Here is a 115,343-nt window from a genome sequence, read left to right on the forward strand (position 1 = left end):
TGATTTGCAGCATATGTTGCCAGTTTTTTATTGATGGAATGCTCACTATTACTTCCTCCAAAAGCTATGACTTTCATTGTTTTATATTTTTAGTTACTCTATTTCTAAGATTTCTTTTTTTATCTCTACTGAGTATTCATTGGGATAAATATTACCTCCATATGATTTAGCATATACCTTTGTAAATTCAGCTCCAAAATACAGAATAATTGCCGAATAATAGACCCAAACCAGAATTATTATTACAGAACCCGCCGCTCCATAAACCGATGCTGTCGTAGAACTTCCTAAATAAAAACCTATTGCAAATTTCCCTATCATAAATAATACTGCTGTGCAGGATGCGCCAATAAAAGCATCTTTCCATTTTATTATTCCATCGGGTAATGCTTTAAATATAATTGCAAAAAGCAAGGTGATACTAATCAAGATAATGATTAGATTAATTACATTAAACAAATAAACGGTACTCTCAGGAAAATATAACTTTAAGCGTGCGCTCATTAAATCCAAAATAGTACTCACAAAAAGACTCACAAGCATTAAAAACCCAACTGAAACGATCATAGAAAATGACATCAAGCGGTTTTGAATGAATTTCTTAAGTCCCTTGTTTGGTTTAGCTCTCAATCCCCAAATAAAATTAATAGAACTCTGAATTTCAGCAAAAACTCCCGAAGCCCCAATTAACAACATCCCAACTCCAAAAATAGTTGCTAAAACATTACTTCCTGATAACTGCACATTTTTTATTGTTTCCTGAATTTGTATTGCCGCACTGTCACCAACCAATCCATTTATTTGACCATAAAGTTCACCCGCTACAGCATCTTCCCCAAAGAAAACACCACAAATTGTAATGATTATAATCAATAAAGGCGGTAGTGCAAAGATGGTATAGTAGGCTAATGCAGCACTTAATTTTATTGCATTATCATCGTTAAACTCTAAAAAAGTAGTTTTTAACAAATACCACGATTTGGATGCTATATTTTGTTTTTCCACAATATTCTAATTAATTATTCTCTCAAATATAAGCATTTCTAAAAAAAGAATATTCTGATATTCCTCGTAAATCTTATACTTTGCCCATGACTACCCCAGATTGCAGTGGAAAGCATTTTGAGAGAAAAACTTTTTTTTGTTACTGTAAAAAAGCGACCAAAAGAAGCTCTTTTTGTAGTATTACAAAAAAGGTTTTTCTGAAAAAGCTGGAAATAGGTTCTGAAAAATTAAACTATTAAGACATTAAATTTCATTAGGACTAAACTTAATTACTTAATAGTAAAAACAAAAAAAACTGCTGAATTTCTTCAGCAGTTTTATCTATTCTCTTTATTCTTTATTCTATCTTCTAAAGAAAATTATACGTTAAAACGGAAGTGCATTACATCTCCATCTTTTACAATATATTCTTTTCCTTCTACTTTAAATTTCCCAGCTTCTTTAGCTTTTGCTTCTGAACCGTAATGAACGAAATCTTCGTATGAAATTACTTCAGCACGGATAAATCCTTTTTCGAAATCGGTATGAATAACTCCTGCAGCTTGTGGTGCAGTAGCTCCGATATTGATTGTCCAAGCACGAACTTCTTTTACTCCTGCTGTGAAATACGTTTGTTGTTTCAACAACTTATAAGCAGCACGAATTAAAACTGATGCTCCTGGCTCTTTCAACCCCATATCTTCTAGAAAAACCTGACGTTCTTCGTAGCTTTCTAATTCTGTAATGTCTGCTTCTGCTCCTACTGAAAGGATAATAACCTCAGCATCTTCGTCTTTTACTAACTCACGAACCTGATCAACATATTTGTTACCGTTTACTGCTGCACTTTCGTCAACATTACAAACATATAATACTGGCTTTGCAGTAATCAACTGAAATGACTCCATTAAAACCTCTTCATCATTACTTTGAGGTACAATAGTACGAGCCGATTTAGCTTGCAATAATGCCTCTCTAATTCTATCTAAAAGTGCTTTTTCAGTTTGCGCTTCTTTATTTCCTGTTTTAGCTGCACGATTTACTTTTTCTAAACGTTTTTCAACAGTTTCTAAATCTTTTAATTGCAACTCAATATCAATTGTTTCTTTGTCACGAATTGGGTTTACATTCCCATCTACGTGAACAATATTATCATTATCAAAACAACGTAAAACGTGAATAATCGCGTTACACTCTCTGATGTTTCCTAAAAATTGATTTCCTAATCCTTCACCTTTACTCGCTCCTTTTACCAAACCTGCAATATCTACGATATCTACAGTTGCCATTTGAACACGTTCCGGTTTTACCAATTCTTCTAATTTTTCAATTCTTGGATCTGGTACGTTTACAACACCAATATTTGGCTCAATTGTACAAAAAGGAAAGTTTGCACTTTGTGCCTTTGCATTTGATAAACAATTAAATAATGTTGATTTTCCAACATTTGGCAATCCTACAATTCCTGCTTTCATATGTAGTTTCTATTTATTTTTATTTTCAGCTATTCAATTCTACTGAAATTTATGTTCTCACTTTTAAAAGTTTGCAAATATAAGATTTAAAACTTCGTTGTCGAACAAAAACTGTGTATTAATACACTTTTAAGCAATCTCATGAAAAATTTTAAACATTTTATTAAAGTTTTGTTAAAAAACACTACTTTTAACTAAGTATCTAACCAAAAAACAAAACCAAACTCAATTAATTATGAAAAAATTTACAGTATTAGTATTTCTACTAAATATAACATTTCTTTTTGCTCAAAAAGAAATCAGTGGTGTCGTAAAAGACAATACGGGAGCGGTGCTCTCTGGAGTTAACATTGTAGAAAAAGGGACTACAAATGGGGTATCTACCGATATGCAAGGTGGTTATATTATAAAAGTAAAAGATGGTGCTGTGTTAGTTTTTAGCTATGTTGGATACACAAATACCGAAAAAAATGCTACTAGTGGTATTATTGACATCATTATGAACGAGAATGGCGGACAAACACTAAAAGATGTTGTGATTGTTGGCTCTAGAAATACTAAAAGAACTGTCGTTAATTCGGCAGTACCAATTGATATCATCAATATAAAAGATGTTACCACACAAAGTGGAAAACTAGAAATCAATCAATTACTACAATATATCGCACCATCATTTAATGCCAACAAACAATCCGGATCTGATGGCGCCGATCATGTTGATCCCGCTTCATTAAGAGGATTAGGCCCTGATCAGACATTGGTTTTGATAAATGGAAAAAGAAGACATCAATCATCACTTGTCAATCTATTTGGAACTCGTGGGCGTGGAAACACTGGAACTGATTTAAATGCGATTCCAGCTTCGGCCATAAAAAGAATTGAAATTTTAAGAGATGGTGCGGCGGCTCAATATGGTTCCGATGCCATTGCAGGAGTCATTAACATCGTATTAAACGACAATATTAACGAACTAAACGGTTCGGTTACTTACGGAGTTTTTAATACTAAAGCTAAAGGAGATTTTCTTCCTGGTACCCCAAATACTAAAAACTATAGATTAGATCAAAATGGAAATGGAAATTCATATGGAAAAAACCAGGCTTTTGATGGTGGATCTGTAAAGGTTGCAGCCAATTATGGCGTTGCAATAGGAGAAAAAGGAGGTTTTGCTAATTTTACTACTGAATACATTAATAAAAACAAAACACTTCGTCCTACATACGATTTCAGAAAAGGTTTTGGTGATGCCGAAATACAAAGCTTTAACCTCTTCGCAAATATAGCAGTTCCTGTATCTGATAAAACTGAATTCTATGCCTTCGGAGGAAGAAACTACAGAGATACTGATGCTTACGCTTTTACTAGAAATGATGGAGAAAGAGTTGTAGAATCTATTTACCCTGGAGGATATACTCCGAGAATTACTTCAAATATTATCGACAACTCATTAGCTGCAGGATTTAGAACCGAAACTGCTAGTGGATGGAAAATTGACATTAGCAATACCTACGGAAAAAATCTTTTTCATTACTATATAAAAGGAACAATTAATGCTTCGCTTGAAGCGGCTTCTCCAACTGAATTTGATGCTGGCGGACATACCTTAACACAAAACACCACTAATTTTGATTTTTCTAAAAATTACGACTCTGTACTTAGCGGATTAAACATTGCTTTTGGAGCAGAATATCGCACAGAGAGATTCACTATTTTTGCAGGTGATGAAGGTTCTTATACAACTTACGACACAAACGGAAGACCTATTACTGATCCTACAACTCAAAGTGCTCCAACCATCCCTAATCCCGATTATGACCCTTCAGATCCAACCTCTAGCCCTACCATATCAAGACCAGGAGGATCACAAGGCTTTCCAGGATATAGTCCATTAAATACTGTTGACAAAGGCCGCACTAACCTCTCTTTATACACTGATGCCGAATTAGATATCACTGATACTTTTTTAATAAGCGGAGCAGTTCGTTTTGAAAATTACAGTGATTTCGGAAGTACTCTAAATGGTAAATTAGCGATGCGTTTAAAAGCAAGCAAAAACATAAACTTTAGAGGATCTGTAAGCACAGGATTCCGCGCTCCATCATTGGCACAAATTTACTATAATTTACATTTTACAAATTTTAATGCCAGCGGTGCTACCGAAGTATTACTTGCTCCAAACAACAGCCCAGTAACCAAAGCATTTGGCATTCAAAAATTAAACGAAGAAAAAGCTGTAAACGCTTCATTAGGATTTACTGCTAATTTTGGTGATTTTACAGCTACAGTTGATGGTTATTTTATAAAAGTTAAAAACCGTATTGTACTTACTGGCTACTTTGATGCTGCTCCATTAAATATTGGTGTTGCCGAAGCTCAATTTTTTGTAAACGGCGTAGACACTAAAACAACTGGATTAGATTTAGTTCTTGCATGGAAGAAAAAATTTGGAGGATCATTATTTAGCGCTACGCTTGTAGGTAACATCAATAACATGAAGATTGACAATGTAAAAAATGGTAGCCTACCCGAAGATACTTTTTTTGGAAGACGTGAAAGAGCATTTTTATTAGCTTCAGCACCTAAGAATAAATTTGGTTTAAACTTAAACTATGCCAGACAAAAATTTGATGCTGGTTTAGCCTTTACACATTTCAGCAAAGTCGTTTTAGTTGACTACGGAGATGAAGAAGATGTTTATCATGACAGAATAGTAACCGATTTAACACTTGGATACCAACTAACCAAATCATTAAAACTAAGTCTTGGAAGCAACAATTTATTTAATGTTTACCCAACTAAACAAGATGAAAAAGGAAATACTGAAGCTGGTGGATATTGGGATGCTGTACAAATGGGCTTCAGCGGAGCATATTACTACGCTAGACTTGGATTTACTTTTTAATCTGAAAACTAAATATAACAAAAAAATCCTGAGCATATCTCAGGATTTTTTTTTGTTACTATTTTTAAAAACTACATCTTATAATCTAATGCACCTATCAATATTTTTTCTTCATCAGTGGCTCTGAATCCTGAAGTATCCCAGTAATTAGTCAATATTTTATTCTTTTTATTGAAAAGTGTTTTCTCTTTAAAAACATCACTCTCATTATAAGTAAACTTTTGTTTATTGAAGTTTGTTGTTACAAAACTATTACGAACCTGAATATTTTTTATTTTATCTTTTAATACAAGGTCATAAGCAATTTCCTCGTTTGAACTCAATAAGTAGTAATCTAAACCATCTACTCTGTAATTCACTTTTACAAGTGATCTCGTAATATTCTTAGCTCCCACATTTGTTTTATCTTCAATTTTAGCTGCAGTTTCTGGAGTAGTGACAATCATAAATTCGATTATTAATCTTTTCTCAGGATCATAAACAATTTCAAAACTATCCATTACTTTTTTAGATATTTTTATTGGTTTTGCAAACATTACATAATAATCTTTATTACTAGGATGCCCTTTTATGATAAAATAATATTCTTTCTTTAGTTTTGAATCTAGAATTGGATCCAAATAATTCAAATTATAATAATTCTCCATAATATTATTCAAATTATATCCCTTTAAATCAGCACTTACATTGGTATCTATCAAGCCATAAGATCTATTTTGTTCTACTAGTAATGTTGTTGTTGGTTCTTTTTGATTTACCGAAAACTGAAAATTTACAAGTCCATCATTATAATAAGAGTATTTATTATCGAGCATAAAAAATTCTCTTACATACACTTTCAGCCGACAGGATACCGCTAACTTCTTAATCGAATTAGAAACAATTTTGTGCAGTATTTTATCTGGTGCTTCTTTAGATAAAACAATTTCATCTAATTTATTCTTTTTATTTTTCAGATAAATTACAAATTCATTTTCTTTTAATGCCGCCCACCGAACAATTAATGGCTCATGATTTGCTTCTGAAACTTGAAAATTAGAACCACCAGTTAACATAAAAGTTACTTTTCCATCTTGATTACTCAATAAAATTTGTTTGGTTTTAAGTACAACTACTGTTGCATCATCTATAGGAAGTTGTGTATCTATATCTTTAACAACAATCGAATATTCCTTACTTTGAGCTAAAACACTCATGCTAAACAACATAAAAAGTAAAAATAGTAATCTATTCATAGGCCCTTGATAAAGTCACTAAATGAAATGTAAAAAAAACATTACCAAATTAGCAAAAAAAAGTATTCAAAAACGATATGATTAAAAAAAATATTTAAACAAAAAAATCCTGAGCTTGATGCTCAGGATTATTCTTAAAACTCTGGAAATGAGTTATTTTATTCACCATGTAAAAACGCTTGTCTATTCAACAAGGTTTCTTCATCTTCTACGTGATTATCATCAGGTACACAACAATCAACCGGACATACTGCAGCACATTGAGGTTCATCATGAAACCCTTTACATTCGGTACATTTCCCAGGAACGATATAGTAAACTTCATCCGAAATTGGAGTTTGAGCATCTTCTGCATCAACTTCAGTTCCGTCTGGTAAAATTATCTTTCCAGATAGTTTTGTTCCATCTTTGTATCTCCAATCATCAGCACCTTCATAGATTGCTGTATTTGGGCACTCTGGTTCACAAGCACCACAATTGATACATTCGTCGGTTATAATTATTGCCATTTTATTTTTGGTTACGAGTTAAAAGTTACAAGTTTAGAAATAATAAGATTTTATTCTGCTTTGTCTTATAACTTATATAGCTTATTTTTGTGCAAAATTACAATCAAAACTATTCATATACAAATTACTTATGTTACAAAACGAAAAAAAACAATCTTTTATAGAACTCCGCAAGTTTTTAAGTCAATTTTCTGAAAATGATTGTAAAAAAGACAATAATGTTCTAAGTAATGACTTGTTTTTTGATGATTTCATAAAGCTGATTGAACTATCTCAATCACATAATGGCTGGTACACGCCTGAACAAGTTTATTTTGCTATTCAATCTTGGGCTCAAGCATTGACAGAAGAAAACATAAATACTTGGCTTTCTGCATATGATATAAACATTAAAGACCCTAAGAATATAGCTCTAATATTAGCAGGAAACATTCCATTAGTTGGGTTTCATGATTTTTTATGTGTTTTAATTACAGGACATAGCGTACTTATAAAAACCTCTTCAAATGATCAGCATTTACTCCCTTTTATAGCTAAATACCTTATTGCGATTAATCCAGATTTTGCTAATAATATTACTTTCGTAGATGGGAAATTAGAAAATTTTGATGCTGTAATTGCTACAGGTAGCAATAATACAGCACGTTATTTTGAATACTATTTTAAAGACAAACCTTCAATTATACGAAAAAGCAGAAACTCTATTGCTGTACTAAACGGAAAAGAATCCAAAGAACAACTTATTGCCTTAGGCGAAGATATCTTCAGATATTTTGGTTTAGGATGCCGAAATGTTTCTAAGCTTTTTGTTCCTGAAGGCTATAAATTTGATGCTTTTTTTGAAGCAATTTTTGAATATCAGGATGTTATACATTATGAAAAATATGCTAACAATTACGACTACAACAAGGCCGTTTTCCTGATGAGCAACTTCAAATTACTAGACAATGGCTTTCTTACTCTAAAAGAAGACACAAGCCATGCCTCTCCTATTTCGAGTGTTTTTTATGAAAATTACGAAAATATAGAGGATTTAAAACAACGTTTACAAGCTGAAAACGAGCAAATTCAATGCATCGTAAGTAATAATTTAATAGAAAAAAGTATTCCATTTGGAAAAACACAGACTCCTGAGCTCTGGGATTATGCAGACAACGTAGATACTATATCGTTTTTGTTAATAACATAAGTTAAAATCTTAGAATTATTGCGAATAATTTAACGATTTTTTGACTCCTATTCCCGAAATTTGCGTTTCTAAAAAATATTGGAACTTAACTACACCATGAAAAAACACAACTACAGCGCAGGACCAAGTATCTTACCTCAAGAAGTTTTTGAGAAAGCATCAAAAGCTATTTTAAATTTTAATGATTCAGGACTATCTATTTTAGAAATTTCACACCGAAGTAAAGATTTCGTTGCTGTTATGGAAGAAGCTCGTTCCCTTGCTTTAGAATTATTAGGACTTCAAGGAAAAGGGTATCAAGCCTTATTTCTACAAGGTGGTGCAAGCACAGCATTCTTAATGGCTCCTTATAATTTAATGAGAGAAAACGGTAAAGCAGCCTATTTAGATTCAGGAACTTGGGCGGCAGCAGCTATAAAAGAAGCAAAACTTTTTGGAGAAACTATTACTGTAGCTTCATCTAAAGAAGAAAATTACAACAATATTCCAAAAGGTTACGAAATACCTGCCGATGCAGATTATTTTCACTGTACAAGTAACAACACCATTTTTGGAACTCAGATGAAAGATTTCCCAGTAACAAATGTACCAGTAGTTTGTGACATGAGTTCTGATATCTTTTCTCGTAATTTAGATTATTCTAAATTTGATTTAATTTATGCTGGAGCTCAAAAAAATATGGGACCTGCAGGAACTACTCTAGTGGTTATTAAAGAAGAAATTCTTGGTAAAAACGGAAGAACAATTCCTAGTATGCTAGATTATACAAAACATATCAAAGCAGAAAGTATGTATAATACTCCTCCTGTTTTTGCAGTGTACGTTTCATTATTGACATTACAATGGATTAAAGAAAAAGGTGGTGTTGCAGCAGTTGAAAAACTAAACGATGCGAAAGCTGCTTTACTTTACGCAGAAATTGATAGAAACCCTTTATTTAAAGGTGCAGCAGCAGTTGAAGATCGTTCTAAAATGAATGTTACTTTCTTATTAAACAATCCTGACCATACAGCTACATTTGATGCCATGTGGAAAGAAGCTAATATTTCTGGTTTACCAGGTCATCGTTCAGTTGGTGGGTACAGAGCATCTATTTATAATGCAATGCCAATAGAAAGCGTTCAGGTATTGGTAGATGTAATGAAAGCTTTAGAGTCTAAAATTTAATAGGTTATTCGGTTAATTGTTTAATCGAAATTCCTATTGAATCTGGAAACCCTAGCCTGATAGAAGTAAAAATCCTTTTTTATTTTTTCTTTAAAAACAAAAAAGATTACTTCACTAAAACATTTATTTTAATCGGAGTTCAGTGAACTTGGTTTGGAACGAATAGCGGGAATGGCTACTAAACAAAAAAGAAAAAATCATAATAGATTGGTTCATCGATTAAAAAGTTAAACGATTAATCAATAAAAAAAATAAACACACAATGAAAGTATTAGCAAATGACGGAATTTCTAAAAGTGGAATTCTTGCTTTAGAAAAAGGTGGATTTGAAGTTATAACTACAAAAGTAGCACAAGAACAAGTTGCTAATTTTGTAAACGAAAACAATGTAGATGTTGTTTTGGTGCGTAGCGCAACCAAAGTACGTAAAGATATTATCGATGCTTGCCCAGGATTAAAAATAATTGGTCGCGGTGGTGTTGGTATGGACAATATTGATGTTGACTATGCAAAAAGCAAAGGAATTCATGTAATTAACACTCCAGCTTCATCATCTGAATCTGTGGCTGAATTAGTTTTTGGACACTTATTTAATGGAGTTCGTTTTTTACACGATTCAAACAGAAATATGCCTCTTGAAGGTGATACAAACTTTGACGGTTTGAAAAAAGCATACGCTAACGGTACTGAATTAAGAGGTAAAACTCTTGGTATTGTTGGTATTGGCCGTATTGGTCAAGCTACAGCAAAAATGGCATTAGGATTAGGAATGAAAGTTATCGCTGCAGATAGCTTTATCCCTAAAGTAGATGTTAAAGTTGAATTCTTTGACGGTCAATCAATAACTACAACTATTGTTTCACAATCATTAGAATCTTTATTTAAAGAAGCTGATTTCATTACATTACACGTTCCTGCTCAAGATGGTTACATCATCGGAGAGAAAGAATTAGCAATCATGAAAGATGGTGTTGGTATTGTAAACTGCGCTCGTGGTGGTGTTATCGATGAAGTTGCTTTGGTAAAAGCATTAGATAGCGGAAAAGTATCTTTTGCTGGATTAGATGTGTTTGAAAGCGAACCAAAACCAGAAATGGCTATTTTAATGCATACAAAAATCTCATTGACTCCACATATTGGTGCTGCAACTGGAGAAGCACAAGACAGAATTGGGACAGAATTAGCGCAACAAATCATTACTTTGTTAAGCTAATCAATTATAATTAAATTACTTAAAAGGGATTTATTAACATCGTTTAATAAATCCCTTTATTTTTTTTATTAAATTTGAGTTCTAATCTAAATCCTAAAATTCATGTTTGAGCAATTAACACAATTAGTACAACAGTACGGAGGTAGTTCTGTTGTAAACAATGCTGCTATACCAAATGAACAAAATGAAGCAGTACTGAATGAAACAAGTAGTTCTATACTTTCTGGGTTACAAAAAATAGCATCTGAAGGCGGTGTTGAACAACTTGCAGGATTATTTCAAGGAAACTCCCCTATTGACAATTCAAATCCTGTTGTTCAACAACTAACGCAACAGCTAACAGGAAATCTTGGTGAAAAATTTGGATTAAGCACAGAAGCGTCAAGCAATGTAGCAAGTAGCATGATTCCTCAAATTTTAGGTTCTCTTGTAGGAAAAGCAAAAGATCCTAACGATAGTAGTTTTCAAATATCAGACATTATTAATGCTATTTCAGGAAATGGAGGTCAGGCATCTGGAATAATGGAAACTATTAATAAATACGGAATGCAATTTGGCTTAGATCAGAATGCTGATGGAAAAGTAGATATTAGTGATGCAATGGCCGCAACCAAAAGTGGCGGTATCGGAGGATTATTAGGTAAACTATTCGGAAAATAGGTTTCTTAAAAAAAAACTAAGGTTCTGAGAAACTAAGGTTATAAGTTAAAAAAAATAATCAAAAGCTGTTTGCATAAATGCAAACAGCTTTTTTTTTGTGTATTTCTTGAAATTTTTCATCCTTATTAAAGACGAGATATAATGCGACTATTGCAAAAAAAATTATGTCTCTGAATATTCTAGACGCACTGCGGTGCGTCTCTACAGAAAACCTTTGAACCTTAAATACCTCAGTATCTTCCTAAAAACCTCAGTAGCCCCTCATAAAAACTGTTAAATAAAAAAAGCCTTCACTGATTTTTTGTAATTTTATATTTCATCATTCAGGCCATGAAAAACAGCATTTACATATTTCTTATTTTGTTTGTTATTACGGCATGCTCTACTCAAAAGACAAACGTTGCAATTTCTAAGAAACCAGCTACTTCTGTAAATGACACTGTTCGTATTGCAAATGACGAATTAGAATACGAAGTAATAATAATCGACAGTGGATTTAGCACCTGGTTAGCTACAATGGCATTACCTCGAAATTATTATTCACAATCATATCTGGAAAATAAAAACCGCCAATATGTACAAGAATGGAATAGCAGAGTTTTACAACCACAACGTTACAATCCCAATCTATATGAAATGAGAATCGATTATGACCCAACTATTAATTATGGATACGAAGTAAATTACTTAATCTATAATTACATGATCTATTTTCAAAATACTTACAAACAAAAGCTAGCAGGATATGTCCCTTCAAGATAATGTTGCTATATTTGTGATCATTATAAATAAAAATGAATAAATTAAAACAACGTTGGGGAATTACTTCTAATTTTCAACTCACCATCATATTTATTGTATTTGCTATAACCGGTTCTACTTCGGCTTGGTTGTCTCATCCCTTTTGCGTTTGGTTAGGAATCACAAAAGAAGATTTCGGGTTTTGGTTCACACTTATTCGATTAATAATCATTTTCCCTATTTATCAGGTACTACTTGTCGCAATTGGAGCTATTTTTGGTCAATTCCGTTTCTTTTGGAACTTTGAGAAAAAAATGCTCAAAAATATGGGATTGGGATTTCTATTTAAAGAATAAGGTCTTTATCTATATTCTTATCTTTCCTTTGAATAAAATAAGTATAAAACCAAGTCAAGGTAAACGACGGAATTACATCTGTAAACGGAATAATTTCTTCAACAAAAGTTAATATACCAGCCACTTTTCCTACACGCCCTTTGTACATATAGGTCATTAAGAAACCTGCCAAGGGAGCCCAAACAACATCGGAGAACTCTCCTAAAAAAGGAATTGTAAAGGAAAGCATTCCTATACCATCAAAAAGTAATCCTAACAAAAGCTTCTTTATCTTCTCGTCTTTTACAAGCGTTTTTTCATCCATTTTAATACATATTAAAAGCTGAGTTACTATCAAATATAATTCATTTTAAACTAGTAACTAATATATTTTTCTAAGTAAACTCATTAATTCTATATCCATTAATCAAATTCCGTTCCTAAAATTTTACTCGATACAGAGTTAGCATTATTATACATCTCACTTTTTACAATTCACTTTTCACAATATCATTTCATGTAATTAGATTTTACAAATAAATGTTCCTAAAATTCTGTTATAACACATTTTTATATCCGTAGAATCTTTGTTACTTTGTAAAAACAGTTTCATAATGATACAAGCAAAAAATATACATAAATTCTACGATCAACTTGAGGTTTTAAAAGGAGTTGATTTGCATATTAAAAAAGGAGAAATTGTTTCGATCGTTGGTGCTTCTGGAGCAGGAAAAACAACCCTTTTGCAAATTTTAGGAACACTCGATAAACCTGAAATAAATACAGATTCGTCTCTGATTATAAACGGAGAAAATGTATTAAAATTACAAGATGTAGAAACTGACAATTCTAAACAAGAAAAAATTTTCAAATGGGTTTCCTGGATAGGTTGTATTTATACTTTATGCTTACTTGTTTTTTTATTTTTCTTCAAGCTTACAATATTTGACGATACCTTTAGATACATTATCATTGCAGCTTTATTACTGCCTCTTTTTGTACTAGCGATTTATATGAATCGTTATTTTAAAAAGAAAAACAAACAAGACAAGATATTATCCAATTTCCGAAATTTAAATCTTGGTTTTATTTTTCAATTTCACCAACTATTACCTGAATTTACCGCTTTAGAAAACGTTTGTATCCCCGCATTTATGGCAAACAAACCAAAAGGCGAAACCGAAAATGAGGCTAAAAGAATCTTAGAATATTTAGGTTTATCACACAGAATAAATCATAAACCTAGCGAACTTTCAGGCGGAGAACAACAGCGTGTTGCCGTTGCAAGAGCCTTAATTAATAAACCAGATGTTATTTTTGCTGATGAACCTTCAGGAAATCTAGATACTCATTCTGCAGAAAACTTACATCAATTGTTTTTTCAACTTCGTGATGAATTCGGACAAACCTTTGTTATCGTAACCCACAACGAAGAACTAGCCAATATGGCCGACAGAAAGCTCGTAATGGTAGATGGCTTAATTAGTAATTAGGAGCCTCTTCCTGCTATCCACTTGTATCTTTTTGTTTTTAAAGAAAAAACCAAAAAGGATACCGTTTCTATCAGGGCTAGACTTTATATATTTCAAGAACTTTTATTTAAATCATGACCCAAACAGAACTCAAAGATTTTCTAGACGAAAAAGTCATTCAATACAACAATCAAGATTTTATTGATAGTGATCCTGTACAGATTCCACATTTATTTTCACAAAAAGAAGATATCGAAATTGCTGGATTCCTTAGTGCTACAATCGCTTGGGGAAATCGCAAAATGATCATTAAAAACTCACATCAAATGATGGAATTAATGGGAAACACTCCTTACGATTTTATCATGAGCCATAATGATGAAGATATAGCAAGACTAGAGAACTTTGTACATCGCACTTTTAATGGAAAAGACTTTGGCAGTTTTATTAAAGGATTGCAACACATTTATAAAAATCATGGCGGACTTGAAGCTGTCTTCTCCAAAAATCAAGAAGAAGATAGTTTACAGAAAAGCATTCACGAATTCAAAAAAGCTTTCTTTGAAATAGAACATCTGCAAAGATCACAAAAGCACATTTCGGATCCATTAAACAATTCGGCAGCCAAACGTATTAATATGTACTTACGCTGGATGGTCCGTCAAGACAATAAAGGAGTTGATTTAGGTATCTGGAAAAACATTTCGCCTGCTAAACTTTCTTGCCCTCTTGATGTACATTCCGGAAACGTAGCTCGAAAATTAGAGCTCCTTTCGCGAAAGCAAAATGATGGTAAAGCATTAGCTGAACTTGATTTAAATCTTCGCAAAATGGATCCTCTAGATCCTGTAAAATATGATTTTGCATTATTTGGATTAGGCGTTTTTGAAGGCTTTTAATCATTTTAACTTTAACTAATAATCCCTTAAACAATTGATTTGTTTAAGGGATTATTAGTTCACGGTAATTATTTTACTTTATCGGTTAGTTCAACTTTAGTACTCAACTTATCTCTAGTTAAGATTACAGAACTTAATTTCCCATCGCTGAAATCAAATTTCAACAAGTTTGGATAATCTATAATTTTAAATAATCCATTTTTAAGATATACCAACTCATTATCATTTTTTCCTTTAAAATGATCTAATAATGGAGATTCAACATACAGACGATTATTCTTTTCTACAATTTTGGTTTTCACTCCCTGCGCATAAAGGAAATCATCATAAGTTCCTATTAGTTTTTGTTTTAAGCTTGAAGGCATTTCCTGAATTTCATCATTAACCGTTTTTCCATTCCAATCCATCAAGGTCAGAAGCTTTTTCTGAGTCTGTCCCATCACAGGAAAACGATTCGGTTTTTCGCCATTGGTTAAAAATACAAAACCGTTTCCATCTGTCATTGTAGCAAAAACACTGCCTCCTACTCCTGTATTTGAGCCATTACATATAAACCAATCATAGTTATTATAACCAAAGGACTTTTGCCATCCATAACTCCACCCGCCAACAGCATCTTTTAAAGCGGTTACTTCAGTTACTTTTTTTGCAACATTATGTGAAATCACTTTATTGTTTTTATTACGTAAGGCATTTTGCATCTCGATAGCAATTTTAGCTAAATCTGTAGGTGTAGACCACATTCCTGATGCTCCAACTTGCGGTGTGATTGGCAAACCTGTTCTAATAACCTTTCCATTTTCATCATGAACGAGTGCTACATTTACAGGAAATCCTTTTTCATTAGGCTGTATCATTGTAGTATTTTTCAACCCAAGAGGTGAGAAAATATATGCCGCAGCAAGTTCTGCCATAGATTTATTAAAAGTATCTTCTAATGCCATCTGAACAATTACATAACCACCACCACTATATGCCCAACCCGTTCCTGGCGTAAACAAGAAATCAATTTCTTTATCATATCTCGGAATCTTTCCTAAAAGACTTTCTTTTATTGTCGGGATTGTATCACCTTCATAGTGATCAGCGAATCCACTTTGAGTTGTACCAGCCGTATGGTTAAGAAATTGTCTCCAGGTTGGGCTGTTATTTTCAATAAACTTACTTTTTGGCAAATGCCAGCGTTTTAGATAACCATCTATAGGATCATCTAAATTAATCAATCCTTTTTCTTCGAGCATAAAACAAAGAAGCGCTGTAATTGGTTTTGAAATTGAAGCTGTAGAAAAAGCAGTGTTTTGATCCATTCTCTCTTTTGAATCTATTGATTTTACACCAAATTGATTTGAGTAGACTATCTTGTAATTTTCGAAAACAACAACACTAAATCCTGCCAGTTTATTTTTTTCTAGTTGTTTATCGATATTTAAACTGTCTGTAAGAAAGCTATAATCTCTTTCTTTTGATACTACTTTTTTGCTTGTTTGAGCACTTGCGACTGTTACTATAAGAAGTAATAAATAGATAATGTTTTTCATTGTATCGTAATTTTTAAGGTTAAGAATTTATTTCGATACAAAGATGCGGGAGAAGTTAAACCTACGCGACCGAGTAAAAATATTCGAACGCATTTATTAAGAAAAACTAGTACGAATATTTAAAAACACTCGTACGAGTAATCACAAACTACTATCTTACATAGCTTTACGATAATCTGTAGGAGTAAAACCGGTATGTTTTTTAAAAGCAGTATTAAAAGAAGATTTTGAATTAAAACCTACATCATAAAGAATTTCTAAAATTGTTAGCTTACTTTTTGTAACATCTTTTAAAATCCCCATAGCACTTTCTATACGATAGGTATTAATGAAATCATAAAAATGTTGCTCTAACTTATGATTAATTAAAAGCGAGAGCTCTCTGACAGGAATTGCAATACCTTTAGATACATCCTGAATTGTTAAGGAAGGATCTAGAAATGGCTTTTCTTCAGCCATATACTGCTGTAATTTTAATAAATCTTCATTATATTCTTTTTCACTTACAACTAGTTGCTCCTTATTTTTTTCTTCTAAAACAATTTCCGAAACCAGTTTTAATCTTGAATCAATATTTCTAAATAAACCAGGATTATTTAATGCTTTAAATAAATACCAACAAATAATAAATAACTGAAATACGAGGAGCCCAATTTTTATCCATTCAGAGATATAGGGATAATCCGAAAACTTGAAGATATTTTTAAAAAGAGCAACCGAATACAAAATAGTTAGTACAACCGTAAACTGAAACAACCAATTATAAGAACTAATACTTGTACCTGCACAATTTTCGAGGTATAGTTTTTTTGCTTTTCTTAATACCATAAAAACAGCAATGATATATACAACTAACTGAACATGTATAAGAATATGATTGAACTGTATTTCAACCACATTTTGATAATTTTTAATAAAATTAATTTTAGAAGCAACATCTACTGCATAAAAACGAGGTATCAAAATTACATTTGCTATTACAAATGGAAGCAGATGTAATAAGTGTTTAGGTTTTAGCTTAAAATCAGAGTAACAAACAGACAATACATATAGATAAAAAACAGGAATTTGCAAGAAAGCAAATAAACCTCTTAACATTCCGAAATTTGAAGGTTTATCAACCATTAAATTAAATAAAGTTTGACTGGTATCTATTGCTGTTAATAATAAAAAAGTAGCAAACAGATAATTACTTATCTTATTCTTTGTTTTAACTATTACCAGAAAAAATGCAAGAAATAATGAAATGAACAGAGAGATTACAATCACAATTATTAATAAATTAATCTTTTCCATTTAGTTATTTTCTTTTGTTATTACTACAGTTCATGTTTATTGATTTTTTTTCTAAATATATAAAATTGAAATATTATAAATAGTAAGTAAGCCAAAGGAAAACCAATCCACCAGACCACAACAAAAGAATTATAAGGATATAAATCAATTAGAATATAAATCACAGCAATTAAGGGTATGGCTATAAAAGTTAATGATGATAAGAAATTATTGGCTCGAATGGTCTTTTGTAAATTCAGAAAGAAAGCTGTTGAAAAAACAATCATTACAATAGAATATGCTAATATGTAATATAAATTAAAGAGTGTAAATAAGAAATCTAAAATGATTTCAAACAAATTCCCATTGTTTGATTTTAATTGTGTAAAAGCCAATACATAATAAATTAAGAATAATATAGCAGTCAATAAAAAGTTTAGTAACCAAAATTTAAAAATGTATTTTTTCATGTTTTTTTTTATCCAATCCATTTTAGTCAATAGTTATACTACTATAGATTAATTATAAGTCCAACTAAATTCCCAATCTTTTCCAGTATGTTATATCCGTTTTTCTATTTATCCAAATATTCTTTTCCATCTAAATCCAACCATCCCTTTTGCCCATTTGGCAATTCAAAACGGGCATAATTATCTTGAAATTTTTCTATTTTTTTATACTTAATCTCTCTTACAATTGGGAAGTAGGTATAAAAACCATTTTTTTCGATTATATATATATCTTGATTAATTCTTGCAATCGAATCTAAGTTTTTAGGCAATTCATCATTAATCTTTTTAACTTCTTCACTAGGATTTTCATTTAACAAGTAATCAAGAATATTTAAACTATATTTTCCATTTTTTAACTTTAACCATATCAAAAATGGTCTTTTTTTCAAGTATCCACTTTCTGTTTTTAGTGTTATATAAATATCACCTTCAGCATGATACTCAATATCTTCAATTTCAGAAGTATGATAAAGTTCTGATTTATAATAACCTCCAAAACTAACAGGTTTATATTCATGAGTTTTTAGCTCGTTAAAATCTCCTGAAATGTAAAATTTTTGATTTTCTTTAAATATTTTAAATTCAACTTTGTTATCCGGAAATTGAAATGATAGATTAACGCTAAAAGGTCCATCACCTCGTTTATATTCTTCCCCTAATAAGTTAATTTTTTTTAAAGTATTATGCTGTATAATCTGTGCATTAGGGAATTTTTTTTCTAATTTAATCGATTGGACATTGGAAAGAGTAAGTCTGTCAAATTTATAATTATAAATTTTGATTTTCTCCCCACTATAGCCAACTATAAAATGGTGATTAAAATTAATCGAGTCAAAAGAAGTCTTTAAGATGTTTTTATTATATAAATTTTTAAAAAATACTTTTTTGTTTTTTAGAGTATCAACTTTATAATATTTACTCAAATTAGAAAAATATCCAGTATAGATATCAATCGCTTTTTGAGTTTTTAATTGAACTACTTGATACATATTGAATTCATCTCTATAATGATTTAATAAAAATTTAAATCCTGATTCTGTTGGTATTATATAATCTCCTCTTGATTCTAATAATATTATTTTTTTATTTTTGCCAAAATCTAAAATTAAATATGGGTAAAACTCTCCATTAAGAAAATAAAGATCTTTGTTGAATTTATAAAATTCACTAGAGCCGTCTTGATTGTGAGTTGAAATATATTTGTATTTATCGTATTTTTTTAATTTATAAGAATCTATTTCGTTATTGAAAACAAGATCTTTTTTATTTTTAATATCCTGAAAATCAGATTCTGAAATTTCATTCAATTTAGCTTCAATTTCCAGTTTGAAATTTTTATTATCAAAATCATAATTAATCTTAAACTCATAATATTTATTACTTTTTTTTATTATGATGCCTGCATTTCTACTGATTAATTGTAGTTCACCTTTGGTAACTTTATAATTTTTCTGTCCAAAACAAAAAAATGAAACTAAAAAAAATAATAGATAGAAGATTTGTTTCATTTATAAGCCCTGTTTATTAATTACTTCCATTATACGGTTAATTACTATTTTTTCTCTATAAATAGATGTCGATATATATCTTGTTTCAGTTTCTATTTTGTTCACTACCTTATTCTCTTCCCAATCCAAAACATAAATTACCATTTGAGGAATTTGTTTATTTTCTTTGTCATTTGTATTTCTCAGACTTTCAATACATATTGGTTTTGAATTTTGAAAGTAAATAATTTTAGTATAAGGAATTTCACTATTTTGATTATACTGTACATATACAATTTTATAAATTTCTTTTTTCTTTTTATATATCGTTATTGTATTTTTATCAGATGTTATTGTTTTTGGGTCATATGGTTCTTTAAAACATTTCTTTTTTAATGTTTTAATATCATTGATTTCTTTAATCAACCTATCAATATTCTTAATTTGACTATCATCATATAAAATAACTTGCTTAGATCCTTCGTCATATATTACATAACGAAATTCACCGTTGACTTTTAACAAAGCCTTAAACGATGACTTATATTGATCTGATTTCATCAAATATAATAGCTCATAATCTTTGATTTGGTTTTCAGCCATACAAAAAGCAATGATATCTGAATCTTCTTTTAAGTCAGTTTGTTTGCATCTATTCATCAAATGAGTGAGACTAGTATTGTCAAAATTTCTAATTTCTGAATAATTAGCAACAATTAAATTACGATATTCTATATTTTGTTTATCGTTTTCAATACTTCCTGTGCTCTTTAAAAGAAGAAAACCGTCATCAAATTTATGATAGTAATATAAACCAAAATCTTTGTTTGGCTCAGAGTCTCCAAAGCAGTCACCGTAACCAGTAATCTTATCAATATAAAAGCAAATGTAGTTTTCATCTATGATTTTATATTTACCTAAAATTCTAGTAAAACAACCACTTCCGCACTTAGCACTATAACCACACACAAAGGTTTGATTGGCATTTAACGTTATATAGTTTCTATAATTATCAGATCTATCAAGTGTTTGCTGAGATAATGAATATTCTGTTATATCAGGATTAACTATCAATTGGCTTATTCCCCAAGTCCCCTGTAAACTAACTATAGAAGAATTATGAGTTATTAAATCAAACCCTAAATAATTACTCAGTTTTTGCGCAAAACAAATATTTGAAAGAAATAAGAACAATATCAATAAGTTTCTCATAATCTTCTTTTGTTTTTTTTTAAGATATTATAGATAAATTCCTAAAATTCCTTCTGATTTCATTCTTCCAAAAATATTCAAAAAAAAATATAAATCATCAAAAGGTGCTTTTTATTTTTTTAATACATTTCGTACTTATATTAGTATCAATATTACTAAAAATTAAGGCTGAATAAATATGAAAAAGCAATACTTTAAAATAGATATCTTTCTATTAATCACAAGCTTTTTATTTTGGCACTACTAATAAGAATTCAATTTAAATCTTCGCAAAATGAATGCTTTAATCCTAACAAAATACGATTTAGAATTGTTAGAATTAAGTATTTAGCAACATATTAAACTCTGAATATTAACTTGTTATACATTTAAATTATCAGATGATTCCAAGAATTTAGTAAACTAACCGCTATTTTAACGTACCTTTGCACAAAATTTAATGCAAATGAGCACTTTCGAGACATTTAATCTTCCTAAATCCGTACAAAAAGCAATTGATGAATTAGGCTTTGTTACACCTACTCCTATTCAAGAAAAATCTTTTTCTGTAATTATGTCCGGTCGTGATATGATGGGAATTGCACAAACCGGTACAGGTAAAACATTTGCCTATTTATTGCCTTTATTAAAACTATATAAATTTACTCCAACCAATACTCCAAAAATTGTAATCCTTGTTCCAACACGTGAATTGGTTGTTCAGGTTGTTGAAGAAGTAGAGAAATTAACCAAATACATGTCGGTTAAAACATTGGGTATTTTTGGTGGTGTCAATATTAATACACAAAAGAAAGCCGTTTACGAAGGAATCGATATCTTGGTGGGAACACCAGGAAGAACAATGGATTTAGCATTAGATGCAGTAGTTCGTTTTGATGAAACTCAAAAACTAGTTATTGATGAGTTTGACGAAATGCTTAATTTAGGTTTCCGTACGCAATTAACAGCGCTTTTGGCAATGATGAAAACCAAACGTCAAAATATTTTATTCTCTGCAACAATGACCGATGAGGTTGATGCCGTTTTGAATGACTTTTTTGATTTCCCAGAAGAAGTTACCCTTGCAGCATCTGGAACACCATTAGAAAACATTGAACAAATTACCTACAATGTTCCTAATTTTAATACCAAAGTAAACTTACTGAAACATTTATTACAAAACAACGAAGACATGAGTCGCGTTTTGGTTTTTGTAAATAACAAAAAGATTTCAGATATGCTTCACGATCGTATCGAAGAAGACTTCGAAGGACAGTTTGGTGTAATTCACTCTAATAAATCACAAAATTACCGTTTGAGTACGATGGCTGCTTTCCAGGAAGGAACGCTACGCGGACTTATAACTACCGATATTATGGCGAGAGGTTTGGATATTTCCAATATTACTCACGTTATCAACTTTGAACTTCCTGAGTTTCCAGAATTATACATGCACAGAATTGGTAGAACCGGTCGTGCCGACGCAACTGGTACTGCAATAAGCTTTATTACTCCTCGTGAAGAAGAATTTAAAGTAGAAGTGGAAGTCTTAATGAATAGAGAACTTGACATTGCTGATTTCCCTGAAGAAGTAGAAGTTTCGATAAAATTAATTGAACCTGAGAAAGACAGACAGCCTATTAAGTTTTTGATGAAAAAACAAAAGCTAGATGGAGATGGAGCTTTTCATGATAAAGCCAAAAAGAATAAAAAAGTCAATTTGGGAGGTCCTTCTAAAACTAAAAAGAAAACGCACGGATCTGTTAACAGAAACATGCTAAAAACAAGAGATAAGAAAAGAAAAGATAAGAATAAATAAGTCTTTTTAGGTTCAAAGATTCAGAGTTACAAAGGCTCAAAGATTAGCTACTAAACTGCTGAGATTCTAAGTAAACAAAAAGGCTCAAAGATGTAGAATTAAGTTAATAACTTGAAACTTTACATCTTTGAGCCTTTTATATTTTACGCACAAGACAGAGAAACCTTTGTGACTCTGAACCTTTGAACCTTTAAATTAATTTTTCGTAAACACCAAACATACTGGCGCGCACAACTCAATTCTCTTTCCGGTATCAGTAAGTTTACCTGTAGCTTTGTCTCTTTTAAAAACCACAATATTATTTGTGTATTGATGCCCTACTAAAAGGAAATTCCCTGTAGGATCGATAGAAAAATCTCTTGGTCCTTTTCCTAACGTACTTACTTGCTCTTGCAATTCTAAACCACCGCTTTTAAGAATTTTAAAAACTGAGATATTATTAGCATCGACACGATCTGATACATATAAAAACTGGCCATCTGGTGATATTTTTATAGCTGCTGCTCCTGTTCCTCCTTTAAAATCTTTAGGAAGAATACTTGTCTCTGCAATTAATTTTAAATTTCCGTTTTTGTCATAGCTAAAAGTAGTTAGAGTAGCATCTAATTCCTGGATTAAGTACACAAACTTTCCGTCTTTACTGAATGTTAAATGTCTTGGACCACTTCCTGCCTTTACATCTACACTTCCTTTTAGTATCAAAACTTCATCTTTAGATTTTGGATTGTATTTGTATATAAAAACTTTATCAAGACCTAAATCATTTGACAAAACATATTTTTTATCTGGTGAAAAATAAACCATATGCACGTGAGCTCCTTCTTGTCTTTGTGTATTAACTCCTTTTCCTGTATGCTGAATCACTTGTTTTGCTTCCGAAAGACCTTCTGCAGTCTTTTTGAATACCGAAATATTTCCTCCTGAATAATTGGCAGTAATTACATTTTCACCATCATTAATTAAATAACATGGATCTGCCCCCATCGCTTTTTGTTTATTCAAAAAAGTAACTTTACCAGATTTTGGTTCATATCCAAATGTACTTACAGCACTTTCTGCCCCATTTTCGTTAACTGCATAAATAAATTTATTATCGGCAGAAACAGATAAATAACTTGGACTTACTGTACTTTCTGAAGTATTTTTTAATTTAGACTCGCCCGAATTGGTATCGAATTCATACACATAAATTCCTTTGCTATCACAACTATTAGTATACGTTCCTACCAACAGATTAACTTTGTTTTGCGCCTGAATTCCTGTAAAGAATAAAATTAAAAGCAAAACGGCATACGATTTTTTCATTTGTAAAAATTTTATTGAAATGCTAAAATACATAATATCCCCATAATCGTTTAGATTTATTTAGCAGTTCGAAAAAATATAACAACTTCAGTTAAAACTGCCTGTAAATTTGTATTTTTGACAAACGAAAAATTCAATGAGCTCCATTGAAAATAAAATCAGTGAAGTAAACTAAACTTTAGAATGCATTTTAAACATCCCGAAATTTTATACTTTCTGTTCTTATTGATAGTTCCAATTTTGGTTCATTTATTTCAATTACGACGTTTCAAAAAGTCATATTTCACTAATGTTCGACTTTTAGCAAAACTCTCTATTCAAACTCGAAAAAGTTCAAAAATAAAAAAATGGCTATTATTAGCTACTCGCTTATTATTACTTACCTGTCTGATTCTTGCTTTTGCTCAACCATTTTTTACTGCTAAAGACAGCAAAAATGCCAATAACGAAATGTATATTATTCTTGATAATTCATTTAGTATGCAGGCAAAAGGAAAAAAAGGTGAATTACTAAAACGTGCTGTTCAGGAATTACTAGAAAACACTCCAGAGAACGCTTCATTTTCTTTACTTACCAACACTGAAAACTATTGGAACACCGATATAAAATCGGTTCGTAACTCATTACAGAGCCTAAAATACAGTGCCACTCCTTTTGAACTAGATAACATAATAGCAAAGGTTAAGGCTCGTAAATCGGCCTTTAAAAAGGATATCATCATTATTACAGATGCAGTTGGGCTAGATGAAAAACAACTAAAAAATAGTAAGTTCGATGATAATCCTTATTTTATAATATCAAAAGCGGAACAAAAAAACAATGTAGCAATTGACAGTGTTTTCATCAATCAAACTCTAGATAATTTTTACGATATCGGTATTAGTTTATCTGGATACGGTGAGAATTTCAAACCTATTTCGATGTCTTTATTCAATAATGACAAACTAATCGCTAAGACTATTGTAAACTTTGATACTAAAAAGAAAAAAGTCAACTTCACCATTCCAAAACAAGCTTTTCATGGTTATGTTACTATCGAAGATAATGGTTTAGAATACGACAACCGATTGTATTTTAGTATTTCTGAAACTAAGAAAACTAACGTGATCAGTATTGGAGATCCTGCAAAAAGTAATTTTTTATCTCGAATTTATACAGCTGAAGAATTCAATTATCATAATTCTGACATTCGCTCCCTTGATTACAATAGCCTAGATAAGCAAGATGCAATTATTCTGAACGAGTTAGATGAAATCCCACAAGCATTACAAACAACCTTAAGATCATTTGTCTCCAAAGGCGGAAATGTTATTATAATTCCATCAGAGAAAATGGCTGTTTCCAATATGAATACCTTTTTATCAAATTTTGGTAAAATAGAAATGAAGGCTCTTGAAAACAAAGAAAAACTGATTACCAAAATCAACTTTGATCACCCAATATTCTCAGGTGTTTTCGAAAATAAAATCAAGAACTTCCAATATCCAAAAACAAAAAATTCATTTCCAATTACAAGTTCTTATGCATCGGCTTTGTCTTATGAGGATCAAAGTGCTTTTTTAACTTCGATACAAAATCAAGTTTCGGCAGTTTCTATTTTTTCAGCACCTATAAACAATATCAATTCTAATTTTCAGCAATCGCCGCTAATTGTTCCCGTTTTTTATAAAATGGCACAAAACAATCAAAAATCTGGAATAAACGCAATAATCATTGGTAATAATCAGCCTTATTTTGTTGAAGCATTATTATCTAAAGATGCTATATTAGAAGTAAGAGGTGTTGATGAACAATTTATCCCAATCCAACAGATTTTAAATAATAAAGTAAAAATCGTTTTCAACGATTATCCGGAACAAGCTGGTAATTATACCATTTATAATAAAAAAGAAGCACTAGAAAACGTGAGTTTTAATTACAAACGAAGCGAAAGTGATTTGAGTCAGATTAACACAAATCTAATCTCTGATTACAAAACTGCCGATACTATTTCGACCATTTTTAACACCTTGCAAACAGAGCGAACTGACAATGAGATTTGGAAATGGTTTGTTATCTTTGCATTGTTATTTTTAGCATTAGAAATAGCAATTATTAAGTTTGTGAAGTGATTTTTTTACCATTAAGATATTAAGAAAGTTAAGTTTCTTCTTTATTCATGGTTCAAACAAATTAAGCTTTAATGCTTTTAAAACTTAATTATTTCAATTAAAATAAATTTATCTACATATGAAAATAATCATCCGTGAAGCAAAAATTATAGATTCTAAAAGTCCGTTTCATAATAAGACTGCAGATATTTTAATTAAAGATGGTTTAATCGAACAAATAGGAACTTCACTTCCTAATACTGAAAATGCCGACGAGATAAAACTCGATAATTTACATATATCGCAAGGATGGTTTGATAGTAGCGTTTCCTTTGGAGAACCAGGCTACGAAGACCGTGAAACGATCTCAAATGGTTTGAACGTAGCTGCAAAAAGCGGATTTACTGCTATTGCTTTACAACCCAACTCCTACCCGATTATCGATAACCAATCGCAAGTGAATTTTGTAAAAAATAAAGCCAATGGTTTTGCTACCGAACTTTTCCCTATCGGAGCTTTAACAAAAGCTAGCGAAGGAAAAGATATGGCCGAATTATTCGACATGAAGAAAACTGGAGCTATAGCTTTTGGTGATTATAATAAAAGCCTTGACAATGCCAATTTACTTAAAATCGCATTGCAATATGTACAGGATTTTGATGGCTTAGTAATTGCTTATTCGCAAGATCAAAACATTAAAGGAAATGGTGTTGCTAATGAGGGAATTGTTTCAACTAAATTAGGTTTAAAAGGAATTCCTGATCTTGCCGAAGAATTACAAATTGTCCGCAACCTATTTTTATTGGAATATACAGGCGGAAAACTTCATATCCCGACTATTTCGACAGCAAAATCGGTTCAATTAATTAAAGACGCTAAAGCAAAAGGGTTAAACGTAACAACTAGTGTTGCTGTACATCACCTGGTTTTAACCGATGAAGAATTAGAAGGATTTGACACTCGATTTAAAGTTACGCCTCCATTACGAACTGAAACAGACAGACAAGCATTACTTAAAGGTGTCTTAGATGGAACTATCGATATGATTACATCTGATCATAATCCAATTGATGTTGAATTCAAAAAAATGGAATTTGATATGGCTAAAAATGGTACTATTGGTCTAGAAAGTGCTTTTGGTACTTTAACAACTGTATTGCCTTTAGAAACTGTAATCGAAAAACTAACATTAGGAAAATCAGTTTTTGGTATCGAAAACAATACAATTACCGAAGGTTCTAAAGCAAATATTACCTTATTCAATCCAGAAGGAAAAACTACTTTTACAAAAGAGAATATCTTATCTAAGTCTAAAAATTCAGCCTTTTTAGGTACTCAATTGCAAGGTTCTGTCTACGGAATTGTAAATCAGAATCAATTGGTATTAGAAAAATAAATATAAACACAAGAATGAACAACTCAATCGAAGAAGGAAAAACTCCTGCTATTACCAGTTATATATTAATCATTGGTGTTTTAATCGCGATGTCGATGAACTCTGAAAATAAAAATAGCTTTGCCTCTTTTCATATACGTCAAGCACTAGGTTTATCGCTAACATTTATCTCATTCGGACTTATAATCAGTAATTTTGACAGCTTCATGATTACTTTCCCAATGTGGATTTGTATTTCTATCTTATGGACATACGGTATTTTTAGCGCTATTAAAGGCGAAACAAAACCTGTGCCTTTAGTAGGTGCACTTTTTCAAAAATGGTTTAAAAATATTGGTTAGTTTTTGATTTATAAATTAAAAACTGGCAACTTTATTTCACCATTTACAACTCACTATTTACCATTAAAAAAATGAATTTATCTTTAGAATATAAAATAAGAGAACCAAAAGTTATCTTAGACAAGAACCCATTATTACTATTACTTCACGGATACGGTAGCAACGAAGAGGACTTATTCTCTTTTGCAACCGAACTTCCTGATAATTACTACGTTATTTCTGCAAGAGCACCTTATGACTTACAATACAATAGTTATGCTTGGTACGCAATTAATTTTGATGCAGATCAAAACAAATTTTCTGATAATGAACAAGCTAAAACATCACGTGATTTAATTGCAAATTTCATTGATGAATTAACTACAAACTACCCAATTGATCCAAAAAACGTAACTTTAATTGGCTTTAGCCAAGGATCAATTTTAAGTTACGCAACTGCACTTTCTTATCCTGAAAAAATTCAGAGAGTAGTTGCAATGAGTGGCTATTTTAATGACGAAATCATTAAAGATGGTTATGAGAAAAACGACTTCAAAAACTTAAAAATATTTGCTTCTCATGGAACTGTAGATCAGGTAATCCCTATTGATTGGGCTAGAAAAACACCTGCTATTTTAGAAAAGCTAAATATTCCTGTTACCTATAAAGAATATCCTGTTGGCCATGGAGTTGCTCCTCAGAACTTCTTTGATTTTAAAAATTGGTTGGCGCAATAGTTTACATTTACAATATTCAGTCACAGTTTTCAGTATAAAAACATAATAATGGGAATAAACGATTTAAAGGATTTTATCCTACCAGCAATATTAATAGCTGCTGGTCTTTTTATAAAAAACACTAAAGATCCAAACTTTCAAACTTCTAAAAAATACTGGAAAGTATTATTCATTTTAGGAATTCTGAATCTATTAATGAAGTTGTACCTTATGTTCTTTCTATAATAAGTGATTTATATTACTTAAAAAGTTTTCAATTTATAACTTCGATTTCTATCAACATTATTAAATTATTACATCTTTAAATTTAAAATAACAAACTTAAAATCAAACAAATACAAAGGATTTAAATATTTTATTTAAATCCTTTTTTTGTTAAACAATATCTTAGTCAACAACGATAGCAATGTCTTAATGAATAAAATAATAAAAATGGAGGTGAATACAACAGATTTAATACCAAAAGATAAACATGATATAGAAAGAGCCGAAAACTTAAAAAACTACTCTTATTCTGAATTAAAATCCATTATTCCCGAATTACTTGAGTGGCTTCAAGATTGTAATTGGCCAGTTGCAAAACCAGTTTCGGAATATTTAGGGAGTATCAATGGAGATATATCTAAAGAAATTTTAGACATTTTTGAAACTAATGACGACGTTTGGAAATATTGGACAATATCAATTTTTGGAAAAATAACAAATGATAAATTTATTCGTGATGAAATTATACGAATTGCGATGAATCCTACTAAAGGTGAAATCATTGAAGAAGTTGATAAAATAGCAAATGAGACAATTCTAGAACGCGGTTGGAGGTAAACTATTCACTTTTGACATTTTTCCTTTTTATAATAAATCACCTTATCTTTAAACTGTACATCTTGTAACAAATAACAAAGAATAAGACTAACCAGTAAACTGATCTAACTAACTATGAAACAACTATTATTCTCCCTACTTTTTATTGGATTTACATTTTTAGCAAAAGCACAATCCGATAACAAGATTACTATTGGCACGATTGAAACTGTACATTCTAAGATATTAAATGAAGACCGAAAAATCTGGATATATGTGCCTGGTGGTTATACCAAAGGCACAGAAAAGACAGAACATTACCCTGTACTTTATTTATTAGATGGTGATGCTCATTTTACTTCGGTTGTTGGTATGACTGAGCAATTAAGTACAATGAACGGTAATACAATTTGCCCAAAAATGATTGTAGTAGGAATACTCAATACCGACAGAGCTCGTGATTTAACTCCTACTCATATCGAATCAGATTTACCAATGATGACTAGTGAAGCTAGTAAAACTACTGGCGGAAATGAAAACTTTATTGCGTTTATCCAAAAAGAATTAATGCCATACGTTGAAAAAAATTACCCTACGGCGCCATACAAAATGTTGATTGGGCATTCTTTTGGTGGTTTAACAGCGATAAATACACTTGCAAATCATACCAATTTATTTAATTCTTATGTTTCTATCGATCCTAGTATGTGGTGGGACAAACAGAAATTTTTAGAACAAAGCAAAAAAGTATTTGCTGAGAAAAAATTCAAAAACACCAGTTTATTTTTAGGTATTGCCAATACGATGGAAGCTGGAATGGACACTCTTAGAGTAAAAAAAGATACTACTCAAGTTACAAGACATATTCGTTCAATATTTGATTTAGCCAATGATTTAAAAAAGAACAAACAAAATGAATTAAACTTTGAATACAAATATTATAATAAAGACAGTCATGGTTCTGTTCCGTTTATTGCCGAATATGACGCACTTAGATTCATTTTTGATTTCTATAATCTAGACTTAACTATTACTGATTTAATGGATACAGGGATGGGATTGCCTACTAAAATTGAAAAACATTATCAAAATGTATCTGGAAAAATGGGGTATAAAATACTTCCTCCTGAAGCTCCTATTAATCAATGCGGATATATGGCACTTGGTAGAAAAAACTTAGCTCAAGCCGAGTATTTTTTTAAACTAAATGTAAAAAACTATCCACAAAGCGCTAATGTATATGACTCTATGGGAGATTATTACAAAGAAACAGGCGATAAAACCAATGCAATAAGCAATTACAAAAAAACGTTACTAATCAACAAGGAAAGTGCTGAAACGAAACAAAAACTAGCTGAGCTTGAAAAAGAGAAATAGCGCATTACAATACCATTTAAAAATATAAAAATGAAACTATCTAAACTTGACAATCCTGCATTAATCCTAATTGATATTCAGAAAGGTTTTGACAATATAGAATATTGGGGTGGAGAACGCAATAATTTAAATGCTGAACAAAATGCTGGCGAACTTCTTGAAATATGGAGAAGTAATAAGCTACCGATATTTCATATCCAACATTGTTCTTCTAATCCAAATTCATTATTACACGAAACAAATCCTGGAAACACATTTAAGGATATCGTTAAACCACTAGCTGGAGAAACAATAATTCAGAAGAATGTAAACAGTGCTTTTATTGGTACCGATTTAAAAGGACAACTTGATCATGATAAAATTGATACACTTGTTATTGTAGGTTTAACAACCGATCATTGCGTATCGACAACGACAAGAATGGCTGGGAATTTTGGTTACAATACCTTTTTAATTTCTGATGCTACAGCCACTTTTAACAAAAAAGGGCTAAATGGTCAAGAATTTAGCGCTGACACTATTCATGAAACTGCACTTGCTAGCTTAAACGAAGAATTTGCTCAAGTCGTTACTACAGATTTTATAAAACAGAATATTTAATTAATCGCTAAGAATCACGCAAAGCTCGCAAAGGTTTTATAATCTTTTTTATCGCGATAGCTATCGGGAGTGGCAGAAAAAACAACATATTTATATAAATAATAAAGGCGAGAATTACTTCTCGCCTTTATTGTATAGTTTCTATTTACTCGCCAGTATAAATAATCTTTCCAGCTTGTTTTAGTACATAACCTTTCCAAGGAATTAACTCTAAATCACCATTAATCCAAGGTTCTCCTTCGGCTTTTCGTTCTAACATAATTGGTTCTTTTTGTGTATCTAGAAAAAGTTCGGCTTTGTTTCCATCTTTTTCAAAAATAACATAAGCAACAGTAGAATACGTTTTACCATCTTTAGCATGTTCTAACTTAGTACCTACTTCAAATAATCGCACGCATTCGTTTTTAACAACCGACCAAGTATAACCTGCAGAAGCCTTACATCCATGGGCATCTGAGTCTCCTCCCACAATATGCTCTGGTTTTGTTTCTTCAGTAGTCACTTTAGTAGTTTCATCTTGTGAAACTTTTTTAGCACAAGAAAATGAAAGCCCAATAATAATCGAAAATAAAAATACTTTTTTCATAGGTTCTATTTATTTAGTTGTTACAATTATTAAACAGTTAGTGAATCTTATTTTTGGTATAATAATGACTGATTTACTTCAAAAGTTACGCTCCCATCATTATTAATAAAGTACTTCAATAAAACTTCTCCCCATGTTTCTCCATCACTAAAATCGGCAATAATCCATCTGTGGTTTAATACCTTAACTTTATTAATAATAAATTTATTCGTTCCTATTTGGTCATGTCCTGTATATGGATTCCCTTTTGGGTTAGCATTAAGATCCATTAATTTTTCAGTAACCATCGGAATTAATTGCTCGTATTTTATTGTTTTTGAAGCATCTGCCGAGTCAAAGTAATTTTGTGCGTTTTGATTGTTCTCTAATGAGAAATAGTTGGCTTCATTTAGTTTATTCTCTACTAAATCTAAACTATCTCTAAGTTTTTTGGTCGTTTTAACATAACGTTCCTGCTCAAACTTTACTTCTTTACTATAAAACATATAGGTAAAAATATTCATAAGTATAGCAATGATAAATAGGTAAAGCAATAAGGATTTTTTCATTTTTAAAATATAATTAAATTGTGATTTCTAAATTATCATATGCCAGATAAACATTTTTAGGAAGCATTTTTTGTACTTCTTCATGAAATCCTAATACATGACTAATATGTGTTAAATAAGCCACTTCTGGCTGAACCAAAGTTATAAAATCTAGTGCTTCCTGCAAATTAAAATGGGTATCATGTGGCTCTACACGTAATGCATTTATCACTAATACTTTTAGATTTTTTAATTTATCAATTTCAGCATCTTCTATGGTTTTTACATCTGTTAAATAAGCAAAATCGTCTATTCGATAACCAAAAACCTGCAGATCACCATGCATAACATTTACTGGGATTGCTATTTTATTTCCCACAGCAAACGGTTCATCATTAATTACTTCAATTGTTTTAACTGATGGTGCTCCTGGATATTTATTTACAGTTTCGAATACGTAATCAAAACGTCTTTTTAAATTATCTATAACACGTTGGTGTGCATAAATTGGCATTTCGCCTTGTCTAAAATTAAACGGACGTATATCATCCAAACCTGCAGTGTGATCGGCATGCTCATGCGTAAATAAAATTGCATCTAATTTCTGACAGTTGCAAGCGAGCATCTGTTGTCTAAAATCGGGACCACAATCGATAACATATGAATGGTTATCCCAACTAATCCAAATAGACACCCGAAGTCTTTTATCCTTAGCATCAGTGCTTTTGCATACAGGATGATCAACCCCTATTATCGGAATGCCTTGAGATGTACCTGTGCCTAAAAAATATACCTTCAATTGTACTTTATTTTTTTACAAAAATAGGATTAATTATCTTTCATTAGAAGCCTAATTTACTAACTTTGTAACAAATCAGCCATATTTAAAATAAAATGGGTATAGAAATAAAACTTAAGGGTGACAAAGTCATCGCTCAGATACCATCCATAAAAGACAAAGCACTACGCATAAATCTAAATGAAAATATCTACGGAACCTTTGCAGAGATTGGTGCGGGGCAAGAAACTGTAAGGCATTTTTTTAGATCTGGTGGTTCGTCTGGAACAATTGCAAAGGCGATGTCTGCTTATGACAAAGATTTTAGTGATGCCATTTACGGAATTGAAAGTGATGGACGCTATGTAACTGAAGAGCGGTTAAAAAAAATGTTAACTCTTGAAGGGCAAATAATTGAAGAGCGTTTAAGTAGAGAAAAGCACCCTACAAAACTTTTCTTTAGTTATGCCAATACTGTTGCAACAATCGATTTTGCAAAACAATTTAAAGGCCACGGCTGGGTTGGAATTCGATACCAGATTGAGCCTGATGAAGCATATAACGAAATTATTCTTCACATTCGTTTTAAAGAAACTGATGCTCGATTACAACAAGAAACATTAGGAATTCTTGGAGTAAACTTAATTTATGGAGCATTTTATAAATATAATGATCCTAAAAGATTGCTTCGTTATTTATACGATCACCTTGACAAAGATCAACTTGAAATTGACACCATTAACTTTTCTGGCCCTCGATTTGCCGATGTAGATAATCGATTGATTAGTTTACAATTGGTTAAAAACGGAATGACCGATGCCGTTATGTTCAATCCTGAAGGAAAAAACATTCTTCCTGCCGCCATTTTATACAAAAAGAATATCCTAGCCTTACGCGGGAGTTTTCGCCCTGTAACTAAGGTTAATATGGATATGTATGAGAAATCATTAAAAATGTTTCTCGAAGAAAACAAAGTCGAAAAAGATAATACACTGGTAATTTTCGAAATCACTCTATCTAACCTTCGTTCTGATGGAGAAATCGACGAACGCGATTTTATGGATAGAGCCGAATTGCTTTGTTCATTAGGGCAAACGGTAATGATCTCAAACTTCCAAGAATACTATAAAGTTGTTGAATATTTTGCTAATTACACCAAAGCCCGAATGGGATTGGCAATGGGAGTTAACAATTTAGTCGACATCTTTGATGAGAAATACTACCGCCATTTAAGTGGTGGAATACTTGAAGCTTTCGGAAAACTATTCTACCGTGACATGAAAGTATTCCTGTATCCAATGATTGACGAAGATGGTACAATTATGAACTCGACCAACTTAAAAGTTCATCCTAGAATGAAAGAATTGTACAAGTTCTTTAAATTTAATGGAAAAGTAATTGATGTCGCTGATTTTGATCCACATACTCTGGAAGTATTCTCTAGAGAAGTACTAAAAATGATTAGTCAAGGAAAACCAGGATGGGAACCTATGCTTCCAAAAGGTATTGCTGAGATTATTAAAGAGCATCACTTATTTGGATACGAGCCTAATAGAATTTTAAAAGAATCAAATTAGTCTTTTTTAAGTAGCTAAGTTACTGAGAGACAAAAATTCAAATATTTTCAAATACGAAAGCATCAGTTTTATAACTGGTGCTTTTTTTGTTCTTGAAGGATATCGTGAGATTGATATGTAAAATACATTTTATATACTAAACAATTGCAATACTGCCCTTGGGCTCCGCTCAGGATGATAAGATGGAGAATAAACTCTAAGCCTTAACAACTAAAAACGAGTGTTAATCTTTGTCAAAGTTTTTGAACTTTGACAAAGATCTTCTAAAAACCAAAACTATAACCTCTATTTTAAGATTTGATCTGCGTGTTCCTTGGTTTTCACTTTTGAAATAATATCTTCTATAATTCCTTCCTCATTGATTACAAACGTCGTTCTATGAATTCCGTCATATTCTCTTCCCATAAATTTTTTTGGACCCCAAACTCCAAATGCTTCTATTACCGATTTGTCTTCATCGGCTAATAACGGAAATGGAAAGTCATATTTTTCTTTGAATTTAGCTTGTGCTTTTTGCGCATCGGCACTTACTCCCAATAATGCATAATTATTGGCTTGAAAACGCTCGTAGTTATCTCTTAAATCACAAGCCTCGGCTGTACATCCTGGTGTATTTGCTTTTGGATAAAAGAAAACTACTAATTTTTTCCCTGCGTAATCAGCTAATTTATGTGTATTGCCGTCTTGATCTGTTCCTGAAAAATTTGGTGCTTTATCTCCTATTTGTAATGTTGTCATTTTTTTATTTTTTTAGACTTACTTAGATTCTCAAAATTAACAATTGATAATTAACAATTTATAATTCCAAAATTGTACTATTTTTACGGGATTAAATTTACGGAAATGAATAAACAAGAACGGGTAACTTTTGTTATAAATACGTTAAAAGAATTATACCCAACTATCCCTGTGCCTCTCGACCATAAAGACCCATATACTTTATTAATTGCTGTATTGCTATCAGCTCAATGTACTGATGTTCGTGTGAACCAAATTACGCCTTTATTATTTGCAAAGGCTGATAATCCCTATGATATGGTAAAAATGTCTGTTGAAGAAATTCGTGATATTATCCGCCCTTGTGGTTTATCACCTATGAAATCGAAAGGTATTCATGGTTTATCGCAAATCCTTATTGATAAACATGGTGGCGAAGTACCTCAGAGTTACGAATATCTAGAAGAGCTACCTGCTGTTGGTCATAAAACAGCTAGTGTTGTTATGTCTCAAGCTTTTGGTGTTCCTGCATTTCCTGTAGATACTCATATTCATAGATTAATGTACCGATGGAATTTATCTAACGGAAAAAATGTTGCTCAAACCGAAAAAGATGCCAAGCGACTTTTTCCTGAAGAAGTCTGGAACGATTTACATCTTGAAATTATTTGGTATGGCCGAGAATATTCGCCTGCCCGAGGCTGGGATCTTGACAAAGACATCATTACAAAAACCATTGGAAGGAAATCAGTAATAGATGATTATTATGAAAGTCAAGCTTCTAAAAAACAAAAAAATCACTAATTGCATATTGCACTTAGTGATTTTTTAATCAAACGACCAATTTGATTAATTCATTTACTTTCAAAACATCCTACAACTGTTGTGGGCTGTTTAATTAGCTATAATCTCAAAACTCTTCTCGTCAATTTTTACTACTGTTAATGCTTGTGAGTAACTTAATATAAAAGAAACGACTTCTTTGTTGGGTTTTAAGTTTGTAGTAACTGCTACTTTTTTTGAGTAAATTTTTGCCATGCTAATAATTGTTTATTTATATAACAACGGCCTATTACTCGATTTAGTATATCAATTAGTTAAAATAATTTGATGTTTTTCTATAATTTTTCTAATATTCATTAATGCATATCTCATCCTACCTAAGGCCGTATTGATGCTAACCCCTGTAACTTCAGATATTTCTTTAAAGCTCATATCCTGATACATACGCATAACCAGTACTTCTTTTTGATCACCAGGAAGTTCTTCTATTAGCTTTTTTAAATCGACTTCAACCTGATCTACAATCATTTTACTTTCAATTGTTAGTGTATCATCTGACATAATAGAGAATATCGAAAACTCTTCGGTTTCTCTATACATTGGCATTTTCTTAGTTTTTCGATAATGATCTACTATTAAATTGTGCGATATACGCATTACCCAAGGCAAGAATTTACCTTCTTCATTATAAGAATTACTTTTTAAAGTCTTGATTACTTTTATAAATGTATCCTGAAAAATATCATTTGATATATCTTTATCGGCTATTTTTGAATATATAAATCCATAAATCTTTGATTCATGTCTTTTTATCAATGTTGACAAAGCACTTTCGTTACCTTCAACATAGTTCTTCACCAATAGAGCGTCAGCAGTTTGCAGATTAGCCATAATACTACCTTTTAGTTTTAATTTGAAATTTGGGTAATTATCTAAAAAAGTAATTTTACTGTATAGGCTACTGGTTTTTAAAGTGTTAATTAATTGTTCAAATTTAACAAATATTTTTTTTATAAAGCAAATTAAATTAAGAATAATTATTACCAAATTCAGAAAAACATTAAAATAAAGTCAATGATTTCTAGAAAAAAGGTAAAAAACAATAAATTACCTCTTTGTTCTTAACAGTTAAAAAAGAAATCTAAATCGCACAAAATAAACCAATTACATTTTAACATTCTTTTTTTTGTATTCTTTAATCATCGCTATACTCCAAAATAATTTCCCTAGCAGATCTTTAATTATAAAGGAATAATTATCATGTTGTTTTTTACATAAATTGAACTCTTATCCTTAACATAACTCAAATCAAAAATGCTTACTTTTGTGGAAATTGATTTTTTGTATGCAAATTGACCTTTCTACACTCGACCCAAAGAAAAACATCATCATTAAAGGTGCTCAAGTACATAACTTAAAAAATGTAGATGTTGCCATCCCAAGAAATAAACTTGTTGTTATTACTGGACTTTCGGGTTCAGGGAAATCAAGTTTAGCATTTGATACTTTGTATGCCGAAGGGCAACGTCGCTATGTAGAGAGCTTATCATCATATGCGCGTCAATTTTTAGGTCGTTTAGACAAACCAAAAGTCGAATACATAAAAGGAATTGCTCCGGCAATTGCTATTGAGCAAAAAGTAAACACTACCAATGCCCGTTCAACAGTAGGAACTTCTACAGAGATTTACGATTATGTAAAATTACTTTTTGCAAGAATTGGCCGAACATATTCTCCTATTTCTGGTCAAGAAGTCAAAAAAAATACCGTTACCGATGTCGTTACTGATGTAAAAAGCTTCGAGCTAGACAGTAAGTGGTTACTTCTTGCTCCTATTCATCTTGAAAAAGGAAGAAAATTAGAAGACAAACTTAATGTTTTACTACAACAAGGATTTGCACGTATTTTAATTGACAACGAAATGGTTCGTTTAGATGAATTTGCAACTTCACTTAATACAAAAAAGAAACAGGAAATTTTATTAATTATAGACAGAATCGTTGTAAAAGAAGAAGAAGAATTCTACAATCGTCTTTCAGATGCTGTTCAAACTGCTTTTTTTGAAGGAAAAGGAATTTGTTTTTTACAAGAACTAAAAACAAATAAAAGATTCAGTTACTCTAATAATTTTGAATTAGATGGAATCACATTTTTAGAACCTAATCCGCATTTATTCAGTTTTAATAATCCATATGGAGCTTGTCCTGCTTGCGAAGGATATGGAAATATTATTGGTATCGATGCCGATTTAGTAATTCCAAACACTTCTTTATCTATATATGAGAATGCTATTTATCCTTGGCGTGGTGAAAGCATGAGCTGGTTTCGCGATCAATTGGTCAATAACTCCCATAAATTCGATTTCCCTATACACAAACCTTACTTCCAATTAAGCGAAGAACACAAAGAATTAATTTGGAAAGGAAATCAATACTTTGAAGGTCTGAATGATTTCTTCAAAGAGCTAGAAGAGAAAAATTACAAAATACAGAATAGAGTAATGCTTTCGCGTTACCGCGGAAAAACAAAATGCCACGTTTGTAAAGGAAAGCGTCTAAGAATAGAAGCTTCTTATGTAAAAATAAACGACAAAACTGTTTCTGATTTAGTCGATTTACCTATTCAACATTTAGTTACTTTCTTCAACAAAATAGAGCTGAATGTTTACGAGAAACAAATCGCAAAACGATTATTAGTCGAGATTAATAATAGACTATCCTTTTTGACAGAAGTAGGACTTTCTTATCTTACCTTAAATAGAAATTCTTCGACGCTCTCTGGGGGAGAATCACAACGAATCAATTTAGCAACCTCTCTAGGAAGTAGCTTAGTGGGTTCTATGTATATTCTTGACGAACCTAGTATTGGTTTACACCCAAAAGACTCTGAACGACTAATAAAAGTATTACTTTCTCTTCGTGATTTAGGCAATACCGTAATTGTTGTAGAGCATGATGAAGACATCATGAAAGCCGCTGATATGATTATAGATATTGGACCTGAAGCAGGAACATTTGGAGGAGAATTAGTTGCTCAGGGAACGTATGACGAAATATTAAAATCATCTTCATTAACTGCTAAATACCTTAATGGTGATTTAGAAATAGCGGTTCCTAAACACCGACGAAAATCTAAGAACCACATACAAGTTATTGGTGCGCGGGAAAATAACCTTAAGAACATTGACGTTACATTTCCACTAGATGTTTTAACTGTAATTACTGGCGTTTCTGGTAGTGGAAAAAGTACGCTTGTTAAAAAGATTCTATTTCCTGCTATTCAGAAAAAGTTAGACAACGCAGCTGAAAAAGCAGGTCAGTTTACCGAAATAAAAGGATCTTTTTCGCAAATAAAACATATTGAATATGTAGATCAAAATCCTATCGGAAGAAGTTCTCGTTCTAATCCCGTAACTTACATAAAAGCTTATGATGATATCAGAGAACTATATGCTAAAGAGAAACTATCAAAAATAAGAGGTTATCAAGCCAAACATTTTTCATTTAATGTAGATGGTGGAAGATGCGAAACCTGCAAAGGAGAAGGCTCTATTAACGTTGAAATGGTTTTTATGGCCGATGTGCAATTACCATGTGAAACTTGCGGGGGTAAACGTTTCAAAAAAGAAGTTTTAGAAATTACTTTTGATCATAAAAACATCAATGATGTCCTAACCATGACTATTGATGATGCAATTAGTTTCTTTTCTGTAAACAATCAAACTAAAATTACTCAAAAATTACAGCCATTACAAGATGTTGGTTTAGGATATGTACAATTAGGACAATCCTCTTCTACCCTTTCTGGTGGTGAAGCTCAACGTATTAAACTAGCTTCATTCTTAGTTAAAGGTGCTACAAAAGACAAAGCACTATTTGTTTTTGATGAACCTACAACTGGGCTTCACTTTCACGATATCAAGAAATTATTAGCTTCATTTGACGCATTGATAGATAAAGGGCATTCTATAATTGTAATAGAACACAATCTTGACCTTATAAAATGTGCCGATTGGATAATTGATTTAGGCCCAGAAGGCGGAGAAAATGGTGGGGAATTATTAGCAGAAGGAATACCTGAAGATATAGTAAAGATAAAAAAATCTATAACAGGTATCTACTTAAAAGAGAAATTGTAATAGTAACTTATTCGTGATAACATTTATCTTCAAAAGGAATCCCATCTTCATCGATGGCAACCAATATTTTTTTGTTTTTAGATGATTCTATGGTTAAATACAACCAAGCAACAGACCATAATCCAAATGTTAGACAACAAATAAGGAAATTAAAACTATGATCAACCACTCTTTCTCCTTTTGACAAAACAGCAAAGAGCATTTCATCATTTCTCTCTTCTAAAATAAAACCGTTATGAATTTTATTTGAAATTATATTTGAGAATATTTTTAAACTTTCTTCTTGAGTAAATTGTGGGCTTTTCATAATCATAAATTAAAATTATTTTTAGCTATTTACTTTAATAATTTATTTCGGAATAATTCAGAAAGCAAAATTAGTTTAGAATAACAAATTAAACAATACCCACTTTTAGTGATTTTGCGATTAGTCTTTCATCATAAAACACTAAATAAAATTAATTCGCTAATATAAAGCATCATATCAAAAGATTCATTACATATTAATCAATTGTCTTTTTTCAATAAACTACTCCTAAACAATAAATTACAACTTGTTTTTAATATTAAACGTGGGAGTTTCGTAATTATTACCTAGATATTCTTCAGGTATAGTTGTTTTGTTTCCGTCACGAAGTGCCTTGTAATGTGGCGACATTATTTCGATACCTGCTTCGTTAAAACTATCTTGAATATTTTGATGCAAAGAAGAATAAATTGCAGGCTGTTTCTGAGGCTCTTTGGTATATGCATTTATTTCATAACACACATAAAAATCATCTAAACCTGTTTGTAAAACAAATGGAGCCGGAACACTTTCAATAAAATCTGCTTTTAATGCTGCATTAATTAATGCTTTGTGTACAGCTGGCCATGGCACATCATACCCAATAGTAACGGCAGAATGAACGATCAATCCTTTAGCATCTTCTTTTGTATTTGCCGAATAATTAATCGATGTACTCGACAAAACGGTTGCGTTTGGTATAGTAATGTCTTCAAATTTTGGCGTTCTCATACGCGTCACTAAAGCCGTTTTCTCTATTACTTCCCCACTCACATCACCTATTTTTATAAAATCCCCAATTTTAAATGGTCGCATATAAGTAATAACTAACCCAGCAACCATATTGGCAATTGCATTTGATGATCCTAATGAAAATAAAATCCCCACAAAAACAGAAACTCCCTTAAAAACCGGTGAATCTGAGCCAGGTAAATACGGAAAAATAACAACTAGCATAAAAGCATACATCAAGAAACGTATGATATTAAATGTAGGTTTTGCCCAATCACTATAAAAACCATTTATTTTAATATTACCTTTATTAATCTCATCTACAAAAAACTTGATTACTTTTAAAATATATTTAAAAATAAACACAATTACGACTATCGTAAATAAATTAGGCAAGAATGCTACAAAACCAAAAACTGCCAACCTTGCAGGGGTAAGAATCCAATGTAGCAAGGTTGTTGTATATTTTTCGGTACCTGGAAAAATGCTAAAAAGGATTGGCAGCGACAAATACACGATTAGTATTAACACAAAAACCTTTATTGCCCCAATTAATCGCATTGCTAGAAAAAGTTGCTTTTGTGGGCTGAATATATTAATCCCATTGTACTTAAATCCGGTAAAATATTTTTCTTTATTTCTGGACAAATATACTCTTGCTTTATTAAAAAGTCTTCCTACAAAAACTAATACAAGACCAAGAATTAATATTAATAAAGCGGTAAATCCCAATCGTCTTGGTAGCAACGAATTATTCTCATTCTCAAAAATAATAGCCTTTTTTATTGCTACAAGATTACGCTCTGCAATACTATTAGCAGGCATATTTTCTGATTTTGCATCGGCATCTAAAATTGCCATCAACACAAAATCTTTTGCATAAATAATATCTAAGCTTACATCTGAATGAATAATTTTAAGAGAATCGGCTACAAAAAAAGTATCTTCATAGAGTTTTATAATTCTATCAGAAATAGCCTGTGCTCTACTTTCGGCAGAAAACGAGCCTACTTTATTATAAACATAAAAAAGGGTATCTTTAAAAGGAGTAACAGGATAGCCTTTTAAATTAATGACAGAAACAGAATCAGCTTGATTGCTTTTAGCACGTTGGGCTTCAAGTTTATCTTTTACTTTTTGAGCAAAACTACCTTGAAAAACCAAAAACAAAGGAATAAACAACAAAAAAATTATTCTCTTTTTCATATCTGTATATAATAAAACCAGAGGTGGTTTAACAAATATAAAACAAAATAAATCACTTTTTGTTTCCTATATCATTTCTTACTAAATTTTAATTCCAAGCTTCATCATGAAGTTATTTATTACTTGGTTTATCTCTTTAGATATTTCAAACTTATAGTTTAAATACACATAAAAAACCGTCACAATAACTGATTTTAAAGCAATCCCAATTAACGGATAAACCGGGAATTCCCAAAAGTAAAATAATAAAAACAACACTGATGTAAGCAGTAATGAATACATATTTTGCTTTGTAAAAGGATACAAATGAAGTTTCTTAACTACAAAAAGTAATTTTGCCAAACTGTATGCTGTGATAGACAACAACGTTGCAAATGCAGACCCTTTAATACCATAAATCGGTATAAAAATTATATTTAAAACAAAGGTCAAAACAACCAAACCTAATCCTAAAAATAAAACCGTTCGATAATATTTTGTATTAAAAATAATAGCATTATTATTCCCCAAAATAAGATCAAAATATTTAGATAATCCAATCATAAAAACAACAGGGACTCCTCCTCTATATTCTTCAGGAACTATTTCATACAACTGATTAATATTGACGAAAATACACAACATCACAAATCCACCAACAATCTGTAAATTAATAGATGTCTTTTTGTACAAATCATTTAATTCGTCGTGTTTATTTTCATGCATTAATTTAGCCGTAATAGGATACACAATTTGATGCATTGCACGGCTCGGAACTGAGATTACCAAGGCTATATAGGTTGCTACAGAATAATAGGCAATATTCTCAATTTTCATATACTGATTAAGCATCAACTTATCTCCATCCAAAAGCAAATTAGCTACACTTCCTGAAAGAATTATGTAAAACGTATATTCCATTACACTCTTTACATTCTTTGGTATTGTGATCTGAAAGTTTGGTTTCTTGATACTAAAAGCATAAAACATCGTCACGATGAAAGCTAAAAAATAAATTGCTGCAGTTATATATACAAATTGAATTAAGGTTATCCAGTGAAAATACAATCCTACTAATACAACAGAGGAAAACAGTCTTAAACCAACTTCTTTGATAAAATTACCAAAAACAGAATGCATATGCACCCTTGCCCAAGCATAAAATATCTCGAAATAAGCCATACAAATTCCAACAAAAGGAATCAGTAAAATAAACTCTTTTACAACTGGGTTTTTCTTTGATACAAAGGCTGTAATATCATCAAAAAAGAAAAATCCAATTACCCCTAACGGGATACACATTAATATAGGAAATAAAGCCGTAAATGATAAAAACTGCTCTCTTTCTTCTTCCGTTTTATATTGGGAATAAAATTTGACCAACGTATTTTGCATTCCAATTGCAAACAAAGGCATAATCACATTTGCAGCAGAAAGAATATAATTTGTTAATCCGTAATAAGTTTCGCCTAAATAAATTGGATACAGATAAAGCGTATTTATAGCACCAATACCAAAACCAATATATGTAATGATAGTATTTTTGAAAGACTGATTTAAGACTATGCCCATTGAAGGTATTTGTATTTTTTAAACTTTAAAAAGTATTCTATTTAATCAATTGTGCTAACTGCTTTGTTAGGTTTTTTCTAGAATATTGTTGCAATCCTACTCCGTTTGCTTGTAGTTTGCCTTCTAAAAATTGATTATAAAAATCCAAAATTACACTTTTTAATTTCATTTTTTCAGAATAGTCAAAAAACACTCCTGTATTGGTCTGGGTTATAATATCTGAGAAGTCTGAGCCCTTTGGTCCAATAGCAATTATTGGTCTATTAGAAACCATGTATTCAAACAATTTTCCTGGAATAATACTCTTTGTATCTTCTGAATTGATTTCGATTAACAATAAAACCTGAGATTTTTTCTGGTGTGCTACTGCTTCCATATGTGAAACATAACCTAAATTATTCAGATAATTATCTAACTTGTATTTAGAAATTGTTTCTAATACTTCTTGACTAACTGCTCCTATTAGTTTTATTTCTAAATGTTGCTTGAACTCTGGAATCTCTTGTAACAATTCGACCAAGCATTCCCATAAAAAGAGCGGGTTTCTTTCTGATAAGAACGAACCTATATGAGCCAATGTAAACTTGGTATCTAAAGTTTGTTTCTCGACATTTTCAACATCGTAGCCATTTGTAATAACCTCAATTGGTTTTGTTGTTATTTCTTGAAACTCCGTTTTAGTTGTTTTACTAGTTACAAGAATAGCATCTGCTGCATTTAAAACCTTATGTTCTAATTTTTTATGCTTTTTAGCAGCATAACTAGACAAACGTAATGATTTATGATACCCAATCGTAGTCCATGGATCACGAAAATCAGCAAACCATTTTATGTCTAACTTTTGTTTTAGCTCCAAACCAATAAGATGCAAACTATGTGGCGGACCAGAAGTTACAATTGTATCGATACTATTCTCGACAATATATTTTTCTAAGAATGAAACGGATGGTTTTACCCATAAAACACGTGCATCTGGAATAAACAAATTACCTCTAACCCAAAGAAATGCTTTATCAAGAAGAGATTGCTTTTTTTTATTTGGAAAAATCCCTGAAGCTATTTTCTTAGTTTTATTTTTAGAAAAAAACGAAGCCAATTGATATGGCTCAATAATTTTGTTCTTAATAACAATTACCTGATCTGAAACTTCTTTTACTAATCCTTCATCAACGATTGGATAAGTTGGATTTTCTGGTACATATACAATTGGCTGAACACCAAATTCGGGTAAATATTTTACAAATTTCAACCAGCGTTGCACACCTGGCCCTCCTGCTGGTGGAAAATAATAGGTAATTATTAAAAGTTTCTTTTGTTCCAAGAAAAAATTGATTTAATGTTTAAAAATTTTAAATTCAGGAGTTAGTATAATGACTACGATTTCTTTTAAAAATCGTCTTTACTATTTAATTTATCAAGCTCTTCTATATCTAAAAGATCTTTTAACCTATTAGCTGCTTTCTTAGATAGAATCAAATTATCGTAATCAATAAAATTAACTGGTATTTTTTCGATAGAGACAATCGTAGCAACTTCTAAAAGAGAATCAAAAGATTGGTTTTCTAACCCTTTTACTGTGGTCATAATATCAAGTCTTAGACCATAATTTAGTGTAAAATCTGTCCATCCTGGAACAAACTGCATTGTTTCTATAGATTCAAAGTTTCCTATACCAATTGCTATGAAAGCTTTCTTAAGATTTTGTCTGTTTTCTAAAGTATCCTCAAGATAAACATCTAAATCTCCTGTATTTCGATTATACCCATAAACGTTTACCGCAAAACCTCCAATAATGATGTACCTTACATTAAATTCATGAAAATACTTCCAAATCGAAATAATTTGCTCGTTCATTATTTTTTACATTGAGTTCTTGTGGCAGTACGTAACATATAGGAAACCTCAATAATGGCCATCATTCTCTCTAATCTCTCCAGATAAGAAAGTGATTTTATTTCAGCTATTCTTTTTTTCTCCATAGCTTTAATATCTATCTCATTATTTTTATTAGTTTCCACTTTTACAAAAATTAATTAAAAATTCTACCCTTTAACATTCTTAATAAACCATACAACAAAAGTACGCAATTTAAAAAGATCCAAAAATTATAAAAAATCCATACTGTTTTATATTTAGTTTCCATACTTGACAAACTAAAATATTCTCCTTGGCTTTCTTCATAAAAGTCATCATAACCCATTATATAAATAGAACAGAAAATGAATATTGCTACATCTAGAAATACAAGAAGAAATACTTTAAAAACCTTCAAAATCATCATTGTCAAGCTAAGACAAAAATCAGATTACTTCACGCTAATCGATTTTTTTCTTTCAAAATAAATACCTCCTATTAAAAGAACCAACATACCTATTGAACTAAAAAGTGCAATCATGCTACCCGTTTTAACAACTTCTGGTTCAAATTTAAATTCAATTGTATGTTTACCTCCAGGAACTTCTAGAGCTCTTAAAACATAATCTACTGGAAAATGATCTGTAAGTTTACCATCGATATAAGCATTCCATCCTTTTTCATAATATATTTCAGAGAATACCGCTAAACCATCATTCAAATTATCTGATGTGTATTTGAGATAATTTGGCTTGTAAACTTCTAATTTAATAGTTCCGTTTGGATCCCATTTTTTCTTTAAACGAGCGCTTTTAAATTTAGCTCCATGGTCATGAATATTAAAGACTGCTACATTTTTAGTATCCAAATGATCTAAGATTTTCATTTCAGCATCGGCTGTATTCACTAATTTTACATCTCTAACAAACCAAGCATTACCATTAGCATCTGGATTTATCGTTGGAAATTCTTGTCCTTCTTTATTAACTTGAATAACATATTTAACATTAAGCATATTAAGAACTTCTAAGTTGTTTTTAGAAATCTGATAATCAAACAACTGTTGCATTCTTCTTGGTCTTACAGCACTATATCCTCCTATAGCTTTATGGAAATAAGAAGTTCTACCTTGTAATTGTCCTTGAACATCAAACACACGGTAAACAGAAGTATCTTTTAATATTTGAGTATTTGTTGGTGTTTCCTGAAAAGGAGCTGCTATTTGCACGGGGCTAACAAAATCTTTAGCCGAAACATATCTTTTATCAACAAAGAATAAATCAAAAATCATCAAGATCCCAACTATAATAAGTGCAGTGTTTTGAGCAAATTTATTTTTGATAAACAGCCATAAAATTCCAAAAGTAACTGCAATAAAGAATCCTGAACGTAGTAAATCTGCTGAGTATAAACTTCTTCTATCTTCTTTAAGGGCATCAACAAAATCAGGCCCGTAGCTCTCTAAAAAATAACTATCACTTGCACCTGAGAAATTAAATATTCCTTTACATAAAACCAATATTAATATCACTCCAATACTAAACACCCCTGTTTGAACCAATCCTTTTTGCTGTAACTTAGGATCTATTTCTTTCAACTTAAAGAAAGATTGTAATCCCATAATTGCAAGAACTGGAAAACAAAGCTCTAGGATAACTTGTATCGAAGAAACGGCTCTAAATTTATCATATAATGGAATATAATGGATAAAGAAATCGGTTACTATTGGAAGGTTTTTACCCCAAGAAAGTACCAAAGCAACCATTGCTCCTGAGAAGAAGACGTATTTTATCTTTCTATCATCGATAAACAAAGCTAAAATCGCCAAGAAGAAAACAACAGCACCAATATAAGCTGGTGCAGACACAATAGGTTGATCTCCCCAATAAGTTGGCATTGCCGAAACAAAATCTTGGGCTTGTCCTTCTGGAACGCCTTGCTCAAGCATAAATTCGTACATTCTACTATCAGTACCCACAGGTTCATGACTAGAACCTCCAAAAAGCCTTGGTGCAATCAAGTTAAAGCTTTCGGCAATCCCATAACTATATTCAGTAATATAGTCTGTAGTCATTGAAGCAGTTGTAAGATTTTTAGATCCGTCTGGATTAAATGTCAGTTCGCTTTTATCACGGATACTAAATTTTGCATATTCACTTGTTGCCATTAAATTAGTAGCGTTTGCTCCTAAAGCAAAAATCCCTGCTACTGCCAAAACTCCAAATGAAACTAAAAGCGACTTATACTCTTTTTCTTTAATAAAATTAAAGGCAAAATATCCTGAAAGTATTAATAAGAAAATCAATAAGTAATATGTCATTTGAAAGTGGTTTGCATTTATTTCTAAAGCAACCGCAAACATGGTGAGTAATCCACCGAGAATATATTTTTTCTGAAATACGAGTATAAATCCTGCAATGACCAATGGCATATATGCAATAGCATGCGCCTTGGCGTTGTGACCAACTCCTAATATAATAATTAAATAAGTAGAGAAACCAAAAGCCAATGCTCCTATAAAAGCTTTAAGCGGGTCGATTTTTAAAACCAACAACAAACCATAAAATCCTAAGAAATATAGGAAAAGATAATCTGCTGGACGGGGTAAAAATCGTAAAGCGTCATCTAATTGTCCTACATAATCATGCGGATAATTAGCTCCTAATTGATACGTTGGCATTCCACCAAAAGCCGAGTTTGTCCAATAAGGTTCAGAATGTTCCATTGCTCTGAAATCATTTTGTTCCTTGGCCATTCCGGTATATTGTGCAATATCCGATTGAAAAATCTGTTTTCCTTGTAATACAGGATAAAAATAAATTAAAGAAACGAGTACAAATCCCAATATAACAAGGGCATGCGGATAAAGCTTGTTTATTACTTTCAATTTTGGTAGGTTTGGTTATGGATGAAAATCTATTGTTCGATTACAAATTTAATCTATTTCTTCGTAATCAACGTAATCACCAACTTTTTTGGTTTCACGCGGGTTCTTTGCATTAGCAGTATCATATAACACCTCATCATTTGTTCTGGTTTTTTGCCATGAATTATTTTGTTGTTGCTGTGTATATTGTTGCTGTTGTCTTTGAAAATTCTCTCCTGCTTTATCTACCACTTTTTTCATTAAAAGAGGTAAAAATAATTTTGCCAAGAATCTAAAAATGTAATAAAAAGCAATCATGTAAAAAATCGCTTTTATAAGACCTGAAAAAGATGCTGTTTGCATAATCATATATTTTTTTTCAAAAGTAGCAAATCAATTCTTCAAAATTAAAATATCAATCTTAAATAAATAATAAAATATAGTACATTTGAAATGCGTTATTACTTTTTAACTAAAAAAAATAATATGTTTAAAATCAGAAACTTAATTATTTCCAGCATTCTTTTAACCCCCTATCTTTTTTTCGGTCAACATACCGATGTTATCAATTCTAACCGACCTGGCGAAACTATGTCGGCTTTTTCTGTTGGTAAATCAGTCATTCAAGCCGAAGTTGGTGTTTACGGAATTAACGAAAAGCACGATTTATTAAATTATAAAGCAAATGGTTTCGGAACTGACTTAACCCTTCGTTGGGGGCTTTTTCGTGAACAATTAGAACTTATTGCCGATATACAGTACCAAATGGAAGATTATTCTACTCCATTTGTCAATTACAAAAAAAATGATTTCAAACAGACTGTATTAGGAGCAAAATACCTAATCTACGATCCTTTTAAAAACTATGAGAAAAAGATAAATATTTACAGCTGGAAAGGCAATCAAAGATTCAACTGGCGTCAATTAATTCCAGCAGTTTCCATTTTTGCAGGAGCCAATTTTACTTTTGCTGGAAATCCATATTCTTTTACACAAGAGTCTAGCATTTCTCCAAAAATCATGTTGATTACTCAAAATCACTTGGGTGACGGAAAATGGGTATTTGTAACCAATATTATCGCCGATTACATCACTACTGACTATCCTAGTTATGGATATGTAGTAACACTTACAAGAGGTTTTAATGACAAATGGTCTGGCTTTGTAGAAAATCAAGGCTACAAAAGTGATTTTTACAGTGATTGCATCATAAGAGGTGGCGCTGCCTACTTACTAAATAAAAACATGCAAATCGACGCATCTGTGAGTACGAACTTTAAAGACACTCCTTCTATTTTTTATGGTGGCGTTGGATTTTCTTGGCGTTATGATGCCAAGTATAAAGAGGTTCAAATGAGATTTAAAGACGAAAAAAGCAAAAAGAACAAAAAAGGCAAGAAAAATAAAAAGAGAAAAGAGGATGAAGACTCAATTAAAATAGAGCAAAAACGTAAATCTACTTTTGAATAATAACTACAATTACAAATTAGACAATCTCTCAAAAAAGAGATTTTTAAAAAATATATAATACAATCTTAATGATTACAATACAAGAAGCTAAGACAAAGAAAGAGTTAACCGAGTTTATAAAATTTCCTTTTTCATTATATAAAGACAATAAATATTGGGTTCCGCCAATTATTGCTGATGAATTAGAAACTTTTGATAAAACCAAAAACCCTGCTTTCGAAAATGCTGAGGCTACTTTTTATGTAGCTTTAAGAAACAATAAAATCGTAGGTCGTCTTGCTGCCATAATCAACTGGGATGAAGTAAATGGCCAACAAAAAAAGAAAGTCCGTTTTGGCTGGTTTGATGTTATTGATGATATCGAAGTAACCAAGGCTTTACTTGAAAAAGTATATGAATTAGGCAGAAAAAACAAACTTGAATATATTGAAGGTCCAATGGGATTCTCTAATCTCGATAAAGTTGGTGTTTTAACTGAAGGGTTTGATGAAATGGGAACTATGATTACTTGGTACAATCATCCTTATTACGCAACTCATTTTCAACAATTGGGCTATGTAGTAGAAAAACAATATGATGAGAGTAAATTCCCCTTTGCTAATGTAAAACCTGAATTTTTCGAAAAAGCAAATGAATTGGTTAAGAGAAGATACCAATTAAAACCTCTTAATTTTAAAACTACCAAAGAGGTCATGCCACATGTAGATAAAATGTTTGATTTGTTCAATGAATCTTACGCTTCTTTATCTTCTTTTGTAGCAATATCAGATATACAAAAAGAATACTTCAAGAAAAAATACATCAGTTTTATCAATCCTGAATTTATAAAATTTGTAGAAGACAAAGACCACAACATTATTGCTTTCAGTATTGTAATGCCTTCCTTTTCAGAAGCTTTACAGAAAACAAAAGGGAAATTATTCCCGTTTGGATTCCTTCATTTACTTAAAGCTAAAAAACATAGTAAGGATATGATTTTCTATCTAATTGGCGTTCACCCTGAATATCAAAACAAAGCCGTAACTGCAATTATATTCAATGAGTATTACCATACTTTTAAAGAAAAGGGCATCATTAATTGCTATAGAACTCCCGAATTATCAGATAATGTAGCCATACACAATTTATGGAAACATTTTGATCCTGTAATACACAAGCGAAGAGCTACTTTTCGTAAAGATTTATAAAAAAAAATCCATTCGTTATGCGAATGGATTTTTTTTATCAGTGTTTCAGGGCTATTTACAATCTACTTTTGATAAGGTCATTTTTGAATCAAATTTTAAAAGCTTTTTATCTTTAAAGATCATTTTACCATTTGTTTCTATAAGATCTCCATATCCTTCGATAAAAGTTCCTGCTTTTTTTAGGAAGGCAACTTCTCTTACAGAAGAAACTCCTTCAGATTTGAAATTATAATCAGCGATAAGTGTATCTCCCTTTATGTTTCCGATTATGGTTCCTACGTTTTTATCTTTTTCATAAATTTTATATACTAATTCTCCATTCACTTCATTATGAGAATTTGTATTTAAGGTCATTGCAATTGTATCATTGTTAACCACTAATTCGAAACATTGTTTACCAACAGATTCTTTAACCTCTCCTGATTCAACTGTATTAGGAACAATTTCTTCTGATTCATTCTTTTTACAAGAAACTAATACTAGTGTAAAAATGCTTATTATTGCTATTATTTTTTTCATAATCATTCTGTTTAAAAGTTTGAATGTTAAATATACTACATTAAAAAATTAAACAAAAAAAATCCATTCGCATAACGAATGGATTTCTTTATATAATTCACATGTATCTACAAAATGAATATTGTTTTTAACTATGCATCTACATCAACTGTAGTTCTACTAGCTATTTCTTTATAAGTTCCGTTGATTAATTTCTCACGAATAGCTTCAAAAGCTGTAAGTGTTTCATCGATATCAGCCAAAGTGTGTGAAGCTGTTGGTATCATTCTCAACAAAATAATTCCTTTTGGAATTACTGGATATACTACGATAGAAAGGAAAATACCATAATTTTCTCTTAAATCATTCACCATTACCATTGCTTCTGGAATACTTCCTTCTAAGTAAACTGGTGTAATACAAGTATTTGTATCTCCAATATTAAACCCTTTTTCTCTTAAACCACTTTGTAATGCATTTACATTAACCCATAGTTTATCTTTAATTTCAGATGAATTACGCAACAACTCTAAACGTTTTAACGAACCAAGTGTTTGGATCATTGGCAATGCTTTTGCAAACATTTGAGAACGCAAATTGTATTTTAAATAATCAATAACAGATTTGTCTGCAGCTACAAAAGCTCCAATATTTGCCATAGATTTTGCAAAAGTAGAGAAGTAAACATCAATATCATCTTGAACACCTTGCTCCTCACCTGCTCCAGCTCCTGTTTTACCAAGTGTACCAAAACCGTGTGCATCATCTACCAATAATCTGAAATTGTATTTTTGCTTCATAGCAACAATTTCTTTCAATTTTCCTTGTTGACCACGCATTCCAAACACACCTTCGGTAATAAACAAAATACCTCCACCTGTTTCTTGTGCCATTTTTGTAGCACGTTGCAGGTTTTTCTCCATACTTTCTAAATCATTGTGTTTGTATGTGAAACGTTTACCCATATGCAAACGAACACCGTCAATGATACAAGCATGAGAATCTACATCATATACAATGATATCATTTTTAGTCACTAAAGCATCAATGATAGACACCATACCTTGGTAACCAAAATTTAATAAATAAGCTGATTCTTTCATTACGAAATCTGCCAATTCATTTTCTAATTGTTCGTGATATTTAGTGTGTCCTGACATCATACGAGCTCCCATTGGGTATGCCGCACCAAACTGAATTGCTGCATCTGTATCTGCCTGACGTACTTCTGGATGATTTGCTAAACCTAAATAGTCATTCAAACTCCAGTTTAGGATATCTTTTCCGTGAAATTTCATTCTAGGACCTAACTCACCTTCTAACTTTGGAAAAACGTAATATCCTTCTGCTTGAGAAGCCCATTTTCCTAATGGTCCCTTATTGTTCTGAATTCTTTCGAATAAATCTTTTACCATAAATATATTTTGAAGTAATAATTTTAATTTAAACAGCGTGCAAAAATAATGATTATTATTCTAAAATAGAGTTTCCATTTATTTTTATTGAAAAATATTCTGAATATCAATATTAAAAAAAGAAGCTCTCCTAAAACAACATTTTTAAAAGCACAACTATTAAAATTAAAACATTACAAATTTCTTAAATAAATAATCTGTATTTCATGATTTTTATCATAATAAAAGACAAAACTGTCTTTTATCTTTGTATAAAGATTTTAAACTAAAATAAAACCAAATTTGTTATGAAAAGAAATTACAAAATGCCATTAAAATTAAAAGTATTTTTTTGTGCAATTTTTGCTATGATGCTTTTAGCATCATGCAAAAAAGATAAAAGCTCAACTAATTACACTGACATTACAACCAGTGGAGAAATGGAAGCTGAACTTACAGCACCACCGATGGTACCTAAACCAGTTGGTAATAGAGCTGCTATGAAAGTAAAAATAAATATGGAAATTAAAGAGCAAGAAGGTACTATGACTGATGGTGTAAAATACACTTATTGGACATTTGGTGGCTCTGTTCCAGGGAGTTTTATCAGAACTCGTGTAGGTGACGAAGTCGAATTTCACCTAAAAAATCATCCAGATAATAAGTTACCACACAACATCGACTTACATGCAGTTACAGGCCCAGGTGGTGGAGCAACCTCATCATTAGTAGCTCCTGGCCACGAAAAGACTTTTAACTTCAAAGTAATTAATCCTGGACTATACGTTTATCATTGTGCTACTGCGCCTGTTGGAATGCACATTGCAAATGGAATGTACGGTTTAATTCTTGTGGAGCCTGAAGGTGGACTACCTCCTGTAGATAAAGAATACTACGTTATGCAAGGAGATTTTTACACACAAGGTGAATATGGAGCCAAAGGACTTCAGCCTTTTGACATGAATAAAGCTGTAAAAGAAACTCCTGATTATGTTGTATTTAACGGAAAAGTTGGTTCATTAACTAATGGTGGCGAACTTACTGCAAAAGTTGGTGAAACGGTTCGTTTATTTGTTGGTAACGGTGGTCCTAATCTAGTATCTTCTTTCCATGTCATCGGTGAAATATTTGATAAAGTGCATGTAGAAGGCGGAAGTCTGATTAATGAAAATGTTCAAACGACGCTAATTCCAGCTGGAGGAGCTGCTATAATTGATTTTAAAGTCGAAACACCAGGAGACTTTATCTTGGTTGACCACTCTATTTTTAGAGCATTCAATAAAGGAGCATTAGGAATATTAAAAGTTGAAGGTGCTGAACATAAAAACATTTATTCTGGAACAATTCAAGAAGGTATTTATTTGCCAGAAGGAGGAACTATTCAAAAAATGCCAGATAACGGAGCAACTAAAACAGTAACACCAAAAAGAACAGTAGCTGAGAAAATAAAAATTGGTAAACAAATTTTTGGAACAACATGTTTTGCTTGTCACCAATCTGAAGGACAAGGAATCCCAAGCACTTTCCCTCCTCTAGCAAAATCAGATTATCTAAATTCTGATTCAAAACGAGCAATTAAAACAATCTTGCACGGTTTAAGTGGAGAAATAACAGTAAATGGTAAAAAATATAACAATGTTATGCCAAGTCAAAACTTAACTGATGATGAAATAGCAAATGTTATGACTTATATATACAACAGCTGGGGAAATAACAAAACAGATGTTACTCCCGAAATGGTAAAATCTCTAAGATAACAACGGCCAATATTATGCAAAAAAACACATTTATTATTCTTTTCTTGGCTTACTGGGGAATGTTAGGCGCACAAGAATTGAAAATGGTTCCAATAAAAGAGGGCTCTTTTGTCCCTCTTTATGGAGCTACAGAAAAAACACCTGTCGCAGTAAAATCATTTTACATAGATGTTTATCCTGTTACGAATAGTGAATTCTTGACTTTTATCAAAAAGAATCCAAACTATAGTAAATCTAAAATAAAAGGGATTTTTGCAGACAAAAGCTATCTATCGTATTGGAAAAGTGATTTTGACTTTGGGAATTCGAATCCTAAAGCTCCCGTAACAAACGTTTCTTGGTTTGCTGCCAAAAAATATTGTGAATGCCAAGGCAAACGATTACCTACTATGGATGAATGGGAATATGTTGCTATGGCAGATGAGAAAAAGATTGACGCCAGAACCAAAGCTGAATTTAATAAATACATATTGTCTTGGTACGAGAAGACAAAAACATATGAAAATCCGATTGGAAAGACATTCAAAAATTATTGGGGAGTTTATGATATGCATGGGTTAGTATGGGAATGGACCTCTGACTTTAATAGCATTTTTTTGTCTGGAGAATCTAGAAAAGATAAAAGTAATGACAAAAATCTTTTTTGTGGTGGAGCCTCAGTAAATGCAAGTGACTTAATGGATTATGCAGCTTTTATGCGTTATGCTTTTAGAGGAAGCCTTAAGGCACAATATTCAACAAGAAACCTAGGTTTTAGATGCGCTAGCACAACAAAACTATAATTCTAAATCATTTAAAAATGAAAAAAACAGTAATCGCAATCTTTGTCCTTCTCTTTACATTACAAAGCTGTAAAGATTCTAAGAAGGAAACCAGCGCATTCACCTCAAAAGACAAACCAATTAGCGATTTATCCATTTACAATTTACCTTCTCAATGGACAAATCAAGATGGAAAAGATATTGAATTAAAAAGTTTGAGAGGAAATGTTTTGGTCATGGTAATGATATACACGACCTGCAAAGCGGCTTGTCCTAGACTTGTTGCAGATATGAGAAACATAGAATCTAGATTAAATACAAAAACTAAGAAAAATGTAAAACTCATCTTAGTAAGTATCGACCCTGAAAATGATACTCCCGAAAAACTAAAAGCATTTGCTATCGCCAATAAAATGAACAATGACCCATGGATTTTCTTACGCTCTACGGAGGAAAACACCCGCGAATTTGCCGCTATTCTTGCTGTTAATTACAAAAAAATATCTCCTATAGATTTTTCACACTCTAACATTATAAGTGTTTTTAATCCTGATGGAGAGTTAGTTTACCAACAAGAAGGTTTAGGCGTAAACAATGACAAAACAATTGACAGAATAAATCTGGAAGCCGAAAAAATTAAATAGGTTAATTCAATTCGTAAAAAACAAGAGAAGATTTTAATTAATCGACTCTTGTTTTTTGTTTTATAATATACTAGGAATTAACCGCGAAGTCAGCGAAAAAACTCTCCAATCTTGTCATTTCGAGGAACGAGACTCGAGCGATAGCGAACAGGCGAAGCAAATCTCTATGAGAAACTCCATAATATTTGTCGAGCTACTTGATGAAACCCTTCCTTCGTCAGGGTGACAAGATTATAATTACAATATGTTTTTTTTGCAGATAAATTAACCTTTAATTTCACAAAACTGTAAATCAGTTTTATCCGCACTCCTATATAAGCAAAATTTTAGAGCCCTTTTAATCTGTGATAAAAAAATACAAGCATTATTGAAAGTAAGTATTTTTAGTCTTAATAATTGAAACTGTAATCAAACTTAATCCAACAACAATAAGAATGCTCGTTCCAAAAACCCACCCATAATACCCCAAAAGTGCTCCTTTGCCAAAATAAAGAAATCCTCCTTGAAGAAATAGTAACACTTCTGTCGCTATATATCCCAAAATAAAACATTTTATTCCTGTGCGAAGCAAATAAGATTGATACGAAAGCAACTTATTCTGAATTAATACTCCAAACAAAAAACCTGTTATTACACCTAAAGTTGTTAAATGGATGAAACCAATTATAAAGCTCCGGATTTGGTGTGATACTTCCCCTAAATTAGGAATAAGAACTAATAATTGTATGCAGATTTTCAAGAATAACGAACATAAAGCTAAACCATATACCATTTTAGTCGTTGAGTCTAAATTTACTTTGAACCAAACTATTTGAGGTTTTAGCATTTTATAGAAATAAACAAAAGCAGCCAATTGCAGAACAACTCCAACAGTATTAATCCAACTTAATAAATTGTTTTCGAGATACCAACTCACAGGAAATGCAACAGTTAAGAATGTTGCTACAATGAGTAAAATGAAGAATATTTTAAATGCTTTTTTATCTATTTTATCTTCAAATTGCTTTAAGAACAAAGCCAGAACCGCAAATAAAAACCAGCCGTTAAACTGAAAATGCAGAAAAAACTGAATGGCAATTTGATAAAATGCACTTTGCTTTCCTAACATACTTACTGCAGGTCCTAAGCACCAAACTCCAAAAGTTGAAAAAACCATAAACAGAACTGCTGTGAGTAAAAGTTTATGGTCACTTGTTTTATCCTCAAAACTATCTTTCCAAACCTGCCAACAGAAAACATAACTCAATAAAATATGCATGGTAGAAAACACAATCGAGAACAAAGCATATCCCTGGATAGGAAAAGAAATCATCATACCAATAACTGCAAATTCAGTAATCCAAAATAATTGGTTATAAATTGGTTTTTCCCTTTTTTCTTTTGGAAGATAAAAACGAACAATCAGGACATAAATCATCAAATATGCCCAGCCTAACATGGCTACATGAGAATGTGCATGCAGTAAAAAGCTATAATTTACGTTTAATGGAAACAGATAGAGATATCGCATTAACAACCCCATAAGTGAGGCTATCAAAAAATTAAAGAAGCAACATATAATCCAACTTTTATACGAACCCATTCCAGATAACAATTTCATTTTTATTTAAATTAAAAGTAGTTTAAATCATTACTATTATTAACATTTTATAGTAATAAAAATGCACCGATGTTAATTAATTTACCGGTGCATTTTCTAATTAATATACATTTACTATTAAGAGAATTCTTTCTCTAGGACCATTGCTTTAGGAAACAAAATATTATTCTCTAAATGAATGTGAGTATGTAAATTCTCTTCAAATTCTTTTAGCATTGCAAATGTTACTTTATAAGTGGTGCATCCGTCACTTGGTGCAGTATAATCATTTGTCAAGCTGGCAATTTCGCGAAAGCGTTCCCCTTCAGTATCATGTTCATGCATCATCATTGCAATTGGATTCGATACCGTTCCAAAAGGAGGTTGCATCAAATCCCCATTTGTTTCTTTAGCTTTTATCATTTTTTTTATAAAGGGAAATAACATAAGTTCTTCTTTTTTCATGTGTTGTGCTAATTCGCCTGCGCATTCGGTAAATAGCTCATTTATTTGAAACAACTCAGGATGATTCGCACCGTGAACACTACATAGTTTATTTAAAAATTGCATAATGACAATTGATTTATCCTCTACATAACGGTGGTGTGTTTTTTCTATATACTCTGCCAATAAATCCAATGGCCAAGAGTTAAAATCTATTTTATTGCTATCCTCAGCCAACAATGCGTCTTGAATTTTTTTAAGCAGCTCTTTAGAATCAATTTCCTGTTTTTCGCATACCTCATTAATAGTTCTATTTCCTTTACAGCAAAAATCGATTTTATATTTTGTAAATACTGCTGCTGTTCTATAATCCTCAGCTACAAACGCTCCAATTGTTTTATTTTGTAAACTTTCCATAATTCTTAATTTATTATTTTTTTCTATTTTTTAATGTCAAATCAAAGACAAACCAAGCTGTAGTTATAATTCCTATTCCAAAGATAGAATCACCTATAGCTCGCATCCATTTTAAGGTAATCATTGTAGGTTGTTGCATTAACTCTGATGAACGTGCGTACCACATTCCGTGATCTATGCTTTCGATTGCTTGCCAAATACCTATTGGTAACAAACTTAATACTGCCATTAAAAACAGGCCTATATTTAATGACCAAAAAGTAATCTTAAGCAGTTTCTCATTCCAGCTAATATTTCTGTATAAACTTCTTAAAACAAAAAGCATTAACCCAATTCCTAACATTCCGTAAACCCCAAATAATGCTGTATGTGCGTGAAGAGGTGTTGTATTTAAACCTTGTACATAATAAAGCGCAATTGGTGGATTAATTATGAATCCGAAAACTCCAGCACCAAGGAAATTCCAGAATGCTACTGCTATCATAAAATAAATAGGCCACTTATAATCTATAATCCACTGCGTAGATTTTGATAGTTTATAATTTTGATATGCTTCAAAACCAATTAATGTAAGCGGTACTACTTCTAGTGCACTAAATGATGCTCCTAATGCCATAATAGCTGTGGGAGTTCCTGAGAAATACAAATGATGAAACGTTCCCAAAATACCACCAGCCATGAAGATTATAGTTGCAAACAAAACATTTAAAGTAGCGGTTTTCGTTTTTAACAATCCCAATCGAACAAACAAAAATGCAATAACAACCGTTGCAAATACCTCAAAGAATCCTTCCACCCATAGGTGAACAACCCACCATCTCCAATATTCAGCAATTGCAAGGTTTGTTTGTCTTCCCCACATTAATCCTGCCCCATAAAACATGGCAATAGCAGTACAAGAGATTAAGAATAGAATGATTAGATTTTTTTCTTCTGTTTTTTTCTTTAAAACGGGGATCAATGGTCGTATCATTAATGCCAGCCATAAGAACAATCCAACTAAAAGGAATATCTGCCAGAAACGTCCTAGATCTACATATTCATAACCTTGATGTCCAAACCAAAAGTTTTGTACCAAGTTTAGTTTTTGCATTACTCCAAACCATTGTCCGACCATTGAACCTAAAACAATAATTAGCAGAGCAATAAACAAGAAATTCACTCCAAAACATTGAAATTTTGGATCTTTACCCGAAACTGCCGGAGCAATATATAATCCTGTTGCTAACCAAGCTGTTGCTATCCAAAAAATAGCCAATTGCGTATGCCAGGTTCTTGTAACTGCATAAGGTAAAATTTGATCTATCGGAATGCCGTATAACGCATTTCCTTCAACACCATAGTGAGCTGTAACTATTCCTAAAGCCATTTGAATAATCATTAATAAACTCACTACCCAGAAATATTTTTTAATCAAATACATCGATGGAGTCATTCCTTGATTAATTATTGGATCTTTTGTTGGCAGAGGAAATTCTTCTTCTTCACCCGATTTAGCATGATAAAACACTAGAATTCCAATACTGAAAATCAATAAAATAATACTAACACCTGACCAAGCAAGTAGTTCTTTTGTAGCAACATTACCAACCAATTCATCCGCTGGCCAATTGTGTGTATAAGAAATATCAGAATTAGGACGCTCTGTTACTGTTGCCCAAGTAGCCCAAAAGAAAAAGGCATTCATTTTATGCATTCTAGCTTCTTCTTTTACAGCGTTTTTAGGAATGGCATATTCTTCTCTTAACTTATCAAATTTAGAATCATTGGTAAAAAGCCCTTCATAATATTTACTTAAATATTTAATAGCTTCAACCCTATTTTCGGATATCGTAAGCGTTTGTGACTTTTCATCATAACGATTTGTTCTCACATCTTTTTGCAGGCGTATCTTTAACGCTGCTTGTTTCTCTTTATCCAAGTCTTTAAATTCCTTACCGAAATCTTCTTTCGCATATTTATCTAGAATAAACATTGCTTCTCGATGCAACCAATCGGCTGTCCAATCAGGAGCTACGTATGCACCATGTCCCCATATTGATCCAACTTCCTGACCTCCTATACTTTGCCAAACATTTTGTCCATCTTTAATTTCATCTTCCGAAAAAATAAGTTTTCCGCTATCTGAAACTATTTGTTTAGGAATTGGTGGCGCTTGCTGATAAATTTCGTAACCATAATATCCTAAAACCGCAAAGGATATACTCATTACTAAAGAAAATGCAACCCATAATTTTTTTTCTCTTTTCATATATTATATTTATTTTTTTTTACATAAAAGATAAAATTGTCTTTTATTAGTTTAATAAAAAACTCTAACCCTATAAATTAGGATTAGAGTTCTTTAATTATTCAACAATTAAAACCCCTTTCATCATAGCAACGTGCCCTGGGAAAGTGCATAAAAAATTGTATGTTCCTTTTTTATCTACAGTAAATTCAATAGTATCTTCTTCTCCACCACCAATTAATTTAGTATGTGCAACGATTGAAGCTTTTTCAGAAGTCGGAATATAGTCAGTATCTTTAGCTTCAATTGCTTTAGCTGCAAAAGCGGCTTCATCTGTACCTTCTTGTAAAATAACTATGTTGTGCCCCATAGCTTCTTTAGGAATTTTACCTACGTGTTTTAATGTTAGCGTAATAGGTTTTCCAGCTACTGCTCTAAGTTCTTTAGTATTAAATTGCATTTGATCATTTCCTTCAATAACCAAAACATTACTTACTGCATCAGTTTGTGCTTCTGAGTCAGTTGTTGTTTCATTCATCTCAGTTGATTCTGTAGTTGGAGTTGCTTCTTTTTTACCACAAGAAGTAATTGCTAAACATCCCATTAGCATTAAAATCGAAATTTTGACTTTTTTATTCATTTTTAAGTATTTAAATTATTTTAATATTGATTGTTTTTATTTATCGTTTTAAGAAAAATTCTCCTGATTTAACCCCCAAAGCAAGCTCTTCTAAAGTGGTATTTGTGAGCATATCTAATAATAACCCACGTATTACCTTAAACTCATTATGAACTGGGCAAGGATGTGATTCTGAACATTCTTTTAATCCAATACCACACCCCATATATATACTATCCCCATCGACTGCATCGACAATCTGGATTAGTTTAATAGACTTAATCGCAACATTTGAAACTTCAAACCCTCCACCTACTCCTTTCGCAGAATCAATAATGCCATTTTTGGTTAAAATCTGCATTATTTTAGCCGTAAATGGCTCTGGAGAATCAATTTCTTTTGCCACATCTTTTATCCCAACTCTAATTCCTTGAGAAGATTTAGTTGCAATAAATATTGAGGCGCGGATCGCATATTCGCATGCTTTTGAAAACATAGAGTTAGTTGATTATATTTTATACAAATATATTTAAAAACTTATTAAAAGACAAATTTATCTTTAATAGATTTTTAAATTAAAAAAAGCTTATTTATAACCAGAATAATTTAATTATCCTAAAACACATATTATAAAGCAACTTCCTTTAAAACAAATTTTAATTTTACCTTTGGTAGATTATAATTTTGTAAAACCTATAAAATGTCTTTAAACAGCAACAGAGAATTGAAACTTGCTGTACTTATCGATGCCGATAATGTACCGTATAGTAATGTAAAAGGTATGATGGAGGAAATTACTAAATTTGGTACTCCAACAACCAAACGTATTTATGCCGACTGGACAAAACCCAATGCAAGCGGTTGGAAAAGTGTTTTACTAGAACATGCCATTACTCCTATTCAACAATATAGTTATACTGTAGGTAAAAATTCTTCAGATTCAGCTTTAATTATCGATGCCATGGATTTATTATATTCTGGTAAATTAGATGGTTTTTGTATTGTTTCCAGCGATAGTGATTTTACAAGGCTAGCTATTCGATTGCGAGAATCTGGTATGAAAGTAATTGGAATCGGTGAAAAGAAAACACCTAGTGCCTTTATTGTAGCTTGTGATCGTTTTATATATATTGAAGTATTGGATGGTGCTATTAAAAAGAAAGATCCAAAACCTACTGCTTCTGACTCTAAAAAACCTGTTGAAAAGCCAACTGGAAAACAAAGCGAAAAACAAACTGAAAAACCATTAAACAAAATCGACTTACAAACCATCGAACTTATCGAAGACACGATTGAAGCAATTGGTGACGATGACGGATGGGCTTTCTTGGGAGATATAGGTAATCTTTTGGTAAAAAAGAAACCTGAATTTGACCCACGAAATTATGGCTTTTCAAAATTAACTCCAATGCTAAAGTCTTTAACTGATATTCTCGAAATCGATGAGAGAGATTCTGATAAAAAAGGAATCAAACACAATTACGTTCGCTTGAGATATAGCTAACCATTTTACAATTACATACTTTACACATTTCAAATTAAACATTAAAAAACATGAGAAAAAAATTCTTTATTTACGGAATCTTATTGTTTCTAGTCGTTGCCGCAATTTATTATTATTCTGAATCAGGACGTGGTTTCTTACTCCTTATTATTATTCCAATATTATTAATCGTTGGAGTTTATAATATTAACCAGGAGAAACATGCAATCCTTCGAAATTTTCCAGTTCTTGGTTATTTTAGATATCTTTTTGAAATGATTGCTCCTGAAATTCAACAATATTTTATTGAAAGATCAACTGATGGTAAACCATTCTCAAGAAATCAACGCTCATTAGTATACCAAAGAGCCAAAAACATAGATTCTAGCTCTCCTTTTGGAACTCAATTAAATCTTAATCATGATAGCTATGAAGGAATCAAACATTCTATTTTTCCAGCAAAAGTAAACGAAGAATTACCTCGTGTCCTTGTTGGCGGAAAAGATTGTAAACAACCATACTCAGCTTCGCTACTAAATATTTCAGCAATGAGTTTTGGTTCTCTTAGTGAAAATGCTGTTCGTGCTTTGAATATAGGTGCTCAAAAAGGAAAGTTCTACCAAAACACCGGTGAAGGAGGTCTTACAGAATTTCATCTTGCTGGAGGCGGTGATGTTACTTGGCAAATTGGTACAGGATATTTTGGCTGTCGTGACGCAAATGGAAATTTTGATGGAGAAAAATTCAAAGAAAAAGCATTACTCCCAAATGTGAAAATGATAGAAATTAAACTATCACAAGGAGCAAAACCTGGACATGGAGGAGTACTTCCTGCGTCGAAAAATACAGAGCAAATAGCTAAAATAAGAGGTGTTGAACCTCATACTACAATCTTATCACCTCCTAGCCATAGTGCATTTTCTGATGCAAAAGGATTAGTTCATTTTGTAGCTCGTTTGCGTGAATTATCAGAAGGAAAACCAATTGGCTTTAAACTTTGTATTGGGAACACTAAAGAATTTGAAGAAATTTGTAATGAAATGATCGCTGAAGATTGTTTTCCAGATTTCATTACTATAGATGGTGCCGAAGGTGGTACTGGTGCTGCTCCGTTAGAATTTGCAGATGGAGTTGGTATGCCGTTTGAGCCTGCTTTAATTTTTGTGAATAAAACATTGATTGCATTAAATATTAGAGATAAAATGAGAGTAATTGGTAGTGGTAAAATCATTTCTGGATACTCTATACTACATGCCGTAGCTCTTGGTGCCGATATGTGTAATAGCGCTAGAGGCTTTATGTTCTCATTAGGTTGCATTCAGGCGCTACGTTGCCATAATAACGAATGCCCAACAGGAGTTGCAACTCAAAACAAAATGCTAATGAAAGGTTTGGTTGTTACAGATAAATCAGAACGTGTATACCATTTTCATAAAAACACTTTGCACTCAGCAAATGAATTATTAGCAGCATCAGGTAAAACCCGTTTTGCTGATGTTGATATCAATATTTTTATGCGTGGTGATGAATTTACTAATCTATCTGAACTCTATTTCCCAGATAACTTGACAAGCGTTACTAAACGATAAATACTAAAAAGCCTCTTTGCTAATTACAAAGAGGCTTTTTAATTAAATCCAGAAGTCTAAATAAATTATTCTTTCAATAAAATACCTAAAGTTTCATTATTCAACACCTCTTTATTAAGAACTGTATTATCATTAGCTAGGAAATAAACGTCAAACTGTACTCCTTCTTTAATTAACTCTTTAGGAATTTGATTTTTGTTTATCATATCTTTCAATAATTTAGGAAACGATATACTAGCTGCTGCTTTATTAGAATCATTTTCTGATAAATTAGTTTCAAAACGCAGTTCAACTTTGTTATCGTTTATATAACCTCTGGCAGTAGTAAGTGTTACGTGCTCACCTTTAAAAGTTGCTGCAGTACTATTATAAGTAGCAACATACTCTTGAAGTTTTTGCTTAGTATTTTTACAACTTACTAATAACAATACAATAGCAACGGTAAATAAAACTTGAGTTATTTTCTTAATCATTTCTTTTTTAGTTAAGTTAATGAATTATTCATTCAAACATAATCTAATTCCATTTCATACACAATACTTACAATCGATTGATTAAATATTGTGTTGGTAATGCCTTTGAGCACCTTTGTCAAAGTTTTGAACCAAGGGTATAAGGAACTTCGATTAAAGCTCAAGTTTAAAGTTGGTGTGTGCATTTTTATCATTTCGAGGAACGAGAAATCTTCACGAGTAGCTCGATAATTTAAGGAAAATACTGTGAGTTAGTTTCTTGCGGAGATTTCTCGTTCCTCGAAATGACAAGTTTGGGATTATTTTGCGTGAAACTAAAATTCCTTACTATCTTGGTTTTGAACTTTAACTAAGATTCAATAACTCCATAAAAACTGCAAAGTCAAAATTCACTGAAAACATTGTAACTTTGTGTAAACATATTTTTTAATTATACACCTATTATATAATGAATCTAGTTTTCGCTTCTAATAATAAAAATAAAATTCTCGAAATACAGAGCATACTCAATGGCAGCATAAAAATACTAAGCCTTGAAGATATCGGCTGCCATGAAGACATACCAGAAACTGCAGATACTATTGAGGGAAATGCCATCCTTAAAGCCGATTATGTAACTGAAAAATATGGCTACGATTGTTTTGCTGACGATACCGGACTTGAAATAAATGCTTTAAATGGTGAACCCGGAGTTTATTCAGCTAGATATGCTGGAGAGCAACGTGACTCTGATGATAATATGAATAAAGTTTTAGAAGGATTAAATGATGTAGCTAATCGTAATGCTCATTTTAAAACTGTAATTGCATTGAATCTTAACGGAAAGCAACATTTATTTACAGGGATTGCCAACGGAACAATTACTCATAATAAAAAAGGAAATCAAGGCTTTGGTTATGATCCAATTTTTCAGCCTGAAGGATATGAGGAAACGTTTGCAGAATTACCTTTAACCATCAAAAATAAAATTAGCCATCGTGCAAAAGCAACGCAACAACTTATCGAATTTCTGAACATAATTTAATAATTGTTTAAAATGCAACATTTTATAGTACAAATTTTAAATTTCAAGACGTTTTTTTGCTTCAATTTCTAAAAAAATGACTACATAATTGCAAAGCGTAAATATAACTATTTGATAATCAAATCATAATAAATACACAATTCTTAAAATAGCATTAGTTTATCTGAATAATTAACAGTAATTTTGCACCCTATTTTAAAAATACATATGAATAAATTTGAACAATTAGGATTGAGTGAATCGTTACTGAAGGCGATTTTAGATCTAGGATTTGAAAATCCGACCGAAGTACAGGAGAAAGCGATTCCCCTATTATTGGAAAAAGACACAGATATGGTTGCGTTGGCTCAGACAGGGACAGGGAAAACGGCAGCTTTTGGTTTTCCGCTAATTCAGAAAATTGATGCCAACAATAGAAATACACAAGCATTAATTTTATCTCCAACCCGCGAGCTTTGTTTGCAAATTACTAACGAAATTAAAAACTACTCTAAATACGAAAAAGGTATTAACGTAGTAGCTGTTTACGGTGGTGCAAGTATTACAGAACAAGCTAGAGACATAAAAAGAGGAGCACAAATTATTGTGGCTACTCCAGGTAGAATGCAAGATATGATTAACAGAGGATTGGTAAACATTTCTCAAATCAACTATTGCGTTCTTGATGAGGCTGACGAAATGTTGAACATGGGATTCTACGAAGATATCGTAAATATCTTATCTACATCTCCAGACGAAAAAAGCACATGGTTGTTCTCTGCAACTATGCCACAAGAAGTTGCTAGAATTGCAAAACAATTCATGCATGACCCATTAGAAATTACTGTTGGAGCTAAAAACTCAGGTTCTTCGACTGTATCTCACGAATTTTACTTAGTAAATGCACGTGACCGTTACGAGGCTTTAAAACGTTTAGCTGATGCTAATCCAGACATTTTCTCTGTAGTTTTCTGTCGTACTAAGAGAGATACTCAGGCCGTTGCCGAAAAATTAATTGAAGATGGATATAGCGCAGCTGCGTTGCACGGAGATTTATCTCAAGCACAACGTGATGGCGTAATGAAATCTTTCCGTGGAAGACAAATTCAGATGCTTGTTGCTACTGACGTTGCTGCACGTGGAATTGATGTTGATAACGTAACTCACGTTGTAAACTACCAATTACCTGACGAGATTGAAACATACAATCACCGTTCTGGACGTACTGGTAGAGCTGGAAAATTAGGAACTTCTATCGTAATTGTTACTAAAAGTGAATTACGTAAAATTTCTTCAATTGAAAGAATCATCAAACAAAAATTTGAAGAAAAAACAATTCCTTCTGGAATCGAAATTTGCGAAATTCAATTATTGCACTTAGCTAATAAGATTAAAGATACTGAAGTTGATCACGAAATTGACAACTATCTTCCTGCTATTAACAATGTTTTAGAAGGACTTACAAAAGAAGAATTAATCAAGAAAATGGTTTCTGTTGAATTTAACCGTTTTATTGCTTATTACAAAAAGAACAGAGATATCTCTAATCAATCTTCTGGTTCTGACAGACGTGATGACAGAGATGGTACTGCAAGACCTAACAATAATGGTGGAGCAACTAGATACTTTGTTAACATCGGATCAAGAGACAATTTTGATTGGATGTCATTAAAAGATTACTTGAAAGAAACATTAGACTTAGGTCGTGATGACGTTTTCAAAGTAGATGTAAAAGAAGGTTTCTCTTTCTTTAACACTGACCCTGAGCACACTGATAAAGTAATGGAAGTATTAAACAACGTTCAATTAGAAGGACGTAGAATTAATGTTGAAATTTCTAAAAATGACGGTGGTGGAAGACGTGACCATAACGGAAGAAATTCTGGTGGTGGTTTCGGTGGCGGAAGAAGTTCTGGTCCAAGAAGAGAAGGTTCTGGAGGAGGATTTAGAAGCGACAGAAACTCTGCTCCAAGAGAAGGTGGCTTTAGAAGCGACAGAAACTCCGCTCCAAGAGAAGGTGGTTTCAGAAGCTCTGCTCCAAGAAATGAAGGTGGTTCAGACAGAGCTCCTAGACGTTCTGAAAGCTTTGGCGATTCATCAAGACCAAGAAGACCAAGAAGAGATTAATTCTCTTTGTTAATTTTCTGATAATTATACCAGAAGACTACAAAATATTCAATCCTGATTACTACTTTTAGAGTTTTAAATCAGTTTATGAAATATTTTGTAGTCTTCTTATTTTTAGTACTATCCACAGCAGCGTTTTCTCAAGACACAGAGCATCCTCAACGCGTATCTGGTTACATTGTTAACGACAACACAAAACTCCCTTTATCTAGCGTAAACATCATCAATCTTAACAAAGTAAGAGGTGCTACATCTGATGCAAAAGGATATTTTGAAATTGATGTTCAGCCAAATGACACCTTACACTTCTCTATTTTAGGATTTCAATCCTTAAGAATACGCGTTACTAATGACTGGATAAAAAACAAAGTCACTAAAATTCAGCTTACCGAAAAAGCAATTGCACTTGAAGAAGTTGTAATAAGACCTTTTAATTTAACTGGATATCTAGAAGTTGACTCAAAACTTATTCCTTCAAAAGAAAACTACCGTTATAGCATATCAGGATTAACTCAGGGATATGAAGCAGGAGAGTACTCCCCTAATGCTTTTGGTAAAGTACTGGGATCTATCTTTAATCCAGCCGATGTACTTTATAATTTTTTCGGAAAAAACCCTAAAGAATTAAAGAAGCTTAAGGAAATGAAAAAAGACGATACTGTTCGTAATCTATTAGAATCAAAATTTGACAGAGAAACCGTAGCCGTATTACTTGGAGTAAGCAAAGATGAAATTCCTGAGATTTTAAAACGTTGCAACTATTCTGATTCATTTATACAAGGCGCAAACGATTTACAAATAATGGATGCAATAAGCGGTTGTTATGAACAATATAAAATCCTTAAACGTAATTAGTCCTTTAAAAATATAAAAAATCGATCCTCACTACTAAAAGTAGCTGAGGATTTTTTTTTGGCACAACAACGCACATCCATAGAAACATTCTGATATAAAATTTGTAATTTAACGTTCTGAAAACTCCTTTGTAAATGAAAAAAGAAATAAGCAAAGTCCTAAACTTTATAGATCTTCATAAAGGAGAAGAAAACAAAAGAAAAGTAATTGAGAACATCACTAGTTCCATATCTTTTAGAGGTTCTAACTTATGGATATTAGCCTGCGCAATACTAATTGCATCCGTTGGTTTAAATGTTAACTCAACAGCAGTAATAATTGGCGCTATGTTAATTTCACCTCTCATGGGACCAATTGTCGGAGCAGGTTTCGGACTAGGCATGTATGACTTTGAATTAGTAAAGAAGTCTATAAAAAACCTTCTAATTGCTACATTTGTAAGTTTAGCTATCTCTACTTTATATTTCTACGCAAGCCCTTTTAAAGAAGCACAATCAGAGCTTTTAGCCAGAACTTCTCCAAATATATATGATATATTAATTGCCTTTTTTGGCGGTTTAGTTGGCGTTATTGCAGTAACAAGGGTCGAAAAAGGAAATCCAATTCCTGGTGTTGCAATAGCAACAGCTTTAATGCCTCCATTATGTACTGCTGGATATAGCTTAGCTTTAGGAAACATCGGTTATTTTTTAGGAGCCATGTATCTATACGCTATAAACTGTGTGTTTATTTGTATTGCAACTTTTATAATCGTAAAATTCCTGAAATACCCTGTTACTCAACAATTAGATACAAAACATGAAAAACAAGTAAAATACGGTATCACAATACTTATCATGCTAATGATTTTACCAAGTATCTATTTTGCGTATCAGCTTTTTGTTGAAAAAAGCTATCGTTTAAAGACTGAAATTTTCATTAAAAAAGAGTTCACAGATCATGATTATCCAATAATATACAAAAAGATAGAATACAACAGTAATCCTAAAAAGATAGAACTTGCATTTTTATCTAAAAAGTTTAACAACGAAGAAATTAGCAATTTAAATAAAAAACTAATTGACTATAATCTACCAAACACCCAACTATTAATCCAACAAGATACTTTTAATATAAGTCGAGACATCCTCAACAAGATGAACTCTAGCAAAGACCTAGTCGATAAAAAAGACATTTTAATTAACAGCTTACGCGAACAACTAGCTGAATATCAATTCAACAATGAGCAAATTACTAACGAATCTAAAGTGCTTTTTCCTTACATATCATCATTAGTTATTGGAAATTACTCTTATAAAAATGCGCAAAACACCGAAATAATTCCTATTGTTTTATATCAAAGCAAGAAAGAATTAGATAAAGAAATGAATCATAAATTAAAATCATGGCTCAAAATTCGACTAGCAAAAGACTCCATTGAAGTATACAGACAGCCCTCTAAATAATAAACTTGAATTGATATGCTTTAATAGCTGATTAAGAGTAATCTTCTAAAAATAGTTACTATATTTACTTTTATATAATAAGAAATTAACTAAACTAGAATATCATGGCAAAGAGTCAAGACGCTAAGAAAACACAAAAAAAAGAACCTCTTAAAACTGCAAAAGAAAAGAAAGAGGAAAAGAGAGAAAAGAAAAACAGTCCTAAAAGAGACTAATTTTTAGTATTCAGTCACAGTTTTCAGTACTCAGTTAAAACTGCTTACCGAAAACTGCGACTGTCAACTTTATTACTTTACTGGAATATTAGAAAGAATCTCTAAAACAAATTTCCAATATTTTTGAGCAGATGAAATACTTGCTCTTTCGTCCGGTGAATGTGCTCCATGAATTGTTGGTCCAAAAGAAATCATATCCATATCTGGATAATTAGTCCCCAAGATACCACATTCTAAACCAGCATGGCAAGCCACAACTTTAGGCTTTTCATTATTTTGTTTTTCGTAGATACCAACTAGAACATCTAATATTTCAGAGTTCACATTTGGTGTCCAACCTGGATAACTTCCTGAAAGTTCTACCTCACAACCTACTAGTTCAAATGCTGAACGCAATGAGTTAGCCAAATCAAATTTAGATGTTTCAACAGAAGAACGCGTTAGACATCCAATCTTAATTTCACCATCTTTTACTATAACACGAGCAATATTGTTCGAAGTTTCAACTAAGTCTGCCATATCAGCACTCATTCTGTAAACTCCATTATGAGCAGCATAAATTGCACGAATGATACCTTCTTGAACTCCTAAATCCATTACTTTTTCAGGCAAATCGCATTTAACGATTTCTATCGTAAGATTTGGTTCAGTCGTTTTAAACTCCGTTTTAATATCATTGATAATTTCTTGCATGTCAAAAATGTAAGCTTCATCAAACATCTCTGATATGATTACTTTCGCTACACTTTCTCTCGGAATTGCATTACGCAAACTTCCTCCGTTAATCTCAACTACTTGCAATCCGAAATTTTCAAAAGCATCAAACAACAAACGGTTCATAATTTTATTGGCATTACCCAACCCTTTATGAATATCCATCCCCGAGTGACCTCCTTTAAGTCCTTTTACAGTAATAATATGTCCAACTGAACCTTCTGGAACATCTTCTTCATTATATGTTCTTGTAGCAGTTACATCAATTCCTCCTGCACAACCAATATCAATTTCATCATCTTCTTCAGTATCTAAATTCAATAAAATCTGACCTTGAAGAATTCCTCCTTTTAGATTTAACGCTCCTGTCATTCCTGTTTCTTCGTCGATTGTAAACAACGCTTCTATTGCAGGATGTGGAATGTCTTTACTTTCTAAAATTGCCATTATTGTTGCAACTCCAAGTCCATTGTCTGCACCAAGTGTAGTTCCGCGAGCACGAACCCAATCCCCATCAACATACATATCTATTCCCTGGGTATCAAAATCAAAAACCGTATCGGCATTTTTTTGATGTACCATATCCAAATGCCCTTGTAAAACAATAGCTTTACGATTTTCCATTCCTGGAGTAGCTGGTTTACGGATAATTACATTACGAATTTCATCCTCAAAAGTTTCTAATCCTAAACTAGTACCGAAGTTTTTCATGAACTCAATAACACGCTCTTCTTTTTTAGATGGACGTGGTACTGCATTCAAATCGGCAAACTTATTCCAAAGTTCTTTTGGTTCTAAATTTCTTATTTCTTGACTCATTATGTTTTGTTTGAAGTTTAACATTTTCAGATCTCAAAGTTACAAAGTTTAAATTCTTTTTCGATACAATTGATATTGTATTTATATTTACGTATTCAAAATTTACATTGTGAAACGAAAATACATTCTTCCCTTATTCTTACTATTGCAAATCATTATTTTAAAGATTATTCCATTTTTTCCTGAATTCATCGAAAAACACTACAGTACTGGATTATATTTAAAAATCGCTTCTTTTTCAAGAATCATACTCGGATGGATTCCTTTTTCTATAGGTGATTGTATCTATTTTGTCTTGATCGTATTATTTTTAAGATGGCTTTGGTTAAAACGAAAATCATGGAAATTATTATGGAAGGATAACATCTTGGCTATCTTAAGTTATCTTTCGGTATTCTATTTTCTATTCCATTTTCTTTGGGCTTTTAATTATTACCGAGTGCCTTTATTTGAAAAAATGGGAATACAAAGAGAATATTCCGATGCCGATTTATTAGATTTTACAAAAAAACTAATCACAAAAACGAATTCAATTCAATCTCAAATAACTAAAAACAACAACCTCAAAGTTACATCTCCATATTCGCAAGAGCAAATTTTTAAAATGAATGTAAATGGGTATAATAATCTCGCAACCGAGCACCCTTATTTTACCTATTCGCATTTAAGTGTAAAAAAATCGCTTTTCAGTCTGCCTCTTACCTATATGGGATTTGGCGGTTATTTAAATCCATTTACCAATGAAGCCCAAGTAAACAATCTTGGTCCGATGTACAGCTTTCCGATGACTGCGAACCATGAAATGGCACACCAAATGGGTTATGCTAGCGAGAGTGAATGCAATTTTATAGGATTCTTGGCTTCTGTAAAAAACGACAATTTATACATACAATATTCTGGCTATAGCATGGCTTTACGTTATTGTTTAGGAATTTTAAGGGCAAAAGATGAAAAATTATTTAACCAAATAGTAAAAACCGTTCATCCTGGAATTCTAAATAATTATAAAGAGAGCCAAGATTTCTGGAAGCAATATGAAACTTTTATCGAAACTGGTTTTCATATTTTTTATGACAATTTCCTGAAAATGAATCAGCAAAAAGATGGCATGGATAGCTATAGCAAATTTGTTGATTTAATGATTAATTACTACAAAGAGAAAGAACTATAATTTTTTTCTTTATGCAATAAAAACTGTAACAAAATCGGCATTAATACTACTAATACAATATGAACGATAATTTAGAACATTCATTTGTTGTGCAATTGCAGGCAAACCAGAATATAATCCACAAAATTTGTAGATTATATACTGCTAACCAAGATGCTCACAAGGATTTGTTTCAAGAAATTACGATTCAGTTATGGAAAGCATATCCAAAATTTAGAGGTGATAGCAAATTTTCTACTTGGACCTATCGAGTCGCGCTAAACACCGCTATTACGTTATATCGAAAAACAAAGCGTTCGATAGCAACTGTAGAGTTTGAAAATCACCAACATTTTATAAAAGAAGTTGATTACAACTATGAAGAAGAGGAACAGATTAAGTTAATGTACAAAGCCGTTTACCAACTAAACGATATCGAAAAAGCATTGATTTTTATGTATCTTGAAGATAAAGATTATCAAGAGATTGCTGAAACTTTGGGAATTAGTGAAGTTAACGCACGAGTGAAAATGAACAGAATTAAAGGGAAACTTAAAAAAATATTAAATCCTTAAAATAAATATGAAAGAGCTGGATTTACTAAAAAAAGATTGGAATAAAACTGCAGATACTTTTCAGCAAGTATCTGAGGTAGAAATTTATAATATGATTCACAAAAAATCTTCATCGATTGTAAAATGGATCTTGGTTATAAGTCTTCTAGAAATATTATTTTGGACTGCATCGAATTTCGTATTTAGCATTGATGATTTCTTAAAACAAATCAATCATCCTGAATACATACTATATCTTGAAGTGATAACAAACTTTAATTATATTGTAGTACTAATTTTCGTGTATTTTTTCTATAAAAACTACACTACTATATCGACTACAAAATCTACCAAATTATTAATGAGTAGCATCTTAAAAACTCGTAAAACGGTTCAATACTATGTTTGGTATAATTTGGCAATGGTAGTTTTTAGTTCAATTATAAGCTTCTTTATTGCTTTCTCAAGTCCCGAGATGAACTACCTTAAAGAGAAAATTGCGACCAACGGTACAGTAATGCTAATGGTAATATGTATTTTACTTCTAGTTACCCTTATATCATTAGGTTTAGTATGGTGTTTCTACAGACTTGTATACGGCACGCTACTCCGAAGATTGTATGACAATTATAAAGAACTTAAAAAGATTGATTTATAATCACAATATTTTAGAACAGAGCCACAAAGGCGCAAAGGTTAAGAAATACATTTAAAATAAAAAAGGGAGCTGTAAAATATATTTTACAGCTCCCTTTTTAGAAAATTATATTTATATAGAAAACTAATATCCCCATCTACGCATTTTATTCAATTCTTCTTCTAATTTTAGTTCTTCTGCCGGAATAACTTTTAAAAATGAAGGATGTTGCTCAATGGCATATTCTACTTTTTCTACAATTTCATCAATTGTATCATTATCATAATCAATAGCAAGTGGCTCTTTAATTATAAACGATTGTAAAATTCCTTTCTTTTTCATTCGCAATCCTTTTTTATCAAAAGAACGACGGAAGCCATCAATTACAATTGGAACAACAACCGGTCTATGCTCTTTAATAATATGCGCAGTTCCTTTGCGAACTGGTTTGAATGACTTCGTAGTTCCTTGCGGAAACGTAATCACCCATCCATCATTAAGAGCAATTTTTATATTTTCGGTATCATTAGGATTTACATCTCTTTTTTCGGTAACATCAACACCTTTAGCTCTCCAAGTACGTTCTACACTTATTGCTCCAACATAGGATAAAATTCTTGGCAACAAACCAGCTCTCATGGTTTCTTTAGCAGCAACATAATAGATATTCATCTTGGGTTGCCATAAGTAACCTACATTTTTAATATTATCCGCTCTCCCGCTCAAACTTGCGTTAAAAACGTGAAACATAGCTACAACATCAGCAAAGTAAGTCTGATGATTGGATATGAAAAGGACATTAGTATCTGGTAAACTTCTTATAATTTCTGAACCCTCGATTTGCAATTCGTTAAAACCTCGATAACGTCTGTGTGTAATTGCACCAAAAATTCGAATTAACCATTTTTTTATAAATAGTATATGGCCAAAAGGATTTCTTTTAAACAATCCCATAAATTTATGTGTTATTTTGAAAATTAGAAAGACAAACTTACGAAATTTATTCTTGTATTTCTCACTAACAGTCACTCCAGCACAGGAAATCGCAACTACCTATATATCAAACAAAAGAACCTTTTATATATAAAATAAAAGTAAAAAAGAGTTAATGGAATATAAATTATATAGATATAAAAATTCTTTTAAAGCAAATAACAACCCCTACTTTAGCGTTCAATTAATCTACAATATTCTCTTTCAAAACTTCTTTTAACTCACTCAATATCATCGCAGTTGCTCCCCATACAATTTGATTTTCTATTTTAAAAGCAGGTACTGTAATGTTTGTTGCATACGAAGTTGATAAAATAGTTTCAATAACAATTTCATCATCCAAAAAAACTGAAAGTGGCAACTCTATAATATCGGCTACCTCTCTTGGATCTGGCCGAAAATGAATTTCTTCTTTACAAATTCCCAAAAAAGGATGTACAATAAAATTACTTGGTGGAATATAAGTGGGTGTAAATGCCTTTATAACCTCAATTTTACCAGGTAAAACACCTATTTCTTCATGTGTTTCACGCAAAGCTGTATAAGCATAATTATCATCATCTTTCTCGTATTTCCCTCCTGGAAATGCAATTTGTGAAGAATGCACCCCATTGTAGGCATTACGCACAATTAAAACTAAATGCGCAATTTCATTTTTTGGATACAGCAACATCATTACTGCCGCAACTCTTGGATTATTAACTTTGCTATCTATATTTTTCATAACTTCCATTCGTTCCAATGGAGCCATTTTATAATGTGCTACTTCTGCAGGAAGTTCTGCAGCAATAAGACTAGGAACATAATGCAATACGTTTTGAAAATTCATATAGGAGTTTCTAAATAATATATAAATATAGTTCAGAATTCAACATCTCACAAATTTTAACATTAACACCTACCTCTAAAATCTTTGTTTACAAATTAAAACACAATAAAAATCGTACTTTTATAACTGCTATATATTTTTAAATCAGAATATTTAAGTATTATAAAACTAATTTATGATTAAGAAAATCATCATCACCTATTCTTTTTTATTTGTTCTACTATTGTTTATCCAACCTTTTAGTGCTCAAAATAAAATCAATAAGGATAGCATAAGCTCAAAAAACAAGCTCACATCTAAGGGAAACATTTATACTGGAATATCTTTTAATTTCTCAACCAAAGATACTGATGTAAAAGAAGGCTTTTTTGTAAACATAAGCAATCGCTCTCGAAATTTATTTAAAACGAGTGTAGATGGAGGGTACTTCATTAAAGACAATCTTGCTTTAGGAGGTTCAATAAGTTACGAAAACGATCGCCGCAATCAAATTGAAACCGACCAGCAAAATGTTCGAACAGCTGTACAATATGCAAAAGATTCTTATGGAATATATGGAGGAATGAAAAACTTTATTCCTATTGATAACAAAGGGCGTTTTTATCTATATAATTTAGTCCTTTTAGGAGCTAACTTCAAAAATATAATCGAAGAAAGAACCACAGACAACCTGCTTAAAAGAATCTATACTAAAAATGAGGTTGTCGAATTACAAATTAACCCAGGCATCATGGTAAATATTGTAAAAGGGTTTTCTGTAGAAGTCGGAGCACAAGTTGCAGGAATAAGCACCTCTTGGTCACAAACCAAAACAAATGATGAAATCACTGAAAAATCACATGGAACCGATGCTGATTTTAGCATAAATCTGCTACGCTTAAATGTTGGTTTTTACTATTATTTTCCACTTAAACGAAAGTAAAGATGAAAAATACAATACTCTATAATACAATACTTTTTATTCTGTTATTAAGCCTCGCTTCATGCGTAAATGACACGTATTTTGGTAAATCTGACAAAAATGACATTCGTTACTTTACTTTACAGAATCAATCTGGGTTTTCTAACATTGACACAAAAACAAAGACAATCTCCGTTACTATAAATTCAGAAGCTGATATAACTAAACTAGCTATCGACTCTATTGCCTTATCAACTTTTGCAACACTTTCTCCAAATAAAGAAACTACTAGGGACTTTACAACTCCTCAAACTTATATTGTTACTGCCGAAAATGGAAATAAAGCCACTTATACCGTTACAGTTACCCAAGAAGGAGCTTATCCACAATTAGATAACAGCAATTTCGATACCTGGTATACTCCATCAGGAAAGAAATACCAACAACCAGGATCTGACGACAATTCAATTTGGGCAACTGCCAATGATGGAACTACAACCACAAACAGTGCTAATATCACCACATACCCCTATCTAAATAATGGAACCGATTATATTGCACAAATTATCACCAAAGATTTAGGCAGTTTGGCAGGACTCGTTGGCCAACGTATGGGATCTGGCACATTATTTACAGGTAAATTTGTTTTGAATATAGCAAACCCATCTACTTCAGCACAATTCGGAATTCCGTTTACTGCCAGACCCAAAAGCTTTGCTGTCGAAATTAAATACACTGCTGGAATTCCTTATCAAGATGGAAAAGGCAAGGTCTTAAATAAAACCGATCAAGCTGATATTTATGTAATTCTTGAAAACAGAGACAATCCCAATGCCATTAAACGTATTGCTACTGGTTGGTATAGAACCGAAACAACAATGGGTATGAATCTTCAAAATATTAATGTAGATTTGACCTACGGAACGTTAAACTCTACTTTTCCTGATTATCAGAAACCTAGCAATGGACTTTACGGAAGTCCTAATGATAAACCTACACACATTAGCGTTGTTTTTGCTTCTAGTGCCGATGGAATTCTATATGAAGGAGGTGTAAATAGTACGTTGTACGTAAATAATTTTGAACTTAAATATTAAAAATAGTTACGACTATACAAATTATTAAAAATGTACAGTAAAGAAGAATCACAGAAAATGAAGAGAGAATTTTGGGTCGCTTTTGCCGAAAAGTATCCCCGAAAATGGGTGCTCTATGATACCAAAATTAAAGATTTCTCTTTTAAATTTTATGTCGATAACAAAAAAGCACAGGTTTTAATAGACATCGAGCATCGCAATGATGACAAACGAAATGCTTACTATGAAAAACTAGAAGCATTAAAAAATATTCTAGAAGAAGAATTCATCAAAGATCTTGTTTTTGAAAAAGAATATACTTTAGAAAGTGGCAAAACTATTAGCCGTATTTGGATTGAGAAACTAGGTGTTGGTTTTAGTAATCGTAACTATTGGGATGAAATATTCGACTTTTACTTCGAAAAAATGAATGCTCTCGAAATGTTCTATCTAGAATATGATGAATTTATTAAGGACATTGAATAGCATTTTTCTTTAGCTTCTGAGATACTGAATCACAAAGAACTAAAATTTCATAAACCGCAATAACGAACAAACCCGACAAGTTTTAAAAATCTGTCGGGTTTGTTCGTTTCTATTTAGATAGTAAAAATATTATACACAATAATTCGATCGTTGAAATTTATATACAGCTGTTTTCTATTATCTTGTTTCTTTCTAGTGATGATTGATAATTTAGTATCATTTCCTTTTAAATCTTTACAAACAAAAGAATATACAATATCTGTATCGTTTTCTTCTCTGGCTATGTAATCTAAAATTTGATACACTTGCGTCTCTTGTGAATTAACTACAATTCGATTTTTATCTGTATCCAAAACTACTAAAACATTAACCAATTCTAGATCTGACCACTTGCCCCATTTTCCTCTTTCGTTTTTCTCTAAAACACTATAACCTGAAGTTCTAAACTTATAACTCTGAGCATAGGATTGTTGCATACAAAGTGCTAAAAAAAATAATACTATATATATTTTTATTCGATTCATTTATTTAAAAATCTAAATTTAATGTTTGTTTACGTGCTTCTTCGAAATCTGAAATCATCTCCTCAATAATGTCTGCAGCGGGTTTAATATCATGAATAAGTCCTGCTATTTGTCCGATTTCTAATTCTCCTTCTTCTAAATCTCCTTCAAACATGCCACGTTTTGCTCTTGCTCTTCCTAAAAGCGCTACAAGTTCTTCTTTTGTTGGGCACTTTTCATACAATGCCTGAACATCTTGATAAAATTTATTCTTAATTAATCGTACTGGAGCCAGTTCCTTCAATGTCAGTTGAGTACCTCCCTCTTTAACATCAACAATTGTTTGCTTGAAGTTTTCATGTGCTGAAGATTCTGTTGAAGCTGCAAAACGACTACCTATCTGAACTCCATCTGCGCCTAGAATCATTGCCGCAAGCATTCCTTTTCCTGTTGCGATTCCTCCCGCAGCTATAAGCGGAATAGTAATTTTTTCACGAACCATCGGAATCAATGTAAAAGTTGTTGTTTCGTCACGACCATTATGTCCTCCTGCTTCAAAACCTTCGGCTACAATAGCATCTACGCCTGCTTCTTGAGCTTTTAAGGCAAAAATAGTACTACTTACCACATGCACAACCGTAATCCCTTTTTCTTTTAAAAAAGATGTCCATGTTTTTGGGTTTCCTGCCGATGTAAATACAATTTTCACTCCTTCATCAATAATTATATTTATGATTTCGTCAATGTTAGGATACAACATTGGAACATTTACTCCAAAGGGCTTTGAAGTTGCTTTTTTACATTTCTGAATATGTTCCCGTAATACTTCTGGGTACATCGAGCCTGCTCCTATTATCCCTAAGCCACCTGCGTTACTTACTGCACTTGCAAGTTTGTAGCCACTATTCCAAATCATTCCTGCTTGAATTATTGGATACTTTATATTAAATAGAGTTGTTATTTTATTCATGTAATAATGCCAATTATTGTTTTATGATTTTTCCTGTTTTATGGAGGTTATTCGCGTCTAAAGTATAAAAATAAACTCCCGAATCTAACGATTGTAACGAAACTATCGATGCCTGATTTGTAATTTGTTTTTCAATTACTTTTTTTCCGAGTATAGAATATACGGTTACTAATGCTTCATTAATATCTTTTGGCAAAGTAAATGAAATATCAGAATCGGTTGGATTAGGATATACTAAAAAATCTGTTTTTTCTATTGGCTCTACATTTAAAGCTGTATCTAAAGCTAAGCTAAAATTAGGTATTCCATAACCATATTGAGTACTCGGAGATAAATACCTATCTGATGATTGTAAAACCAATTGTCTGATTTCTTTATTTGTTTTATTTGGAAAAGCCTGCCATAAACAAGCAATTGATCCAGCCATTATTGGACATGAGAATGAAGTTCCGTTTATTTTAACAATATTTCCAGAAACATCCGATACTACAGCTGCTGTTCCTTGCGCCATAACATCAGGTTTGATTCTTTGATCATAACTAGGACCAATAGAACTAAAAGATGATAACGCTTTGGTTGCCGTTACTGATCCTACAGTAATTACTGATATTGCATCGGCTGGAGCACCAATGTGTTTCTCTAAAGCATCTCCCTCATTACCTGCAGACGCAACCACAATCATTCCTTTACTAAAAGCAATTTCCGCTCCTCGTGATATAAAGTTTGTTGTACCGTTCATATCACTATACGAATGACTATAATTTGGATTGTCGTATTCAAAATATCCCAGAGAAGTCGTGATAATATCAGCTCCTAATCTATCCGCTTCTTCTGCTGCTTCAACCCAAAGTGATTCTTCAACTGGATTCTCTGAAGCATCATCCTCTGTAATAAACAAATAATAGGAAGCATCAGGAGCAGTTCCAACTAAAGCATTTTCTTTGTATCCTCCCATTGTAGAGAGAACTTCTGTACCATGAGAAACTCCTGTATTGAAGTTAGAATTTCTTAAAACATAGTTATATCCCCCTAAGATTTTATTATTAACTCGTAAACGGTCAAAAGTACTTGCTGTATTAACTCCGGGAAAACCAGCGTCAAGAACAGCTATTATTTTACCTGAGCCTGTATAGTTTTGTTCATGCAAAATTTGCCCATTAAGCATTTGGATCTGGTTTACCGATGTACCATAAGAGTAATTTACAGCAGTTTTAAGATTTTTATCTGTTGATTTTACTTTATCCGAGGTTCCTTTTTTGGCAGTTTCGTTTAATGATTTATTTGCAAAGTCAACTTTAGACACAAATGAGAATAACTTTAGCGTATTGATATTTGCTCGCGTTCCTCTTATATGGAGAGCATTTAACCATTTAGATTGTGCCATAACAGTTATTCCTGAACTTACTTTTATCTGATTGATATAAGTAGTTTCAATAGGGATATCTTTTAGATCCAAAGCTATCTTTTGATTGCTTCTTCTATCCAAAGCTCTTTGCGTAAGCATCAATAATGGGGTATCGTAGTAAACTTGAGAATTGGGTTTACCGTTAAAATAAACCCATGCTTCTTCTTGCGAGAAAGTCGCAGATGATATGATTAAAAAAAGAAATATGAAATATCTTTTCATTTGTTACTTCTTTAAAAAAAGGGAAGACCCTCTGTAAAAAAGTACTAATCTAAGAAATTACTCCCGAACCAACTAATTCATTATCTAAATACCAAGCAGCAAATTGTCCTTCGGTTATAGCTGATTGTGGTTCATCGAAATGAATATACATACCACCTTCAAATTGGTGTAAGGTCGCTTTTTGTAATGGTTGACGGTAACGAATTCTTGCCATTACTTCCATTTGTTCTCCGTTTTTTAAAGCCATATCTGTTCGAATCCAGTGTACTTCTGAATTTTCTATAAATAATGCTTTTTTAAACAAACCAGGATGTTGACTCGTTAAACCAGTATAAATTGTATTTGTTTCTACGTTGGTTGCAATAATAAACAACGGATCTGTTGTTCCTCCCACATTAAGTCCTTTTCGTTGACCAATTGTAAAATAATGTGCTCCTTGATGTTTCCCAACTACTTTACCCATATTTGGAGTATAAGGTAGCTTTTGAGATTCAAATTCTAATTCTTTTTCAAGAGACAAACCAGTTGCTTTCTCTGAATTATATATCGGGTCGTTTTTATCAATTTGTACAATTAAACCATCTTTAGGTTGTAATTGCTGTTGCAAAAATTCTGGCAAACGAACTTTTCCAATAAAACATAAACCTTGTGAATCTTTCTTTTCGGCAGTAACCAAATCCATTTCGGTAGCTATCTCGCGTACTTCTGGTTTTGTTAATGCTCCAATAGGAAACAATGATTTTGCCAATTGCTCTTGTGACAATTGACATAAAAAATAAGATTGATCTTTATTAGTATCGGCTCCAGCAATAAGTTGATATACTTTTTCACCATTTACCTCAATTTCTGCTTTTTGACAATAATGTCCTGTTGCTACATAATCAGCTCCAAGACTTAATGCAATTTTCATGAAAACATCAAATTTAATCTCACGATTACATAACACATCTGGGTTTGGTGTGCGTCCTTTTTCATATTCGTTGAACATATAATCAACGATTTTTTCTTTGTATTCTTCGCTTAAATCAACGGTTTGAAAAGGAATTCCAAGCTTCTCGGCTACCAATAAAGCATCATTACTATCTTCTAACCAAGGGCATTCGTTAGAAATTGTAACTGAATCATCATGCCAATTTTTCATAAAAAGGCCAATAACCTCGTATCCTTGTTGTTGCAGCAAATAAGCGGCAACACTTGAATCAACACCTCCAGAAAGTCCTACTACAACACGTTTCATATATTCGAAATCTAAAAAAAATTATTTTGCAAAGTTAATCCTTAATTGCAGATAATAACTATTGTTTCCATTAGTTTATCCAATCGAAGGGTAGATAAAAGTTATTATAGTTTTTGATGGCATTTATTCCTCCAAAATAACAACAACACAAATCCATTGAACAGCTATTAATTGAAGTTCACCTGAATATTTAATGTTATTTTATTTTTTCTTCTTTTCAACCTTAGTAGCGGTTTCATTTGTATTTTTTGGGTCACTCATATTGACTTCTTTTACTAGTTTTCCGTTTTCAAAAAACTGCCAATTGCCCATTTTTTTTCCTTTTCTGAATATTCCTTTCGAAGCAACAACACCATTCGAGTTATTAAAAACAGCATCTCCATCGAGTTCGTTATTTTTATAGTTCAATTGCTCTAAAATGGTTCCGTTTTCAGCATATCTTTTATAAGCGCCTTCCTTAACATCTTTTGAGTAATTCATTTCTTCAGCAATTTTCCCATTTGGATAAAAAACAGATCGCAAACCATTTAGCTTTCCTTTACTATAATTCTCAATTGTCATTACAGTAGGTGAAGCTTGGTGGTAATATTTCCATTCCCCATCAAAAAGTTTATTAATGACTTTGCCTTCACTTACTTTATTCTTCGCTTGATCATAAAAAATAGTATAAGCACTGCCATCATTTGCACTAAAATCTCTAGTTGCAATTACACTAGCCGCTTTTGTATCATCGTAAAATTTAAAAACACCTGTTTCCTTACCATGATTAAAAATCCCTTCATAACGAGGCCTTTTAGACTCTTCATAAGTTCCTTTCCAAAGCCCATCTTTTTTTCCGTTTTCATCTAGCTTATTTAATGTTTGTGCATTTATAAAAAAAGCATTCAATAATAATAAACCGAGTAGTATTCTTTTACAAATCATCTTATATTCTATTTTTAATCTTAACGAAACAATTCATTAATAAATTATACGGGTATAAAAAAATCCCGATAAATCGAGATTTTTTTATTTTCAATACTTCTATTATTTTTTGCCTTTAGCTGCTTTAGCCGCTTCTTGTTGCTCCATAACTTCTTGTAAACGTCTTTGGAACTTACCTTGTTTTTTAGGCTCTTTTAATTTATTTTCTTGTATTTGAGCATGAATTTTATCGCTATCTACAATATAGTTTTTAATTACATACATAATTCCGATTGTAATTAAGTTAGAGATAAAGTTATACAAACTCAAACCTGCTCCATACGAGTTGAAGAATATCAACATCATAAGTGGCGAAACATAGATCATGATTTTCATCATCTTAGCCATATCTGGCATCCCTTCTTGTTGAGGAGCAGCCATTTGTTGGTCCCCAGATGTCATTTTCATGTAAAAGAAAATCGCAATTGCTGCCAATATTGGAAACAAACTAATATGATCTCCGTATAAAGGAATATTAAATGGTAGATTTACAACAGCATCAAATGAAGATAAATCGTCTGCCCAAAGGAAACCTTTTTGTCTTAATTCAAACGCAGATGGAAAGAACTGGAACGAAGCATACATAAACGGAAGTTGTATCAAGGCTGGAATACATCCCGCCATTGGGTTTACTCCTGCTTTATTATACAGCTTCATTGTTTCTTGCTGTTTTTTCATTGGGTCTTTCTTGTATTTTTCACCCAATTCTGTAATTTCTGGTCGCAATACTTTCATTTTTGCCTGCGACAAGAATGATTTATATGTAATTGGCGACATCGCTATTTTAATAATAATCGTAAATACGATAATAGCAATTCCTAAAGATAATCCCATTGTTGAACTCAAGAATCCAAATAAAGGAATGAAGATAAATTTATTAATCCAACCAAATATCCCCCAACCTAATGGGATGATTCGTTCTAAATTTGCATCATATGATTTTAAAGTTTTATAATCTGAAGGTCCAAAGTACCAACTCATATTATAATCAATCTCCCCATTTGAAAATACTAACGGTATGTTAGATTTGAACTGTTTAGTAAAAACTGTATCTATTTTTTCGTCATTAATTAAATCAAATGATTCTAATTTAGATTTTTCAAAAGGTTTTTTTGTCAATAAAATAGTTGAGAAAAAGTGTTGTTTGTAAGCAACAAAACTTAAACTTTCAGGTGTAACCTCTTCTTTTTTTCCTAAACCAGCATAATCAACTTTTCCGTCTTTATGCTCATAATAAATTTCTGCATAACGCTTTTCAATAGAAATGCTTTTCTCATTACGATAGGTTTTTAAATTCCATTGTAAATCTAATGGTTTAGATGTATTTAAAACTTTGTTTAATCCTTGTGAACGAAGATCAAAACCAACCATATAATCATTTGGTTTCAACACGTACTTGTATTCCAAGAATTCATTTGGACCGGCTTTTAAACGCATTGATAATACTTGATCCTCACCATTTTTAGTCAATGTAGGTTCAAAAAATAAATCTTTTGTGTTTAAAGTACGATTATCATTAGTCGCTAATTGGATATTTAAGTTAGCATTGTTGTCTTTAATCAACTCTACTAATTGTCCTGATCCTTTTTGGAATTTTTCGTATTTTTTCAAAATAGCTTCAACTATAAAACCACCTTTATTGGCAATTTTTAATTTTACTACATCATTTTCGATTGTTGTATAAGCATCTTTAGCAGAAGGAAGCGTAGCCGAATAAGCAAATCCACCTAATGTTTTTTGCAATTTTGCTAATTGCAATGTATCTCCAGGGGCTGTTGCAATTGGTAAAGCCGCAGTTTTAGCAGCAGCATCTTTAGCTTGAGCTTCTTGTTTTGCAACTAATTCTTTTTTGGCTTTTTCTGCTGCGATAGTAGCTTCAGAAGGCTTGTTTTGATACATTATCCAAATCAAAATACCAAAAATCAATATAAAACCAATAACCGAATTGAGATCAAATTTTTTTTCTTCCATTGTAATTTTTATTCTAAATTTTATGTTTGCGTTTCTTCTGTTTTTAGAAACTTATACAAATACGTATTATTTTTTGTGAGCTGTTACTGCAGCAGCTACAAAATTCACAAAAATAGGGTGCGGATTGGCAACTGTACTTTTGTATTCTGGATGATATTGTACTCCGATAAAAAATGGGTGATCTTTTAACTCTACAATCTCTACCAATCCTGTATCTGGATTTACTCCTGAAGCAATTAATCCTGCTTTTTGTAATTCATCTACGTACTGACTGTTATATTCATAACGGTGACGGTGACGCTCAGATATAGTTGTTTTGCCGTAAATTTTATATGCCAATGAATCTGGTGTAATATCACATTTCCATGCTCCAAGACGCATTGTTCCTCCTTTATCAGTTACTGTTTTTTGCTCTTCCATCAAATTCACAACTGGATGAGCGGTATTCTCATTCATTTCTGTTGAATTTGCATCTGTATATCCTAAAATATTACGAGAATATTCGATTACTGACATTTGCATTCCAAGACAAATTCCGAAAAACGGAACTTTATTTTCACGTGCATAACGTACTGCTTCAATTTTTCCTTCTATTCCTCTTTCTCCAAAACCTGGAGCAACAAGAATTCCGTCTAAACCTTTTAATTTTTCTTCTATATTGTCTGCATTAATATGCTCAGAGTGTATAGAGACTACATTTACTTTGGTTTCGTTTGAAGCTCCTGCATGAATAAATGCTTCTAAAATTGATTTGTAGCAATCTTGCATTTCTACATACTTACCGATCAAACCAATATTAATTGTATGCTTTGGATTTTTTAATCTTTTTAAGAACGTATTCCAGTTTTTTAAATCCGGAGCTGCTTTTTTAGGTAAATCCAATTTCTTTAAAGCAACTACATCTAATCCTTCTTCAAGCATTAAATTAGGCACTTCATATATTGTAGATGCATCGATTGACTGTATTACAGCTTCTCTCTTAACATTACAAAACAAAGCAAGTTTGTTACGTAATTCATCTGAAAGTTCATGTTCTGTTCTGCAAACTAAAATATCAGCTTTGATACCGCTTTCCATTAAAGTTTTCACAGAGTGTTGTGTTGGTTTTGTTTTCAACTCTCCCGCAGCAGCTAAATAAGGTACTAACGTTAAGTGAATAACAATTCCGTTATTTTCTCCTAATTCCCATACCAACTGACGAACTGACTCGATATAAGGCAATGACTCTATATCTCCTACTGTTCCACCAATTTCTGTAATAACAATATCATAATCACCAGATTTACCTAGCAATTGCATTCTATCTTTAATCTCGTTGGTAATATGAGGTACTACTTGTACCGTTTTTCCAAGAAACTCTCCTCTTCTCTCTTTTTCAATAACCGAAAGATATACTCTACCAGTAGTTACGTTATTAGCCTGCGATGTAGGAACGTTAAGAAAACGCTCGTAATGCCCTAAATCCAAATCGGTTTCAGCGCCATCATCAGTCACATAACATTCTCCGTGCTCATACGGATTTAATGTACCCGGATCTACGTTTATATACGGGTCAAATTTTTGAATAGTTGTGCGATAACCTCTTGCTTGTAACAATTTTGCTAAAGATGCTGCGATAATCCCTTTTCCTAATGAAGAAGTCACACCACCTGTAACAAAAATATATTTCGTTTGATTCATTCTGTTGTTGTTTGTATTGTAGTTGTGTAAAAAACGTGGCAAAAGTACAAATTAAATTGGACAAATTGTCAATTAGATAATTAGATAATTTTCATTTTTTCAAACAGAACGTTTAGTTGTTTCCGTAATTCATAATTTTTCTTTTCAAATAGACCCCATTTTAATCAATCTATTTATTCAGTCTTAATTTTTATATTACAACTAAGTTATAAAATGAAAAAACAAAAAATATAGAACTGCAAATGATATCAAAAGTCAATACTAACTTAAAATTAGAAAAATTAATTGTTTTATTAATGACCAAACGAGCCAATAATTGAATTAGAAAAAATAAAAAAATTTTTAAGCTGTAGGCATTGTAAGCAATTGCCTGCTTGAAGTTAAAATTCAGAATTTGAGAAAAGGCCCTTGTTAAGCCACGGCTTTTACAATAGCTTATTGGCATACCTTCGCAAGTAGAGCGTATTCCAAAATTCAAAAAGGTTGACAAATAGGAATAAAAAAAGATAAACATAATTAATATAATAAAAATTAAGTTTATCTTTTTATAAGAATCTATTCCATAAGAAGTTTTTATTTCCAAAGAATATATATTATTTCTCTACTTCTACTTTAACCGTGTCTATTGTTACTTCTACACTATTTTCTAGAGAATCTTGTAGTTTTTCCGTTTCAGCATTTATAGAATCTAAAGCTTTACCGATCTCATCTTTATGAGACACAACAGCTGACCCAATTGTTCCTACAACAACTAACATCCATATAATAACAAAAGCTGTTGCAACTATTCCTAGTATCAAACCTGCTTTTGGCATTGTCGTAGGAGCATTTTCTTTTTTTGCTTGCGATAAGCCTATTGCTCCAAAAATGATAGCTAGTACTCCAAAAAGTATTGCAATTAAACCGAAACAAGGAATAAATGCAGCTATAGCCGCTACAATTCCTAATACCAAAGCAGCAATACCCATTCCTTGACCTGCATTCGACGAACCTAAATTATTTTCCATATATTTTATATCTTAATTATTACAAAAATAGAAAAACACTTATGCTAAAAACTAAGAATAAAGCAAAGTTATTAACAAATAAATGATTACTAAACCTATTTAGACTTTTAGACCACTTAGACATGTTAAATTATAAAACCTTAAAATGAAATATCAAAATCGCAATTTTTACTAATCTCACTCCATTAATAATCCGAGAATAAAACTATAAAATAAAGAAAAAACAACCGCAAGTAATAATGCTATGATCCCTAAAATAAAGCTTACTTTTGATAATGTAGTTGAAGTATTGTTACTTTTTGCCTGAGACATTCCTATTGCTGAAAAAAATATTGCTAAAACCCCACCAATTATGGCTAGTATATCAATGCAAGGTATAAAAGCAACTATAATAGACACTATTCCTATTACTAACGCTGCAATACTCATACTTTGGTCCACATTTGACTGCTGAAAATTATTCTCCATGTCTTTTTTTGTTAATTTATTATTTTAAAGGCTTGGGATATTGTTTTTTGATATTTCTAATCAACTCTTCTAAACCGTTAAGTTTTAATTCATACACAAGTGCTAATTGCTGCCCTAATTCACCATTAGGAAATCCTTTATTATGATACCAAACAACATAATATTCAGGTAAATCAATAAGAAAACGTCCTTCGTATTTCCCGAAAGGCATTTTAGTGTGAGCTAATTTTATGAGAAGTTTTTTGTCTTGTTCCATTTTTTTTAAGAAAAAAGAAGCAAGAAAAAAGAATATGAACTTATTCTCTCTTCTTGCTTCCATTGAATGCAAAGCTATTATTATTTCAATAACTTTTTTATTTTTTTTTTGCCACAGATTTCAAAATAGCATACAGTATCAGTTACAGTTTACAGACTGACTGCTTACTGAGACTAAAAACTGAAATCTAATAGTGCCATCTCACGAAAGCTTCCATAGCTGCGTAACGCGATAAACCTAATTGGTTGTATAATTCAGCAGTTTCAGCATTTCTGTCTTCAGCTCTTTGCCAAAACTCACGTGCATCTGATCCTTGAAATACAACGCCATCTTTTTGTGATTGGTGCTTAAAGATTCCGTGTCTTTTTGCTAGTACCTGATCTGGACTCATTGGCACTGCCATTTCTACTTCGTCAATTCCCCATTCTTGCCAAGCTCCACGGTATAACCATAACCAACAATCATCCATGAATGGGTTTGGTTTTAATCGTTTTACTGCTTCAAAAATTGCATCCAGACATACTTTGTGTGTTCCGTGTGGATCAGCTAAATCTCCTGCAGCATATATTTGATGTGGTTTGATTTTTTCGATTAAATCCATTGTAAGTTGAATATCTTCTTCTCCAATTGGTTTTTTCTCGATTGTTCCTGTTTCATAAAATGGAAGTTCCATAAAATGAATCTGTTCGTCTGGCAAACCAACAAAGTGACTTGTTGAGCGTGCTTCTCCTTTTCTGATTAATCCTTTTATATAACGAACTTCTGGAATATCAATCTCACTATTCTTTTTATTTGTTAAGAATGTTACTGCTTTTTGGTAGATATTCTCTGCTTCAACACTTTTGATTCCAAATTTCTCGTTGTAATCGGTAACGAATCTTGCAAATCGCAATGCTTCATCATCTGCTACAGCAATATTTCCTGAAGTTTGATAAGCAACGTGTACTTCATGTCCTTGTTCTTGCAAACGCATGAATGTTCCTCCCATACTAATAATATCATCATCTGGATGCGGACTAAATATCAATACTCTTTTTCTTGCTGGCTCAGCTCTTTCAGGTCGTTTGGTATCATCTGCATTTGGCTTACCTCCTGGCCATCCAGTAATGGTGTTTTGCAACTTATTAAATATCTTTATATTGATATCATAAGCAGGTCCTGAATCGGCTAATAAATCGCTCATTCCGTTTTCGATATAATCGGCATCGGTTAGCATTAGAATTGGTTTCTTTAAATCTAAGGCTAATCCTAAAACGGCTTTACGGGTTAATTTATCTGTCCAAACAATTTTCTCTACTAACCATGGTCTGTTGATTCTCGTTAGTTTTGATGATGCTTCTTTATCTAAAACAAAAACAACATTGCTGTGTTCTTGCAAAAATGATGCAGGAATTCTATTGGTAACTTCTCCTTCTACAGATTTTTTTACAACCTCTGCTTTTCCTTCTCCCCAAGCCAGAAGAATAACTTGCTTGGCTTCCATTATCTTTTTTACTCCAAGTGTAATAGCTGTTCTTGGTGTATTGTTTAATCCAAAAAAGTCTTTACTTGCCGCAACTCTTGTTATATGATCTAATGCTACTAATCTTGTTTTTGAGTTTTGTAATGAACCCGATTCGTTGAATCCGATGTGTCCATTGGCTCCAATTCCAAGAACTTGCAAATCGATACCTCCTAAAGCTTCTATTTTTGCTTCGTAATCTGCACAATAATCCGCTATTTCTTCTTTTGATAATTGTCCGTCTGGAATATGATAATTTTCAGGTAAAATATCTACTTGATCCATTAACAATTCTTTCATGAATCGCACGTAACTATTTACAGAATCTGGCTCCATTGGATAGTATTCGTCCAAGTTAAAAGTGATTACATTTTTAAAGCTCAATCCTTCTTCTTTGTGTAAACGTACTAACTCAGCGTATAAACCTTTTGGTGAAGACCCTGTAGCTAATCCTAAAACACATGATTCATTATTCTCTTGTTTTGACTTGATAAGTGTTGCTATTTGCTTTGCAACTGCTTTAGATGCCTCGGTTGAATTTTCAAAAACCACCGTGTCAATGTTTTCGAATCTTTTTTCGAAACCTGTCGCCTTATCTATGGAACTTTTTAACATTATTCGCTTCTTTTTATATTTACTTAAATTATTTATCTGTCTTAATTGCGAGACCAACTTCTGTATTTATGCCCTTTGTATGCAAAAAATATAATCATCAAATAGCAAGGCACTAACATTAAATACGCTATCTGGTTTCCGCTTTTAGCCGTTTTAGCCACTCCGTTTGCTAGATTAGCAGTATTAATACTTTCAGCCCAAGCTCCATATATAAGAGGAAAGATTGCTCCTCCTATAATACCCATGATTAAAATTGCACTTCCTATTTTGGTATATCCTTTTAGATCTTGTAATGCCATTGGCCATATTGCTGGCCAACAAAGTGCATTTGCAAGTCCCATTAATGCTACTAAAATTATAACTACTGGAATGTCAGGAATTCCCGAAAACTGAACGGTTATTTCTGGCGATATAACAACTATTAAAATTACTAAAATTAATCCTAAAATTCCAGACGCTTTTAAAGCAGTAACTTGCGAAAGATATTTTGGTATTAATGTAATTCCTAGAATATACCCTACTACCATTGCAGACATTGTAAATGAGGTTAATTTTAAATAGAAATTACCATCTTTACCATACACTCCAAGTTCTTTTCCGAATCCTCCGATTGAATCTCCTGCCAAAACTTCGGCAGCTAAATATAACATCAAAGTAATAACTCCTAGAACTAATTGTGGGTGTTTAAAAGCATTTTTTATTTGTTTAAAAATACTCAAATTCATTACATCTCCTTCTTCATCCAAATCAATTTCTGGTAGTGGAGACAACTTAACTAAAAGTGCCAAAACCAAAATAACTAATCCCATATAAAGATAGGGCGTTTGCAATTGTAATGTCAGCAAATTTAAGGCTTCTGTTTTAGAAACTTCATCTAAAAGCGCAATTTTCTCTGCTGTGTAGTCTTGCATATTTGACAACACCAAAGCCGTTAGAGCTAATGGTGCTATAAATCCTGCTAATTTATTTGCAATTCCTAATACACTAATTCGCGCAGCCGCACTTTCTCTTGGACCGATAACAACTACATAAGGATTTGCAGCGGTTTGCAAGATTGCCAAACCTGTTCCCATTGTGAATAATGCTATCAAAAAGAAAACATAAGTTCTTGTTGCTGCTGCTGGATAAAACATAAAAGCACCTATAGCGATTACAATTAAACCAAGCGAAACTCCATTTTTATACCCCACTTTCTCTATAACCCAAGATGATGGAATTGCCATAACAAAATAGGCAATATAAAAAGCAAATGTTACAAAATAAGCTTGAGAAGCAGTTAGCTCACAAGCTAACTCAAAAAAAGGAATTAAAGGTCCGTTAAGCCAAGTAACGAATCCTAGAATAAAAAATAATGCGGTTAAAATAACCATAGGAATAATTGTACTCCTTTGATCTATACGTATTGCACTTTCAGTCTTTGACATAATTTTTTTCTGGTCGATGGTTAATAGATTTAGTAGTTTTTTCAATCTAAAATAGCATCAACACTTTCCTGTTTTTTGCAAAACCACAACAAATAGTTGCGTTTTTTTTGCAATGATACGACAAAAGTAGCTCAATAAGTTCTTCTTATTCCTAAATTAGATATGAAATTTTTGTTAATTTTTTATGCTTCCCAATTTAACTGTGGGTAATGTTTTTTAAGATATTCTTTTACTTCAGCAATATCTTCTTTGGCAGTTAAATCTGGAACATGCTCTGAGAAAGGGATCCCTAAAGTAGTGTTGGGATTATCTTTTATTGCATTTAAAAGTACAGTTGGCAATTCTTTTTCGTCTCTCTCTGGATGAACTGGACAGTTTTTTAGATATGGATACAACATTGCTCCATCAAATTTAAAAGCATTCATACTTACTCTTAATTTTCCTTCAGAATCTTTATAGTTTTCTAAATCATCTGCCGTTGGCTTTTCTAGTATATCCAATAATTGGTTGTTCGCATCAAGTTTAGCAATTGCAAAACGCGAAATTCTCTCAGATGGAAACTCTAAAGCATCACGATCATAACCTATAAAAGCGTTTAAACTATTTGTTTCTCTTAAAGCTAACAAAGCTGCTGTAGAATATAAATTATCACTATTACAAACGGAGTAACTTTTTGAGTTCATTTCTGGAAATTGTTCTATCGCTTGAAATAAAGCATCAGCTGTACCAAATGGTTTTACTCTATCGTTTGGAATATACTGAACTGCAAATGAAATATTCAAACCATGGAAATCATTATCCTTATCTTTATTACCATAAAACTCTTTAAACAATTCTCCTTGCTCTCCTATTATGATGATGATATTTTTATATCCTGCTTTTTTTGCATTTAGCAAAAGATAATCTAGCAAAGGTCTTCCGTTTGGACCAACTCCAATAAGTCCTTTACTTCGCTCGTTTGCTTGAGCTATTTCTTCTTCGGTTAAATTATTCAATACAACTTCCTTTTTCATTCGAGAAGATGCACCGCCTGCTAAAATAATTAAATTGTCATGCATGTTTTATTCTTTAAAATTTTAATATTATTATATTATTCTTGCTCCTGGATCTACACTTACAGTATATGCTTCTTTTGCTCCTGCTGCCAATATTGCTGCTACAACTTCAGCTTCTTTTTTTGGATCTGCAATTACAACAATACTTCCTCCTCCTCCTGACCCAACAATCTTTGCTCCATAGGCTCCTGCGTGTAATGCAGCGTTTATCATGTCGTCAATTTTTGGCACTGTTATTTTTAATAAATCCCTTAAAACTGCATGGTGTAGATTCATTAATTCACCAATTCTCACCAAGTCAAGCGTTGGTTTTTCGAATTCTTTTAGAGCTTCTCTTGTGTAATAGTGATTTTTTATAGCAGCTTCAAAAAACGGAATTAATCTATCTGGCAGATAATTACTATATTTATGTATATCTACAATTTCAGTTTTATGCAAATCAAAACTTCTAAAATTCCGTTTTACAATATCAATTGCTAATAAAGCATTGCCTTTTAATTCTCCAATTAATCCTATTGTTTCTTTTGGAACTCCAGAAACTCCTGTAATTAAACCTTTTAATTCTGTCCCAATTATATTATATGAAAATGGAACACTTGTATTAATATGAACAATATTTCCTACTCCAATACTAAAATGATCCATCATTCCGCCTGGCTCTCCATGCTCCAATACTTCAGAAGCATATCCCATTTGTGCAATAAATTCTGGTGTAACATCACAATCAACACCATATGAAGTTATAAGAAAATTAATCCAAGCAATTAATAATGCCGATGAACTTGAGGTTCCTGAGTTAATAGGAATATCTCCTGTTATCGTAATATCGTACCCAACAGTAGGAACACAACCATGCCTTCTTAAAACTCGTAATGAAGAAGCAAAATAATCACGTGGCTCCAATTCTTCAAAAGTCGCATTGATATCGATAATTCTGACTTGATCAATATCGACCATGTTTAATTTAAAAACTGAAGTCTCATTTTGCACTGCTGTTAATTCTATATTTCTATTTATTGCACATGCTATAACTGGTAATCCTAAATAATCTTGATGATCTCCAAAAAGGCAAGTTCGCCCTGGTGCTAATGATATAATTTTCTTCACTTTTAAAATATATTAAGACAATGTAATTCTTTAATTACACTGTAATTAGTTTACGAAACAGGCTTTTATTTTATTTTTAACTTTACGAAACTAGATATTAAATTTTAATTAACCTAAGAAAAAATAAAAAATGTGCTCGAACACACTTAAATTATGTTATCGAGCACACGTATTTATATACAGATAAAAATTGCTTAACTTGTTCCTGGAAATTATTAAGATATTTACGATATTTAAAATAAGAATATCTAATTTTATATTTTTGTTTTATATTGAACTAATTTCATACATTAACTTCTTATGTCGTTAATTCAAAAACTTCATTACGAATACAAAAACCTTTTCTTTTTGTAAATAAATCAGAAAAAAAACAAACACAAAGTTTTTATATATTTGCCTTCTTATGGATAAAAAGTATACAATTAAAGATATTGCTAAATTAGCAGGAGTTTCAAAAGGTACTGTAGATAGAGTTTTGCACAAAAGAGGAAAAGTTTCCCCTTTGGCGCTAGAAAAAGTAAATGAAGTTTTAAATGTAATTAATTACGAGCCTAATCTTATTGCCCGAAATCTCAAGAATAATAAGATCTATCGCATTTGCATAGCTTTACCCGATCCTGAAATCGACCCGTATTGGTCTCCTTGCATTAAAGGAATAAATGATGCAATACAAGAGTTTAAAGCATATAATATACTTGTAGAAACGTTTTATTTTAATCCAGAAAAGACAAAATCATTCACAAGTATTACTGAGGTCATTATAGAAAAAGCACCAGACGCAGTTTTGCTAGCTCCATTATTCCATAAAGAAACATTAGAAGCTATAAAAAAATACGATTCTTTAAACATTATAGTTAACACATTCAATAATCAAGTAGAATCTACATTAATTAAGAATTTTGTCGGACAAGATTTATTTAGAAGTGGCCGCGTAGCTGCTAAATTATTAAATACCATACTAGACAAAGGCCATATTGCAATTATACATATTGACGAAACGTATAAGAATGCAATTCACATGCAGGAAAAAGAAAGAGGTTTCAAAAATTACTTTAGCGAGAAAGAAACTCCAGGCTACAAGATTACGACACTAAAATTAAAAAGCCCAAATGTCGAGTTAGGCCTAAAAAACTTTATTATTGAAAACCCCGACTTATCTGGTGTTTTCATTACTACATCTAAAGCCTATCAAATAGCAAAACCAATTAGCGAAATTAAGGATAAAAAAATCAGAATAATTGGTTACGATTTAATCGATGAAAATGTGAACAATCTAAACTTGGGTGTAATTGATTTTTTGATTCATCAAAATCAGAAAAGACAAGCTTACCTTGGTATAACTTACCTCATAGAACACTTTCTTTTCCACAAAGAAACACCAGCAGTTACACTTTTACCAATCGACATCATCAACTCTGAAAATGCTGACTTTTATCTGGAATAATTTATTCCTTCAAGATTAAGATTCCAAACGAAGATGAAATATGAAAATTAGGTGTTTCAGTAACAGGATTCACCCAAGTTATCCAAGTTGGTTCATAATCATGTCCATCTGTTTTAGAATACTTGGCTCTAAAAATACCCGTCTCGATTTGGTTATTCTTTATTAAATCAAACTTCTTTAAGGATGCAATACGTATTGCACCTTCTATCACAAAACAATCTTTATCTACAGATGATTTAACTACTAAATCATCTTTTGGCCAGGACCAATCAAAATTAAAATTCTTATCAGGATAGGCTATAAAATCCATTACCCTAGCTTTAGCATCTATTTCCATACAATAATACGGATTAAGCGAACTGTCTGGTCTAAAAAACAACTCTACCCTATCGGAATTATTGATACTATCAATACTATCGTCTTTCCCTTCTATATGAATTTCGGAATCATATACTGTAAAACAAAAAAACAATTGCTCCTCATCCCATAAGGCTTTAAACTCAATTCGGGAAACTGTTTTTGAATCCCAAGGCGAGCAAAAATCATCCAGAACAATTGCTTTATTCCATAAATCAGAATCGCCCTTTCCTGATACAATCAATTGATTTTTGGGTATTAAATTCACCACGTAATTCTTAACATCCTCGTTCATATCATTCTTAAATTATCGTTTTAGCACAATCATTACAATAATACAAAAAATAATGTGCACGAACACATTTTACAAAATATTCTTTGTTTAATACAATATAATTGATAGTTTCGTTACCATTAACACCAAATAAAATCATTTAGAAACTACAAATAACCAAATTTTTATCTTTTATGAAAGAAGAAAAAAACTCCCGTCGTTCCTTCTTAACGAAGACTATTGCTGGTATTTCAGGATCAGTTATAGCAACAGGCCTACCTTTATCTGCTTTAGCATCAACCCAAAATATTGAAGTACCAGACTCTAAACACGATTTTTTAACAAAACCTTATCTGCAAGCTCCCACCAATGATGGCATTACCATAATGTGGCTCACTAACCAGCTTTGCTTAAATTGGATAGAATATGGTGAAACCGAAAAACTAGGAACAAAAGCCGAACAATGCACACACGGTATGATGAATACCAATTCTAGAATTAATACGGTAACATTAACGAACCTTAAACCAAATACTAACTATTTCTACAAAGTTTTCTCGAAACAAATTGTAGATTTCCGACCTTATAAAATTACATTTGGAGACACTATAAGTAGTGAAACCTATCCTTTTAAAACCCTCAACCCTAAAGAAAAAGAAGTCAGTTGGTTGGTTTTAAATGACATTCACGATCGTCCAGAATCTTTTAAAGAACTAATAGAACTTAATCAGAATAAGCCTTACGACTTTGTTTTTCTTAACGGAGACATGTTTGACTATCAAACAGATGAAAATCAAATTATCAACCACTTACTCAATCCGTGTAGTTTATTTTCGACTGAAAAGCCTTTTATGTTCGTAAGAGGAAACCACGAAACTAGAGGCAAATATTCTAGAAATCTATTAGACTATTATTACAATTATGATAAGAAAGAATTTTATAGTTTTAAAATGGGACCTGTTTTTACAATTGTTTTAGATACTGGTGAAGATAAAAAAGATTCTCACCCCGTATATGGCGGAACTGTTAATTACGATTCTTATCGCGAGGAGCAAGCTATTTGGTTAGAGAAACAAATGAAATCTAAAGCTTTTAAAAACGCTCCATTCCGTGTAGTAATGATGCATATCCCACATTATCACTCTGATGAAGAACATGGAACAACCGAATGCCGCAGATTGTTTGGCACTTTATTTGAAAAATACAAAATCGATTTATTTATTGCAGGACATACCCATGAATACGGAATCTTTGAGCCAAGCAAAGAGCACTCTTATCATTTTGTAATTGGTGGTGGGCCAGAAACAGGAACAAGAACTCTAATACGAATTGATGCCAACCCCGAAGTTTTAAATCTACAAATGCTAAATGATTCAGGTAAAGAAATTGGTTCAATTACACTTAATAACAAAAGATAATTTTTTTTTCAAAATAACGCATTATAATTTCTTCCATATTCGGCTATTTCAATTAAAAACATTCTCCTTTCTCTTTTCATTTCTAATTGAGATTAGAAAGAAAAACTTCTCTAGATTCAAGTAATAAAACCTTTAAATAAACACAAGTATTTAAAGGTTTATTTAATTCATTGATTAAATCGAAAAAAACACTTCAAACATATAGCTCCTAAGATCGATATTGATACTATATTATTATTTTATTAACAGTTCTATTATAAATTATCCGACATTCAATTAAATCATTTTATAAAAATTTGATAATTTTTTCAGCAATCTTTTTCCTTATTCCCTCATCTAATAATAATTATCTGCAAAATTCTTGTTTTTACTCAAATAACTAGGCGCCTATTTTTTAGTAATAAACTAGAATTTTATTACTAAAAAAACATTTTCAATAAAAAAAATGTGCTCGAGAACACAAATATTGTGTGTTCGAGCACATTTTTTGCTGTTTTCCTTGTTTAATAAAAATTAAATATATAGTTTCGTCATATCTTAAAAAATAAAACACAATTTATGTTAAAAAATAACCTCTAAATAAATAAGAAAAAGTGTGTGATTTTAAGCTCAGAAAAGATGATTTCCTAAAATAATTAATAGTCAAGAAGTATATAGAATAACGATTTTCATTTAAGGCGATAATACCTTAAATCGATTATAATAAAAATGAATACCAGTTAACACAACACAAAACAAATTATTAACCAAACACATTTTTAAGAGTATGAAATTATTAATTAAAAAAAAGCCTAGAGACTTATGGTTTAACAGACCATCTAGGAAGGAAATCAAATTAACAATTCTTTCATTGTTCGCTTTGACTTTTCAAATTTCAACAGCTGCTCCATCAAAATCAAATAGTTCAAACACAATTGATTTAGCACTTGTACAAAAAATTGTAAAAGGAAAAGTTACTGATGCTTCGGGACTACCTCTCCCGGGAGTAAACGTCCTAATTAAAGGAACTACCATTGGGGTACAAACAGATTACAATGGTGAATTTGCCATTGAGGTTGCAGCTAACCAAACAGTATTGGTTATTTCTTATATGGGAATGCAAGAACAAGAAGTAACAATCGGAAAAGACCCAATTGTTGTTACTCTTAAGGAAGCAGGAGAAGTAATGGACGAGGTCGTTATTGTAGGTTACAGCAAAATTAAAAAAGAAAGTCTTACTGGTGCTTTACAAACCATTAATAATAAAAAACTAATTGACGCTACTACTCCAACTGTTGAGAACTTACTATCTGGTAAAGCAACTGGGGTATATGTAAGTTCTGGTAACGGACAACCTGGTGATGTTGGAAAAATAGTTATTCGTGGAAAAACTACAGTTAACGGAAGTACTGACCCACTATGGGTAGTTGATGGTGTTATTGTAGGTAGCGGTTCTGGAAATGTGAATCCTGCTGATATCGAAACGTTAACGGTTCTTAAAGATGCTGCATCTACAGCTGTATATGGTTCTCAGGGAGCAAACGGTGTAATTATTGTTACTACAAAAAGTGGTAAAAGCGGTAAAGCAACCATTAATGCTTCTATTAAGACTGCTGCTACAACTGTTAACTCAGGAAATTTTGACATCATGAACGGTTCAGAATTATATGATCTATATGATTCATTTCCAAACAAACAAGAATTCAGTAATGCTTGGTGGTGGACTCCAGAATTAAGAAATAAAAATTACGACTGGTGGAAAAATGCAACAAAAACAGGTATTGCAAGAGATTTTAACCTTTCGGTTAATGGTGGTAGTGATGTGTTTAAAAGCTATGTATCTCTTGGAGTATATGACGAAACTGGTGCTGTAAAAGGATATGATTACACTCGTTACAACTTACTTCTTAAATTTAGTTATAAACTAAATGATTGGATTACTATACGTCCTCAAGCAAATATTACTCGCTCTGAAACTGAAGACAGACAGCATTCTGTAGGCGCTATGTATGGCAATATGCCTTGGGATAGTCCATATTTACCTGACGGAACTTTGGTAGGTAATCAACCTAACCCAACTTGGGTAAATACAACAGGTTCTAACTATTTGTACGATTTACAATGGAATTATGCCGAATCTGAAAGATATAGTGTTAGAACTAACCTAGACTTTGATGTTAAACTAAATAGCTGGTTAACATTTACTTCTACAAATAACTATATTTTTTCAAACTTTAATTCAATGGCCTACGCTGATCCAAGATCTTCAGAAGGGTTATCTGTAAAAGGAAGAATTACTGACAAAACTAGTAGCAATAATAGACTATATAGCAATCAATTATTCAAATTCAACAAATCATTTGGTGCTCATGCTATAAATGCAGTTGCTGGATACGAATGGAATGAATATAAAGGCAAAAATACTGAAGGAATTGCAACCGGAATACCTCCTGGATTCATTGTTCCAGACGCTGCTACAGTTCCTGAAAAAGTTCGTGGTGGAAGATCAGAATGGGCTGTACAATCTTTGTTAACCAACATCAATTATACTTATGATGATAGGTATATGGCACAATTTTCTATCCGTCGTGATGGGGCTTCTAATTTTGGAGAAAATGCTAGATATGGAAATTTCTTTTCTATCAGTGGTGGTTGGAATATTCATAAAGAGAAATTCTTTAAAGCTCATTACATCAACAACTTAAAACTTAGAGCTAGTTATGGTTCAGTAGGAAATAGACCAACAAACTTATATCCTCACTTGCCATTGTACTCTGTATCTACAGGATATAATGAAAACCCAGGTGCTATTATCTCACAAATAGGAAACCCTGATTTGAGCTGGGAAAAAACTTTTACGACAGGCTTTGGTTTAGATGTAAGTTTTTTAAACAGAGTGAACATAACATTAGATTATTATGACAAAGATACCTCTGGTTTATTATACGAAGTACCACTACCTGGAGTAATTGGAGTAACTAGCATTTGGAGAAATGTTGGTGCTGTAAATAATAAAGGTTTTGAGGCATCTATAAATGTTGATATCATTAAAAATGAAAATTGGAAATGGAATGTAGATGCTAATATTGGAATAAACAAAAATAAAGTAACAAGCCTTTACGGAACAAAACAACAAATTATTGTTGGTGACGGAACTGGTATTGCTGGTTCGGCATCTAAATTATTAAAACCAGGAATGGATGTAGATACTTGGTATCTTCCTGAGTGGGCAGGCGTAAATTCTGACAACGGAAAACCAGAATGGTATAAAACCGATGCTACAACTGGAGAACGCGTTAAAACGTCAAGCTACGGTGAAGCATCAAAAAATCCTATTGCTGCAGGAGCTTACACTCCATCTTATTTTGGAGGTTTTTCGACTACTTTAAATTATAAAAACTTTGATTTTGGAGCTACATTCACGTACTCTGTAGGTGGTAAAATTTATAACTATGCTCGTGCCGAGTTTGATTCAGACGGAGCTTATACAGATCGTAACCAAATGAATCTTCAGAGTGGATGGAGCCGTTGGGAAAAGAAAGGCGATATTGCTACTCATCCACAAGCTGTTTACAATAATTCAAGCAACTCTAATAAAGCATCAACACGTTTCTTAGAAGATGGATCATACCTGAAATTAAGAAGTGTATCATTTGGATATAATCTATCTATTGAGCGCTTGAATATATCAAATCTTAGAATATTTGTATCTGGTGAAAACCTGTTTACATTAACCGATTTCTCAGGTGTTGATCCAGAGATACCGCCACATGAACTAAGAAATGGTACAAGATCGATAACTGGAGTTTCAACTTCTGTATATCCTCAATCACGCCGATTTGTATTAGGTTTTAATCTTACTCTTTAAAAACTCAAAATCATGAAAAAAATATTCATATTATTTATTACCCTCAGTTTTCTATCTTCATGTGAGTTAGAGCGAGAACCATATGGCTCTTACACAAAAGATAAAATCATGAACGATAAAGAAGCTGCTGTAGAAGTACTTCTTAACGGATGTTACGCACAACTTAAGAATTGGTCGGATCAGATGCACCGTATTGGTGAGTATTCTGCAGATAATATCATGATTAGAGGAACCTCTACTGATGGATTCTTCCCTTTTATTTCTTATCAACATACTCCTATAAATGATAGATTAACCACTTTTTGGAATAATAGCTACAAAGTTATTTCACAATCAAGTGACCTTATGAAAATGATTTCTGAAGGCGAAAGCTCTAAAATGGATCAACAATTAGGAGAAGCGTATTACTTAAGAGGAATGCTTTATTTCTATTTAGGTAAAACATTCGGTAGACCTTATGCACAATCACCAGAAACTAATTTAGGCGTGCCAATTGTAAATGGATTACCTGATGATTTAGCCAACATTAATCTACCAGACAGGACTACTGTAAAAGCAACTTATGAGCAAGCAATAAGTGACCTTAAAAAAGGAGAAGCTTTAATGAATGAAAACAGAACAGCAAGTTATGCTACTAAACAAGCGGCACAAGCAATGCTTTCTAGAGTGTATTTATACATGAGTGGTACATATGAAACACCAAATCAACAATATGCTGATTTGTCTATTGAATATGCAAACAAAGTAATTTCTAGTGGTCGTTACAATTTACTTAGTAGAAACGATTTTATGAAATACAACACTTTTGCACCTGATGCAAGCGGGCAAACTGAAACTATTTTTGCTGTTAAACGTGTCGCTTCAGAATACTCTGGAGATGATCATTATAATGGTATTGGTGGTATGTATGCTAATATACAAGGACAAGGTTGGGGAGAAATGTATGCAAGTGCAAAATACCTAGACTTATTACGTAAATCTGGTCTAAAGAAAGATGCAAGATGGGCTTTTATTGATCCTCAATATGCATTGGATGCTTCCAATAATAAAACAGCCGCTTTCCGCTTTATAACAGATGCTTTTGATAAAGATAATGTACAAACTGGATATAACTATGTTCAACAACCGCTTAAAACGAATCCAAATGGTAGCTATTATATTACTATAGCAGATGTAAATTACAACCTTACAGCGGTTAATGCTGCCGAGAACAGCTATTCAATTGTTTATGGAGGTAAAACATATGTAGGTGAAAAAGATTATATGATGTTATTAAATCGTGTATATCCAATGTACTACATTACAAAATGTTCTTTACAAGATAACAGCTCTCACCTGCATTCACCTACTATTTCAAGATTAGCCGAAATGTATTTGAATATGGCAGAAGCTTATGCTAAAAAAGGAGATTATCAAAATGCTGTTACTAATTTAAATGTAATTAGAGAAAGATCAATCATAGGTGGAGGATACACTTCATTAACAAGTACAAATGCAGCACAACTTATTGATGAAGAGCGTCAATTAGAACTTGCTTTTGAAGCACACCGTGGTTCTGATGTGTACAGAAATGGACAAACAATGACTCGTCACTATCCTGGACCTCATTCTCCAATGATAGATTATCCAGCAACAAGCCTAAGAGTAGTACAATATATTCCTCAATCGGAAATAAATGCTTATCCTGGGACTTTAACTCAAAATCCATAAACAAGATTTTGAAAAAAAACTAATTTTGAATTGAATGGTTAGTTAGTAAATAAGGCTCTCTTTAGAATTCCCCCTTGCTGATAAGGGGGATTCTAGAGAAGTTAAATGCAAAAAACAAATAATAGCTAAAATCAGGCTAAATGAAATATTTTAAAATTATTTTCTCTTTCCTTACATTGGTATTTTTAAGTACAAATGTATTAGCACAAGATTCAAAAAACGAAATTCATTTGCCTCTTGGTGGCAATGCTTTCAGTTCTAATAATCATGAGAATAACAATACTATAACTGATAATGGAATAGAAAACTGGACTAACCCTAAAGAATATTTTACGGTTTATTTTAGAGTTTCAACTCCAGGGTTAATCCGAATTTCTACAGATGAAAATGTAACTATTCAAGGAAAATCTACATTAGAATTTGGCATTAACAAAGAATTCAAAAAAATCGAATTTGACCAATCTAACAAAAAACCTATTCTAATAGGAGAATGGAAAATTGTTGACACAGGATATGTGGCTTTAAAAATAAAAGGAATCTCTAAAACACAAAATAGTTTTCCTTCTATTTCTAAATTAATCATTGATGGGGCGGCACTTCAAGGAAAGGTTGCCTATGTTCCAAATAATGATGATAATTTTTTTCATTGGGGTCGAAGAGGTCCTTCTGTACATTTAAATTACGAAATACCAGAAAAAGTGAATGTTCAATGGTATTACAACGAAATTACTGTTCCTGTAAACGAAGATAAAATAGGATCTTATTATATGGCAAACGGTTTTGGCGAAGGTTATTTTGGGATTCAGGTAAATTCTGAAACAGAACGCCGTGTATTATTCTCTGTTTGGAGTCCTTTTGTTACTGATGATCCTAAAAGTATTCCAGATTCGCATAAAATTAAAATGCTTAAAAAGGGAGAAAATGTAAAAACTGGTGAGTTTGGAAATGAAGGATCTGGCGGACAAAGCTATTTAAAATACAACTGGAAAGCAGGAACCACTTATAAGTTCTTACTTAATGGAGTTCCTCAAAGCGACAACTCAACTACATACACCGCTTACTTTTATGCACCTGAACAAAAAAAATGGATATTAATTGCTAGTTTTAATCGTCCGCAAACTAACACCTATTTAAAAAGATTTCATTCCTTCTTAGAAAATTTTGTACCACAACAAGGAAATAAATCCCGCAAAGTTTTGTTTAACAATCAATGGTATTGCGATGACAAAGGAATTTGGAAAGAAATAGACACTGCCACTTTCACTGTAGATAATACGGGTAGAAAAGGATATAGAATGGACTATTCTGGTGGTATAGAAAAAGGGTTTTTCTTTTTAAAAGATGGAGGTTTCTTTAATCAATACACCAAAGCAAAAACTAAGTTCACAAAACCATTAAATCATAATATGCCAAGTATAAATTTTAGTACTTTGCCATAAAATTAAAATAAAGACAACAACGATAAGACAGTCTTAAAGCAGAATGTCCCACACTATTAAATTAAATTAATTCAACATGAAAACTAGTATCTTTAAATTTATTCTAATATCCTGCTTCTTTTTAGGATATGCTACTTCTTCAGCTCAAATGATTAAGACACCTACTCCTCCTCGTGCCAAAGGACAAAAAGATGTTTTACGTTTAGCTACAGCACCAATTCCAAATGTTCGTGTTGCTTTTATCGGACTCGGAATGCGTGGTCCAGGAGCAGTAGAACGTATGACACATATTCCTGGAGTTGAAATAGTTGCATTATGTGACATGACCCAAGAAAACACAGCTAAAGCAAATGAGATTCTAACTAAAAGAGGACTTCCTAAAGCACAAGAATTTTATGGAGATGCTAATGCATGGAAAAAAGTTACAGCATTACCAAATGTAGACTTAGTATACATTGCTACTGATTGGAAAAATCACGCTAACATTGGTACTCAAGCCATGAAAGATGGTAAACACGTAGCTATAGAAGTTCCTGGTGCAATGAATATGAAAGAAATCTGGGATCTTATCGATACTTCAGAAAAAACTCGTAAACACTGTATGATGTTAGAAAACTGTGTGTATGATTTCTTCGAACTTACTACATTAAACATGGCTCAACAAGGTTTATTTGGAGAAATTCTTCATGCTGAAGGTTCTTATATTCACGGTCTTCAACCATTTTGGGGAGAATACTGGAATAACTGGCGTATGGATTACAACAAAAAACACCGTGGTGACATTTACGCAACACATGGTATGGGACCAGCTTGTCAGGCATTAAACATTCACCGTGGTGACAAAATGAACTACTTAGTATCTATGGATACAAAAGCAGTAGGAAACCCTGCTTACATTAAAGAAAAATCTGGAGTTGATGTTAAAGACTTTAGAAACGGTGATCATACTATGACTATGATTCGTACAGAAAATGGTAAAACAATCCAAATTCAACATGATGTAACATCTCCACGCCCATACAGTCGTATGTACCAACTTAGTGGAACTAAAGGATTTGCTAATAAATATCCTGTAGAAGGTTATGCATTAGATGCAAAATCAATTAGCTCAGATATTAAACCTGATCATGAAAACTTAAATGCACACAGATTCATGCCAGAAGAAGTGAAAAAAGCATTAATGGAAAAATACAAACACCCAATTGTTGCAGGAATAGAAGAAAAAGCAAAACAAGTTGGTGGACACGGTGGAATGGATTTCATCATGGATTACCGTTTGATTTACTGCTTACAAAACGGATTACCTCTTGATATGGATGTGTACGATTTAGCTGAATGGTCTTGTTTAGCTCCATTAACAGAAATTTCTCTTGACAATAATTCATCTCCAGTAGAAATTCCTGATTTCACACGTGGTGGTTGGAACAAATTAAAAGGTTTAGAATTTTCTAAATAAATATTTTTGAAGTTAGTTAAATTATAACAAGAGGGCACCCATATAAAGTGCCCTCTTGTTTGTTATGCGTACCACTTTTAAGCAAACCAAAATGAAAAAAATCTATTATTTAGCCCTCTTATTTTCTTTATTAATAACAATACCTCTATATGCTCAGCCAAAACAAACTTTTGCTATAAGCGATGGTAATTTTCTATTGAATGGTAAACCTACACAAATCCATTCGGGCGAAATGCACTATTCTCGAATTCCACAACAATACTGGCGTCATCGCCTAAAAATGATGAAATCAATGGGATTAAATGCAGTAGCAACGTATGTATTTTGGAACTATCACGAAATAACTCCTGGAGTTTGGGATTTTAAAACAGGTAATAAAAACGTAGCTGAATATATTAAAATAGCACAAGAAGAAGGCTTATTCGTAATCTTACGTCCAGGTCCTTATGTATGTGCCGAATGGGAATTTGGAGGCTATCCGTGGTTTTTACAAAATGTACCTAATATGGTAATTCGTGGCAACAACAAAGAATATCTAACTGCAACCAAAGCCTATTTTACCGAATTGTATAATCAGGTTAAAGATTTACAAATTACTAAAGGAGGTCCTATTATCATGGTACAAGGAGAGAATGAATTCGGTTCTTATGTTGCACAGCGAAAAGACATACCCTTAGAAGAACATAAAAAATATAGCGCGGCTGTATTCCAACAATTAAAAGACATTGGTTTCGAAGTTCCTTTCTTTACTTCTGATGGAAGTTGGTTATTTGAAGGTGGTGCCTTACCAGGAGCTTTACCAACAGCAAACGGAGAAAGTGATATTACTAAACTAAAAACGGTAGTCAATCAATTCAATAATAATCAAGGCCCTTATATGGTGGCAGAATTTTACCCTGGATGGTTAGATCATTGGGCAGAACCATTCCCAACTCAAAAACCAGAACAAACCGTACGTCAGACAAAAAAATATTTAGACAACCAAGTTTCGTTTAATTATTATATGATTCACGGAGGAACAAACTTTGGCTTTACTTCTGGTGCTAATTACGACAAAGAACACGATATTCAGCCCGATATGACGTCCTACGATTATGATGCTCCAATTAGTGAAGCTGGTTGGGCAACTCCAAAATATAATGCACTTAGAGAATTATTAAAAACAGCCGAAACTCCAGACATTCCTGCCAAAATACCTGTAATAACTATTCCGAATATTAAGCTTACTAAAGCAGTCGATTTAGCTGATTTAAAATCAAAAATCCCTCCTGTAATAGAAGACAATCCACTAACATTCGAACAGTTAAATCAAGGTAACGGTTATGTTTGGTACAGCAAAAAATTCACTCAGCCCATTAGCGGAAAATTAGAATTAAATGGATTACGTGACTATGCAATAGTATATGTAAACGGAAAAAAAGTAGCTGAGTTAAATCGTTATTATAAAAAGTACAATTGCGAAATCGAAGTTCCCTTTAATGCTACTCTAGATATTGTTGTTGAAAACATGGGACGTATCAATTACGGAGCACAAATTAATGCCAATAATAAAGGAATTATAAGTCCTGTTATTATTAATGGAGAAACAATTACTGGCGATTGGGAAATGTATAAATTACCTATGACTTCTGAACCAGATTTGATAGCATACCAAAATTCAGCAAAAACAAACCGTCCAACTTTATACCAAGGTACTTTTAAACTTAGTAAAACTGGAGACACATTTTTAGATATGCGCGATTGGGGCAAAGGAATTGTATTTATAAACGGAATTAATATTGGCCGTTACTGGAGTGTTGGTCCGCAGCAAACATTATACGTACCGGGATGCTGGCTCAAAAAAGGTAAAAACAATATTACCATTTTTGAACAAAAAAATGAAACTATTCAAAAAGAAGTAAAAACAATAGAAACTCCTATTCTAGAAGATCTAAAACCAGAAAAAGGCATTCCGAGCAATTAAACTTAAAAAGCCATCAAAGAATATTTCTTTGATGGCTTTTTATAATATAGTTTATTACAAAACTACTTCCAGTTAAAAGTAATTCGTTTTTCGATTTCAGGATGTAAACTCAAAAAAACTGGGCAAGTCATTGCAGCTCTTTCTAGGATTGTTTTGCTTTTTTCATCGTCTGTTCCTTTCATTTCAAAAACAATCTCTATTGCTCCAATTCTTCTAGGTTCAGCACTCATTATCTTAGTAACATCAGCAGTAGAGTTAGCAATATCAACATTCATATCACGGGCTTTAATTCCCATAATAGTCATCATACAACTTGCCAAAGCATTTGCTACAGTATCTGTTGGAGAGAAAGCTTCTCCTTTTCCATTATTATCTAAAGGTGCATCAGAAATGATTTCACTTCCTGATTGCACATGTATTGATTTAGTTCTTAAATCCCCTAAATAGGTTACTTTTGATGTCATTAGTTCGCTTCTTTTATTGTTAAATCACTATCGTAATATAAGATGTAAACGCCTCTATTGGCATAACCACCATCTTCTTTTTTATAAAATTGAAATTTATTATCTATTTGTTCCGTTGCAATTTCATTAGCCGTTTCTTCATACGTTTTTCCTTGAGATAATCGCATCATGGTATCAAAGGTCACATCAAAACCTCTGGTAGCATAAGTATTTGGATTGATCTTATTTTTGATTCTGTATTCTTTTTCAAAAACAAGTGCTCCTGGAGATTCATTTTCACGAGTTACCGATGGATACATTAATTTTAACTTCGTCAAACTTTCAAAACTAACTTCGTCTGTATCTAATGTACTGTTTGGCTCTAAAATTACTAACTGTACCTGATATGCCGACATAGAACTTAATAACACTTTAATTGTCGCATTAATCATAGCTGTATTTGCGGTTTCCATTACAACATAATTCATTTTGTTAGGTACAAACTGAATTTTTAACCCTGCTGGATTAAAATCTCCTGCTTCAGTAACTGGCGCAAAAATTACTCCTTTTTGATTTTGCTGAATATATTGTCTTATAGACTCTTTTTTCTTATCAACTACTGCAATTATGTTACCGCCTTTAGAACGCATATAATCAAACATTGCCCCCTTTAAAATATCATTAGACGGTATCGTCTGATATAAGTTATCAAAAGGATTTCCTTTGTCTTTAGACAATGGAGAAATCACAGGAACATCGCTTTCTACTAATAACTTAGCTGTTACTTCAGCATTAGTTTGATAAAATGGTCCGATAACTGCATCCGTTTCTTGTAATCTATTATTTTGAATAATTGAAGCTACATTTGAACCTCCTTTAGTTTCTTGCGAATCAAAAATAGAAACATCTATTGGTAATCCGAGAACTTTAGCCGAGTCTATTGCCATTAAAGCTCCAGAATAAAAATCTAAAGTCATACTTAAAAACTTATCTTTCTTCAAACGACTAGCAGTGCTTGTTGTATCATTTTGAATTTTAGATAAATTAAATGGCAGTAATAACGCTATTTTCTTACGATCATTAGATCCTCTCTTTTTAGATAAAGTAACAATCTCTTTAACCTCTTCTTTGATTTCTGGTCTAGTTTCCGATTTTATTTCTGGTGGTGGCATAATTCCAGCAGGAACTTTCAAAATCATCCCTTCTTGAACTCCTCCTGATAGTACAGGATTCAATTTTATTAATTCGTCTTGCGACAAACCAAATGTTTTAGACAAACTATATAATGTTTCCTTTGGTCTTACCTGATAATCTGCATACGATACTTTCTTAGCAGTTTCAATTACTGGAGACTTCACTTCATTTTTAACAACAGGAGCTGTAGTCGCAACAGTTTTTGGAGCTGTTCCTTTTATAGTTAAACGATAACCTACTGGCAGGTTAGGAACAACTTCTGGATTGCGTTTTTCTAATTCTTCTACAGTTATTCCGTATTGTTTTGCAATTGAATATTTAGTTTCCTTTGCCAAAACATCATGATAAACATATTGATCTTTTTTAGCAGGAACTAACTTTGTAGCAGGTATTGTTTTTGAATCTTTTGCGGAATTATTCCCTGAAGGAATAACAAGTGTCTGTCCTATTTGTAAACCATCTTTTTCAAGAAATGGATTGGCTTTTTTTAAAGCTTCATCTGAAATGTTATATTTTTTTTCAATCCCAAAAAGCGTTTCCTTAGCCACTACTTCATGTGTAATTGTACCATTTGATTTTTTAGGAGTAACTGTAGTTGCTGTAGGTTTTTCTGAACTTGCTGTTTTCCCTGAGTTATTTGGAATCAACAAAACGCTATCCAGCTTCAAACCTCTTTGAGCATCTGGGTTAAGCTTATAAATATCATAAGGAGTCACCTTATATTTTTGAGCAATCTGGTTAATTGTTTCTCCCTTGGCAACAGTGTGTTTACTAATTTTATCCTGAGAAAAAACAGAATAAGACATCAAAAAAACGGTTGTAATTAGTATTGAAATGTATTTCATAATAAGATAAAAAATTTTAAACAAGGTAGTATTTCTATATAAAACAAGATTCCCCATACCTGTTAATTATTTGCTAATGTATAATTCTAATTTAGCAATACTCCAATTTTTATAAAGTGGTGTATTTTCTTTTTGTTTGTACTTATATAAAGCTTCTTCTATGTTTTCAAAAGCATCAGAATAAACATAATACGATTGACTGTTTACATTATAGAAAAAACTGGCATTAAAATCACCTGCGTCTATCAACTTCATAATAAACTGATCTCTTTGCGTAGCGTCTGTAAAGATATCTAAAACCAAATAATATCCATTAGGAACTGCTTTGAGATTATCAAAAACTTCAATCTTTACTTCTTCATTATTATAAAGTGGATCTTCTTTTATTTTCTGTTTTATTTCTTCTAATGATAACGTCCCAATCGGAGTTTCAGTATTTGTCTGATTATATATTACTTTATCTTGGTATCTTTTTAATTTTACCAATGCCAACCTATCATCAAATTCACGAGCTTCAGATCCGTAAAATGAAGCTTTACTAATACGTCGTTTTGCTTCTATTTTTTTCTGACTATCTAATGAATCAATTTTAGCAATCAATTTTTGATTCTGAGCATCATTTTTCTCTTGATCAATCTTATAATATTTAATTTTTTCTAAAGATAGGCTTTGTAACAAAGTCTCTCCCGTTTTATTTTTAATGTTCTCACGTACCTTTCTTTTATATTCTTGATTTTCTTCAACTGCGATTCGCTCTACTTTATTCATCAAGCCTGCATAAGACTTTCTATTTTCAGCTAATTCTTTTTTAAGTTGAGATGATAACACATTAGTCTTAGCAATACTTTCGTAAGATTCCTTTTCTAAACGCTTAGACTCTTTCATATTTAAGATATCCGTCTTCTTTAAATCATATAAGTCATCAGTCATAATTACAACTAGCGAATCTAATTTTGACATTAAAACCTCTTGGACATTTTTATTAGCTTCTAAAACCAGTCTCAGTTTTTCTATCGAATTGCCTTTTAAACCATCCATGCCTTTAAGATCAACATTAAGATCGTTGATTTTAATTACCTTTTGATTCATCTCTTTCTGAACAACCAATCTATCTTTTAAATCCTCTAATTCAATTGTCTTCGCCTTCGTTTTTTCGACCACAACTTGTTTTTCAGCCAATGCAACCATCAACTCTTCGTTGTCGTTGGTAGGGGTTATTTCTTTGGTATTAATCGCTAACTTATTTCCTTCAACCAATCCGTTTACAATCTCAGGATTCTGAGCCTCAAGCTGGTCTATTGTGATTCCATATTTTTTAGCAATCGAGTATTTTGTCTCTTTTGGAGCTACAACATGAAAAATAGTTTCTCCATTTATGATACGAACTCTACCGTCGATTGTTTTTCTTTTATTAGGAATTACAATTGTTTGTCCTATTTGCAAACCGTTTAATAAAATCTCTTTATTTAAAGTTTCCAAATCCTGAACCGAAACATTATATTTTCTGGCGATACTAAATAAAGATTCTTTAGCCAAAACCTGATGCATTACTTTAGATGAAGTAATTGTATTTGCAATGGCATTTTTAGTATTACCAGCAAGATCTTGCGGAATGATAAGCTCCTGCCCTACTTTTAATCCTTCTATAAGGACTGAATTATTTGCATTTTGAATGGCTTCGACACTTACATTATATTGTTTTGATAAACCAAACAATGTTTCCTTTGCTGTAACTGTGTGTGTAAGTTGTTTAATTTCTTTCTCCTTAACAGGAGAATAAATAGGAATCTGGATGATCTGATTATCCTTTAAGCCACTTTGCGATTCGGGGTTTAATCTGTAAATTTCTTCTAAGGAAACATTATATTTCTGGGCAATGAAATAAGCAGTTTCTCCTTTTTGAATTTTGTGTTCAATGATTGATTCTTGTGCTGTTATTTTGTTAAACGACAAAATAAAGACAAGAGAAATCGTCAAAAGTTCTCTCATAAATAGTAGGTTTGAAAAAATTAAGGCATTACAAATGTAATGCCTTAATTTGAAAAATAATACTGTTCCAATTCAATTGTTTTCTTATTATCCCATGGAATTACAATTCAAATAATCAATATATAAGTTTTTTCCGTATTTTTGTTTATTAATTTTAACAATAAAGCTACAATGAAACTTAAATTACACCTTCTTACGCCTTTTTTAATTTTTTCTATTGGTCTATGTGCGCAGAAGAAAAAAGTAACAAAACCACAGCCTGACGCTTCAAAGATTATACAACTATCGAATTCTGTTATTGATCTTAGTAACTCCTATTCTAAAACATTAGAAAACTATAAAAACATTGCATCAAATGTCCAATCTAATGTAGAACGGTTGGTTAAAAATCCAAATTTGACACCGCACGCTATTAGATGTGATCTAACTGTCCAATCCAGTATACAAACTGCCTACACAGCAACACTTAATGCTGCTCCAGTATTTGATGAAAAAATGGCCATTAAAAAAAACGTATCTGAGGGAGAAAATAATATTAAGTCTGTGAGCAAATGGTGCACTGCATTAAGCAACTATGTATCAAATAAAGATTTTAAGGAAGATAAAAAACTAATTAAATACAATCAAATCAACGATAGCCTTTTATCTAATATAAAAAAATCTGAAATATCATGGAGAACTGCTGGGCATCTAGCATCTGATGCTGGAAACAAAGCTGAACTTGCTTTACTAAAAAACAGCCCCATCGCAAGCTTCGTAATTCCTATGAAAAAAGATTTAATTGATTTAAATGCTGTTTTTGAGATGTTTCAAACAAAAACTCCTGACGTTAACACAATAAAATCAGCTCTAAGCACACTAAAAACGTCTATTGAAACAAACAAAGACATAAGTAAAAAAGACACCTCTAAACTAAAAGATGCATACTATAAAAGTGTATATGAAACGTTTTATCGAAAATGTTCATCTGCTACAGAATCTTTAAATACAGTAACAGACAGACTGCAAGAAAAGAAATTAGATACAGCTAATATTGAAAGCTGGTTCGACAGCGCTTCAAGTGATTATAATAATGCTGTACAAAGTTACAATACCTTTGTTTCACAATAGTCTAAATAACAATGCCCATATTTTCATATGGGCATTGTCTTAATATATTTCAGAGAGATAATCAAAGATTATTCCCACTCAATTGTTGCAGGTGGTTTTGAGCTGATATCGTAAACTACACGATTCACACCTTTTACTTTATTTATAATGTCGTTAGAAACTTTCATTAAGAAATCGTATGGCAAATGTACCCAGTCGGCAGTCATACCATCAGTAGATTCTACAGCTCTAAGCGCTACTACTTTTTCGTAAGTACGCTCATCACCCATTACCCCAACACTATTTACAGG

General features: G+C 32.0%; 101 protein-coding genes and 2 pseudogenes (2 of these 103 running past the window's edge). 47 read left to right on the plus strand and 56 right to left on the minus strand.

What is annotated here, in order from left to right; all coding sequences use genetic code 11:
* The 3 genes from LPB87_RS10700 to ychF form a co-directional block, all read right to left on the minus strand.
* On the minus strand, positions 1 to 77 hold the 5' portion of the coding sequence (locus LPB87_RS10700; RefSeq protein ID WP_129537806.1) for an NAD(P)H-dependent oxidoreductase. Its footprint begins 448 nt before the window's first position; the window shows 77 of its 525 coding nt (coding positions 1–77); its start codon is at positions 75 to 77; the stop codon falls past the left edge of the window.
* A gap of 16 nt (positions 78 to 93) precedes the next feature.
* Entirely contained in the window at positions 94 to 1,005 is a 912-nt protein-coding gene (locus LPB87_RS10705; RefSeq protein ID WP_230727887.1) for a YihY/virulence factor BrkB family protein, read from the minus strand.
* Between the two features lie 359 nt (positions 1,006 to 1,364).
* Entirely contained in the window at positions 1,365 to 2,459 is a 1,095-nt protein-coding gene (gene ychF / locus LPB87_RS10710; protein ID WP_129537803.1) for a redox-regulated ATPase YchF, read from the minus strand.
* A gap of 235 nt (positions 2,460 to 2,694) precedes the next feature.
* On the opposite strand from ychF, the gene LPB87_RS10715 reads away from it, so the two are divergent.
* Positions 2,695 to 5,361 (plus strand): TonB-dependent receptor, encoded by a 2,667-nt coding sequence (locus LPB87_RS10715; RefSeq protein ID WP_230727888.1) that lies wholly within the window; start codon positions 2,695 to 2,697, stop codon positions 5,359 to 5,361.
* A gap of 71 nt (positions 5,362 to 5,432) precedes the next feature.
* Here LPB87_RS10715 and LPB87_RS10720 read toward each other — a convergent pair whose 3' ends face one another.
* Positions 5,433 to 6,596, minus strand: a complete 1,164-nt coding sequence (locus tag LPB87_RS10720) for a hypothetical protein (RefSeq protein ID WP_230727889.1) — start codon at positions 6,594 to 6,596, stop codon at positions 5,433 to 5,435.
* A gap of 158 nt (positions 6,597 to 6,754) precedes the next feature.
* Positions 6,755 to 7,105 carry a 4Fe-4S dicluster domain-containing protein gene (locus LPB87_RS10725; protein WP_129537800.1) on the minus strand — a complete coding sequence of 117 codons (351 nt, stop codon included), beginning with the start codon at positions 7,103 to 7,105 and terminating at the stop codon, positions 6,755 to 6,757.
* A gap of 130 nt (positions 7,106 to 7,235) precedes the next feature.
* Between LPB87_RS10725 and LPB87_RS10730 the strand changes: the two genes are divergently transcribed.
* The 6 genes from LPB87_RS10730 to LPB87_RS10755 all read left to right on the plus strand — a co-directional run bounded on the left by LPB87_RS10730 (position 7,236) and on the right by LPB87_RS10755 (position 12,431).
* Positions 7,236 to 8,294 (plus strand): acyl-CoA reductase, encoded by a 1,059-nt coding sequence (locus tag LPB87_RS10730; RefSeq protein WP_230727890.1) that lies wholly within the window; start codon positions 7,236 to 7,238, stop codon positions 8,292 to 8,294.
* A 96-nt stretch (positions 8,295 to 8,390) separates the two neighbouring features.
* A complete protein-coding gene (gene serC, locus LPB87_RS10735) occupies positions 8,391 to 9,461 on the plus strand; it encodes a 3-phosphoserine/phosphohydroxythreonine transaminase (RefSeq protein WP_230727891.1) in 1,071 nt (356 codons plus the stop codon).
* A 262-nt stretch (positions 9,462 to 9,723) separates the two neighbouring features.
* Complete coding sequence (locus LPB87_RS10740) at positions 9,724 to 10,674, plus strand: D-2-hydroxyacid dehydrogenase (RefSeq protein WP_129537798.1); 951 nt, start codon at positions 9,724 to 9,726, stop codon at positions 10,672 to 10,674.
* A 102-nt stretch (positions 10,675 to 10,776) separates the two neighbouring features.
* Positions 10,777 to 11,334: a DUF937 domain-containing protein gene (locus LPB87_RS10745; RefSeq protein ID WP_230727892.1), complete on the plus strand. Its 558-nt coding sequence runs from the start codon at positions 10,777 to 10,779 to the stop codon at positions 11,332 to 11,334.
* A 330-nt stretch (positions 11,335 to 11,664) separates the two neighbouring features.
* The gene (locus tag LPB87_RS10750) at positions 11,665 to 12,096 is read left to right on the plus strand and encodes a DUF6146 family protein (protein WP_129537796.1); all 432 of its coding nucleotides are present in this window, start codon (positions 11,665 to 11,667) and stop codon (positions 12,094 to 12,096) included.
* Positions 12,097 to 12,128: 32 nt separating this feature from the next.
* Entirely contained in the window at positions 12,129 to 12,431 is a 303-nt protein-coding gene (locus LPB87_RS10755; protein ID WP_129537795.1) for a DUF6787 family protein, read from the plus strand.
* On the opposite strand, the gene LPB87_RS10760 is transcribed toward LPB87_RS10755, so the two are convergent.
* Entirely contained in the window at positions 12,421 to 12,735 is a 315-nt protein-coding gene (locus tag LPB87_RS10760; RefSeq protein WP_129537794.1) for a hypothetical protein, read from the minus strand. The two genes, LPB87_RS10755 and LPB87_RS10760, sit on opposite strands and share 11 nt — an antisense overlap.
* 349 nt (positions 12,736 to 13,084) lie before the next feature.
* Here LPB87_RS10760 and LPB87_RS10765 point away from each other — a divergent pair.
* The 3 genes and pseudogenes from LPB87_RS10765 to LPB87_RS10775 all read left to right on the plus strand — a co-directional run.
* Positions 13,085 to 13,237 (plus strand): annotated as a pseudogene (locus LPB87_RS10765) (ATP-binding cassette domain-containing protein); the annotation flags it as partial.
* Between the two features lie 219 nt (positions 13,238 to 13,456).
* Positions 13,457 to 13,903: pseudogene (locus LPB87_RS10770) on the plus strand (ABC transporter ATP-binding protein); the annotation flags it as partial.
* A 113-nt stretch (positions 13,904 to 14,016) separates the two neighbouring features.
* Positions 14,017 to 14,781: a TIGR02757 family protein gene (locus LPB87_RS10775; RefSeq protein WP_230727893.1), complete on the plus strand. Its 765-nt coding sequence runs from the start codon at positions 14,017 to 14,019 to the stop codon at positions 14,779 to 14,781.
* Positions 14,782 to 14,849: 68 nt separating this feature from the next.
* Here the strand turns inward: LPB87_RS10775 and LPB87_RS10780 are convergent, their stop codons facing one another.
* From LPB87_RS10780 to LPB87_RS10800, 5 genes are all read right to left on the minus strand, one after another.
* Positions 14,850 to 16,319, minus strand: a complete 1,470-nt coding sequence (locus LPB87_RS10780; protein WP_230727894.1) for a serine hydrolase domain-containing protein — start codon at positions 16,317 to 16,319, stop codon at positions 14,850 to 14,852.
* Positions 16,320 to 16,475: 156 nt separating this feature from the next.
* A complete protein-coding gene (locus LPB87_RS10785; RefSeq protein WP_230727895.1) occupies positions 16,476 to 17,615 on the minus strand; it encodes an AraC family transcriptional regulator in 1,140 nt (379 codons plus the stop codon).
* A gap of 23 nt (positions 17,616 to 17,638) precedes the next feature.
* Positions 17,639 to 18,085: a hypothetical protein gene (locus LPB87_RS10790; RefSeq protein ID WP_230727896.1), complete on the minus strand. Its 447-nt coding sequence runs from the start codon at positions 18,083 to 18,085 to the stop codon at positions 17,639 to 17,641.
* A gap of 83 nt (positions 18,086 to 18,168) precedes the next feature.
* Complete coding sequence (locus LPB87_RS10795; RefSeq protein ID WP_230727897.1) at positions 18,169 to 19,614, minus strand: hypothetical protein; 1,446 nt, start codon at positions 19,612 to 19,614, stop codon at positions 18,169 to 18,171.
* Positions 19,615 to 20,805: a hypothetical protein gene (locus LPB87_RS10800; protein ID WP_129537786.1), complete on the minus strand. Its 1,191-nt coding sequence runs from the start codon at positions 20,803 to 20,805 to the stop codon at positions 19,615 to 19,617. It lies immediately after the preceding gene.
* Between the two features lie 445 nt (positions 20,806 to 21,250).
* On the opposite strand from LPB87_RS10800, the gene LPB87_RS10805 reads away from it, so the two are divergent.
* Positions 21,251 to 22,603: a DEAD/DEAH box helicase gene (locus LPB87_RS10805; protein ID WP_129537785.1), complete on the plus strand. Its 1,353-nt coding sequence runs from the start codon at positions 21,251 to 21,253 to the stop codon at positions 22,601 to 22,603.
* A gap of 195 nt (positions 22,604 to 22,798) precedes the next feature.
* Here LPB87_RS10805 and LPB87_RS10810 read toward each other — a convergent pair whose 3' ends face one another.
* Positions 22,799 to 23,908, minus strand: coding sequence for a lactonase family protein (locus tag LPB87_RS10810; RefSeq protein WP_230727898.1), 1,110 nt, complete (start codon positions 23,906 to 23,908; stop codon positions 22,799 to 22,801).
* A gap of 183 nt (positions 23,909 to 24,091) precedes the next feature.
* Between LPB87_RS10810 and LPB87_RS10815 the strand changes: the two genes are divergently transcribed.
* The 8 genes from LPB87_RS10815 to LPB87_RS10850 all read left to right on the plus strand — a co-directional run bounded on the left by LPB87_RS10815 (position 24,092) and on the right by LPB87_RS10850 (position 31,230).
* The gene (locus tag LPB87_RS10815) at positions 24,092 to 26,020 is read left to right on the plus strand and encodes a BatA and WFA domain-containing protein (protein WP_230727899.1); all 1,929 of its coding nucleotides are present in this window, start codon (positions 24,092 to 24,094) and stop codon (positions 26,018 to 26,020) included.
* 118 nt (positions 26,021 to 26,138) lie between these two features.
* Positions 26,139 to 27,395 (plus strand): dihydroorotase, encoded by a 1,257-nt coding sequence (locus LPB87_RS10820; protein WP_230727900.1) that lies wholly within the window; start codon positions 26,139 to 26,141, stop codon positions 27,393 to 27,395.
* A gap of 14 nt (positions 27,396 to 27,409) precedes the next feature.
* Positions 27,410 to 27,736 (plus strand): hypothetical protein, encoded by a 327-nt coding sequence (locus LPB87_RS10825; RefSeq protein ID WP_129537781.1) that lies wholly within the window; start codon positions 27,410 to 27,412, stop codon positions 27,734 to 27,736.
* Positions 27,737 to 27,807: 71 nt separating this feature from the next.
* On the plus strand, positions 27,808 to 28,452 hold the full coding sequence (locus LPB87_RS10830; protein ID WP_230727901.1) for an alpha/beta fold hydrolase: 645 nt from the start codon (positions 27,808 to 27,810) through the stop codon (positions 28,450 to 28,452).
* A 48-nt stretch (positions 28,453 to 28,500) separates the two neighbouring features.
* Positions 28,501 to 28,677, plus strand: coding sequence for a hypothetical protein (locus LPB87_RS10835; protein ID WP_164998649.1), 177 nt, complete (start codon positions 28,501 to 28,503; stop codon positions 28,675 to 28,677).
* A gap of 189 nt (positions 28,678 to 28,866) precedes the next feature.
* Entirely contained in the window at positions 28,867 to 29,274 is a 408-nt protein-coding gene (locus tag LPB87_RS10840) for a DUF5071 domain-containing protein (RefSeq protein WP_230727902.1), read from the plus strand.
* A gap of 114 nt (positions 29,275 to 29,388) precedes the next feature.
* The gene (locus LPB87_RS10845) at positions 29,389 to 30,630 is read left to right on the plus strand and encodes an alpha/beta hydrolase-fold protein (protein ID WP_230727903.1); all 1,242 of its coding nucleotides are present in this window, start codon (positions 29,389 to 29,391) and stop codon (positions 30,628 to 30,630) included.
* Positions 30,631 to 30,660: 30 nt separating this feature from the next.
* Entirely contained in the window at positions 30,661 to 31,230 is a 570-nt protein-coding gene (locus LPB87_RS10850) for a cysteine hydrolase family protein (RefSeq protein ID WP_230727904.1), read from the plus strand.
* 145 nt (positions 31,231 to 31,375) lie between these two features.
* Here LPB87_RS10850 and LPB87_RS10855 read toward each other — a convergent pair whose 3' ends face one another.
* From LPB87_RS10855 to LPB87_RS10865, 3 genes are read right to left on the minus strand one after another with little or no spacing between them, the layout of a single operon-like run.
* Complete coding sequence (locus tag LPB87_RS10855) at positions 31,376 to 31,816, minus strand: hypothetical protein (RefSeq protein ID WP_230727905.1); 441 nt, start codon at positions 31,814 to 31,816, stop codon at positions 31,376 to 31,378.
* A gap of 47 nt (positions 31,817 to 31,863) precedes the next feature.
* Positions 31,864 to 32,364, minus strand: a complete 501-nt coding sequence (locus tag LPB87_RS10860) for a hypothetical protein (RefSeq protein ID WP_129537775.1) — start codon at positions 32,362 to 32,364, stop codon at positions 31,864 to 31,866.
* Positions 32,365 to 32,377: 13 nt separating this feature from the next.
* The gene (locus tag LPB87_RS10865) at positions 32,378 to 33,142 is read right to left on the minus strand and encodes an MBL fold metallo-hydrolase (protein WP_129537774.1); all 765 of its coding nucleotides are present in this window, start codon (positions 33,140 to 33,142) and stop codon (positions 32,378 to 32,380) included.
* A gap of 95 nt (positions 33,143 to 33,237) precedes the next feature.
* On the opposite strand from LPB87_RS10865, the gene LPB87_RS10870 reads away from it, so the two are divergent.
* Positions 33,238 to 34,698, plus strand: a complete 1,461-nt coding sequence (locus LPB87_RS10870) for a TonB-dependent receptor (protein WP_129537773.1) — start codon at positions 33,238 to 33,240, stop codon at positions 34,696 to 34,698.
* 285 nt (positions 34,699 to 34,983) lie between these two features.
* On the opposite strand, the gene bcp is transcribed toward LPB87_RS10870, so the two are convergent.
* Positions 34,984 to 35,436 (minus strand): thioredoxin-dependent thiol peroxidase, encoded by a 453-nt coding sequence (gene bcp, locus LPB87_RS10875; protein WP_129537772.1) that lies wholly within the window; start codon positions 35,434 to 35,436, stop codon positions 34,984 to 34,986.
* Positions 35,437 to 35,541: 105 nt separating this feature from the next.
* On the opposite strand from bcp, the gene nth reads away from it, so the two are divergent.
* Complete coding sequence (nth, locus tag LPB87_RS10880; protein ID WP_129537771.1) at positions 35,542 to 36,219, plus strand: endonuclease III; 678 nt, start codon at positions 35,542 to 35,544, stop codon at positions 36,217 to 36,219.
* 90 nt (positions 36,220 to 36,309) lie between these two features.
* Here nth and LPB87_RS10885 read toward each other — a convergent pair whose 3' ends face one another.
* Positions 36,310 to 36,453: a hypothetical protein gene (locus tag LPB87_RS10885; protein ID WP_164998648.1), complete on the minus strand. Its 144-nt coding sequence runs from the start codon at positions 36,451 to 36,453 to the stop codon at positions 36,310 to 36,312.
* 51 nt (positions 36,454 to 36,504) lie between these two features.
* Positions 36,505 to 37,089: a sigma-70 family RNA polymerase sigma factor gene (locus LPB87_RS10890; protein ID WP_230727906.1), complete on the minus strand. Its 585-nt coding sequence runs from the start codon at positions 37,087 to 37,089 to the stop codon at positions 36,505 to 36,507.
* A gap of 454 nt (positions 37,090 to 37,543) precedes the next feature.
* Here LPB87_RS10890 and uvrA point away from each other — a divergent pair, with 454 nt between their 5' ends.
* Positions 37,544 to 40,336, plus strand: a complete 2,793-nt coding sequence (gene uvrA, locus LPB87_RS10895) for an excinuclease ABC subunit UvrA (protein ID WP_230727907.1) — start codon at positions 37,544 to 37,546, stop codon at positions 40,334 to 40,336.
* 7 nt (positions 40,337 to 40,343) lie between these two features.
* Here uvrA and LPB87_RS10900 read toward each other — a convergent pair whose 3' ends face one another.
* The 8 genes from LPB87_RS10900 to LPB87_RS10935 form a co-directional block, all read right to left on the minus strand.
* The gene (locus LPB87_RS10900; RefSeq protein WP_129537768.1) at positions 40,344 to 40,643 is read right to left on the minus strand and encodes a hypothetical protein; all 300 of its coding nucleotides are present in this window, start codon (positions 40,641 to 40,643) and stop codon (positions 40,344 to 40,346) included.
* 240 nt (positions 40,644 to 40,883) lie between these two features.
* The gene (locus LPB87_RS10905) at positions 40,884 to 42,560 is read right to left on the minus strand and encodes a mechanosensitive ion channel family protein (protein ID WP_129537767.1); all 1,677 of its coding nucleotides are present in this window, start codon (positions 42,558 to 42,560) and stop codon (positions 40,884 to 40,886) included.
* A gap of 81 nt (positions 42,561 to 42,641) precedes the next feature.
* Positions 42,642 to 44,111 (minus strand): oligosaccharide flippase family protein, encoded by a 1,470-nt coding sequence (locus tag LPB87_RS10910; RefSeq protein ID WP_129537766.1) that lies wholly within the window; start codon positions 44,109 to 44,111, stop codon positions 42,642 to 42,644.
* Between the two features lie 37 nt (positions 44,112 to 44,148).
* On the minus strand, positions 44,149 to 45,432 hold the full coding sequence (locus LPB87_RS10915) for a glycosyltransferase family 4 protein (protein ID WP_230727908.1): 1,284 nt from the start codon (positions 45,430 to 45,432) through the stop codon (positions 44,149 to 44,151).
* Positions 45,433 to 45,497: 65 nt separating this feature from the next.
* Entirely contained in the window at positions 45,498 to 45,965 is a 468-nt protein-coding gene (locus LPB87_RS10920) for a nucleotidyltransferase (protein WP_230727909.1), read from the minus strand.
* Positions 45,965 to 46,129, minus strand: a complete 165-nt coding sequence (locus tag LPB87_RS10925; RefSeq protein WP_230727910.1) for a hypothetical protein — start codon at positions 46,127 to 46,129, stop codon at positions 45,965 to 45,967. The genes LPB87_RS10920 and LPB87_RS10925 overlap by 1 nt, the downstream gene beginning before the upstream one ends.
* A gap of 287 nt (positions 46,130 to 46,416) precedes the next feature.
* Entirely contained in the window at positions 46,417 to 48,852 is a 2,436-nt protein-coding gene (locus tag LPB87_RS10930) for a YfhO family protein (RefSeq protein WP_230727911.1), read from the minus strand.
* A gap of 48 nt (positions 48,853 to 48,900) precedes the next feature.
* Positions 48,901 to 49,194, minus strand: a complete 294-nt coding sequence (locus LPB87_RS10935) for a DUF4834 family protein (RefSeq protein WP_129537764.1) — start codon at positions 49,192 to 49,194, stop codon at positions 48,901 to 48,903.
* Positions 49,195 to 49,317: 123 nt separating this feature from the next.
* Between LPB87_RS10935 and LPB87_RS10940 the strand changes: the two genes are divergently transcribed.
* Together LPB87_RS10940 and LPB87_RS10945 are read left to right on the plus strand one after the other, a co-directional pair.
* Positions 49,318 to 50,301: a transporter gene (locus tag LPB87_RS10940; protein WP_129537763.1), complete on the plus strand. Its 984-nt coding sequence runs from the start codon at positions 49,318 to 49,320 to the stop codon at positions 50,299 to 50,301.
* A gap of 68 nt (positions 50,302 to 50,369) precedes the next feature.
* The gene (locus tag LPB87_RS10945) at positions 50,370 to 51,488 is read left to right on the plus strand and encodes a GTP cyclohydrolase (RefSeq protein WP_230727912.1); all 1,119 of its coding nucleotides are present in this window, start codon (positions 50,370 to 50,372) and stop codon (positions 51,486 to 51,488) included.
* Positions 51,489 to 51,539: 51 nt separating this feature from the next.
* On the opposite strand, the gene LPB87_RS10950 is transcribed toward LPB87_RS10945, so the two are convergent.
* The gene (locus LPB87_RS10950) at positions 51,540 to 52,007 is read right to left on the minus strand and encodes a hypothetical protein (RefSeq protein WP_230727913.1); all 468 of its coding nucleotides are present in this window, start codon (positions 52,005 to 52,007) and stop codon (positions 51,540 to 51,542) included.
* A 131-nt stretch (positions 52,008 to 52,138) separates the two neighbouring features.
* Positions 52,139 to 53,401 carry an aminotransferase class I/II-fold pyridoxal phosphate-dependent enzyme gene (locus tag LPB87_RS10955; protein WP_129537761.1) on the minus strand — a complete coding sequence of 421 codons (1,263 nt, stop codon included), beginning with the start codon at positions 53,399 to 53,401 and terminating at the stop codon, positions 52,139 to 52,141.
* Positions 53,402 to 53,688: 287 nt separating this feature from the next.
* On the opposite strand from LPB87_RS10955, the gene nirK reads away from it, so the two are divergent.
* The 3 genes from nirK to LPB87_RS10970 are packed head-to-tail and all read left to right on the plus strand — an operon-like array spanning position 53,689 to position 56,542.
* Positions 53,689 to 55,137, plus strand: coding sequence for a copper-containing nitrite reductase (gene nirK, locus LPB87_RS10960; RefSeq protein WP_129537760.1), 1,449 nt, complete (start codon positions 53,689 to 53,691; stop codon positions 55,135 to 55,137).
* Positions 55,138 to 55,196: 59 nt separating this feature from the next.
* Positions 55,197 to 55,919: a formylglycine-generating enzyme family protein gene (locus LPB87_RS10965; RefSeq protein ID WP_230727958.1), complete on the plus strand. Its 723-nt coding sequence runs from the start codon at positions 55,197 to 55,199 to the stop codon at positions 55,917 to 55,919.
* Between the two features lie 17 nt (positions 55,920 to 55,936).
* Positions 55,937 to 56,542: an SCO family protein gene (locus tag LPB87_RS10970; RefSeq protein ID WP_129537758.1), complete on the plus strand. Its 606-nt coding sequence runs from the start codon at positions 55,937 to 55,939 to the stop codon at positions 56,540 to 56,542.
* A gap of 364 nt (positions 56,543 to 56,906) precedes the next feature.
* Here the strand turns inward: LPB87_RS10970 and LPB87_RS10975 are convergent, their stop codons facing one another.
* The 5 genes from LPB87_RS10975 to LPB87_RS10995 form a co-directional block, all read right to left on the minus strand.
* The gene (locus LPB87_RS10975; protein ID WP_230727914.1) at positions 56,907 to 58,142 is read right to left on the minus strand and encodes a hypothetical protein; all 1,236 of its coding nucleotides are present in this window, start codon (positions 58,140 to 58,142) and stop codon (positions 56,907 to 56,909) included.
* Between the two features lie 117 nt (positions 58,143 to 58,259).
* The gene (gene ric / locus LPB87_RS10980; protein WP_129537757.1) at positions 58,260 to 58,982 is read right to left on the minus strand and encodes an iron-sulfur cluster repair di-iron protein; all 723 of its coding nucleotides are present in this window, start codon (positions 58,980 to 58,982) and stop codon (positions 58,260 to 58,262) included.
* Positions 58,983 to 58,995: 13 nt separating this feature from the next.
* Positions 58,996 to 61,233: a nitric-oxide reductase large subunit gene (locus LPB87_RS10985; protein ID WP_129537756.1), complete on the minus strand. Its 2,238-nt coding sequence runs from the start codon at positions 61,231 to 61,233 to the stop codon at positions 58,996 to 58,998.
* 97 nt (positions 61,234 to 61,330) lie between these two features.
* Entirely contained in the window at positions 61,331 to 61,852 is a 522-nt protein-coding gene (gene azu, locus LPB87_RS10990; protein WP_129537755.1) for an azurin, read from the minus strand.
* Between the two features lie 40 nt (positions 61,853 to 61,892).
* Positions 61,893 to 62,327 carry an Rrf2 family transcriptional regulator gene (locus tag LPB87_RS10995; protein ID WP_129537754.1) on the minus strand — a complete coding sequence of 145 codons (435 nt, stop codon included), beginning with the start codon at positions 62,325 to 62,327 and terminating at the stop codon, positions 61,893 to 61,895.
* Between the two features lie 204 nt (positions 62,328 to 62,531).
* On the opposite strand from LPB87_RS10995, the gene LPB87_RS11000 reads away from it, so the two are divergent.
* Positions 62,532 to 63,335, plus strand: a complete 804-nt coding sequence (locus tag LPB87_RS11000) for an NYN domain-containing protein (protein WP_230727915.1) — start codon at positions 62,532 to 62,534, stop codon at positions 63,333 to 63,335.
* A 50-nt stretch (positions 63,336 to 63,385) separates the two neighbouring features.
* Positions 63,386 to 64,903 carry an FMN-binding glutamate synthase family protein gene (locus LPB87_RS11005; RefSeq protein ID WP_230727916.1) on the plus strand — a complete coding sequence of 506 codons (1,518 nt, stop codon included), beginning with the start codon at positions 63,386 to 63,388 and terminating at the stop codon, positions 64,901 to 64,903.
* Between the two features lie 65 nt (positions 64,904 to 64,968).
* Here LPB87_RS11005 and LPB87_RS11010 read toward each other — a convergent pair whose 3' ends face one another.
* Complete coding sequence (locus tag LPB87_RS11010; RefSeq protein WP_230727917.1) at positions 64,969 to 65,376, minus strand: hypothetical protein; 408 nt, start codon at positions 65,374 to 65,376, stop codon at positions 64,969 to 64,971.
* 448 nt (positions 65,377 to 65,824) lie between these two features.
* On the opposite strand from LPB87_RS11010, the gene LPB87_RS11015 reads away from it, so the two are divergent.
* The 4 genes from LPB87_RS11015 (at position 65,825) to LPB87_RS11030 (ending at position 70,806) form a co-directional block, all read left to right on the plus strand.
* The gene (locus LPB87_RS11015) at positions 65,825 to 66,400 is read left to right on the plus strand and encodes a non-canonical purine NTP diphosphatase (RefSeq protein WP_230727918.1); all 576 of its coding nucleotides are present in this window, start codon (positions 65,825 to 65,827) and stop codon (positions 66,398 to 66,400) included.
* A gap of 207 nt (positions 66,401 to 66,607) precedes the next feature.
* Complete coding sequence (locus tag LPB87_RS11020; RefSeq protein WP_230727919.1) at positions 66,608 to 68,506, plus strand: DEAD/DEAH box helicase; 1,899 nt, start codon at positions 66,608 to 66,610, stop codon at positions 68,504 to 68,506.
* Between the two features lie 87 nt (positions 68,507 to 68,593).
* Positions 68,594 to 69,361, plus strand: a complete 768-nt coding sequence (locus LPB87_RS11025) for a carboxypeptidase-like regulatory domain-containing protein (RefSeq protein WP_230727920.1) — start codon at positions 68,594 to 68,596, stop codon at positions 69,359 to 69,361.
* Positions 69,362 to 69,495: 134 nt separating this feature from the next.
* Positions 69,496 to 70,806, plus strand: coding sequence for a DUF389 domain-containing protein (locus LPB87_RS11030; RefSeq protein WP_230727921.1), 1,311 nt, complete (start codon positions 69,496 to 69,498; stop codon positions 70,804 to 70,806).
* A 287-nt stretch (positions 70,807 to 71,093) separates the two neighbouring features.
* On the opposite strand, the gene LPB87_RS11035 is transcribed toward LPB87_RS11030, so the two are convergent.
* On the minus strand, positions 71,094 to 72,554 hold the full coding sequence (locus LPB87_RS11035; RefSeq protein ID WP_129537746.1) for an aminoacyl-histidine dipeptidase: 1,461 nt from the start codon (positions 72,552 to 72,554) through the stop codon (positions 71,094 to 71,096).
* A 109-nt stretch (positions 72,555 to 72,663) separates the two neighbouring features.
* On the opposite strand from LPB87_RS11035, the gene LPB87_RS11040 reads away from it, so the two are divergent.
* From LPB87_RS11040 to LPB87_RS11050, 3 genes are read left to right on the plus strand one after another with little or no spacing between them, the layout of a single operon-like run.
* Positions 72,664 to 73,725 carry a DUF3810 domain-containing protein gene (locus LPB87_RS11040; RefSeq protein WP_230727922.1) on the plus strand — a complete coding sequence of 354 codons (1,062 nt, stop codon included), beginning with the start codon at positions 72,664 to 72,666 and terminating at the stop codon, positions 73,723 to 73,725.
* Positions 73,726 to 73,784: 59 nt separating this feature from the next.
* On the plus strand, positions 73,785 to 74,279 hold the full coding sequence (locus LPB87_RS11045; RefSeq protein WP_129537742.1) for a sigma-70 family RNA polymerase sigma factor: 495 nt from the start codon (positions 73,785 to 73,787) through the stop codon (positions 74,277 to 74,279).
* A gap of 7 nt (positions 74,280 to 74,286) precedes the next feature.
* Positions 74,287 to 74,916, plus strand: a complete 630-nt coding sequence (locus LPB87_RS11050; RefSeq protein ID WP_230727923.1) for a hypothetical protein — start codon at positions 74,287 to 74,289, stop codon at positions 74,914 to 74,916.
* Between the two features lie 123 nt (positions 74,917 to 75,039).
* Here LPB87_RS11050 and LPB87_RS11055 read toward each other — a convergent pair whose 3' ends face one another.
* Complete coding sequence (locus LPB87_RS11055; RefSeq protein ID WP_129537741.1) at positions 75,040 to 75,849, minus strand: lysophospholipid acyltransferase family protein; 810 nt, start codon at positions 75,847 to 75,849, stop codon at positions 75,040 to 75,042.
* Positions 75,850 to 76,072: 223 nt separating this feature from the next.
* The gene (locus LPB87_RS11060) at positions 76,073 to 76,717 is read right to left on the minus strand and encodes a CoA pyrophosphatase (protein ID WP_230727924.1); all 645 of its coding nucleotides are present in this window, start codon (positions 76,715 to 76,717) and stop codon (positions 76,073 to 76,075) included.
* Positions 76,718 to 76,892: 175 nt separating this feature from the next.
* Here LPB87_RS11060 and LPB87_RS11065 point away from each other — a divergent pair, with 175 nt between their 5' ends.
* Genes LPB87_RS11065 through LPB87_RS11075 form a run of 3 tightly spaced genes read left to right on the plus strand, consistent with a single transcriptional unit; the run spans position 76,893 to position 79,180 of the window.
* The gene (locus tag LPB87_RS11065; RefSeq protein ID WP_129537740.1) at positions 76,893 to 77,639 is read left to right on the plus strand and encodes a hypothetical protein; all 747 of its coding nucleotides are present in this window, start codon (positions 76,893 to 76,895) and stop codon (positions 77,637 to 77,639) included.
* Positions 77,640 to 77,641: 2 nt separating this feature from the next.
* Positions 77,642 to 78,715 (plus strand): PCMD domain-containing protein, encoded by a 1,074-nt coding sequence (locus LPB87_RS11070; RefSeq protein WP_230727925.1) that lies wholly within the window; start codon positions 77,642 to 77,644, stop codon positions 78,713 to 78,715.
* A gap of 30 nt (positions 78,716 to 78,745) precedes the next feature.
* On the plus strand, positions 78,746 to 79,180 hold the full coding sequence (locus LPB87_RS11075; RefSeq protein WP_129537738.1) for a DUF4268 domain-containing protein: 435 nt from the start codon (positions 78,746 to 78,748) through the stop codon (positions 79,178 to 79,180).
* Positions 79,181 to 79,293: 113 nt separating this feature from the next.
* On the opposite strand, the gene LPB87_RS11080 is transcribed toward LPB87_RS11075, so the two are convergent.
* The 14 genes from LPB87_RS11080 to LPB87_RS11145 form a co-directional block, all read right to left on the minus strand.
* Positions 79,294 to 79,704 (minus strand): hypothetical protein, encoded by a 411-nt coding sequence (locus LPB87_RS11080; RefSeq protein WP_129537737.1) that lies wholly within the window; start codon positions 79,702 to 79,704, stop codon positions 79,294 to 79,296.
* 4 nt (positions 79,705 to 79,708) lie between these two features.
* Complete coding sequence (locus tag LPB87_RS11085) at positions 79,709 to 80,653, minus strand: nitronate monooxygenase (RefSeq protein ID WP_230727926.1); 945 nt, start codon at positions 80,651 to 80,653, stop codon at positions 79,709 to 79,711.
* A gap of 13 nt (positions 80,654 to 80,666) precedes the next feature.
* Complete coding sequence (locus LPB87_RS11090) at positions 80,667 to 82,280, minus strand: S8 family serine peptidase (protein WP_230727927.1); 1,614 nt, start codon at positions 82,278 to 82,280, stop codon at positions 80,667 to 80,669.
* Positions 82,281 to 82,329: 49 nt separating this feature from the next.
* Entirely contained in the window at positions 82,330 to 83,517 is a 1,188-nt protein-coding gene (gene mnmA, locus LPB87_RS11095) for a tRNA 2-thiouridine(34) synthase MnmA (RefSeq protein WP_129537734.1), read from the minus strand.
* A 201-nt stretch (positions 83,518 to 83,718) separates the two neighbouring features.
* Positions 83,719 to 84,441, minus strand: a complete 723-nt coding sequence (locus LPB87_RS11100; RefSeq protein ID WP_230727928.1) for a hypothetical protein — start codon at positions 84,439 to 84,441, stop codon at positions 83,719 to 83,721.
* Between the two features lie 102 nt (positions 84,442 to 84,543).
* Positions 84,544 to 86,451 (minus strand): membrane protein insertase YidC, encoded by a 1,908-nt coding sequence (gene yidC, locus LPB87_RS11105; protein WP_230727929.1) that lies wholly within the window; start codon positions 86,449 to 86,451, stop codon positions 84,544 to 84,546.
* A 66-nt stretch (positions 86,452 to 86,517) separates the two neighbouring features.
* Complete coding sequence (locus tag LPB87_RS11110; RefSeq protein ID WP_129537731.1) at positions 86,518 to 88,131, minus strand: CTP synthase; 1,614 nt, start codon at positions 88,129 to 88,131, stop codon at positions 86,518 to 86,520.
* Positions 88,132 to 88,724: 593 nt separating this feature from the next.
* Positions 88,725 to 89,138 carry a DUF4190 domain-containing protein gene (locus tag LPB87_RS11115; RefSeq protein WP_129537729.1) on the minus strand — a complete coding sequence of 138 codons (414 nt, stop codon included), beginning with the start codon at positions 89,136 to 89,138 and terminating at the stop codon, positions 88,725 to 88,727.
* Between the two features lie 177 nt (positions 89,139 to 89,315).
* Complete coding sequence (locus LPB87_RS11120; RefSeq protein ID WP_230727930.1) at positions 89,316 to 89,606, minus strand: hypothetical protein; 291 nt, start codon at positions 89,604 to 89,606, stop codon at positions 89,316 to 89,318.
* A gap of 19 nt (positions 89,607 to 89,625) precedes the next feature.
* On the minus strand, positions 89,626 to 89,862 hold the full coding sequence (locus LPB87_RS11125; protein WP_086894244.1) for a DUF3820 family protein: 237 nt from the start codon (positions 89,860 to 89,862) through the stop codon (positions 89,626 to 89,628).
* 187 nt (positions 89,863 to 90,049) lie between these two features.
* Positions 90,050 to 91,978: a glucosamine-6-phosphate deaminase gene (nagB, locus tag LPB87_RS11130; protein ID WP_230727931.1), complete on the minus strand. Its 1,929-nt coding sequence runs from the start codon at positions 91,976 to 91,978 to the stop codon at positions 90,050 to 90,052.
* 41 nt (positions 91,979 to 92,019) lie between these two features.
* A complete protein-coding gene (locus tag LPB87_RS11135) occupies positions 92,020 to 93,402 on the minus strand; it encodes a sugar MFS transporter (RefSeq protein ID WP_129537726.1) in 1,383 nt (460 codons plus the stop codon).
* 182 nt (positions 93,403 to 93,584) lie between these two features.
* Positions 93,585 to 94,460 carry a sugar phosphate nucleotidyltransferase gene (locus LPB87_RS11140; protein ID WP_129537725.1) on the minus strand — a complete coding sequence of 292 codons (876 nt, stop codon included), beginning with the start codon at positions 94,458 to 94,460 and terminating at the stop codon, positions 93,585 to 93,587.
* Positions 94,461 to 94,487: 27 nt separating this feature from the next.
* Positions 94,488 to 95,564 carry a galactokinase family protein gene (locus tag LPB87_RS11145; protein WP_230727932.1) on the minus strand — a complete coding sequence of 359 codons (1,077 nt, stop codon included), beginning with the start codon at positions 95,562 to 95,564 and terminating at the stop codon, positions 94,488 to 94,490.
* A 403-nt stretch (positions 95,565 to 95,967) separates the two neighbouring features.
* Between LPB87_RS11145 and LPB87_RS11150 the strand changes: the two genes are divergently transcribed.
* A complete protein-coding gene (locus tag LPB87_RS11150; RefSeq protein ID WP_230727933.1) occupies positions 95,968 to 97,008 on the plus strand; it encodes a substrate-binding domain-containing protein in 1,041 nt (346 codons plus the stop codon).
* A gap of 1 nt (position 97,009) precedes the next feature.
* On the opposite strand, the gene LPB87_RS11155 is transcribed toward LPB87_RS11150, so the two are convergent.
* Positions 97,010 to 97,660, minus strand: coding sequence for a sugar-binding protein (locus LPB87_RS11155; protein ID WP_230727935.1), 651 nt, complete (start codon positions 97,658 to 97,660; stop codon positions 97,010 to 97,012).
* Positions 97,661 to 97,833: 173 nt separating this feature from the next.
* Between LPB87_RS11155 and LPB87_RS11160 the strand changes: the two genes are divergently transcribed.
* The 6 genes from LPB87_RS11160 to LPB87_RS11185 all read left to right on the plus strand — a co-directional run bounded on the left by LPB87_RS11160 (position 97,834) and on the right by LPB87_RS11185 (position 109,472).
* Positions 97,834 to 99,057, plus strand: a complete 1,224-nt coding sequence (locus tag LPB87_RS11160; RefSeq protein WP_230727936.1) for an FN3 domain-containing metallophosphoesterase family protein — start codon at positions 97,834 to 97,836, stop codon at positions 99,055 to 99,057.
* A 766-nt stretch (positions 99,058 to 99,823) separates the two neighbouring features.
* Positions 99,824 to 102,904, plus strand: a complete 3,081-nt coding sequence (locus LPB87_RS11165; RefSeq protein ID WP_230727938.1) for a TonB-dependent receptor — start codon at positions 99,824 to 99,826, stop codon at positions 102,902 to 102,904.
* A 12-nt stretch (positions 102,905 to 102,916) separates the two neighbouring features.
* Positions 102,917 to 104,614, plus strand: coding sequence for a RagB/SusD family nutrient uptake outer membrane protein (locus LPB87_RS11170; protein WP_230727939.1), 1,698 nt, complete (start codon positions 102,917 to 102,919; stop codon positions 104,612 to 104,614).
* A 140-nt stretch (positions 104,615 to 104,754) separates the two neighbouring features.
* The gene (locus LPB87_RS11175; RefSeq protein ID WP_230727940.1) at positions 104,755 to 106,053 is read left to right on the plus strand and encodes a DUF3472 domain-containing protein; all 1,299 of its coding nucleotides are present in this window, start codon (positions 104,755 to 104,757) and stop codon (positions 106,051 to 106,053) included.
* A gap of 76 nt (positions 106,054 to 106,129) precedes the next feature.
* Entirely contained in the window at positions 106,130 to 107,509 is a 1,380-nt protein-coding gene (locus LPB87_RS11180; protein ID WP_129537719.1) for a Gfo/Idh/MocA family oxidoreductase, read from the plus strand.
* 91 nt (positions 107,510 to 107,600) lie between these two features.
* Positions 107,601 to 109,472, plus strand: a complete 1,872-nt coding sequence (locus LPB87_RS11185) for a beta-galactosidase family protein (protein WP_230727941.1) — start codon at positions 107,601 to 107,603, stop codon at positions 109,470 to 109,472.
* A 62-nt stretch (positions 109,473 to 109,534) separates the two neighbouring features.
* Here the strand turns inward: LPB87_RS11185 and LPB87_RS11190 are convergent, their stop codons facing one another.
* From LPB87_RS11190 to LPB87_RS11200, 3 genes are all read right to left on the minus strand, one after another.
* Positions 109,535 to 109,936 carry an OsmC family protein gene (locus LPB87_RS11190; protein WP_230727942.1) on the minus strand — a complete coding sequence of 134 codons (402 nt, stop codon included), beginning with the start codon at positions 109,934 to 109,936 and terminating at the stop codon, positions 109,535 to 109,537.
* Positions 109,936 to 111,954 (minus strand): LysM peptidoglycan-binding domain-containing protein, encoded by a 2,019-nt coding sequence (locus LPB87_RS11195; RefSeq protein ID WP_230727943.1) that lies wholly within the window; start codon positions 111,952 to 111,954, stop codon positions 109,936 to 109,938. The genes LPB87_RS11190 and LPB87_RS11195 overlap by 1 nt, the downstream gene beginning before the upstream one ends.
* Positions 111,955 to 112,020: 66 nt before the next feature.
* Positions 112,021 to 113,943: a LysM peptidoglycan-binding domain-containing protein gene (locus LPB87_RS11200; protein ID WP_230727944.1), complete on the minus strand. Its 1,923-nt coding sequence runs from the start codon at positions 113,941 to 113,943 to the stop codon at positions 112,021 to 112,023.
* 171 nt (positions 113,944 to 114,114) lie between these two features.
* Here LPB87_RS11200 and LPB87_RS11205 point away from each other — a divergent pair, with 171 nt between their 5' ends.
* On the plus strand, positions 114,115 to 115,053 hold the full coding sequence (locus LPB87_RS11205; protein WP_230727945.1) for a hypothetical protein: 939 nt from the start codon (positions 114,115 to 114,117) through the stop codon (positions 115,051 to 115,053).
* A 68-nt stretch (positions 115,054 to 115,121) separates the two neighbouring features.
* Here the strand turns inward: LPB87_RS11205 and guaA are convergent, their stop codons facing one another.
* On the minus strand, positions 115,122 to 115,343 hold the end of the coding sequence (guaA, locus tag LPB87_RS11210) for a glutamine-hydrolyzing GMP synthase (protein ID WP_129537713.1). 1,308 nt of this gene lie beyond the right edge of the window; only the last 222 of its 1,530 coding nucleotides appear in the window; its start codon lies beyond the right edge, outside the window — the gene reads right to left on this strand; its stop codon occupies positions 115,122 to 115,124.

Origin of the sequence: Flavobacterium sp. EDS (assembly GCF_020991525.1) — a bacterium.
Classification (GTDB): domain Bacteria; phylum Bacteroidota; class Bacteroidia; order Flavobacteriales; family Flavobacteriaceae; genus Flavobacterium.

What these genes read in the sequence shown, in the direction of transcription:
- LPB87_RS10855 (WP_230727905.1), bottom strand. Translation starts at nt 31,816, where the DNA reads ATGAAAAAAGTATTTTTATTTTCGATTATTATTGGGCTTTCATTTTCT.
- LPB87_RS11075 (WP_129537738.1), top strand. Translation starts at nt 78,746, where the DNA reads ATGTACAGTAAAGAAGAATCACAGAAAATGAAGAGAGAATTTTGGGTC.
- LPB87_RS10955 (WP_129537761.1), bottom strand. Translation starts at nt 53,401, where the DNA reads ATGGTAAAAGATTTATTCGAAAGAATTCAGAACAATAAGGGACCATTA.
- LPB87_RS10795 (WP_230727897.1), bottom strand. Translation starts at nt 19,614, where the DNA reads ATGAAACAAATCTTCTATCTATTATTTTTTTTAGTTTCATTTTTTTGT.
- LPB87_RS10945 (WP_230727912.1), top strand. Translation starts at nt 50,370, where the DNA reads ATGATTACAATACAAGAAGCTAAGACAAAGAAAGAGTTAACCGAGTTT.
- nth (WP_129537771.1), top strand. Translation starts at nt 35,542, where the DNA reads ATGAATAAACAAGAACGGGTAACTTTTGTTATAAATACGTTAAAAGAA.
- LPB87_RS10995 (WP_129537754.1), bottom strand. Translation starts at nt 62,327, where the DNA reads ATGTTTTCAAAAGCATGCGAATATGCGATCCGCGCCTCAATATTTATT.
- LPB87_RS10860 (WP_129537775.1), bottom strand. Translation starts at nt 32,364, where the DNA reads ATGAAAAAATCCTTATTGCTTTACCTATTTATCATTGCTATACTTATG.
- LPB87_RS11115 (WP_129537729.1), bottom strand. Translation starts at nt 89,138, where the DNA reads ATGGAAAATAATTTAGGTTCGTCGAATGCAGGTCAAGGAATGGGTATT.
- LPB87_RS11080 (WP_129537737.1), bottom strand. Translation starts at nt 79,704, where the DNA reads ATGAATCGAATAAAAATATATATAGTATTATTTTTTTTAGCACTTTGT.
- LPB87_RS11065 (WP_129537740.1), top strand. Translation starts at nt 76,893, where the DNA reads ATGATTAAGAAAATCATCATCACCTATTCTTTTTTATTTGTTCTACTA.
- nirK (WP_129537760.1), top strand. Translation starts at nt 53,689, where the DNA reads ATGAAAAGAAATTACAAAATGCCATTAAAATTAAAAGTATTTTTTTGT.
- LPB87_RS10965 (WP_230727958.1), top strand. Translation starts at nt 55,197, where the DNA reads ATGTTAGGCGCACAAGAATTGAAAATGGTTCCAATAAAAGAGGGCTCT.
- LPB87_RS10740 (WP_129537798.1), top strand. Translation starts at nt 9,724, where the DNA reads ATGAAAGTATTAGCAAATGACGGAATTTCTAAAAGTGGAATTCTTGCT.
- LPB87_RS10750 (WP_129537796.1), top strand. Translation starts at nt 11,665, where the DNA reads ATGAAAAACAGCATTTACATATTTCTTATTTTGTTTGTTATTACGGCA.
- LPB87_RS11070 (WP_230727925.1), top strand. Translation starts at nt 77,642, where the DNA reads ATGAAAAATACAATACTCTATAATACAATACTTTTTATTCTGTTATTA.
- LPB87_RS10715 (WP_230727888.1), top strand. Translation starts at nt 2,695, where the DNA reads ATGAAAAAATTTACAGTATTAGTATTTCTACTAAATATAACATTTCTT.
- ychF (WP_129537803.1), bottom strand. Translation starts at nt 2,459, where the DNA reads ATGAAAGCAGGAATTGTAGGATTGCCAAATGTTGGAAAATCAACATTA.
- bcp (WP_129537772.1), bottom strand. Translation starts at nt 35,436, where the DNA reads ATGACAACATTACAAATAGGAGATAAAGCACCAAATTTTTCAGGAACA.
- LPB87_RS10825 (WP_129537781.1), top strand. Translation starts at nt 27,410, where the DNA reads ATGAACAACTCAATCGAAGAAGGAAAAACTCCTGCTATTACCAGTTAT.
- LPB87_RS10870 (WP_129537773.1), top strand. Translation starts at nt 33,238, where the DNA reads ATGGGTATAGAAATAAAACTTAAGGGTGACAAAGTCATCGCTCAGATA.
- LPB87_RS10910 (WP_129537766.1), bottom strand. Translation starts at nt 44,111, where the DNA reads ATGGGCATAGTCTTAAATCAGTCTTTCAAAAATACTATCATTACATAT.
- LPB87_RS10790 (WP_230727896.1), bottom strand. Translation starts at nt 18,085, where the DNA reads ATGGATTGGATAAAAAAAAACATGAAAAAATACATTTTTAAATTTTGG.
- LPB87_RS11085 (WP_230727926.1), bottom strand. Translation starts at nt 80,653, where the DNA reads ATGAATAAAATAACAACTCTATTTAATATAAAGTATCCAATAATTCAA.
- azu (WP_129537755.1), bottom strand. Translation starts at nt 61,852, where the DNA reads ATGAATAAAAAAGTCAAAATTTCGATTTTAATGCTAATGGGATGTTTA.
- LPB87_RS11020 (WP_230727919.1), top strand. Translation starts at nt 66,608, where the DNA reads ATGAATAAATTTGAACAATTAGGATTGAGTGAATCGTTACTGAAGGCG.
- nagB (WP_230727931.1), bottom strand. Translation starts at nt 91,978, where the DNA reads ATGTTAAAAAGTTCCATAGATAAGGCGACAGGTTTCGAAAAAAGATTC.
- LPB87_RS11160 (WP_230727936.1), top strand. Translation starts at nt 97,834, where the DNA reads ATGAAAGAAGAAAAAAACTCCCGTCGTTCCTTCTTAACGAAGACTATT.
- LPB87_RS10800 (WP_129537786.1), bottom strand. Translation starts at nt 20,805, where the DNA reads ATGAGAAACTTATTGATATTGTTCTTATTTCTTTCAAATATTTGTTTT.
- LPB87_RS11010 (WP_230727917.1), bottom strand. Translation starts at nt 65,376, where the DNA reads ATGATTAAGAAAATAACTCAAGTTTTATTTACCGTTGCTATTGTATTG.
- LPB87_RS11200 (WP_230727944.1), bottom strand. Translation starts at nt 113,943, where the DNA reads ATGAGAGAACTTTTGACGATTTCTCTTGTCTTTATTTTGTCGTTTAAC.
- LPB87_RS11030 (WP_230727921.1), top strand. Translation starts at nt 69,496, where the DNA reads ATGAAAAAAGAAATAAGCAAAGTCCTAAACTTTATAGATCTTCATAAA.
- LPB87_RS10815 (WP_230727899.1), top strand. Translation starts at nt 24,092, where the DNA reads ATGCATTTTAAACATCCCGAAATTTTATACTTTCTGTTCTTATTGATA.
- LPB87_RS11090 (WP_230727927.1), bottom strand. Translation starts at nt 82,280, where the DNA reads ATGAAAAGATATTTCATATTTCTTTTTTTAATCATATCATCTGCGACT.
- LPB87_RS10830 (WP_230727901.1), top strand. Translation starts at nt 27,808, where the DNA reads ATGAATTTATCTTTAGAATATAAAATAAGAGAACCAAAAGTTATCTTA.
- LPB87_RS11150 (WP_230727933.1), top strand. Translation starts at nt 95,968, where the DNA reads ATGGATAAAAAGTATACAATTAAAGATATTGCTAAATTAGCAGGAGTT.
- LPB87_RS10820 (WP_230727900.1), top strand. Translation starts at nt 26,139, where the DNA reads ATGAAAATAATCATCCGTGAAGCAAAAATTATAGATTCTAAAAGTCCG.
- LPB87_RS10775 (WP_230727893.1), top strand. Translation starts at nt 14,017, where the DNA reads ATGACCCAAACAGAACTCAAAGATTTTCTAGACGAAAAAGTCATTCAA.
- LPB87_RS10760 (WP_129537794.1), bottom strand. Translation starts at nt 12,735, where the DNA reads ATGGATGAAAAAACGCTTGTAAAAGACGAGAAGATAAAGAAGCTTTTG.
- ric (WP_129537757.1), bottom strand. Translation starts at nt 58,982, where the DNA reads ATGGAAAGTTTACAAAATAAAACAATTGGAGCGTTTGTAGCTGAGGAT.
- LPB87_RS10850 (WP_230727904.1), top strand. Translation starts at nt 30,661, where the DNA reads ATGAAACTATCTAAACTTGACAATCCTGCATTAATCCTAATTGATATT.
- LPB87_RS10885 (WP_164998648.1), bottom strand. Translation starts at nt 36,453, where the DNA reads ATGGCAAAAATTTACTCAAAAAAAGTAGCAGTTACTACAAACTTAAAA.
- LPB87_RS10985 (WP_129537756.1), bottom strand. Translation starts at nt 61,233, where the DNA reads ATGAAAAGAGAAAAAAAATTATGGGTTGCATTTTCTTTAGTAATGAGT.
- uvrA (WP_230727907.1), top strand. Translation starts at nt 37,544, where the DNA reads ATGCAAATTGACCTTTCTACACTCGACCCAAAGAAAAACATCATCATT.
- LPB87_RS10890 (WP_230727906.1), bottom strand. Translation starts at nt 37,089, where the DNA reads ATGGCTAATCTGCAAACTGCTGACGCTCTATTGGTGAAGAACTATGTT.
- LPB87_RS11050 (WP_230727923.1), top strand. Translation starts at nt 74,287, where the DNA reads ATGAAAGAGCTGGATTTACTAAAAAAAGATTGGAATAAAACTGCAGAT.
- LPB87_RS11100 (WP_230727928.1), bottom strand. Translation starts at nt 84,441, where the DNA reads ATGATTTGTAAAAGAATACTACTCGGTTTATTATTATTGAATGCTTTT.
- LPB87_RS11055 (WP_129537741.1), bottom strand. Translation starts at nt 75,849, where the DNA reads ATGGGATTGTTTAAAAGAAATCCTTTTGGCCATATACTATTTATAAAA.
- LPB87_RS10970 (WP_129537758.1), top strand. Translation starts at nt 55,937, where the DNA reads ATGAAAAAAACAGTAATCGCAATCTTTGTCCTTCTCTTTACATTACAA.
- LPB87_RS10920 (WP_230727909.1), bottom strand. Translation starts at nt 45,965, where the DNA reads ATGAACGAGCAAATTATTTCGATTTGGAAGTATTTTCATGAATTTAAT.
- LPB87_RS11205 (WP_230727945.1), top strand. Translation starts at nt 114,115, where the DNA reads ATGAAACTTAAATTACACCTTCTTACGCCTTTTTTAATTTTTTCTATT.
- LPB87_RS11120 (WP_230727930.1), bottom strand. Translation starts at nt 89,606, where the DNA reads ATGGAGAATAATTTTCAGCAGTCAAATGTGGACCAAAGTATGAGTATT.
- LPB87_RS11190 (WP_230727942.1), bottom strand. Translation starts at nt 109,936, where the DNA reads ATGACATCAAAAGTAACCTATTTAGGGGATTTAAGAACTAAATCAATA.
- LPB87_RS11035 (WP_129537746.1), bottom strand. Translation starts at nt 72,554, where the DNA reads ATGAGTCAAGAAATAAGAAATTTAGAACCAAAAGAACTTTGGAATAAG.
- LPB87_RS11015 (WP_230727918.1), top strand. Translation starts at nt 65,825, where the DNA reads ATGAATCTAGTTTTCGCTTCTAATAATAAAAATAAAATTCTCGAAATA.
- LPB87_RS10835 (WP_164998649.1), top strand. Translation starts at nt 28,501, where the DNA reads ATGGGAATAAACGATTTAAAGGATTTTATCCTACCAGCAATATTAATA.
- LPB87_RS10935 (WP_129537764.1), bottom strand. Translation starts at nt 49,194, where the DNA reads ATGCAAACAGCATCTTTTTCAGGTCTTATAAAAGCGATTTTTTACATG.
- LPB87_RS10845 (WP_230727903.1), top strand. Translation starts at nt 29,389, where the DNA reads ATGAAACAACTATTATTCTCCCTACTTTTTATTGGATTTACATTTTTA.
- LPB87_RS11110 (WP_129537731.1), bottom strand. Translation starts at nt 88,131, where the DNA reads ATGAATCAAACGAAATATATTTTTGTTACAGGTGGTGTGACTTCTTCA.
- LPB87_RS11025 (WP_230727920.1), top strand. Translation starts at nt 68,594, where the DNA reads ATGAAATATTTTGTAGTCTTCTTATTTTTAGTACTATCCACAGCAGCG.
- LPB87_RS10840 (WP_230727902.1), top strand. Translation starts at nt 28,867, where the DNA reads ATGAATAAAATAATAAAAATGGAGGTGAATACAACAGATTTAATACCA.
- LPB87_RS10805 (WP_129537785.1), top strand. Translation starts at nt 21,251, where the DNA reads ATGAGCACTTTCGAGACATTTAATCTTCCTAAATCCGTACAAAAAGCA.
- LPB87_RS10785 (WP_230727895.1), bottom strand. Translation starts at nt 17,615, where the DNA reads ATGGAAAAGATTAATTTATTAATAATTGTGATTGTAATCTCTCTGTTC.
- serC (WP_230727891.1), top strand. Translation starts at nt 8,391, where the DNA reads ATGAAAAAACACAACTACAGCGCAGGACCAAGTATCTTACCTCAAGAA.
- LPB87_RS11180 (WP_129537719.1), top strand. Translation starts at nt 106,130, where the DNA reads ATGAAAACTAGTATCTTTAAATTTATTCTAATATCCTGCTTCTTTTTA.
- LPB87_RS10720 (WP_230727889.1), bottom strand. Translation starts at nt 6,596, where the DNA reads ATGAATAGATTACTATTTTTACTTTTTATGTTGTTTAGCATGAGTGTT.
- LPB87_RS11045 (WP_129537742.1), top strand. Translation starts at nt 73,785, where the DNA reads ATGAACGATAATTTAGAACATTCATTTGTTGTGCAATTGCAGGCAAAC.
- LPB87_RS11170 (WP_230727939.1), top strand. Translation starts at nt 102,917, where the DNA reads ATGAAAAAAATATTCATATTATTTATTACCCTCAGTTTTCTATCTTCA.
- LPB87_RS11185 (WP_230727941.1), top strand. Translation starts at nt 107,601, where the DNA reads ATGAAAAAAATCTATTATTTAGCCCTCTTATTTTCTTTATTAATAACA.
- LPB87_RS10975 (WP_230727914.1), bottom strand. Translation starts at nt 58,142, where the DNA reads ATGAAATTGTTATCTGGAATGGGTTCGTATAAAAGTTGGATTATATGT.
- LPB87_RS10900 (WP_129537768.1), bottom strand. Translation starts at nt 40,643, where the DNA reads ATGAAAAGCCCACAATTTACTCAAGAAGAAAGTTTAAAAATATTCTCA.
- LPB87_RS11195 (WP_230727943.1), bottom strand. Translation starts at nt 111,954, where the DNA reads ATGAAATACATTTCAATACTAATTACAACCGTTTTTTTGATGTCTTAT.
- LPB87_RS11060 (WP_230727924.1), bottom strand. Translation starts at nt 76,717, where the DNA reads ATGAATTTTCAAAACGTATTGCATTATGTTCCTAGTCTTATTGCTGCA.
- LPB87_RS10905 (WP_129537767.1), bottom strand. Translation starts at nt 42,560, where the DNA reads ATGAAAAAGAGAATAATTTTTTTGTTGTTTATTCCTTTGTTTTTGGTT.
- yidC (WP_230727929.1), bottom strand. Translation starts at nt 86,451, where the DNA reads ATGGAAGAAAAAAAATTTGATCTCAATTCGGTTATTGGTTTTATATTG.
- LPB87_RS10950 (WP_230727913.1), bottom strand. Translation starts at nt 52,007, where the DNA reads ATGAAAAAAATAATAGCAATAATAAGCATTTTTACACTAGTATTAGTT.
- LPB87_RS11165 (WP_230727938.1), top strand. Translation starts at nt 99,824, where the DNA reads ATGAAATTATTAATTAAAAAAAAGCCTAGAGACTTATGGTTTAACAGA.
- mnmA (WP_129537734.1), bottom strand. Translation starts at nt 83,517, where the DNA reads ATGAAACGTGTTGTAGTAGGACTTTCTGGAGGTGTTGATTCAAGTGTT.
- LPB87_RS11140 (WP_129537725.1), bottom strand. Translation starts at nt 94,460, where the DNA reads ATGCATGACAATTTAATTATTTTAGCAGGCGGTGCATCTTCTCGAATG.
- LPB87_RS11005 (WP_230727916.1), top strand. Translation starts at nt 63,386, where the DNA reads ATGAGAAAAAAATTCTTTATTTACGGAATCTTATTGTTTCTAGTCGTT.
- LPB87_RS10730 (WP_230727890.1), top strand. Translation starts at nt 7,236, where the DNA reads ATGTTACAAAACGAAAAAAAACAATCTTTTATAGAACTCCGCAAGTTT.
- LPB87_RS10780 (WP_230727894.1), bottom strand. Translation starts at nt 16,319, where the DNA reads ATGAAAAACATTATCTATTTATTACTTCTTATAGTAACAGTCGCAAGT.
- LPB87_RS10745 (WP_230727892.1), top strand. Translation starts at nt 10,777, where the DNA reads ATGTTTGAGCAATTAACACAATTAGTACAACAGTACGGAGGTAGTTCT.
- LPB87_RS10725 (WP_129537800.1), bottom strand. Translation starts at nt 7,105, where the DNA reads ATGGCAATAATTATAACCGACGAATGTATCAATTGTGGTGCTTGTGAA.
- LPB87_RS10940 (WP_129537763.1), top strand. Translation starts at nt 49,318, where the DNA reads ATGTTTAAAATCAGAAACTTAATTATTTCCAGCATTCTTTTAACCCCC.
- LPB87_RS11155 (WP_230727935.1), bottom strand. Translation starts at nt 97,660, where the DNA reads ATGAACGAGGATGTTAAGAATTACGTGGTGAATTTAATACCCAAAAAT.
- LPB87_RS11175 (WP_230727940.1), top strand. Translation starts at nt 104,755, where the DNA reads ATGAAATATTTTAAAATTATTTTCTCTTTCCTTACATTGGTATTTTTA.
- LPB87_RS11135 (WP_129537726.1), bottom strand. Translation starts at nt 93,402, where the DNA reads ATGTCAAAGACTGAAAGTGCAATACGTATAGATCAAAGGAGTACAATT.
- LPB87_RS11125 (WP_086894244.1), bottom strand. Translation starts at nt 89,862, where the DNA reads ATGGAACAAGACAAAAAACTTCTCATAAAATTAGCTCACACTAAAATG.
- LPB87_RS11000 (WP_230727915.1), top strand. Translation starts at nt 62,532, where the DNA reads ATGTCTTTAAACAGCAACAGAGAATTGAAACTTGCTGTACTTATCGAT.
- LPB87_RS10755 (WP_129537795.1), top strand. Translation starts at nt 12,129, where the DNA reads ATGAATAAATTAAAACAACGTTGGGGAATTACTTCTAATTTTCAACTC.
- LPB87_RS10810 (WP_230727898.1), bottom strand. Translation starts at nt 23,908, where the DNA reads ATGAAAAAATCGTATGCCGTTTTGCTTTTAATTTTATTCTTTACAGGA.